The following is an 85,508-nucleotide window of genomic DNA, read 5'->3' on the forward strand; positions in this document are numbered from 1 at the left end:
ACCGGCACGACACCGAGGTTCAGCAACCGGTCCAAGGCCCGGAAGGCGTTGGTGTGCTGGGTACGGCGCATGAGGTCATCGGCTGTCAGCAGAACCTGGCTCACAGTGACCCCGTGGGCGTTGAAGGCCTGCGTGTAGCGCGCCATCAGGAGCCCCTGGCCGACGCTCGCTGCTGCTTGCTGCGTGGCGAGATCCTTGGGCCGCTTGGCCAAGCCCAAGGGCGCCAACCCGGCGGCAATGGCGCCCGAGGACACCAGGATGATCTCGGTGCCTGCGTTTCGCTTCCCGGCGAGGGCGTTGACCAACTGGGTCAGGGATTTCTCGGAAATGCCGCCTTTGATGCTGGTCAAGGAGGAGGAACCCACCTTGACCACGATCCGTTTGGCGTCAGCTATCCCCTGGCGTTCCAATCCTGCCGCTTCCCCGGGAGCTTCGATGGTCCTAGTCGTCATCACCGGAATCCAGCGTGCTCTCCCTCACTGTCCGCGCGCGGCGACCGCTGACGGATTCAGTCCAAATGCCCGCTTTGCGCTCGGCTTCCAGCTCAGCGCGTGCTGCAGCCTTGGCTTCGCGGCGCTCGATCTGCTCTTCGCGCTTTTGCGAGCGGGTGGGCCGGTCGCCGATGTCGGCGATACGGATGTCGGTGCCTCGCGGCGTTGCCAGCAGTTCGGCACCGGCCATCATGGTGGGCTCCCAGTCGAAGACAACGCCGTCGTCCTCACCGATGACCACGGTGTCGCCGGGCTTGGCGCCGACCTTGAACAGCTCAGTCTCAACACCAAGCTTGGCGAGCCGGTCCGCCAGGTAGCCGATGGCTTCCTCGTTGGTGAAGTCGGTCTGCTTGACCCAGCGCACGGGCTTTTCACCCAGAACGCGGAACAGCGGCTCGAGGTTCTTCTCCTCGCGGCGGATCTTGAAACCGGATTCGTTGACCGCACGTGGCCGCAGTACCGGCGCAGCCACCTTGGGTGGGGCAACCTCGACGGCGTCCCGCGCAGCCTTGACGATCTCGGCCATGGCGAAGCCGAGCTGGCGCAGGCCCTCATGGCTGGTCGCCGATACTTCGAAGACGCGGTAACCGCGTGCCTCAAGGTCGGGGCGGACGAACTCTGCCATGTCCTTGCCGTCAGGAAGGTCCACCTTGTTCAGGACTACGAGCTTGGGACGCTCGTTCAACGGAACAACTTCACCATCGACGCCTGCATAGCTCATATCAACGGCGTACTTCTCAAGCTCGGCCTCAATGATGGCCAGGTCCGACAGGGGATCACGGTCGGATTCCAGGGTTCCGCAATCAAGGACGTGGACCAGCGCTGCGCAACGCTCCACGTGCCGCAGGAAGTTATGGCCGAGGCCCTTGCCTTCGCTGGCACCTTCAATGAGGCCCGGGACGTCGGCAATGGTGAAGCGCACATCGCCCGCTTGCACCACGCCGAGGTTGGGAATCAGCGTAGTGAAGGGGTAGTCGGCGATCTTCGGGCGCGCAGCTGACATGGCGGCAATCAGGCTGGACTTGCCGGCAGAGGGGAACCCGACGAGTGCGATGTCGGCAATGGACTTCAGTTCCAGGACGATGTCGCTGGATTCGCCCTCGATGCCGAGCAACGCGAATCCGGGAGCCCGGCGCTTCTGCGATGACAGGGCCGCATTGCCGAGGCCTCCCTGGCCGCCTGCAGCTGCAACGTATTCGGTTCCCTCGCCCACGAGGTCAGCCAGGACGTCGCCGTCCTTGGTCTTGACCACGGTGCCGTCGGGTACCGGAAGAACCAGGGTTTCGCCGTTCTTGCCCCCGCGCCAGTCGCCCATGCCCGGGCCACCGTTGGTGGCGTGGCGGTGGGGTGCGTGGTGGTAGTCCAGCAACGTTGTTGTCTGCGCCGAGACACGAAGGATGACGTCGCCGCCATTGCCGCCGTTGCCGCCGTCGGGACCCCCGAGCGGCTTGAATTTCTCGCGCTTTACGGAGACACAGCCGTGGCCGCCGGTTCCGCCGGATACGTGCAGTACTACCCGGTCTACAAAGCTCGCCACGTGGATCTCCTCAGTTGCTGTTTCCAGCGTTGTTGCTGTTGCCAGCGCTGTTGCAAAACCAGTGCGCCGTGGGCGCCCTAGTCGATTGTAATGCGGTTAAAAGAACGGTGGAGCGGGCCGTTTGGCCCGCTCCACCGGTTCAGAACTTGTTGTTACTCTGCAGCTGCAGCAGCAACGATGTTCACTACGCGACGGCCGCGGCGAGTACCAAACTCAACCGCACCGGCCTGCAGGGCGAACAGGGTGTCGTCGCCACCGCGACCGACGCCTGCACCGGGGTGGAAGTGGGTTCCACGCTGGCGGACGATGATCTCGCCGGCGGAAACTACCTGACCGCCGAAGCGCTTGACGCCCAGGTACTGTGCGTTGGAGTCACGACCGTTGCGAGTGGAACTCGCGCCTTTTTTGTGTGCCATGTGAAATGCCTGCCTCTAAATTTCTGGGGAAACTGAAAATCTGAACAGCGGTAACGAAAGTTACGCGATGCTGGTGATCTTGATCTTGGTCAGTTCCTGACGGTGACCCTGACGCTTCTTGTAGCCGGTCTTGTTCTTGAACTTCTGGATGACGATCTTCGGACCACGGAGGTCTTCGAGGATTTCAGCCGTGACCTTGACGTTGGCCAGTTCCGCAGCAGCGGAGGTGACCTTGTCGCCGTCAACCAGGAGCAAGGCGGGCAGCTCAAGCGTGCTGCCGGCTCCACCGGGGACGCGGTTCAGCGTTACGTAGTCTCCAACGGAAACTTTTTCTTGGCGGCCGCCTGCGCGGACAATCGCGTACACCACTTGGGTACTCACTTCTCTCGACGTTTATAACTAAATTTGCGTGCGGAACCTGAGCCGGAAATCAGGCTGGGTTCGCGCTGTGCCTCAACGCCGTGGACTCCTGATCGAAGCCCGCGAGTCATCCCATGAACAATTCCACGGGGCATAACCCAAGTGTTGGCGTAAGCACCGAAGATCAAGATTACGCTAGTTTGACCCTCAGCTGCAAATGAGGCCGGGTCCGGAGGCTGCCACGTGACTTGCGTCACGAGTCGTAACGGACTCTCCCGGCACCGTGCCCATACAGCCTACAGGGTTCGGCAACGAATCACGCGATCCGGCGCGCGGAGGAAGCCGGCTTTGCTGCCCGACCCACGGATGCTGCCCCGAGGCGTGAAGCCTGGGAGCGTCAAAGAACGCGGTCTCATAGCGGCAGGACTGCCTGAAGGCCTCCAGCATGTCCGCACGCTCACGAGCGGTAGCTGAGAGTGCGGCTGCGTCCGTGAAGTTGATCGCTTCGCGGGTGGCAGCGGCGAAAGCTTCGTCCGCATACGTCCTCAGCCACTCCGCGTAAGGGTGGGCGGCTGAAGCCCCCGCCTCCACAAAGGCGGCATGGAGCTTCTCCCCTACTTCGGCGTACAACCAGTAGCAAGGCAGGATCGCGGCCAGAACCACTGCATAGCTGCCCGACGTCGAAGCGGCGAGCAGGTGGTCCACATAGGCTTTGGTCACTGGTCCCGTCACACCCGATGCCTCGCGGGTACTCAGCCAGTTCCTGTGCAGTTCCGATTCCACTTCGAGGCACTGCTGTGATCCCTTGGCCCAGAACAGTTGTTCTTCTTCAGTGGGCGCCAACGCGCCTGCCCGGGCCAGCACCCTGGAATAGCCATTCAAATAGATCGCATCCTGTGCCAGGTAGTAACTGAATGCAGGCTCCGGCAGCTGCCCGGACTGCAGTTCCTGGATGAAGTTCAGCTCATGGATTCTTTCAAGCTCAGGGACGGCTTCTTTCCACAAGATGGCAGCGAACCCGCCCGTTTGGAGCTTGCGCTGGTGATGGAAGTGGTCCACTGGTCCGTTGCCTTCGCCGACCTCCAGCTCAACTGAACCCCGCAGCGCCTGGAGCAGCCACGGTTTTACCTCGCGCAACGACGCTTCCCAGTCACCCGTACGTACTTGTACGGTGGCCATCGCCGACGACAACGAGCACCCAGTGCCATGGCTGTTCTTTGTGTCAATCCGCGGACCGGCTACCTCGACGACATCCTGGTGCAACAAGCCAACGGTGTTGATCAACGCATCCGGACACTCGGCTCCAGCCAGGTGACCGCCCTTGACCAGGACGGTGTTTCCGCATTCCGCGGCAAGGCGCTTGCCCTGCTCCAGGGCCGAAGCCCAATCGGCCGCCTCAGGCTCGCCCAGCAATATGGCAAGTTCCGGCAAGTTGGGCGTGATGAGGTCCGCCAACGGCAGCAAGGAACGAAGGGCCTCGACGGCAGACTCCGTCAGGAGGCGGTCACCGCTGGTGGCCACCATCACCGGGTCAAGGACGACGACGGCGGGATGCACTTCCCCAAGCCACCTGCGGACTTCATCAATCACCTCTGCGTCCCCCAGCATGCCGATCTTGACGGCATCGATGGCGATGTCGCTGCTGATCGCGGTCAACTGTTGCCGCAGGAACTCCACCGGGGGTACGTGGACGGCACTGACACCCTGGGTGTTTTGTGCGGTCAGGGCCGTGATGGCAGCCATTCCGTAACCGCCGTGGGCGGCGATGCTCTTAAGGTCTGCTTGGATCCCGGCGCCTCCGGAGGGATCTGAGCCTGCAATGCTCAGTACCCGTGGGGTCTGCCTGTGGTCCGCCACCAGCGGATACACAGAGGAATATGACAACTCAGCCATGAGGACATCCCTTCGCCGGTGCTAACCGGACAGGTTCAACGGGTCTGGATCTCAGCCCGGCCCACCGCCTGGCACCCCGTGTCAGTCCCCCAGCCTAACGCACCGAAAAGGGCGAGGGCCCCGTAATGCCCGCTCCTGGCGGATATTACAGGGCCCTCGAAACCACTGACGTCGATCAGAGCTCGGAGGCAGGCACGCCGACACCCAGGATGATGGGTTCCTCCGAAGCCGGTTTCCGGACCGGTTCTGCCGGCGCCTTGGACTGGTGTGCCGATCCCTGGGCAGCTGTGGCAGCTTCCTCGTGGTGCTCAACACTGGTCTCGTTGGCCGCACCTTGTGCCCTGCTGGCACTGCGGTTCCGGCGGCCCCGGCGACCCCTCGAAGCCGCAGGAGCTTCTCCGGACGAAGGAACCTGTGCGGCGGCTTCCGGGGCTGTTCCGGCAGCTGGAGCCGCTGCACTCTCCGAAGCGCCCTCTTCCTCGGCGGACGGAGCGGCACCGAGGTGCGAGAACGCCTCGGCCAATCGGTCCAGGCTCATGGCAGGCTTGGACGTCTGCGGCTCGTCATGGTGTTCGACGAAAGGCAGCGCAACCTCTTCGCCGCCGAAGCGCAGCACCGGGGTGGAGCGCGCTTCACGGACGGCGGCATCGTGGGCCTCAGTGGCCTGGTCCGTCGGAGCATCCTTTGCCGCAGCAGAAATGGATCCTGCGCCGGCCTCGTGCTGCCCGGCAGCCCGGGCCAGCTCTTCGGCCTTGTGGATTTCGTCATCGTGCAGGTGGGCAGCATGCGCTGCGGCGGCAATGGTCGCCAGCGCTGCACGGGTCGCTTCAGCTTTTGCCTGGCGCGCAGGGTCCTGTGGTTCCGGGTGCGCCGCCGGGGCAGCCGGAGCTGAGGGCGCCGCGTGGACCTGGGTGGGTGCTTCGGCTGCCCCCTGCGCTCCTCCCTTGCCGCGACGACGCTTGCGTTCCGTACGCGCGGTGGGCTGTTGCGCCTCGGTGTTGGGACGGTGCTGCTCGACAGCCGCCACGTTGGCACGACGATGCTCCACGGGCTCGTCGTGTGTCACGACACCACGGCCTGCGCAATGCTCACACTGTTCACCGAAGACCTCAAGGAGTCCGGTACCCATGCGTTTGCGCGTCATCTGCACCAAACCGAGCGAGGTCACTTCAGCAACCTGGTGCTTGGTACGGTCGCGGCCCAAGCATTCGACCAGGCGGCGCAGCACGAGATCGCGGTTGGATTCCAGCACCATGTCGATGAAATCGATGACAATAATGCCGCCGATGTCACGCAGGCGAAGTTGCCGGACTACTTCCTCGGCAGCTTCAAGGTTGTTCTTGGTGACTGTCTCCTCGAGGTTGCCGCCGCTGCCGGTGAACTTACCGGTGTTGACGTCCACCACGGTCATGGCCTCAGTGCGGTCGATGACCAACGAACCACCGGAAGGCAGGAAGACCTTGCGTTCGAGTGCCTTGTGGATCTGCTCATCGATGCGCCAAGCGGAGAAGATGTCCTGGTCCTTGGTCCACTTTTCGAGCCGGCCCACCAGATCGGGAGCAACGTAGGTGACGTAGGCCTCGATGGTGTCCCAGGCATCGTCACCGGAGACGATCAGCTTGGAGAAGTCCTCGTTGAAGACGTCGCGGACCACCTTGATGGTGAGGTCCGGTTCGCCGTAGAGCAGTTCCGGTGCCAGCACCTTGGTGGAGGCAGCCTGCCCTTCGATGCCCTCCCACTGCGCGCGCAGCCGGTTGATGTCGTGGGTCAGTTCTTCTTCCGATGCGCCCTCAGCGGCGGTGCGGACAATGACGCCGGCGTTTTCCGGCAGGCGGTCCTTGAGGATCCGCTTGAGGCGGTTGCGTTCGACGTCGGGCAGCTTGCGGGAGATGCCGGTCATGGATCCACCGGGCACGTACACGAGGTAGCGGCCCGGGAGGGAAATCTGGCTTGTGAGGCGGGCACCCTTGTGCCCCACGGGGTCCTTGGTGACCTGGACCAGGACAGAGTCCCCCGACTTCAGTGCGTTCTCGATCCGGCGAGGCTGGCCTTCAAGGTTGACCGCGTCCCAGTTCACTTCACCGGCGTAGAGCACCGCGTTGCGGCCGCGTCCGATGTCCACGAAGGCAGCTTCCATCGAGGGCAGGACGTTCTGGACCTTGCCCAGGTACACGTTGCCGATCAGTGAGTCCTGCTGGGTCTTGGACACAAAGTGCTCAGCCAGTACGCCGTCCTCAAGGACGCCGATCTGGATTCTGTCATCGCGCTGGCGGACGATCATCTGCCGGTCCACCGACTCGCGGCGTGCCAGGAACTCCGCTTCGGTGATCACCTGGCGGCGGCGTCCGGTCTCGCGTGACTCGCGACGACGCTGCTTCTTCGCCTCGAGGCGGGTAGAGCCCTTGACGCTGGCGACCCGGTTGGAGGGGGCAGTTTCCGTGATGGGGCGCGGTGCGCGGACACGGGTGACCGTGTTGGGCGGATCATCGTCCGAGCCGCCGGTCAGTTCAAGGTCCTGGTCTCCACGGCGGCGCCTGCGACGACGACGCGAGGTAACGCCGTCTTCGAGGGCTTCAGCTGCCGGAGCCTCGTCGTCCCCGGAGTCGCTGCTGTCTTCGCTGTCATTCTCTCGCTCGGTCCCGCGGCGGCCACGGCGGCCACGGCTCCGGCGGCGGCGACGGCTGCCACCTTCGTCCAGTTCGCCCTCAGCGCCGGTTTCAGCGTCATCCTCAGCCTCGTCGTCCTTTTCTTCCACGGCCGCGGCGCGCGGAACAGTGGTCAGGTCCGGAGCCTGGAAAATCATGGAAGTAATGGAAACCGGCTCCATGAACAGTGACGTCGCAGCAGGAGCGGCTTCTTCAGCAGGCGTGGCGTCCTCGACAGCTTCTTCTTCAGCGGCAGGCGCTTCCGGCTGGGAGCCGGTGTCCGGCGTCGTGGTTTCCGCGGCAGGTTCTTCGGTCACTTCCGCAGCAACCGGGGCCTCTTCCGCTTCTACCTTCGGCTTGGCAGCACGACGACGGCGGACCGGCTTTTCGGGAGCGGCTTCCACGATTGCTTCGGGCTGGCTTTCGGCAGCGGCTTCCTGCCCGACGGCGGCTTCCTCACCAAGGCCGGGCAGTGGCTCGGCCGGTTCCACCTTCTTGCGGGCCCGGGTCCGGCGTACGGGCTTTTCCGTAGCTTCGGGGGCTGGGGCCTCAGCTGCAGGGGTTTCTACTGCATCGGCTGCTTTAGGCGCAGCCTTGCGCCGGGTGCGGGTGGTTTTCTTCGGCGCTTCCGCGTTTTCCGCGGCCGCTGCCTCATCATTAACGGCTACAACCTGGTCATTATCCATATATGGCAACACTCCTGCCCCAGCGACACCGCCACATCCGGCGCCCAGTGGGGCACATATTGTCAAAACCCGCAGGCGTTGACAGAAGTCGATAGTATGCCTTCCGGTTCGCACCATCCTTGGGGTGCGGCAGCCCTGGAAGACCGGTGGCTCAGCTCTGAAACCCGTTGTTCTGCTGCCACAACCAGGTGCCGTCCATTGTCATGGCGGGCCTACCGAAGATCGACGTGATCCTGGCATGCCCAGCTCATGCTGGCGGTCTTGGGAACAAGTCACCGGACCGGAATCCGAATGTGGGTCGGCTTCCAGCCATGTTCATTCTCTCACACCCATACGACTTTGCCCGCTAGGGAGCTGTGTCGCACCGGGCGGCAAAGCCGGGACGGGAAAAGCTGGGCGCTGCGTCCAGCCTCCGGCGCTACAATCCTCCCAAGAGCACTTCCCGGGCTGCCGGGCATACTGTCGAAAAGGATCAGATCCGCGATGCCGAGCACCGCCAGGGAGAACCTGGCCAAGAAAGCCTCCACCAGCGTGGAGGAACCGTCCACTCAGCAGGAAATGTTGCCAAGGGCCGTACGCGACAAGCCGTTCGCGTGGCTGCTGCTGGTTACCGGCGTCATTGGATGGCTGGCGTCGGGCGCCCTGGTCCTGGAGAAGCTCCAAGTGCTCCAGGATCCAAACCACATCACTGCTTGTGATGTGAACCCGTGGGTTTCCTGCGGAACCGTGATGAAGACGTGGCAGAGTTCCCTCTTCGGGTTCCCCAATATGTTCATCGGCATCGTTGCCTTCGCCGTCATCATCACCACCGCCGTGGGATTGCTCTCCGGAGCGCGTTTCTCACGCGGCTATTGGTTGGGACTCCAAGCGGGCGTGACCCTGGGCTTTGCCTTCGTGGTCTGGCTGTGGTCACAAGCGCTGTACGTCATCAACGTGCTCTGCCCGTTCTGCATGATCGTATGGGCTGTCATGATTCCCATGTTCGTCTGGGTGACCATCCGCAACATCGCCCACGGGGTCATTAAGGCACCGCCGTCCCTGGCCAAGTTGCTCAGCGACTCCGGGTGGATCATCGTGGTGCTGCTGTACGTGGCGGTCATCGCCACCATCTTCTTCGCTTTCATCCACGTCTTTGCCGGGACGTCGGGCTACTAAAGCCACGCCGCCAATAAGAAAGGTCCCGTGTTCGAACGAACACGGGACCTTTCGGCTGTCTACGCCTGGATCAGTTGAACCAGATCTTGATTTCGCGCTCTGCCGAATCAACGGAGTCGGAGCCGTGGACCAGGTTCTGCTGGACAGCCAAACCCCAGTCGCGGCCGAAGTCACCGCGGATGGTGCCGGGTGCCGCCGTCGTGGGGTCCGTCGTCCCGGCGAGGGAGCGGAAGCCTTCGATGACGCGGTGGCCCTCGAAAACGGCTGCGATGACCGGGCCGCTCAGCATGAACTCAACCAGGGGCTCGTAGAAGGGCTTGCCCACGTGTTCCTCGTAGTGCTGTTCCAGCAGCTCGCGGGTGGCGTTGACCTTCTTCAATTCGGCCAAGGTGTAGCCCTTGGCTTCGATGCGGGCCAGGATGCTGCCGCCCAGGTTGCGGGCGACGCCGTCGGGCTTGACCAGGACGAGGGTCCGTTCAATGCTCACAGTTGCTCCAATGTGATGTGTTCGGTGGTTTCCCAGCCAGTTTACGGGGTTTGCGGGCCGGCTTCGTCACTGTGGGCCGCGTCCCATTCGGCCTGCTCGCGGTCGCGCTGGGCCACCTCGCGGTCAATCCTCATGCCGGCGCGGATCCCGTACCACCAGCAGATTGCGAACAGGACACCCACGATGAACATCATGGGCTCCGCCAGGCCGGTCAGAATGAGCACGATCTGCAGCACCCACCCGAGGGCCACGCCCCACGGCTTGGACAACACGGCGCACGCAAGAACCAGCACCACGCTCAACGCAATGCCCACACCCAGGATGATGCCCGGATCGACCTCGCCACGCTTGAGTCCGAATACAGCGAGCGTGCCGAAGAACGCAACGAAGGCTTCGAGCAGCAGCACCGTGGACGCGAACATCACCTTGGTCGAACGGCGCTTCTTCGGCATCCCGGGACGCCATTCGCGCTGCGCTTTGGTCATTTTCGCCATACTAGGAACCCGCCTTTCCCAGCAGGATCCGGGCCTCCGCCACCACCGTGATGGAACCGGTCACCAGCACTCCGCCTGCAAGGTCATCGTTCGATTCGGAACGCTCAACGGCCCACTCAATGGCGTCGTCGAGCTTCTCGGCGATGTGCACGTTTTCTTCGCCGAAACCAAGATCGACGGCGAGCTCAGCCAGTTCAGCGGCGGGCACAGCCCGCGGCGAGGTGGACTGCGTGAAGCAGAACTCCTCGGCGAGGTCCCCCAGTGACTCCTTTAGCGTTTTCAGGATCTCCTCGGCGTCCTTTTCGCGCAGAACTCCCACCACAACCACCAATTTGCTGAAGCTGAACGCTTCCTGGATGGCCTCGGCCGACACCCTGATGCCGTCGGGGTTATGGGCTGCATCCACCACGATGGTCGGTGCGGTCCTGACAACCTCGAGGCGGCCGGGTGAGCTCACGGTGCCGAAGGCCTCCCGGAGTACATCGGCGTCGAGTTCCTTCGCGCCACCGCCGAAAAAGGCTTCAAGGGCAGCCACAGCGACAGCTGCATTCTCGGCCTGGTGGGCACCATGCAGCGGAAGCAGCAGGTCTTCATAGCGTCCTGCCAGTCCTTGGATGGTCACAACCTGCCCGCCCACGGCCACGCTGCGCGCTTCCACGCCGAATTCGACGCCCTCGAAGCGGAACGGCACGTCGACTTCGCGGGCCTTTTCCAGCAGGACCTGTGCGGCGTCAACCGGCTGGGCAGCGCTTACCAAAAAGCCTCCAGGCTTGATGATTCCGGCTTTCTCGTAGGCGATGTCTTCGGTGGTGTCACCCAGGAGGTCCGTGTGGTCCAGGGAAATCGGTGTGATGACCGACACCTGTCCATCGCCAACGTTGGTGGCGTCGGTGATGCCGCCAAGGCCGACTTCGATCACGGCCACGTCAACTGGCTGGTCGGCGAAAATGGCGAAGCCGAGAATGGTGACGCACTCGAAGTAGGTCAACCGGGGCTGGCCATCGGCGACGAGTTCGTTGTCCACAATCTCGAGGTACGGCCGGATTTCGTCCCAGATCCGCACGAAAGTGTCATCAGAAACGGGTTCACCGTTGATGCTGATCCGTTCGGTCACCTTGGACAGGTGCGGGCTGGTGTAGCGGCCCGTGCTCAGACCGTGCGCGCGCAACCCGGCTTCGATCATGCGGGCAGTGGAAGTCTTTCCATTGGTGCCCGTGATGTGGATGATCGGGAAGGCCTTGTTCGGCTCCCCCAGCACATCCATGGCCCGGAACAGCGGCGCAAGGCGCGGTTCCATCTTGTTTTCCGGTGCGCGGCCGAGGAGTTCGGCATAGACGCTCTCGACGGAGAATTCGTCAGTCATGGATCAGGCCCCTGCCTTCTCTACGGTGACCCGGGGTTCTGCCGCGCCCGAAACCAGGGCTTCCAGCTCCAAGGTCAGCGTTTCCGTCTTGACCAGCCCGGCGTTGGCCTTGAGGGCATCGACGACGTCCTGCTGTGCTTCCACCGTGGTGTTGATACGGTCGCTCACATTGAAGCCGGCATCCTTGCGTGCCTGCTGGATGGCACGGACCATGTCACGGGCGAGGCCTTCGGCCGCGAGTTCCGGGGTGACTTCGGTATTCAGTACCACGAACCCGCCACCTGGCAGCACCGCAACGGAAGCGGAACCGCCGTCGACGGCGTCCGAAACAACGGTTTCCAGCGTGTATTCCTGCGGTTCAAGTTCCAGGCCACCGGCAACAACCACACCGGCGTCGTTCACGGACCAGTCACCGGACTTGGAACCCTTGATCGCCTGCTGCACGTTCTTGCCCAGGCGCGGGCCGGCGGCACGGGCATTGACCACGAGCTTCTGCTCGATGCCGAACTCCTCCGGCGAAGCCGTGGCGGCATCCAGCAGCCGCACCGACCGCAGGTTCAGTTCATCGGCGACGACGGCGGCGAATCCTTCCAGCGCGTCCGCGCCCGGTGCCACGACCGTCAGTTCCTGCAACGGCAGGCGAACGCGAAGGTTCGCGGCCTTGCGGAGGCTGGAACCTGTGGAACAGATCTGCTGGACGCGGTCCATGGCTTCGACGAGTTCGGGGTTGGACGGGAACAGGGAAGCGTCCGGCCAGTCGGCCAGGTGGACCGAACGGCCCCCGGTCAAGCCGCGCCAGATCTCTTCCGAGACGAGTGGCAGCAGGGACGCTGCCACCCGGCACACAGTTTCGAGCGCCGTGTACAGGGCGTCGAAGGCATCAACGTTCTCGTCAAAGAAGCGCTGACGGCTGCGTCGGACGTACCAGTTGGTGAGCATGTCCAAGTAGCTGCGAAGTTCATCGCAAGCCCCGGAGATGTCGTACGTGTCCAGGTTTTCGGTGACCTTGCGGACGAGGTCTCCAGTGTTGGCCAGGAGGTACTGGTCCAGGGTGTCAGCGTAACCGTCGTAACGGAGCTTCGCGTCGTAGCCGGAACCACCGTTGGAGGCGTTCGTGTAGAGCGTGAAGAAGCTGTACACGTTCCAAAGCGGCAGGATGACCTGGCGTACACCGTCGCGGATGCCCTGTTCGGTGACGATCAGGTTTCCACCACGGAGGATGGGGCTGGACATGAGGAACCAGCGCATGGCGTCGGAGCCATCACGGTCCAGGACCTCGGAGACGTCCGGGTAGTTCCGCAGGCTCTTGGACATCTTCTGGCCGTCCGAGCCGAGCACGATGCCGTGGCTGATCACGTTGCGGAAAGCGGGCCGGTCGAACAGGGCCGTGGACAGGATGTGAAGCATGTAGAACCAGCCACGGGTCTGCCCGATGTACTCCACGATGAAGTCCGCGGGGTTGTGGGTGTCGAACCAGTCTTCGTTCTGGAACGGGTAGTGCACCTGGCCGTAGGGCATGGAGCCGGAGTCGAACCAGACGTCCAGGACGTCCTCCACGCGGCGCATGGTGGACTTGCCCGTGGGGTCGTCCGGGTTCGGGCGCGTCAGTTCGTCGATGAACGGCCGGTGCAGGTCCACCTGGCCCTCGTTGTTGACGGGCAAGCGGCCGAAGTCGGCTTCAAGGTCGGCCAGGGAGCCGTAGACATCCGTGCGCGGGTATTCGGGGTCGTCGGACTGCCACACCGGAATGGGCGAGCCCCAGTAACGGTTGCGGCTGATGGACCAGTCACGGGCGTTGTCGAGCCACTTGCCGAACTGGCCGTCCTTGACGTTGCCGGGGATCCAGTTGATCTCCTGGTTCAGCTCCGACATGCGGTCCTTGAACTTGGTGACCTCCACGTACCAGGAGGAGACCGCCCGGTAGATCAGGGGGTTGCGGCAACGCCAGCAATGCGGGTAGCTGTGCTCATAGCTGGCCTGGCGGACCAGGCGGCCATCTGCGCGCAGCACCTGGGTGATGGGCTTGTTCGCGTCGAAGACCTGCAGGCCAACGATGTCGGCGAGCTCACCATGGGCGAACAGCGGCAGGAACTTGGCGCCCTCATCCACCGACAGGACAACCGGAATTCCCGCAGCCTCACAGACCTTCTGGTCATCCTCACCGTAGGCGGGGGCCTGGTGGACGATGCCCGTACCGTCTGTGGTGGTGACGTACTCCGCTACGAGGACGCGCCAGGCGTTCTGCGTACCGTACTTCTCCGTGTCAGCGAAATCGTTCCACAGCGGCTCGTATTCGAGGCCCTCAAGCTGGGAGCCGGTGTAGGTGGCCGTGACAGCGGCGGTTGCGGCAGCGCCGTCGTCGTACCCCAGGTCCTTGGCGTAGGACCCCACAAGGTCGGCAGCCAGCAGGAAGCTGCCGGTCACCGGCGCCTCTGCGGAAGCGGCCTTGACGCCGTTGGGTCCAGCGGGCAGGACGGCGTAACTGATGTCAGGCCCGACGGCGAGCGCCAGGTTGGTCGGAAGCGTCCAGGGGGTGGTGGTCCAGGCAAGGGCCTGAACGCCTGCGAGCGCCCGGGAAACTTCGGACTCCCCAGCCTTGATGGGGAAGGTGACCGTGACGGTCTGGTCTTGGCGGTTCTTGTAGACGTCATCGTCCATGCGCAGTTCGTGGTTGGACAAGGGGGTCTCGTCCTTCCAGCAGTACGGCAGGACGCGGTAGCCGTTGTAGGTCAGGCCCTTCTCGTGCAACTGCTTGAAGGCCCAGAGGACCGACTCCATATACTCGACGTTGAGTGTCTTGTAGTCGTTCTCGAAGTCAACCCAGCGTGCCTGGCGGGTGACGTAGGCCTTCCACTCGTTGGCGTACTTCATGACGGAGGCGCGGCAGGCGTCGTTGAATTTGTCGATGCCCATGGCTTCGATCTGGGTCTTGTCGGTCATGCCCAGTTGCTTCATCGCTTCGAGCTCTGCGGGGAGGCCGTGCGTGTCCCAGCCGAAGCGGCGTTCGACGCGCTTGCCGCGCTGGGTCTGGTAGCGACCCACGAGGTCCTTGGCGTAACCGGTCAGCAGGTGTCCGTAGTGCGGCAGTCCGTTGGCGAAGGGCGGTCCGTCGTAGAAGACGAACTCGTTGCTGCCGTCTTGCCCGGCGTCGCGTTGGTCGATGCTGGCTTGGAACGTGCCGTCTTCATCCCAGTATTTGAGGATGCGCTCTTCGATTTCCGGGAACTTCACGGAGGCGGACACGCCTTGCGCGCCGGACGAAGACGCTGAGGCCTTGGGGTAGTGGGTCATCTCATATCCTGTGATAGCTGGTTGACTGTCAGGATGCGAGGACGGCTTCTGTTCTGCCTGTCGGCAGCTCAGGTACCGCGGTACCACCTCACTTACCGGAACGTAACGCTCCGGCCTCTCATTACTGCTGTGACGGGCTTACCCGTCCGGTTCTACTGGGCGCTGACTGCCGTTTTGGCACTCACTGCGGTTCTTCCGGAAGCTCACCGGTGATGGCCGGGTCGATGCTGGTCCCCTTAGTCTAGCGTCAGCCGGGCGTGCTGCTCCACTCACAGAGTCATCCTTGAGGAGGACGGCCTGACGCCGCGGGGCTGCCTAGACTCGGGTCCATGTCCAACCACGCACCTGCCCTGCAGGCCGGAAGCCCCGCCCGACACCGCCCCTCCCTTGCGTGGACGGTGTTTGCGCTGATCGTGGCGGTGCCCACGGCGGGGGTTTCCCTGTTCAGAGCGGTCCCCGCCGAATGGCCTTTGCCCGTGGTTCAGCTAGTGGCGTTCACGCCCTGGCTGGTCATCCCGGCGGCCCTGGCACTGGTCCTCGGCGTGGTGGGGCGCCGGGTCTGGGTCATCATCACGACGGCGGCCCTGATGGCAGCGCAGTTGTTCTGGTTGTTCCCTTTCGACGCCGGCAAGCCGGAACGGCTGCCCGACGGGACACCTACTGTTTCAGTGAAAGTCATGAGCCTGAACACCGAATTCGGCGAAGCCGACGCGGCGGGCATCGTGCAGCTGGTCCGGGAGAACGGTGTCCAGCTGCTGGCACTGCAGGAGCATACACAGGGGTTGGAGGATCGTCTTCAAGCGGCAGGCCTGAAGGATCTCCTCCCCCAGCGTGTGAGCGACCCCCGTGACGATGCCGGCGGTGGTGCCGTCTACTCGGTCTTCCCGTTGGAACCCGATGGACTTCTTCCGGACACGCCTTTCCACATGGCCGTCACCAGGGTGCTGGCAGCAGACCCTAAGACAGGCCAGAGGTCGGCGCTGGATCTCACGAACGTCCATGCCCTGCCTCCCGTGGACGAGAGGATCGAACAGTGGCGCAGCGACCTGGCCAAGATCGGCCGCCAAGCCTCAAGCCCTGGTACCCAGCTGCTGATGGGCGACTTCAATGCGTCCTACGACCACGCGGAGTTCCGGGAGATGCTGGACTCCGGGAATGGCGGCGCCAAGCTGGTGGATGTAGGCACAGCAGCCACGGCGCGGTTCTCCCCCACCTGGCCCATGGAAGGGCCGCTGCTCCCGGGAACGGTGCTGGACCACGTGGTCACGTCCTCCCGAATCAGCAGCAGCGGCTACCAGGTTCAGAAAGTGCCTGGCTCAGACCACGCGGCTGTGCTCGCTACGCTTGCTGTTCCTGCGGGCTAGTCCTGCTTGCGGATCAGTTTGTGGTTCGCTGCCTGGGCTACCGGGCGCACTACGATCTGGTCCAGATTGATGTGGTGCGGAAGCGAGACCGCGTACTTGACGACGTCGGCTACGTCATCGGCCGTCAAGGGCTTTTCCACCCCTGCGTAGACCTTGGCTGCCGCGTCCTTGTCCCCCAGCCTGTTAAGGGCGAATTCCTCCGTGTACACCAATCCGGGAGCCACTTCGATGACGCGGATGTTGTTGCCGACTTCCTCAAGCCGCAGTGCGTTGGTCATGGCATGCTGGGCGAATTTGGCGGCGTTGTAGCCTCCACCGCCTTCATAAGCGGACAGCCCTGCAGTGGAGGTGAGGTTCAGCACCGTGCCTTCGCCGGTCTCTCGCAGCATGGGCAGGAATGCCCGGGTGATTTTCATGGTGCCCAGGACGTTGACCTGGTACATCCATTCCCAGTCCTCGGTGTCCGCGTTCCCAATGGTGTCGGCGCCCCTCGCGCCGCCGGCGATGTTGATGAGCGTGTCAGCACCCCCGGCCTCGGTGACGGCCGCGAGAAGGGCCGCGACGTCGTCGTCGTTCGTGATGTCTGCCGGGAACGGCACCGCGCCGGTTTCGGCACCCAGGGCCTCGATCCTGTCGGCGCGTCGGGCTACGGCAAACACCGTCCATCCGCTCGATGCCAGGGCCTTCACGGTCGCCTCACCGATTCCGGTACTGGCGCCAGTGACGACGGCTGTCTTGTTCTCTGCTGCGGGGGTGCTGTGCGCTGCCAAAGTCATGGCACCACCCTAGCGGGCGTTCGCCATCGACCCACGGCGGGTTGTAACGCCAAGCCATGAAACAATTGGTCCATGGCTGAATCAACGCAGGGTACAGACACGCCCGCCACCGCCCCCATTAACGTCCCCGACAAGCCGGCCCTCGAAGGCCTCGAGGCTGCTTTGACGCAGCGCTGGCTCGAAGAGGGAACCTACAAGTTCAACCCGGACACCACCCGGGAGCAGGTCTACTCGATCGACACTCCCCCGCCGACGGCTTCCGGCTCGCTCCACGTGGGCCACATGTTCTCCTTCACCCAGACGGACGTCCAGGCCCGCTACATGCGGATGACCGGCAAGAACGTCTTCTACCCCATGGGTTGGGACGACAACGGCCTGCCCACGGAGCGCCGTGTCCAGAACTACTACGGCGTTCGCTGCGATCCCGCCATCCCGTACAACGCGGACTACCGCCCGCCTGCCCAGCCTGCGAAGAACCAGCGCGATTTCGACGTCGTTTCGCGCCAGAACTTCATCGAACTGTGCGAAGAACTCGCCGTTGAGGACGAGAAGGTCTTCGAAAACCTCTTCCAGACGCTCGGCCTGTCCGTCGACTGGGACCTGACCTACCGCACCATTGATGACACCTCCCGCGCCGTCTCGCAGCGTGCCTTCCTGGCCAACCTGGCTGCCGGTGACGCTTACATGGCCGAAGCCCCCACTCTGTGGGATGTCACGTTCCGTACCGCTGTGGCCCAGGCCGAGCTTGAGGACCGCGAAGTCCCCGGTGCCTACTACCGCTACCCCTTCTTCACTGAAGACGGCGAAAAGATCTTCATCGAGACCACCCGTCCCGAGTTGCTGGCTGCCTGTGCAGCGCTGGTGGCAAACCCTGACGACGAGCGGTACCAGCCCCTGTTCGGCAAGACCGTGAAGTCGCCCCTGTTCGACGTCGAGCTTGAGGTCAAGGCCCACCCGCTTGCCAAGGCGGACAAGGGTTCCGGCATTGCCATGGTCTGTACCTTCGGCGACCTGACCGACGTCACCTGGTGGCGCGAACTGCAGCTGCCTACCCGCGCCATCATGGGTCGTGACGGCCGCATCATCGCCGAAACTCCCGAGTGGATTACCACCGAAGCCGGCAAGGAAGCCTACGCGGCCATCGCAGGCAAGACCGCCTTCTCCGCCAAGGAAGCAGTAGTTGAACTGCTCAAGGCAGCCGAACTGCTCGATGGCGAACCGAAGAAGATCACCCACCCGGTGAACTTCTTCGAAAAGGGCGACAAGCCCCTTGAGGTGGTCACCTCCCGCCAGTGGTACATCCGCAACGGTGGCCGCGACGAAGAACGCCGCCAGCGCCTGATCGGCCGAGGCCAGGAAATCAACTTCCACCCGTCCTTCATGCGCTCCCGGTACGAGAACTGGATCGCCGGCCTCAACGGTGACTGGCTCGTATCCCGTCAGCGCTTCTTCGGCGTGCCCATCCCGGTGTGGTACCCGCTGGACGCCCAAGGCAATCCGGACTACGACAACCCCATCCTGCCTTCCGATGAGATGCTGCCCGTCGACCCGGCGGCAGATGCTGCCCCCGGTTTCGATGAGTCCCAGCGCGACCAAGCCAACGGCTTTACCGGAGACGCTGACGTTCTCGACACCTGGGCCACGTCCTCGCTGACGCCTCAGATCGTTGGTGGCTGGAGCCGGGATGACGAACTGTTTTCCAAGGTCTACCCCTTCGACCTCCGTCCGCAGGGCCACGACATTATCCGTACGTGGTTGTTCTCTTCGGTCGTCCGCGCCGATGCACTCCAGAACAGCGCACCGTGGAAGCATGCGGCCATCTCCGGCTGGATCCTGGACCCGGACCGCAAGAAGATGTCCAAGTCCAAGGGCAACGTAGTGGTACCTACCGATGTGCTGAACGAATATGGTTCGGATGCCGTCCGCTATTGGGCAGCTTCGGCCAAGCTCGGCGCTGACACCGCGTACGAGATCGCCCAGATGAAGATCGGTCGCCGCCTGGCCATCAAGCTGCTGAACGCATCCAAATTCGTGCTCAACCTCGGTGCCACGGAGAACTCGGTGGTAAACAGCGATCTGTCGGTTCTGGCGAACCCGCTGGACCGCGCTCTCCTGGCGCAGCTGTCCGACGTCGTCGCCCAGGCCACCAAAGCGTTCGACAACTACGACTATGCCCGCGCATTGCAAATCACTGAGTCCTTCTTCTGGCAGTTCACCGACGACTACGTCGAACTGATCAAGGACCGTGCCTACGGCGCAGCCGGAGAGTCGGAGCAGGCTTCCGTCCTGGCTGCACTGGCAACGACGCTGGACTCCTTGCTCCGCCTCTTCGCCCCGTTCCTTCCCTTCGCTACCGAAGAGGTCTGGGGCTGGTGGCGCACGGGTTCGGTCCACCGTGCCGAATGGCCCACGGCCCTTGAGATCACCGACGGCGACACCACCATGCTTGGCACGGTCGGTATCGCTTTGAGCGGCATCCGCAAGGCAAAGTCCGAGGCCAAGGTCAAGCAGCGCACCGAGGTGCTCTCCGCCTCCATCACAGCTTCTGAGGTACTGGTTGCGCAGCTGAAGGCCGGCCTGGGTGACTTGAAGGCGGCAGCCAACGCGCAGGAGATCACCTTGCAGTCCGGTGAAGGTGAGTTGACCGTCAGCGACGTCGTCCTGGCTCCTGCCGAGGAGGCCCCGGCCTCCTAAGCGACACGAGCGCCCAAGGGATTTTTGGGCAAAGGGGAAGCCCCATCAGCGTTTTGCCGTTGGTGGGGCTTCGACTTTTCGGCTGTCCGGTGACGACTTGACAGTCTGGCGGAATCCTTGGAATTTCAGGTCTTCCTACCTCGTCACAGGTAGCTTGCTTCCAACTGTGCCAAAGGCTGCGTTGGTTGCATATCACTGAATCTTTGGTTTCCGTGTCCCTCTTCTTTCGAAGTGGGTAAGAACAATTGTTGTCCTGCTGACCGGGATGCACAAGGCTTCGGAAAGAACTACAGACCTGTAGTTATCCTGACTATCTGCGAGCAGCTGTGGCAGAGTAATGTCCATGCCGGAACTGCCCGAAGTGCACGGCCTGTGCATGTACCTGGACACCCAACTCCGTGGAGCCACGCTGACCGAGGTCCGCATCAACTCCTTCTCTGCGCTCAAGACTGCCGATCCTCCCTACAGCGCCTTGAAGGGAAGGACCATTCAGGGGGCGCGGCGCCTTGGAAAGTTCGTTTGCCTTGATTTGGACGGGCTCTTCTTCATTTTCCATTTAGCCAAAGCAGGCTGGGTCCGCTACACCGAGCACCCTTCCTCCGCGGGATTGCGGATGGGCAAGAGCAACATCTCGGCGAGGCTGCTGTTCCACCGTCCCGTCGACGACGCCCACATCGGAGTGGACCTGACAGAAGCCGGAACCAAGAAGAGCCTGGCCATCTATGTAGTCAGGGACCCGCAGGACGTTCCGGGTATCGCGACGCTTGGCCCTGAACCGCTGAGTCCCGAGTTCGATGAGGCCGCTTTCGCCGCCATAGTGAAGTCCAGCCCGCAGCAGATCAAAGGCCTGCTGCGCAGCCAAAGCGTGATCGCTGGCATCGGCAACGCATACAGTGACGAGATTCTCCACGCCGCGAAGATCTCCCCGTTCGCCATCGCAAAGTCGCTGGACAACGAAACGGTGGCCCGTTTGTATGACTCCATGCAGGAAGTCCTGGTGGGCGCCGTCAACGCAGCTGCCGGAAAACCCTCCAGCGAACTCAAGGACACCAAGCGCAGCAACTTCCGGGTACACGCCAGGACCGGTTTGCCGTGCCCCGTGTGCGGAGAAACAGTAAGGGAGGTGTCCTTCGCGGACACCTCCCTCCAATACTGCCCCCACTGCCAGACCAACGGAAAAATCCTGGCCGACCGCCGGACCTCGCGCTTCCTGAAGTAGCGCTTGGGTACAGCTAGTTGAATTCCGGACTCTCCGTGCGGCTGCGCTTGAGTTCAAAGAAGTGCGGGTAGCCGGCCAACGTGACTGTCGCATCCCAGAGCTTCCCGGCTTCCTCGCCCCGGGGAATGCGGGTGAGGACAGGCCCGAAGAACGCGGTCCCATTGACTGCGACCACGGGAGTCCCGACATCCTGGCCCACCAGGGAGATACCGGCCTCGTGGCTGGCCCGCAGCTTGGCGTCGTATTCGTCCGACTCTGCGAAGCGTGCCAGGTCGGCGGGAAGCCCGGTCTCTGCAAGGGCTTTCTGGATCACCGAAGCGCGGTCCTTGTTGCCCTCATGGTGGATCTGCTCTCCCATGGCGTCATAAAGCGGCTTGACGTAGCTGCTGCCATGGAGCTCCTGCGCCGCAATGATCACGCGGACAGGACCCCAGCTGTCATCCATCATGGCCCTGTACTCGGCGGGGAGGTCGCGGCCTTCGTTCAGGACGGACAGGCTCATCACATGCCAGGTGGTTTCGATGCCGCGTACTTGCTCCACCTCTCCGATCCAACGTGACGTGATCCATGCAAAGGGGCACACAGGGTCGAACCAGAAGTCGGCTTTATTGACGGTGTTTTCGGGCGCGGTCACTTCAGACGCAATCTGTTCGGACACAGAGGACTCCTCGACAAGAGTGGAAACGTAGGCAATCACGGCGGTCCCTGGAGAACCGCTCCTTCTTTGGCCAACGGCCGGTCAGGCCGACTTATTCCGCCGCTTGGCCACTACGTCATGGGCGATCATGGTCGGCTGGGCCTTCTTGGCTACCGCATCGGCTGTGATGACCACCGTTGCAATGTCATCCCGGCTGGGAAGATCAAACATGACCGGAAGCAGCACTTCTTCCATGATGGCCCGCAGGCCACGTGCACCGGTTCCGCGCTCCAGGGCCTGGTCAGCGATAGCGTTCAAGGCCTCCTGCTCGAACTGCAACTCCACGCCGTCGAGCTGGAACATCTTCTGATACTGCTTCACCAGGGCATTCTTCGGTGTGGACAAAATCTGGATGAGGGCCGGCCGGTCGAGGCTGGACACGGTGGTAATGACAGGGAGACGGCCGATGAATTCAGGGATGAGTCCGAATTTCAGCAGATCCTCGGGCATGACCTCGCCGTAGGTATCCACGGTATCGCGGGCTTCGTTCAGCGGAGCACCGAAGCCGATGCCCTTCCGCCCGGACCGCGAACCGATGATGTCTTCCAGGCCGGCAAAGGCGCCCGCCACAATGAAGAGGACATTGGTGGTGTCGATCTGGATGAACTCCTGATGCGGGTGCTTCCGTCCGCCCTGGGGTGGGACAGAGGCCACTGTACCCTCAAGTATCTTCAGGAGCGCCTGTTGGACGCCCTCACCGGAAACGTCGCGCGTGATCGAGGGGTTTTCGCTCTTACGGGAAATCTTGTCGATCTCATCGATATAGATGATGCCCTGCTCGGCCTTCTTGACGTCGTAGTCGGCGGCCTGGATGAGCTTGAGCAGAATGTTCTCGACGTCCTCGCCGACGTAGCCGGCTTCGGTCAAGGCCGTGGCATCAGCGACAGCGAACGGCACGTTGAGCCGCCGGGCCAGGGTCTGTGCCAGGTACGTCTTACCGCAACCGGTGGGTCCGATCAGCAAAATGTTGGACTTGGCGATCTCCACGTCCTCGTGATGGGAGCCCTCCCCCAAGCTGCCGGTCTTGGGTGCATGGCCTGCCTGGATCCGCTTGTAGTGGTTATAGACAGCCACTGCCAAGGACCGTTTGGCGGGTTCCTGGCCAATGACGTATTCCTGCAGAAAATCGAAGATTTCCCGGGGCTTGGGCAATTCGAAGCTGCCGAGATCGGAAACTTCCGCAAGCTCCTCTTCGATGATCTCGTTGCACAGCTCGATGCACTCGTCACAGATGTACACACCGGGCCCGGCAATCAGCTTCCGCACCTGCTTCTGGCTCTTTCCGCAGAAAGAACACTTCAGCAGATCCGTGCTCTCACCAATCCGAGCCATGTGGGAATCCCTTCGTTGCATGCGGGTGATGCGGCTCCGCGCCGTACTCAAGTGTGCGGCCAAGCCGCGGTTGGCACCACCGTGACACCATCCACTCTAGGTCACAATGGGCTGCTTGCGTGGAAACAGAACGCCGGTGCGGTCCATATTTCGCGAACCGCACCGGCGTCGTATTCCGTGTGCTACCGGGCGATCGCCTGCGGCTTGATCTTCCGGGAGTCCAGAACCTGGTCGATCAGGCCGTAACTCATGGCTTCGGCCGCCGTCAGGATCTTGTCGCGTTCGATGTCGTTGTTGACCTGCTCGGACGTGCGTCCCGAGTGGTGGGCCAGCGTGTCCTCAAGCCAGGTCCTCATGCGCATGACCTCCGCAGCCTGGATTTCGAGGTCCGAGGCCTGGCCACCCTGGCCGCCGGAAAGGGCCGGCTGGTGGATCAGGACGCGGGCGTTCGGCAGGGCCAGGCGCTTGCCGGGGGTGCCGGCGGCGAGCAGGACCGCGGCCGCACTGGCTGCCTGCCCCAGGCACACCGTCTGGATCTCCGGACGGATGTACTGCATGGTGTCGTAGATCGCCGTCATGGCCGTGAAGGAACCACCGGGCGAGTTGATGTACAACGTGATGTCGCGGTCCGGGTCCGTGGACTCAAGGACCAGCAGCTGGGCCATGATGTCGTCGGCAGAGGCGTCATCGACCTGGACTCCGAGGAAGATGATGCGGTCCTCGAAGAGCTTGGTGTACGGGTCCTGGCGCTTGAAGCCGTAGGGCGTGCGCTCTTCGAACTGGGGCAGGACGTAACGGCTGGACGGGAGGTTACCGGCAGACCATCCGAAGTTGTAGTTCATGTTCTTACTCCTGGGTTTTCAGTGGTTCTTTGGTGCCGGATCAGTTCTCGGAGTTCGTCTGGTTGGCCGTACCGCCGCCACCAGCTACAGAACCGGCGTGCGCCGAGATCTTGTCGAAGAAGCCGTATTCCAGGGCCTCAGTGGCGGTGAACCACTTGTCGCGGTCATTGTCCTTGAGGATGGTTTCCACGGTCTGTCCGGTCTGCTCCGCGGTAAGTTCCGCCATGACCTTCTTCATGTGCAGGATCAGCTCGGCCTGGATCTTGATGTCCGAGGCCGTTCCGCCGATGCCGCCGGAGGGCTGGTGCATCAGGATACGTGCATTCGGGGTTGCGTAACGCTTGCCCTTGGTTCCGGAGGACAGCAGGAACTGGCCCATGGAAGCGGCGAGTCCGGTTGCCACGGTGACGACATCGTTCGGGATGAACTGCATGGTGTCGTAGATGGCCATGCCGGCGGTCACCGAACCACCGGGCGAGTTGATGTACAGGTAGATGTCCTTCTCCGGGTCTTCTGCGGAGAGAAGAAGGAGCTGGGAGCAAATGGCGTTGGCGTTCTCGTCACGCACTTCAGAGCCGAGCCAGATAATGCGCTCTTTCAGCAGGCGGTTGTAGATGTAGTTGTCCTGGGCTGCGGGATCGACAGTTGCCATCCGGGGAGCCTCTGATTGCTGTGACATAAGTACTTACCTCTCGCTGGTGCCAGTGACGTCACTGAACTTCACTACTTGGACACTAACCGTTTTCCGGAGCGATTTGTTCGCCGGAATCGCACTGTTCGCTGACGGCGCACGTCTGCATGGAGCACCGGTGTCCGGGCTTAAAGAAAACCGACCCCGGATCATCAGATCCGGGGTCGGTTTGCGTTGTTGCTTAGAACTTCACTGCTGCGGGGTCATCGCTTGCAACGGCGTCGGACTCTTCCGTTGCTTCGACGGCGGCGGCTTCTTCAGCTGCTGCTTCGCCGGCAGGGCGGACGAAGTCGGTCAGGTCAACCTTGTTGCCCTCGGAGTCGACAACCTCTGCCTGGCCCAGCACGACGGCCAGCGCCTTACGACGGCGGACCTCGGAAACCATCATGGGAACCTGGCCGCTCTGGTCGATGATCTGAGCGAACTGGTTGGGGTCCATGCCGTACTGGCTGGCGGTGGTCACGATGTAGTCGATCAGCTCGTTCTGGCTGACCTCTACTTCTTCCTTGTCCGCAATGGCGTCAAGGATGATTTCGTTCTGGAACGCACGCTCGGTGTTGGCCTTGACCTCGGCGCGGTGCTCCTCGGTGTCGTGGTCACCTTCGCCGTGGGCGTTCTCCGGGTTGAAGTGCGCTTCGAGCTGCTCTTCCACGACGGATTCCGGAACAGGTACCTCTACGAGTTCAACAAGCTTGTCCAGAACCTTGTCGCGGGCCTCGACGCCCTGCTCCACAACCTTGGAGTCGGCAGCCTGCTTGGCGAGGTCCTCACGGAGCTCTGCAAGGGTGTCGAACTCCGAAGCCAGCTGGGCGAAGTCGTCGTTGGCCTCCGGAAGCTCGCGCTCCTTGACGGCCTTCACGACAACCTTTACCTGGGCAGCTTCACCGGCGTGGTCGCCACCAACAAGGGTGGTGTCGAAGATGGCTTCTTCGTCGGCGGACAGGCCGGTCACGGCTTCGTCGAGGCCTTCGAGCATGGTGCCGGCGCCTACCTGGTAGGACAGGCCCGCAGCGGAGTCGATCTCTTCGCCGTCGATGGTGGCGGTGATGTCGATGGTGAGGAAGTCATCGTTCTTGGCAGGACGCTCAACGGACTTCAGCGTGCCGAAGCGGCCACGCAGTTCGTCGAGGGACTTGTCGACGTCGGCCTCGGAGGATTCGGCAGCGGCAACCTCAACCTTGATGCCTGCGTAGTCCGGCAGCTCGATCTCGGGGCGGACGTCGATCTCCACCTGGAACTTCAGCTCGCCATCGGTTGCGGAGGGATCCGGAACCTCGGTGATCTCAACCTCGGGACGGCTCAGGGGGCGAACGCCCGTTTCCTGGACTGCGGCCTGGTACCAGCCGTTGAGGCCATCGTTGATGGCCGTCTCCAGGACATACCCACGGCCAACGCGCTGGTCGATGAGCTTGGAGGGAACTTTGCCCTTGCGGAATCCGGGAACCTGGATCTGCGAAGCAACGGTCTTGTACGCGGCATCGATGCTCGGCTTCAGTTCCTCAAAGGGAACCTCAACGTTGAGCTTGACCCGCGTTGCGGTGAGGTTCTCGACAGCGCTCTTCACAGTCTAAGTACTCCTGATTTTGTGGGTATGGGGTTCTGTTGCGTCCCGGAATCGGACGCAAACACAGAGTCGGGGTGACAGGATTTGAACCTGCGACTTCCTGCTCCCAAAGCAGGCGCTCTAGCCAAGCTGAGCTACACCCCGAATGCACAGGACAGTCTACGGGCAAGCGGGCCGAGAATGCACATTTGACACCGCCGCCGGAATTAGGTTTAGTTATACCCGGCTTGAACAGCCACCGGGAAGATGTCCTGAACAGGAGATCCTTTCGGGGACGTAGCTTAATGGTAAAGCCTCAGTCTTCCAAACTGATTACGCGGGTTCGATTCCCGTCGTCCCCTCCAGGGAAAAGGCCCCGATCTTCGGATCGGGGCCTTTTCTTTTTGCCGTCGCATCCGGCGTATTCACCGGATACCAAGGCTTTTCTACACCTGGCAGCCAGGGCACCAGTAGAGTTTCCGCGCTCCTATTTCTGTCACCCCCACCAGGGTGCCGCAAGCCCGGCAGGGCATTCCCTCGCGCTTATAGACAAAGTGGGCGTCGGCGTCGGACGGCAGTACCCCGCCTTCGCTCCAGAGTGACGAAGGCGTCGTAACAATCCGGCCGTCGCGGACGCCGTCGGCCATGGTCCTGACGGTGTCGTCCCACAACCGGCCTGCGGTTTCGATATCGATGCCGTTCCCAGGCGTCCACGGATCCACCGCCTGCCGAAAGAGCACCTCGGCCCGGTAGATGTTGCCTACCCCTGCCAGCACGGACTGGTCCATCATCAGCAGGGCAACTGCAGTCTTGCGGCGGCGCAGGCGCCCGATGAATTCCTCCCGGTCCCCCGGCCGGTTATGGAGGGGATCAGGCCCCAGGCGATCCAGGACCGCTTCCGCCTCGGCTGCGGTGATCGCCGCGCAGGTGGTAGCACCCCTGAGATCCGCCCAGCCGTGTTCCGACACCAAACGGACGCGGACGGCCCCAACGGGCGGCGGCGGCCCCGTGTACTGACCGCCATCCTGGCCTGCACTGCTTTCGCGCTCACCGATGCGGCGGGGAGCCCCGATACTGGAGGAACCGGTAAAGGTACTGTCTCCTCCAAAGCTCCAGGCACCGTACAGCCCCAGGTGGACATGGAGAAACAGCCCGTGATCGAACCTCAGGAAGAATTGTTTGCCGTGGGCCAGGGCCTCCACCATGGTGTGCCCTGTCAGCAGCTGCGCCCCGGCAACAAAACGTCCCTGCGGACTGGAAACTTCCAAGCGCTGGCCGCCAAAGACATCCTGGAATTGGCGGGCAAGCCTATGGACCGAATGCCCCTCCGGCACTACGGGACGATTTCGCCGGTGGTTTCGTACACGGCGATCTTGCCGATGCGGCGCACGTGTCGCTCATCATTGCTGAAGGGTTCCTGCAGGAAAGCCTCGATAAGTTCGGTTGCTTCCTCCACTGTGTGCTGGCGGCCACCCACGGCCACGACATTCGCGTCGTTGTGTTCGCGGGCCAGTTTTGCGGTGGAAAGGTTCCACACCAGCGCTGCACGAACTCCCTTGACCTTGTTCGCCGCGATCTGCTCACCGTTTCCCGATCCGCCCAGCACGATGCCCAGGGCGTGAACTCCCGCCTGCTGGTCTGCGACGACAGCAACGGCCGCATTGATGCAGAACGACGGGTAGTCATCCAGTGCGTCGTATTCTTTGGGGCCGTGGTCCACTACTTCGTAGCCCTTCGCTGTGAGGTGGCTGACCAGGTGTGCGCTCAGTTCCATTCCAGCGTGGTCGGTGGCGATGTGGACGCGGGGTGTAGTCACGGAAAGTCCATTCTTTTCTGGGCGCTGTGCGGCGCTGGCGGCGGCTCTGGGCAGCGGCACAGCATCTGCCGGGCGCGGCGTTGAGGGATGCGTTACCTAGATTACCGCTACCGGGGTTGCGGGGCCTGCCCGTCATCACGCGCCCGGTGCGCAGCCCTGTTGAGGATGCCGGCAAGCCTGTCAGCAGAAGCAAGCGTGCCAGCGCTCAAGGCAACGCGGCCTCCGTTGAGTTTCCTGACTACTACTGCAGGGCCACTGCCGACCAGCATTGCGGTGGCGTCGTCATGGTGCCTCAGGCCCCAGCCGCCGTAATCGGCTGCTTTGACCTCTGCCGCGGCAGCCGCGGAAATCTCGACGGCGGGAACGGTCAGGACCCGCACGATGCCCCCAGCGAACACCTGCAAGCCGCCCCTGTCAGCACGGACCCTGGCAAACAGGAACCCGGCACCAACCAGTGCTGCTACGGCTACAAGCGCCCCAAGCCACGGCACCGCAATGGCAATCAAGGCAGCGGGAAAGACAGCCGACACCATGATCATGACGAAAACCGAGCTGCGCGCGTGCACCCACATTCTGAGGCTGTCGCGGGCCAGATCCGGGTCCGCCAGGAGTGCCAACTCCTGCTGCAGCGCGGCGTCATCTTCCCTTGTCCAGCGGGGGTCGGGCTTGAAAGCGAACATCATGACGACGCCCAGCGCCAACGCCGCTCCACTGCCCATGGCCAGCACAATGGGGTCCACATGGGTCCCGCGGGCATCCACTGCCCCGGTTTGGCCTACCAGTCCCGCCGCGAGCACGGTAGTGATGAACAGGCTGACCATCAGCCCAACACCCATCATCACCCGCCGCATGATGACTGGCCTGGAAATGGGGACGGCTTGCAGGAACACCGCCCACCCACACAAGGTGATCAGCGCTGCGCCGACTGTTACATAGGCGCCGAAAGGCGCAAAGGACGTGCCGCCGTCGGCACTCCACATGACCGCGACGGGATTGGGAAGATCATTGCGCAGCATCTGGGCGCACACCATGAAGCCGATGGCGAGCAGCAGTGGAAAAGCAACCGCGAACCTCAAGGCGCGGAAGTCGAGTTTTTCGCGGATCGTTCCCATATCCCAACGCTACTCCGTGGGAGCGACACTGTGGCGATCACTCCTTGCCTTCCGCCCTCGGAGTGAAAGAATAACTTCATACCAGCGGCCGGCGGACCGGCCGGTCATCCCGATTCCCGGAGGCACCACTTGCCAGGCCTGAACCTCACGCGCGATGAAGCCGCGAACCGCGCCAAACTGCTCACTGTCGACTCCTACGACGTCACCTTGGATCTGACGAAAGGGGCGGAAGTTTTCGGATCCACCACCACCGTACGGTTTTCCGCCACGCCGGGAGCATCGACGTTCATTGATGCCATCACCAAAACCGTCCACAGCGTGACGCTTAACGGTAAAGAGCTGGATCCCGCGGACGTTTCCGACGGCCTTCGCATCCAGCTGCCTGGACTTGCAGCTGAGAACGAGCTCACGGTAGTGGCAGATGCCCCCTATATGAACACCGGTGAGGGCCTTCATCGCTTCGTGGATCCCGTGGATGGGGAAGCCTACCTCTACACCCAGTTCGAAGTACCCGACTCGCGGCGCATGTTTGCCGTCTTCGAACAACCGGACCTGAAGGCCAGCTTCACGTTCAAGGTCACAGCACCGTCGCACTGGGACGTTGTCTCCAACTCCCCCACTCCGGTTCCCTACGAAACCACCCCTGGTGAGGACGGAAGTGCCCGGTCGGTCTGGGAATTCGCTCCCACTCCGCGCTTGTCTTCCTATGTCACCGCGTTGATTGCCGGACCGTACCAGTCCGTCCGGTCCGAGGTCACCAGTTCGGACGGCAGGGTCATTCCGCTGGGAGTGTTCGCCCGCAAGTCCCTTATGCAGTACCTCGACGCGGACAACATCTTTGAGCTGACCCGCCAGGGCTTCGAATTCTTCGAGGCCCAGTTCGGCTGCCCGTACCCGTTTGAAAAGTACGACCAATTGTTCGTCCCCGAGTTCAATGCCGGCGCGATGGAAAATGCTGGCGCCGTGACCATCCTTGAGGGCTACGTCTTCCGGGGCAAGGTCACCGGCGCACAGATTGAACGGCGGGCCATCACGGTCCTGCATGAACTGGCGCACATGTGGTTTGGCGACCTCGTCACCATGCGCTGGTGGAACGACCTCTGGCTCAATGAATCCTTCGCCGAATACATGTCCCACCTGGCAGCAGTGGAAAACACCGAGTTCGACCACGCGTGGACCACCTTCGCCTCCGTTGAGAAGTCCTGGGCCTACAAGCAGGACCAGCTTCCCACTACCCACCCGATCTTCGCCGAGATCAACAACCTCGAGGACGTCGAGGTCAACTTCGACGGCATCACCTACGCCAAGGGCGCCTCTGTCCTGCGACAGCTGGTGGCCTGGGTAGGCCCCGAGCAGTTCATGGCCGGAGTGAGGAGCTATTTCAGCAAGCACGCCTGGAAGAACACGGAGCTCGCTGACCTCATGGTGGAACTTGAAGCGGCGTCAGGACGCGACCTTGACCAGTGGGGCAAGCTCTGGCTTGAGACCGCGGGGGTGAACACCCTAACGCCCGAGCTGTCAGTCGACTCCGATGGCACGATCACCGGTTTCGCCATCCTGCAGACCGCCATCGAAGAACAGCCCACACTGCGCCCGCACCGCCTCGCGGTAGGTTTCTACTCGGTATCCGCCGAGGGTGCCCTGGAACGCACGCACCGCGAGGAGCTCGACGTGGACGGTCCCCGCACCGAGGTCCCGGCTCTGACGGGACTTACCCGTCCGGACCTGATCCTGCTCAACGATGACGACCTCGCCTACGCCAAGGTCCGGCTGGATCCCGAAAGCCTGGAAACTGTCAAAGCGCACCTGAAGGACTTCGCGGCCAGCCTGCCCCGCACCCTGGTGTGGGGCTCGGCGTGGGATGCTGCCCGCGACGGTGAAACGCCGGCGCGTGGCTATGTGGACCTGATCCTGGCCAACATCGCGCACGAAACAGACTCCTCGGTGATCCTGGTCCAACTGCGCCAGCTTGCAACGACCTTGACCTACTACGTCGCCGCCGAACACAAACAGGAGACCACCATCGCAGCGGCGGACACACTGTGGGACCTTGCAGCCTCCGTGGAGCCAGGCTCCGACGCCCAGCTGCAATTCGCCAAATCCTACGCCCAGCTCGCCCGCAGCCAGGCACAACTGGACCGCCTGCAGGCCCTCCTCGACGGAACAGACACCCTCGACGGGCTCACTGTTGACCAGGACATGCGTTGGGAGTTGCTGACCGCCCTTGTCGCAGGCGGCCGCCAAGGCCAGGAACGCATTGACGAAGAACTTGGCCGTGACAACACTTCCAATGGCCAGAACGCTGCCGCACAGGCCAAGGCGGCCATTCCTACCCCGGAAGCCAAGGCGGCAGCGTGGGAGTCGATCGTGGTCAAGGGAGAACTCTCGAACGCACTTCAGTCCTCCGCGGTGGCAGGCTTCATGCGCGTCCCGGACACTTCCCTGCTGGAACCCTACGCGGAGAAGTACTTCCAGGCCGTGCCCGGGGTAGTCAAGGAACGGACCCACGCCCTCGCCCAACAGATCGTGGTGGGCCTCTACCCGGCCCAGCTCACCACGCAGGCGATCGTAGACCGCACCGACGACTTCCTGGCGGGCCTTCCTGAGGAAAGTGCGGCGCTTCGCCGGATGATGCTGGAAAACCGCGACGGCGTAGCCCGCGCCCTTCGAGCAAGGGCAGCTGACAGCTAGGTTCATTGGCCCATGCGGACAGTCAGCTGAGCTTGGCTAGACTGTCCGCATGGGGCTCAATGAACACCACTACGCGCTCACTGTCCGCTGGACCGGAAACCTCGGGGAGGGAACCGCCAGCTACCGCGCGTACTCGCGGGACCACGACATCGAGATCAGTGGGCTGCCCACGTTGAAGGGATCCTCTGATCCCACCTTCCACGGTGACCGGACGCGCTACAACCCTGAGCAGTTGTTGCTCGCCGCCCTGTCGCAGTGCCACATGCTGTCTTTCCTGCACGTCGCGGTCAAGCATGGTGTGGTGGTCACGGCCTACGAAGACCAGGCCGAGGGGCTGATGAAACTCAATCGTGACGGCAGCGGCCAATTCGAAAGCGTGACACTCAAGCCGAACGTCACCATCACCGATCCGTCTCACGCGCAGTTGATGCCGCAGCTGCATCACGAAGCAAACCAGGTCTGCTTCATCGCCAGGAGCGTGAACTTCCCTGTCCACCACGAACCGACGACGACGGCGGCCCCCGCCTAGCGCTGCTGCTCCCGCCAGAGCGCCACGAGCTTTTGTTCGGTTCCCCGGCTGAGTCCGGCCTTGCGCTCCCGCTCCAGTCCGCGCCTGCGCTCATCGGCCAACGTTGCGGCGAGCGTTTCCTGCCACGGGCGCAACACCATCCCCCGGCTTTTGGCTGCTGTGTTGGAACGGGCCTGGAAACCTCCGTGATCCGGCGGCAGCCATAGCGGCAAGGAATCGGGTCCAGCCCAGTAATCCACGCCCTGCTCCACGAGCCAGTCCTCGGATGCACGGATAACATCGGCTCCGCCGAAACCTGCCTCAGCGCGGCATTGGTCGATATAGTCTCCGAACCGCACCACATCCCCGAGGGCGTTGTACGCTCCAGTGAGTTTGCTCTCCGCGGCCTGAAGAATCCAGGCAGCCAGGTCCCTGACGTCAATGATCTGGGTGGGCGCATCCGGGATGTCAGGCAGCAGGACGGTGCCGCTGTCCACGGCGAAACGGGCCGGCCAATAACCGTAACGATCACTGGTGTCGCCGGGGCCACCGATCAATCCTGCGCGGACCAGATGGGCCTTCTCCCCCACCAGCGAGATGGTCTGTTGTTCGATGGCGGACTTCGACTCGCCGTACTTTTCAGGCGTGCCGGCCTCTCCTGCAGGCAGTGGCTCCAGCAACGCGGCGCTTTCGTCCGCGCCGGGTACTGAGTGATCCGCGTACACAGAACAGCTGGAGACGAACGTCCAATGCTCCGTGACCGGTCCCAGCACCTCCAACGCATCCCGGGCCTGGACCGGATCCCTGGATACGTCCACCACCGCGTCCCAGGCACCTGCCAATTCCGCATAGGCTGCTGCACCCAAGGCGCGATCGCCCCGCACCCAGGTGGCGCCGTCGGGCGGGCCGGCCGAAGAACCCCGGGCAAAACAGGTGACATCATGCCCGGCGGCCACCGCCTGCCGGGCTGTTTCTGCTGACAGGAAGGCAGTACCTCCGAGGACCAGGATGCGCATACCGTCACGCTACGGCGCTAGGGTTAAACGTGGACAGAGTGTTCCGCGCCCGGCGAACACGGGCCGACCACAAGGAGTTTTACCACTTTGACCTTCATCCCCCTTGCGGAAGCCATCAACATCGAACCCGAAAAGATCGACCTCGTGTCCATCCTTATCACCGTTGGCATTGGCCTGTTGGTGTGGGTGGTGGCACGCTTCATCATCCTGCGGATCACCCGGCGTGTATCCGCCGGCAGTTCCTTCTTCAAGAAGGCGCATTTCAAATGGGTGCAGCCGGCCATCCGTGCGCTGGACCACGAACGCCGTTCCCAGCGGGCTGAGACCATCGGCTCGCTGCTCACCAGCCTGGTGAGCGTCGTAGTGGTGGTGATCGTCATTATCTACGTCCTCAAGTTCATGAACGTCGATGTCGCTCCGCTGCTGACCAGCGTGGGAATCCTCGGTGTCGCCATCGGTTTTGGCGCCCAGCAGCTGATCCGGGACTTTCTCGCGGGGATCTTCATCACCATCGAGGACCAGTACGGCATTGGCGACGTGATCGTCACCGGCGAAGTCATTGGTACCGTTGAATCCGTGGGCCTGCGCATTACCCGCGTCCGTGCCGAGGACGGGGCCATTTGGTACCTCCGGAACGGTGAAATCCTACGGGTGGGGAACCGTTCCCAAGGAGACTACGTGCCGCTGGATTCACCCGATACGCCCGACGAACCAGGCGCAACAGCGGCGCCCGTCACAGCCGGCGCACCGCGCATCGCCAAAGCCGAGGAGAAATCCAATGAGTAACACCGCAAGCGGGGAACCGCAGTCGCCGCAGGCAGGTCCTCGACGCCAGCTGATGCAGAACGATCCCTTCAGCCAGCCTGTCTATACCGACAGTTTCTACGCTGCCGTCGGCGGGCATGAAACGTTCGTCAAGCTGATTGATGTCTTTTACGACGGCGTGGCCACTGATCCACTGCTGCGGCCCATGTATCCCGAAGAGGACCTTGGCCCGGCCAAGCGTCGTTTCCTGATGTTCCTGGAGCAATACTGGGGCGGACCCACCACGTACGGCGAGGAACGCGGCCACCCTCGGCTGCGCATGCGGCACATGCCTTTCCAGGTGACGCCGGAGGCAAAGGACCGGTGGCTGTTCCACATGCGGGCGGCCGTGGATTCGCTGGACCTTTCGCCGCTGCATGAGGGAACGCTGTGGGACTACATGGAACGGGCGGCGTTGACCATGGTCAACAGCCCGTCAACCGGCCCCGGGAACTAGACGGAAAAACCGAGTCCGAGCCCCGCGCCCGTGCGCACCAGCACATGGCCGCGGGGTCCGCTCAGCCGGTACCACCGTCCGTTGCGGAAGACCTGTTGGGCGTCGTCGCCAAGGAACCCCAGGGCAAACGCCGCGAAGGCTGCCCCCGCAGGCAGCGAGCCTTCGCCAGGAAGCGTACGGCCCCACACGGCAGCCCGTGCCGTATTCACCACTGCAGCACCCGCTGAGGCGGGAATAACGCCGGCCACCTCCGCAATGCCGGCTTCGGCTGCTGCCCTGAGGTCGGCGTCGGACATAGTCCCCTGGGCTTCCCAGCCGCTTCGCGGCGCACTGACACCGGCCCATGACTCCGAAACGGTCGACGGCGGCACGGGCAGTTCGACGTCATCGGCGCCTGAGCGGGCCAAACGGTCCGTAATGGAGGCCAGCGCCACTGTCACGTCCGCCTGTGCCGGCTCCGCGAGGGCCATGGTGCGGAGGCCAAGGATCGTGGGAGTCGATTCCCCCAGAATCCGGGGCCTGAGAACGCAAACGTAGGCAGCGAGCACGTTGCCTGCGGCCTGGAGGCGGATGGCGCCGTCGTCAATGCTCTTTGCCCGGGTGACGAAGGTCCGCAAATCAGCGAGGTCCCGGGGATCGGGGAAGCGGAAGGACTGGGTCAGAACGTCTGTCACATCATCGACTCTACCGGCATGTCCGCGGTTGAGAGGGGTCGGAGCGGCGTCTAAAGTCGAACCATGACTGAGACGAACGCTGGCCTCCAGGTGGAAGCACCCGCAGAAGACCCCATGGAAGTACTGATAGGCCTGCTGGACCTCGGTGACTTTGACGGAGCACGGACCAACGAGGACATCTTCCTCGGCCCATCACAGAAGCAGCCCCGGCATCGTGTTTTTGGCGGGCAGGTTCTCGCCCAGTCCATGATGGCAGGAATGCGCACTGTCGAACCTGACAGGGTGGCGCACTCCATGCACGGGTACTTCCTGCGTCCGGGCGACGCGAACAAGCCCATCACCTTTGGTGTTGAACGGCTGCGCGATGGCCGTTCCTTTTCCGCCCGCCGCGTGCATGCCTACCAGGACGGCGTCCCCATCCTTTCGATGATTGCCTCGTTCCAGGTCGAAGACGGCGGCCTGGATCATCAGGCCACCATGCCCGAAGGCATCCCGGATCCCGAAACACTGCCCAGCACTGCCGAACTGCTGTCCCACTTTGACCACCCGCTGGCGCGGCATATGTCCTCCGAGCGCCCCTTCGATGTCCGCCACATCGACCCCGCGCTCTACGTCTCCCCGCCAAGCGACCACGTGGCCACCAACGCCGTCTGGATGAAAACCATGGGCCCGCTCCCCGATGATCCCCAGCTGCACATCGCCGCTTTGGCCTACGCCAGCGACTACACGCTGCTTGAACCAATCCTCCGCAAGCACGGCCTGTCCTGGATGACGCCGGGCATGAGCGTTGCCAGTCTCGACCACGCCATGTGGTGGCACCGGCCCGTGAAGGTGGATGAGTGGATGCTGTACGTACAGGAGTCCCCCAGCGCCCAAGGAGCCCGCGGATTGGCCACGGGCAGGATCTTCAACCGCGACGGCGTGCATGTCGCCACGGTGGCCCAGGAAGGCATGGTCAGGATCCCGTAGCCTGGTGAGGCAAAAGAAGAGGCCAGTCCCAGCAGGGACCGGCCTCTTCTTTTTCGTACTAGTCGCGGGTGAGGCGACGGTGAGTCACGCGGTGCGGCTTGGCGGCATCGGGGCCCAGGCGCTCCACCTTGTTTTCCTCGTACGAATCGAAGTTGCCCTCGAACCAGTACCACCTGGACGGGTTCTCGTCGTCACCTTCGTAGGCGAGGATGTGCGTTGCCACCCTGTCCAGGAACCAGCGGTCGTGCGAAACCACCACGGCGCAGCCCGGGAATTCGAGAAGGGCGTTCTCAAGACTGCTCAGGGTTTCGACGTCGAGGTCGTTGGTGGGTTCGTCAAGAAGCAGGAGGTTGCCACCCTGCTTGAGCGTCAGTGCCAGGTTCAGGCGGTTGCGCTCACCACCGGAGAGGACTCCGGCCTTCTTCTGCTGGTCCGGGCCCTTGAATCCGAAGGCCGAGACGTAGGCACGGGAAGGCATTTCGACCTGACCCACCTGGATGAAATCGTTGCCTTCGGAAACAACCTCCCACAGGGTCTTGTTGGGGTCGATGCCGCCACGCGACTGGTCGACGTAGGAGATCTTTACCGACTCGCCGATCTTGAGGTCGCCGCCGTCGAGCGGTTCCAACCCGACGATTGTCTTGAACAGTGTCGACTTGCCCACACCGTTGGGACCGATGACGCCAACAATGCCGTTGCGGGGAAGGGAGAAGGAGAGGTCCTCGATCAGAACGCGGTCATCGAAGCCCTTCTTCAGGTCCTTGGCTTCGATCACCAAGGATCCAAGGCGCGGTCCCGGCGGAATCTGGATCTCTTCGAAGTCCAGCTTGCGGGTGCGCTCGGCCTCCGCAGCCATTTCCTCGTAGCGGGCCAAACGAGCCTTGGACTTGGTCTGGCGGCCCTTGGCGTTGGAGCGTACCCACTCAAGTTCCTCGCTCAGGCGCTTGGAAAGCTTTGCGTCCTTCTTGCCCTGAACCTCAAGGCGTGCCTTCTTCTTCTCCAGGTAGGTGGAGTAGTTGCCCTCGTACGGGTAGAGGTGGCCACGGTCCACTTCTGCGATCCATTCAGCCACGTGGTCCAGGAAGTAACGGTCGTGAGTGACGGCGAGGACAGCACCTGGGTACTGGGACAGGTGCTGCTCGAGCCACAGAACGCTCTCGGCGTCCAAGTGGTTGGTGGGTTCGTCAAGCAGCAGGAGGTCAGGCTTCTGCAGCAGGAGCTTGCACAGGGCGACGCGGCGACGTTCACCACCGGAGAGGACGGTGACGTCGGCATCTGCAGGCGGGCAACGCAGTGCGTCCATGGCCTGCTCAAGCTGGGAGTCGATGTCCCAGGCGTCAGCGGCATCGATGGCTTCCTGGAGCTTGCCCATTTCATCGAGCAGCGTGTCGTAGTCCGCGTCCGGATTGGCCATCTCTTCGGAGATTTCGTTGAAACGCTGGATCTTGCCGTAGATCTCGCCAACGCCCTCCTGGACGTTGCCCAGAACGGTCTTTTCCTCGTTCAGCGGCGGTTCCTGCAGGAGGATGCCCACGGTGTATCCGGGGCTCAGGCGGGCCTCGCCGTTGGAAGGGGTGTCCAAACCGGCCATGATCTTGAGGATGGTGGACTTGCCAGCACCGTTCGGGCCGACGACGCCAATCTTCGCGCCGGGGTAGAACGACATGCTGACGTCGTCCAGAATAAGTTTGTCGCCAACGGCCTTGCGAGCCTTGGTCATCGTGTAAATGAATTCCGCCATGCCTTTAAATCTAATGGGTAGGCGTACATAACTCACATTCGCACAGCGCGGGTGAACTAGCGGGCGTCCCCCACGAAGCACTTCCCCGTCGCCAGAACGGGCAGCACGGTCACCACGACGCCTCCGTCACGTATCTGGCCCATGACGCAGGACTTGCCGGACAACGCCGCCGCCTCCATGGCATCGACGTCGAGGCCTGTGGGTGTGCGGCTGACCGACACCTCGAGGCTGCCCTCAGGGATTCCGGCCGACACCAGGGCAGACCGCAGCGATTCCCGGTCCGGTTTGGGATTGCCGGCCACCAGGTTCTTCAGTGTGGACTCCACGGTTTTCGTGGTTGCCAGCACAGCAGGATCGGGACTTTCCGAGGGGCGGGTGCTGGCGCTGGGACCGGCTTCCGTGCCTGTCGACGGAGTCGCGCTGTTGGCGCTTGGGCTCGACGTGGCCGCGGGCTGCGTCGACGAACCACCTGCGGGTGTGGGAGAGGCCGGCGCGCCCGTGCAAGCCGTCATCATCATGATTGCCGAGGCAAGCATCAACGCCCCTCCTGCAAGCCGGATGCTGGTGGTGGATGCCGGTGCAGCCCGGTCAGGTTTCGGTGTGGTTCCCCTGCGTATCACCTTGCCATTGTGCCATTCACAGAAATGGGTAGCGGCAATCTGCCGCCACGCGGCAACACGTATCCGCGAAGCTGAAGGTCTTCCCGGAGTCCGTCGCTTAAAGAAACACACCCTCCTTGGAGAGGATCCAAGGAGGGTGAACGGTGCCCCAGGAGGGAATCGAACCCCCGACCGGCGGATTAGAAGGCCGCTGCTCTATCCCCTGAGCTACTGGGGCGCACTGACTCGACGACCACCTGGGCCGTCCGCGCCACAAAGAGTTTACATGCCATCACACGGCCGCATGCCATCCGGGCTCCGGGCGCCACTGTTCCTCAACAACTGGCCCAACCAGGGATTTATTCACATAGCAAAAGTCAGTACTGCCATCCCGAAGGTCACTCGATGAAGCTGAAAGGGCCGGACAGGCACTTCCCTACATCGTGAAGGACCACCAATGAACGACATCATCACCGTCAGGGGCTTCGTGGCCTCGGACGTGAAGAGTTCCACCACTGCCCGCGGCACTGCAACGGCATCTTTCCGACTCGGAACTACAGAGCGCCGCTACGACCGTGCCAGCAACACCTGGGTGGACGGCAACACCAACTGGTAGCTAGTGACATATAGTGCTTCCATGACGACTTGTGCTGTGTATCTTCGTATCTCCAAGGACAAGGGACTTGGTACGGAAGATGAAGGCTTAGCCGTTGACCGCCAACGCAAGGACATTCACAAGCTCCTGAAGTCCAAGGGCTGGAAAGTCGGTACAGAGTATCTAGACAACGACGTGTCCGCTTCCGGCAAGGTCAAGAGGCCCGAGTATGAGCGGATGCTAGCTGACTTCACAGCCGGTGAAATCGACGCGATAGCGGCATGGGACTTGGACCGCCTATGGCGCGTTCCCATGGAGTTTGAGCACCTTCTAGCACTGGTGGACAAGCAAGGACTCAAGCTAGCCACCGTTGGCGGTGAAGCTGACCTATCCACAGACAACGGCATCCTGTACGCCCGTATCAAGGTTGCCGTTGCCGCGTCCGAGCTTGCACGTAGGAGCGCACGACAAAAGGCCAAGTTTGCACAGGTCAGGGAAAGCGGTGGCAATCACTGGCGCGGACGTAGGCCATTCGGTCTAACCCTTGAGGGCAAGTTGGTTCCTGAGGAAGCAGAAGCGCTGAAAGCCATTGCTGAAATCATCCTCAGTGATGGAACGATCACAGCCGGTGTATCCCTATTAAAGGAACGCGGCCTTAAAACAACGTTCGGGCAGGAATGGCAGAGGCAACCTCTCAGGCGAACACTCCTGAACCCGCGTATAGCCGGATTCCTGGAGCATGAAGGAGAGCTTGTTGAGGCCCAATGGGAAGCGGTCCTTGAGCTTGATACTTGGAAGGCTGTAGTTGCCAAGCTCAACACCAAGAACCGGCCTAAGCCCAAGACCACCAAGCACGAGTACATGCTTTCCGGTCTGCTGACCTGTGGTGAGTGTGGGGACAAGTGCTATGGCCGACAGACCAAGCGGAAGCGGAAGAACAAGCCAACCAAGATTGGCTACATCTACCGTTGCAACAACTTGTGTACTTCCAAGGAACTCAAAAAGACTGATGACTTGGTTATCCTCCGGACCCTTGAGGCTGTACTGACTACAAACCATCAGGAGATACAGCAGGACAAGGGAACGCTCCAAGGTCTCAGAGAGGCACGCGCTCACGAGTTGAAGCGTTGGGCGGACTGGTTGGAAGAGGCCGCTGAGGAAGGTCTGAGGCCGTCCGAGATAAAGCCCCACAGAGCCAAACACGAGAGCAAGCTGAGGGACATTGAGAACCAGATTGCGCAGCTTGAGAAGGTCACCTTGGTTCGCTTGCCTACCCTTGATGAAGCCTTGGAGTCCACCGCCGACGATCAGGGCGAAATAGTGAGGGTCTTCAACTGGGACGCCTTGAGCCTTGAGAAGCGCCGTCACTTGGTCTCTCTCATGTGGCACTCAATCACCCTCAAGCGCACAGGCCGTGGTGCCCGTTGGAGTGACGACAACATAGTTTTTGTGGAGCGGAAGGCAGTTTAGTTGGTTTCGTTGGCGGTCTCGTTGGGTCTCGTTGGAGGTCCGGTAGACTGATCCGGCAACAAATTCCCCGTTGGTTTCTAACGCAGAATCCCTGTAAACCCTTGAGTTTACGGGGATTTTGTGCGTTCGGGGGAAGAGTTCTTTAGTCTAAAGTGCTTGGTTTACGTTCTTTGATAAACGGTATATTAGGAATTCGATTTCCGTTATGGTGTTTTGATGGTATATAATTGGTTTATAAGCAATTAATACGAAAGAGGCCCCCATGGCAGGACGCCAGAGAACAAAGCTAGAACTACTACGACAGTCACGAACAGCCACAGAACGCAGCCTAGACAGGCTCACCAAGGTTCACTTGGAAGAGATGACCAAGAGGAAGCTCAAGATTGCCAGACTAACCGCCGAGATTGAAGAACTAGAGAAGGAAGCAGCCTGATGGAGGGTTACGTAAAGGTGCTGGTCCCATACGGAATCTCAATTACCAAAGATGAGGACGGGAATCCTGTCTTCACTCAGCACGAAGAACCTCAGGTCATGTGGATCAGGAAGATCGAAAAGGCATAAAAAAGTCCCCTACGGCCTAGCAGGGGACTGATTCACGAAAAGACACTGGATACGATATGAAGTTGTAAGCGGTAAAATAGATAGGTACAACATGTGATTAATTAATGTAGATACCCTACTCAATAATTATACCATAAATTCATGGTAATGAGTAGGGTAAGGCGCAGGGCAAAGTCCCAAGATAAATACAAGACAAAACGAAAGAGGTCATATGACCGAAACATCTAACAGAAAGATTTACCTTGTTCAAGAAAACAACACCTCAGACAATCATTGATGCCAGCATCCGTAGTTGGGTATCGAAATACTGCGTCAAGCAAGTAAGCAAGCAGGACTACCTAAACCTTGCCGAAGCACTCCCCTCCAATGACCTAGACGCCGCTGAGTTCATCAGTGACACGCTGGGAAGCCAGATCACCTACATTCCCACGTCAAAGACCGGTGGAGACTGGTACTACTGGAATGGCAAGGTCCACCAGAAAGCAAGCATGGGGCTTGTTGATGATGATCTAGCAACAGCGCTGGCCGACTTCCTCAAGCAGACCCTTCCCGGCATCCTCCACCACATCACAGAAGACTTTGACGAAGACAGCGCAAAGAAGCTCAAGGCCGCGTTCGGTCCAGTGGTGGAATATCAGAAGCGCATCCGTGGTGAAGCTTCCCACTCCAAACTTCGCAAGCGCGTTCAGGTGGCATTCACTAAGCCCGAAGACTACTTCGATCAGGATCAGCGTTGGGCCGTTATGGCTGATGGCCAAGTTATTGATCTGGCCAACCTAGACGCGCCGTTCCTAGAGCCAGACCCCAACCGCGCCGTCTCCAAAAAGATGGGACTCTCAGCGCATGAAACATCTCCTGAGGCGTTCGACTTCTGGCAAAGCACCCTTGATTCATGGATTCCAGACAAGGAAGACCAGCGATACCTTCAGGTGGCCGCAGGAGCCGCGCTGTTGGGCCGTGGAGACGCTAAGAACATCGTGACCCTTGTAGGTATCTCCAACACCGGCAAGTCAACGTACATCCGCACCATGGCCGCAGTGTTCGGAGACTACGCCGGTTCCCTGCCCGTCAACGCGATTGTTCAGAAGTACGGCGGTTCCACGAACTTCGATCAGTACAAAGCCAGGGGCAAGCGATTCCTCTACTTGGAAGAGCCGCAGAACACCCGCACAGATGACTCATTCCTCAAGAACCTGTCAGGCGGTGGTGGTGTTATCCCGACACAGGAGAAGGGCAAGAACGTCGTTGAATGGCGTGCTCAGTGCGTCCTCCACATTGCCGCCAACCATGTGCCCAAGGTGGACCACACAGACAATGCCATTGTGGAACGTCTAGACATCATCCCCTTTGACCACGTGTTCAACATCGGTTCAGCAGAGCGCACGGAGAGGCTTGAAGATGTCCTCTTTGACACTTCCGGCGTGGCTATCCTCCTGTGGGTGCTGGAAGGTGCTGCCGAATACCTCAAGACGGGAGTGATCCCGAAGTCAGACGCGATCAAGGCACGTGCCAAGAGGAACGCTGTGAAGTCCTCAGCCACCCTCAAATGGCTGGAAGACGTGACAGCCGGGGACTTCCCCCAGTACGTCATTGCTCCCAGTGCGAACCTCTCCGAGATGGCTACGCAGAAGGACGCTTACCAGCTCTTCCAGATTTGGTGCAACGAAGCCGGTGAGAAGGTTGTTCCGAAGCGTTCGGCGTGGCTGGATGAGCTTGAGAAGCACCTAGGGGCACCTAGCAACTTCCGTGAGAAGCGCCCCGGTGGTTATGCCCGTGTGTACGGATTGCTCCCAAGTAGCACAAACAAGTCCGCAGGTTTGCACAATCTGGGTGCGGGCTACTGGAAGGACACCAGAGGCTAGGGAAAAACTGCACAGAAGTGCAAAGGAGGTGCATGACTTGTGCAGGTCATGTACCTCCTAAAACCCCTAGAACTCAAGGAACTACTACTACTTTGTGCAGTTGTGCATATTTTTCTTTCTACTGATATGTATTAGAGATTATTGCTATTTACCTGTATGGAACTAGTAGAAAACAAAAAACTGCACAACTACACAACCCTAAGACGCAACGACATAAGACGCTCCTTTATCACTACAACCGCTTGGAGCGGATATGAAATATGTAATGCCCGAACCCCCACAGGTTGAGGGAATCGAATGGAACCAAGACCCTGAGGGCAACTGGAAGATGACCATTCTCAATCCCGTGGAATCCCATGGACCAACTGATGCTGACCTGTTGGACGATAAGTGCACAGCCATGGAGCTATTGAACAGGTACTACCGCTAATGCTGATCATCGAGCTATTGATATTGGCCGGATTCGTAGTGTGGATCATCAAGGACCACAGGGCCGTAATGGTGGAGCTGAAACGAATGCGTGAAGCCGGAAGGGCTGCTGAGAATGGTTATCAATCTGGTATAATTAGAGGTAAGGTCTAAACGGAATTCCATTCCAACTGAACAGCCTTCCATATACCCAATGCAAGCATCACTAGGCATTAGGGAGAATGGATCACTAATGGACCCCCTCACACTCGTTAGCCTCACTCCACCAGAATTCATGGTGCCGATCATCCTTGTTGCGTTCGCGTACAAGATGTTTCAACTTTGGATCCTGAGTAGAAAAGACGATGACGACGACGTAACCCCTGCCGTTGGGTAAACGGATGACAGCCCGGAAAGACGGGTCTTTCTACTTTAACTAGGAATCACCATGAGACTTGCCTATCCACTCTATGAAGAAGCCCCACTACTACAAGCCCACGGCGACAACGAGCGCATCTATACCCGATTCGGACTCAAGGGCCACAACGGGCTAGACCTTGGTGTGTATGCGGGAACTCCTGTACTGGCTATGGCCTCAGGAACAATTGTGTTCAGTGGAGATGGCTTTGACTATCCAGTTATGGGCAGTGCTGCTGGTAACTGCGTGGTCATCGAACACAAGGGCTATAGGACGGGCTACGCGCACCTTCTAAGACCCTATGGGGAGATTGGCTACCAAATAGCTGAAGGTGAAGTTCTAGGCCTCTCAGGGGCCACTGGTGCCGTCTCTGGTGATCACCTACATATTGAACTAATGCCACTTCCACTAGAGCTGGATAACGGATACCTAGGCCGTGTAGATCCCCTTCCTTACTTCAAAACGGGCACACCTCTATATACACCCCCCTCTCGTGAGAAGGCCCCCCTATGAGCGGGGCATGGGGCGGTAGTAGAAGCCAGAAGCTAAGCGAGTTGGTCAAGCAAGAGTATGGCTATGTATGTCACCTGTGTCTCAAGGAGATATCACCTGACAACTACAGCGTTGATCATGTGATCCCTAGATCAAAGGGTGGAACAGATGCCATTGAGAATCTCAGGCCAGCTCATGGCAAGAGAGAAGGTCATTGTGCTGGTAACTACGCAAGAGGCGACCGCAGCATAGAGGCCTACCGGGCTACCCAGACCGATGTAAGAGCTTGGTTCCTCTCGCTGGCACCCTGATTCTTTATATTCGGACCCCTTGGACTTCCCGCGACCCAATCTCTCCTTTTTTCGATACCTCAAAATGTCTCCAAACAGGCTGATTCAGGAGCTAAAAACCACAAATTATTGCAGCCAGAAATGAACTGATCATGACCCAAAAGAACCCATTGCAGCTAAAGGCCGCTGAAACAATCAAGTTCCTCAAGGATGAAAACCTAATCACCAAGGAACACTCGCTCGCCATTGCCCTGATCCTTGAGCTGGCCGCCGAGTGGTCCAAGTGCACCACAAGCACTCAACGTGCCGGTATCTCCAAGGAGCTGAGGGCCGCTTATGAGCTTCTGCCGAAGCCTGAGGTCACGGTTTCCGATGAAGCCGCTGAGTTCCTGGCTTCCCTGAGTGAGGATGACTAGCAGTGCCCCGCCAGACACTCTAGATACCCCTGAACACTGGCTAGCTTCCCTAGGACTAGCTCAGCCCCTCTACGCCACGGCACCAACTCCCGGCGCACGCAATGAACTTGCCAAGGTCGAGAAGGTAGCCGCAGCCCTCAAGACTCCCCTGCTCCCATGGCAGCGCTATTTCATCCGCGTAGCTACCGAACTGAATCCAGATGGCACTTACCGATACAGAAGTGTTGTCCTGACGGTTCCCCGCCAATCCGGGAAGACAACCGTTATCCGTGCCCTGTATGCCACTCGTGCGCTCACCAACAGGAACCGTAAGAGCTTCATCTTTGCTCAGACCGGAAAGGACGCTAAAGAACGTCTGTTCGAACTCTCAGAACAGCTCACACAATCCCCTGTCGGTAAGCAGATCAGAACCCGTAGGGCTGCTGAGAATCCCACAATCATCTTCCCCACCGGAAGCAAGATACAGAGCTTCCCGCCTACCGCTGAGAGTACCCACGGATACAACTTCAGCGATGCCTTCCTAGACGAGATTTTCGCCTTCGATGACTCCACAGGAACGAAGCTCATGGGTGCCATTGTCCCGGCAATGCAGACCCATAAAGACCGTCAAATCTGTCTCGTGTCCACTAAGGGAACCCCTGACTCAACGTTCCTCAACGGATGGATCAAGAAAGGCCGTGAGGCTGTTCAGAATCCAGACGCGCCGATTGCATATTTCGAGTGGGCACTTGCTGACGGTCTGGATGCTTTTGATCCTGACAACTGGGACTTTCACCCCGGCCTTCAAGGTGGACTCATCACCAAGGAAGACATTGAGTCTGCCGCTACCAACCAGACAGACATGTCCAAGGGTGAGTTCACACGCGGATTCATGAACCGTCAGACGGAGACGCTAGAGGCCGTACTTGACCTGCCGCGCTGGAATGCCCTGCAAGGCGTCCTGACGACTCCTAAGCGCTCTGAGGTTGCCATTGCCTATGAGGTTTCTTTTGACCGCTCCAAGTCGGCAATCGTGGCCGCGTGGAAGGACGGCAAGACCACACAGACACGTGTCCTGATGAACGGGGCCGGCACCGATTGGCTACAGCCGGCACTTGAGAGCTTGGCTGACGCTAGGCCGATGGTCATTGGAGCTGATAAGTATCCGCAGAACTTGGTTATCGCGGATTCCCTGAACCAAGACAACCCGGATTTGAAGTTGAAGATGCTGACCCCTGAAGGTGCCAAAACCGGGGCTGTGTCATTCAAGGCACGCATTGAAGACGGCACTATCCGACATGACGGCCACAATGCCCTTAGAACGGCCATAAGCACCGCTCAGACGCGCCCAATGGGTGAAGGCTGGTGTTTCTCCCATAAGTCAGAACCGGAGCTTCTAGCGGCCGTTGTAGCGTGCCGACTATTGGACGAAACAAAAGCCGAAGTTGCGCCGATGATGTATTTCGGAGAATGAGAACAATTGTCAGTAAGGCTCAAATTCGTGATATAATAGATACATACGGAAAGTTATTTAGAATCTTCCTTTCCTAATTATGTCTGGCGGCATCGCCGGAACCATGGTTTCTTAGATTTAACTTGGTTCCGGCTCGCCGCAGACAAACCGCCAAATGACGTAATGATGAACCCTGTTCGCCCTTTTATAAGGTGTCATTTTGGCTTTTTTCAACTTCCTCTTTGGAGCAGGTGAAGAACTCACCGCCCGACAAGAGATGAATGCATCATTCATTGACTCAATCCCGCTGGAATCTCCGTGGGCCGATAACTCACACCTCGAAACAATCACGCTTGCTGGCCTCTATGGCCTCACACCGGACACACTCCCGGTAAACCGCACGTCGGCCATGCAGATAGCGAGTATCGCCAAGGGCCGCAACCTGATTGCTACCTCCATTGCCCGTATGCCGCTGAAGGCAACCCGTAATGGATCACTGGCTACCAACCAACCTACGCTCCTTACCCAGCTCCAAACCGGGACACCAAACTTCATCACGCTCTCGTGGACTGTCGATTCGATGCTGTTCTACGGACGTGCATTCTGGCTGATCACTGACAAGTCATTTGATGGCCGTCCGCTCCACGTCAAGTACATCCCCGAGTCTCAGGTTGAGACCAAGGATGGACAGCTAGTCAAGGCATTCGGTAAGTCCGTCAGCCCTGCCGACTTCATCCGCATTGATGCCAACAATGAGGGATTCCTGGCGTACGGAGCTGGCGTCATTCGTGAGGCTCAGGAGATTGAACTTGCTGCCCGTGAGGCTGGCGCTTCCCCTGTTCCGAGCATCGTGCTCAAGCAGATGGAGGGCAACAACCTTTCACAGGAAGAGATCACCGCGCTTGTAGCCCAGTGGACCGCAGCACGCCGCAAGCGTGGCGGTTCCGTGGCCTATGCCAACAAGGCGATTGATGTTGAATCCCTTGGACAGCACGCGGAAAACCTCCTGATTGAAGGCCGCAACTATGCAGCCCTACAGGTGGCACGCGCTCTAGGTCTTCCTGCATGGGCCGTTGACGCGACTGTTGCCGGTGCATCCCTCAACTACTCGAACCAAGCAAGCCGTAACCGTGAGCTTATCGACGCTCTAACAGGCTTCATGACCTCGATTGAACAGACCCTTTCGCTCTTTCTTCCTGCTGGAACTGAGGTCAAATTCGACACTGCCGAATTGCTTAAGGGCGACACCAAGGAACGCTACGACGCTTACGCCGTAGGAATTGCTGCTGGATTCCTGACTAAGGACGAAGCACGCGCACGCGAAAACCTTGAGCCTTTGCCGGTTGAAGAACAGGTAGCCCCTGAAATCCCGGCAGAGCCTCAGCCAACTCCTGATGAGGAATCAGCCGATGAATAACATTCAAGCTTCCGGAGAGCTGCTAACAGCTTCCGTAGATGACCGCACACTAACATACCGACTTTTGCCATTTGGTGAAGCAGGATCAACCAACGTTGGAAAGGTCATTGCCTCTAAAGGCTCTGTAACCATTCCCGATGACCTCAACACCCTTGAGCTGAATGAAGAACACAACTTCCAAAATCAGATTGGCAAGTTTGTTCGTGTGGAAGAACTCGATACCCACATTGAGGCCACAGTTCGAATCGTCAACACCTCCAAAGGTAATGACGCTCTTGTCCTCGCTGCTGAAGGTCTACGTACCGGAATCAGTGTCGAAATCGCCAATCCAGTTATCAGGAACGGCCATCTAATCGCGGGAAACCTCACAGGCGCAGGACTAGTAGTCCGCCCCGCTTTCTCTAATGCACGACTAACCGCCTCAGATATGGGCGAATCAATCTCCGAAAAGGAAACCACGATGGAAACTACTTCCAACACCCCAGAGGCTACAGAAGTAGCTCCTGTTGTTCAGGCAGAGCCAATCTTTGCTTCTAACCTTCCCTCCAATGACCTAGGCGCTATGACGTTCGCCGCGTACAGCGCTGGTGACACAGGCTCCATCAACGCTGCTCTTTCTGACCTCAAGACCACCAACGATGCCGGAAAGTTCTACATCAAGGATCAGGAAGTTGGTGAACTCTGGACCGCACGTCAGACCGAGCGCAAGCTTGTCAACGCTGTTGGTGTAAAGCCGCTTACCTCCCTCATCCAGACCGGTACTAAGAAGAACCGCACGTTTGCCGTAGCCGATTGGGCCGGAAACAAGGTCGAGCTTCCTACCGCGACATTCAGCACTTCCCGCGAATCCTGGAACGCAAAGGCCAAGGCTGTAGCGGTCGATATCGCGATGGAACTAATCGAATTCGGGGGCGAAGGTGTCATCTCTGAAGCCTACGAAGAGGCTATTGACTCTTACGTAGTTCAGACTGAGGTCGAGCTTCTTACCTACCTCCTTGCCAACTCCACAGCCGTTACCGGACTTACATCCGCTATCGCTGCTATCGACAAGGCTTCCGAGACTCTCGGAAACATCGGCGCAAACATGTCGTTCATTGCCGTTGCTCCTAACGTCATGGCTGCTCTTCGCTCCATCACTTCCGCTAACGCTCCGTGGTGGCTTGCATCTCAGGGTGCTGTGAACCTCCGTGACCGCAGCATTGATCTTGGTGGCGTGACTCTTGTCTCTAACCCGAACCTTGCCAACGGAACAATCCTCGTTGGTGACAGCCGCGCTGTTGATTACCGCGAATCCAAGGACTTCAAGTTCCGCGCTCTCGATCTTCCGCGCGGTGGTGTTGACGTGAGCTTCATCAAGTTCCGCTCCCAGTACGTCACTGACAAGGGCGCAATCCTCAAGATCACCGGCGTAACCGGAGCCTAGTCATGATCACAACTCAAGAAGTTCTCGACTGGCTGGGACATACAGGACAGCCGACAGCAGACGATACGAAAGCTCTTGAGTTGGTTACCGCCGCCACTATTGGCTACGTGGATTCGCTGCCCAATATTGACCTTGATCCGTCAGGTTTTTATTGGGCAGATACCACCAAGCTTGGTGCGATCATGCTCGCGGCACGTATGTATCAAAGGCGCAATTCACCCGGTGGAGTCACAGCCATTGGTGATGTCGCTACATTCGTGCCGCGTTACGACAACGATATTGCGCGTCTCCTGAATCTTGATTCATTTACGAAGCCAATGGTGGGCTAAATGCTATTCGGAGACGCACTAGATGAAATCGTAACCGGCCTAATCAATGCGGGAATCAACGCAACGTCTGAACCTAAAAAGCTTCAGCTTCCCGGCGCAGTTGTAGAGCCGGGAACCATGACTTTCGATCTGCTTGATGGTGACAACTACTCAGCAGAGTTCAATGTCTATCTACTCACATCAAACAAGGGCACGGTCCAGTCACTCAATGACCTTCAGGACTTGCTTGCCAAATTCCGCTCTGTATTCCAAGTAGTTGAGGCGGAACCTATCTCCCTCAACATTCCGAATGTCAGCGGCCCTGATCCGGTACCGGGTCTTTTGCTCACACTTCAAGCCACTATTACAAAGGATTAGAAATGGCTGTCAACACAATCACCGTTGGTGCCGGTTCACTCACAATCGGCGCTACTACTGCTCTCGTCAACTTCTCAGGCCAGGTCACCTCTTGCCGCCTTGTTCCCTCCGTGGATCAGGGAGACTCCATCAACGTTCTTTCCGGAGAATCCGTTGCCGGTGACCGTACGGAGTCTTGGACTCTGGAAGGCACCCTTCTACAGGACTTTGGAACTGCCAACGGCACAACCGAAAAGCTCTTTGCTATGCGTGGACAGACTCACGTCTTTGAGTTCATCCCGAACACTGCCAAGGGTAAGAAAATCACCGGTTCCCTTGTAGCCGAAGCTATCGAAATTGGTGGCGACGTAAACAGCAAGCCAACATCTGACTTCTCATTTGTTGTCATCGGAGCGCCGGTTATCGCGGCTGTTTCCTAATTATGGGTGAGTTCATCGGAGTCAAGGTTGAGGGCGGTAAGCGTCTCAGAAAGACCATGAAGGCCGCAGGCGCGGACATGAAAGACCTGTCACGCCTGAACAAGGAAGCCGCAAACATTGTGGTTCCTGTAGCTAAGGCCTTGGCTCCGGTGGGCGACCCAAGAGGCGGAAGTATCCGCAACACCATTCGAGCTGGTGCCACTCAGAAGGCCGGAATCATCCGAGCTGGTAACGCAAAGATGCCCTACGGCGGAATGCTCCACTACGGCACACCCGGCGGATTCACGGACTCCCTAGGACGAGCGCACCCCCTCAAACCTCAGCCATGGATAGCCATGGCAGCAAAACAAACCGAACCCCAATGGGTCGATAACTATTTCGAAGGGCTTATGAAAGTCCTTGACGGCATTACAGGAGAGTAAAAATGGCCGCACTAATGAACTTCACAGTTACGACAACTGATGACAAGACCTATGAGGCAAAGGCCGTGATGGCGGACCTCATCCGCTATGACGTACTACGTAACCGCCTCAACTTCCCACCTCGTGAAGGCAATGAATTCCTTTTCATGGGACTGGTCACCTTCTGTGCACTTCTGCGTACGGGCCAGATTCCCGCTGAATCCAAGCCTGAGGAATTCCTCAACACCATCGCCAACCTTGAACCGGCTGATGAAGAAGATGAGGCCGAGTTTCCAGCTACAACCGGCAACTGAAGCGGTAGTAGCACTTAGCTATCACACAGGAATTCCGTTCCAGTACTTCACAGAGCTGGATGAACCCATACTCAAGCACTATTTCAAGCTCATGGAGCAAGAAGCCGAAGCATCGAGAAGGAGATGATTTAATTGGCCTCAAAAACAGCTATTCTCAGCGTCAAGATTGTCTCTGATGCTAAGGACTTTTCGTCCAAGATGGATGCCTCTGTATCCAAGCTGGACAAGTTTCAATCCGTAGCTAGCAAGCTTGCCGTTCCTGCCGCAGCCGTTGTGGCAGGTATCGGCGCTATCGCTGTCAGCGCCGGAAAGATGGCCTCTGAGGCTGAACAGAACTTTGGTGCCGTTGACGCGGTATTCAAGGATCACGCTAGCTCTGTAAAAGAGCTGGCTAAGACCTCCGCGCAGAACCTGGGACTCTCAGGCTCTGATTACGCCAAGTACTCAGCCCTCCTAGGTTCCCAGCTCAAGAACGCTGGAACCCCTCTCGATCAGCTTGCATCCAAGACTGACAAGCTCATCACCTACGGTGCTGACTTTGCTGCTCAGTTCGGTGGAACGGTTCCTGAGGCTGTGGACGCTCTGTCCTCTGCCCTGAAGGGTGAGATGGACCCAATCGAGCGCTACGGTATCAGCCTCTCTGAGACCAAGATCAAGGCTCAGATGGCCGCTGACGGAACAGACAAGCTCACTGGAGCTGCTTACGATCAGGCCAAGGCCGCAGCCATCATGACCTTGATCCAGAATCAGGGTAAGGATGCTCTTGGAGCGTTCGGACGTGAGGCAGGAACCGCAGCCGGTCAACAGGCCATTGCAACGGCCAAGTGGCAGGACGCATCAGCCGCTCTTGGTCAGGTACTTCTCCCGATCATGACTCAAGCCGCTTCCGTGCTGGCTGAAGTTGCCAAGTGGGTACAGCAGAACGCCGGAGTTGTTCAGACTCTCGCTGTGGTCATCGGCATCCTTGCCGGTGCAATCCTCGTGCTCAACGTGGCAATGGGCATCATGAACGTCATTGCAGCACTCAACCCGTTTGTGCTCATCGGTGTTGCTGTGGCCGCGCTCATTGGCTTCATTATCTACCTCGCGACTCAGACCACATTCTTTGGTGATCTGTGGGCCAACGTGTCCAAATGGGCCTCTGACGTGTGGAACAGCTTCGTCAAATTCGCAACGGACGTATTCAACAATTATTGGAACTTCCTGCGTAACACCCTACGCAACATCGGTAATTTCTTCGAATCCATCTTCCGTGGCGTCGGTAGTTTCGTAGGTGACGTCGTAAGCAACATTCAGAGTTTCTTCTCAAGCGGATTCTCATTTGTTGCTTCAATCGCACGCTCCTACATCAGCACCGTGACAGGAATTATCCAAGGCATAATTAGCGTCGTCTCATCGGTAACGAATTTCGTAGGCTCTGCTTTCAGCTCTGCCTTCTCCACAGCACAGTCTATTGTGTCCGGAGTCATTAACTTCATCATCGGTGGATTCAACAACATCACTGGTGCAATCCAAAATGTCATCGGATGGGTTTCTAACCTGTTCAACGGATTCTCCGTACCGGGATGGCTCCGTGACGTTATGAAGGTCATGGGTGTCGGTGGAACAGGATTCGAATTCACCGGAGCCTTTGCAGCAATGCCGGGTGAACTCGGTATCGGCGCGACTGGTGGCCTCACACTTGGCACCGTCCTTGGTGGTGGCCGTGGCGGGAAGACCGTAGTGAACAACTACAACGTCACTGTCAATGGCGCTGTTGATCCTGTTGCCACAGCCAAGCAGATCAAGAGCCTTCTGAACGCGGATGCCGTCCGTAACGGAAACCTCGCTGTTGGAGGTTCGCTATGGTAGCCATCCGCATCAGCTCCATGACCATTGGAGCCAGCTCATGGGCAGTCTCAGCCTCAAGTTATCCGGACACCCCAACAGTCATGTCAGGTGTTCAGATCACGTGGGGCGGTGACTCCTGCCTTGATCACCCCGAACCTACCCGCTGTGTCATGTCGCTGTGGATTCCAAGGGGCCAGGAATCGTGGATTCCTTCCCTTGGTGACCCGGTCAAGGTCGATGGTGGGGCAGGAACTCCCGTACGCCTGTTCACAGGCAAGGTGGAGGAAATCCTCATTGCCGATGACCACATGTCACATGTGCCCGGTGGGACTCGTGCCGTGGGCGGTTACAAGCTCAACGTCATGGCCTCAGACGCTCTGGCAGAAGCCGGAAAGCTCAGGCTCTCCGCTGAACCGTGGCTTTGGGAGTCTGTGTCATCCCGTACCCAAAGGATCAATGACGCATCCAGCGACTATGGAGTTCAGTTCAAGGTGGACAACTCACCTGACGCCAAGGCTGTAAGCGTAGGCCGTCGTGACGTTGACTCCCTGCCAGCTCTTGAGGCTTACCAGAAAACGGTTATGGCTATGGGCAAACCGGCCATTGCCGTTGATGGAGTGGTACAGGCAAGCCCTGACCTGAAACTTCCTAAGGTGCTTCTGTTGGACGCCGGAACCGATGACGTGAAGCCCTCCGAGATAACCGGAGTCCCTGACCTGTCAGCCGGTGCCATCGTGGATGTTCCGTTCGTGAAGTCCTCCACAACGCTCGTGAATCAGGTGAAGGTCTCCTACCGTGAAGCCCTCACCCCCGGTGGTGAAGAAATCGAATATGAGTTTGTCCGTAGTGACCAATACTCCGTCAGAAAGAACTCCCCACAGGAGCGCTCTCTGGAATCGGATATGGCATGGGCTGTCTCCGTTGGATTCACACCGGCAGGGCCATTGGTCACTAAGGCAGAGAACATCATTGCCTCTCAAGGTTCGCCTCAGTGGACGGTCAACGAAACTCTCTCGCTTGTACTGAAGAACATCACCTACACACCGGCATTCGATCTTCTCTACACAGAAGAATTCCGATTCGGTCAGCTCATCAAGATATCCGGCGCACCCGGTCTGCTCCCGCAGTTCCTCAGGGTCCGTGGCGGCTCCCTGACATTGGGCGCTGAACAGTCCCTAGAGCTGGAAGTGGAGCCGGTTGAATATTCGGCCCCTCCTGCCCTGACCCGTAATTCACTGGCTGCTGATCCTGTGGCAAGTGCTTACAAAGTTTCGCAATTCAAAACTATGACTTCTCAAGACCTCCGCGCTATTGGCGCAAGACTTTAAGGAACCAAATGGATACCTCAGGACTATATCCACAAATGCTGCCTGATACCCCGCTGTATGAAGTGGCGGATTACACGGCGGCACTCAAGACGGCGCTCTCACCGCGCTATAAGAACATCACCGGCTATGGCTCCCTGTACAAGGCGTACGGCGCTCCATTCACCGTGCCCCGCTGGGTACGTGAAGGAAAGATGATCAAGCTTGAAGGGCTTATTGGCACCACTCAGACAACCATCTCCATGAACGCAGCCCAACAGTATGACCTCTTCACCATTCCGCTTGAGCCAACTCCGGTGGATGACAAGATGTTTATGGTTCCGACAACTCCGCAGATGGGTTACTACGGAATTATTTATGTGCGCAAAACGGGAATGGTCCAATTCTGGTGCAACGGATTCACCAACGTAGCAACAACTAACTTTGCTATCGGTCTGGACAACATCACCTACTACGCCAACACATCCGGATTCACGGCGGTCTAATCATGAGCTACCTGAATCAAGCGCGTTGCGCTAAAGACCCGTTCATCCTTGACCGCGTAGCCGCATGTGCAGCATCAGCCGGAATCAAGAACGCCCCTGCATGGGCCGCAGAGAATATCTGGCTTGTCAGCAATCAGTTTGTGGCTGCTTACGAGTACGCCTTTGACACCGGAGTTGTGAACCCCGGCGCTGATCCCGCAGCCGTCACAGACGAAGCCATTCGAGCTGCTGTTTACCAGCTCATCACCTAGGAACCCGCATGACCGAACTAACCTATGGCACCGTAAAGGGCCGATTCGATGACACCGTTGCCGGTGAGACAGTAGCCATCACAGGCTCAGTTACTTTCGTGGCTGAACCTGACTACTTGCTCAGTGCCGAGACAACACCGAAGACAACCATTCTCCCGACACCTAAGACTGTGGAGCTGGTAGACGGCGCATTCACTGTCGAGCTACTGGGAACAGACAACGCTTCCTTGAATCCGCTCAAGTGGACCTACCGCGTTGTGTTTGATCTTGCCATTGCTGGCCGTCCTTACCACCGTGCACCCATCAACATCTCGGTACCTTCCGAAGTGGTCACAGACCTTGCTGACGCAACGCCTGTAGCCGCCTCTGAGGGTAACGCGGTTGTCCGTGGACTTCAGGGAGAGACTGGCCCTGTTGGCCCCGCTTCCGTGATTCCTGGACCACAAGGAATCCGTGGTTCCCGCTGGTTCTACAGTGGCGCTGGAACACCTGATTACTTCAACGTCGCTAATCCGCTTGAAGGGGATATTTTCCTTTACCCATCCAGCCGCGACTTCTTCCAGTACCAGAGTGGAACATGGGTCTACGGCGGCAACATCGGAGCCATCAAGGGCGACACAGGACCACAGGGCATCCAAGGCATCCAAGGTCTTCAGGGCATCCAAGGCGTGAAGGGTGATCCGGGAGGAATCGTGAACCCGGTACAGCTTGCCGCTGGCACCGACTGGAACACCGTGATTGTTTCCGGCATGTACTTTGCTACAGGTTCGGACATGGCCGGAATGCCCAACAGCGCTCCATCCATGGCTATCGGTGTAAACCTTATGGTGCAAGCTCGCACATCCTCTGTGGTCACTCAGATTGCTTGGACCGTCAGCAACGCACAGGGACAAATCCAGTTCCAGCGCTCACTTGTTTCCGGCACATGGGGTCCGTGGCGTGTCTTCCGCAACACTGTCATTGACCAGACGGCAGGACGCGCTATCTACATGTGGGATGAGCTGAACAACCGAAGCCAGCTCATCTACGGAGATACCGGCGTACGCAACATCAGCGACTATCTGGACACGTCCAAGTGGTCTGCTGGCATCATCAAGCTTCGCCGCTTTGGATCAGAAGTTGAGTTGCGTGGTCTGGCTCTGGACAACGTGGCCGGTGTTGTTGGAACCGTGGGCACGCTGAACGCAACTCTGCCGTATGGCTTCCGCAACGCTCACACCGTCACTGGTGTTGGCTCTGTCGGTTCATCGCTGGCAAGAGTGGTCATCGGCTTTGGTGCCACCAACGCAACGATCATCGGAGTAACCGACTCCGTTATCTGTGACTTCACGGTGAAGTGGCAGACCACGGATGCATGGCCTACTTCCCTACCCGGTGCCGCTGACGGCGGTATCCCAAACCTCTAGGAAACTAATGACTAAGAACCACCAAGGCGACTGCGTGGACGTTGATCCATTCATCCCTACCGGAGTGTGCGCCCTATGCAGCGGCACCCCGCAGGAGACGGAACCTCCCGAAGACCGCATAACCGAATAGACCCACCGGCCCTGACTACTCTCCTGTGTCAGGGCCGGTCTGTATGTTGAGGGCATGGAATTCTTATTGCCTCTCCTTGGTGGCGCTCTCGGTGCTGCCCTCATCAACGGCCTTGTGGCTGTCTACAAGCTCAAGCGCGACCGGCTGACAGAGCATGACCAATGGCTCCGAGATGCCAAGCTTGAGGCTTATTCAGAGTTCTTAGCCGCTGTCAGTCCCTTCAAAAGGTCTCGCTATTTGCGGGAGGCCGACGACGATCACTACTCCCTGATGTACAACTCCATCTACAGGTTGCAGATCGTGGGAAGCAAGGAAGTCATTGAGGCGTCAGTCAAGGCCAAGCTGAGCGTAGACCGCCTCTTCAGAAAAGAGATCGAAGCCACAGAAACTTTCGACACGATCAAGGCCCTTGCCGAGCTGATGAAGCAGGAACTGGAGAGCTTTCGAAAGTAGTAGCACCATATGAAACTGACTAATGGTATACAGTGCAGTCATTTCGCTACCTTGCCGGACATGTGGGCTGCAGCGTCAAGAAAGGGCAAAGGGTCTTGGTCGTTGGGAAGCTTCGGCTAAGGCAGTGGGAGCATGAGGGCCGCATCTACCACGTCGCGGAAATCGATGCTGAATCTGTTGGCCATGACCTCATGTGGGGCTCAGCCAACTTCACCCGCATGAACGGGACCGCTCCGGCACCCCTTGAGTCAGTCCCGGTGACGGAAGACTCAGGCAATCCGCCAGCGGCAGGCGACTGGAACGCCGCTGACAATGACGAGGACCAGGTGCCACCGGAAGATGAATCGGTGCCGGCAGGGCTGGAGGATTCGGAGGGCGACGGCGGCCTCATGGTCAACACCACAACCGGTGAACTGGTGGGTGCCGGGGCTTGAACGATCCCCCGGCATCCCGAAACCACCCTAGAGTTGGTGCATGTCCACTGCAGCCCTCGTTGAATCCATTCGTACAAGGTTGCGCGCCGCGGGCGACGCCGAGCGTGCCCGTGGCGCCCAGGCCTACATGAAGTCCGAGATGCCTTCCCGTGGCGTCAGGGTGCCGGAGGTGCGCAGGATTGTCAGCTCGGTGGCCAAGGAGTTCCCCCCATCGTCACCGGAAGAGTTGCGAACGGCAGTCCTGACTCTCTGGCGGGAAGCCGTGGTCCGGGAAGAACGCTACGCGGCCATCGACCTCACCGGCCTGCGGATGGTCAAGGGAGATCTGGGCATGCTCCCGATCTATGAGGAAATCATCCGGACCGGTGCCTGGTGGGACCTCGTAGATGGGGTATCACACCGGATCTGCGCACTTCTGTTGGCCCACCGGGACGTCATGACCCCGCTGCTGCTTCGGTGGGCCAACGATGCGGACATGTGGATCCGCAGGGCAGCCATCACGGCGCAACTGGGAGCAAAATCCACGACGGACACCGAGCTCCTGGCTCAAGTAGTCACAGCAAATCTGGCTGACAAAGAGTTCTTCATCCGGAAAGCCATCGGTTGGGCACTGCGCGAGTACAGCAAGACTGATCCCGGCTGGGTCCGCGGCTTTGTCGAAGAAAACCTTGCGGCGCTGAGCCAGTTATCCAAGAGGGAAGCAACTCGGCTACTGCCAGCATGACCTGCTGCTCAAATGACAGGACGGTGTCCGGGCTCATCCCGCTTGCGGAACAGACTCTTGGTTTTCGGATCCACAAAGATCAGGTAGACGGCGAAGAGGAGCGCGATGATCGCGGCGGCATTCCTGGCCAACGTAAGGGCGAGCCCCAGGTCTTCACTTTGCAGGTACGGGAAGACGTCCAGTTGGTCGGAGATGGCGTACACCATGAAGAACGACACGATGAAGTAGACAGCCTTGACCTGCCAGTCGTTGCGGATACCTGTAACAGCGAAGAGCGGAATCAACCACACCACGTACCAGGACTGGATCATCGGAGCTAGAATAACGATTGCAGCAAAAGCCAGCGTCAGTCGACGCATCAGGCGGTCGTAGTCGCCGCGGAAGATCTGCCAGGCAACGGCGCCAACCATGAGGACCTTGCCGGCGTCGTAAACCCACTTCGCCATGCCCCATCCGTCCAGGCCAAAGACGTTGACAATCGATGCGACAACCAAGCCGATCAGCCCCACGGGCGCGTACCAGATCCAGATGCTGCCCGGAGCGGAGAGTCCGTTGATCCAGCCGAATCCAAAGCCATTGACCAGGCTCAGGGCGTACAGCAGCCCGAAGCTGATGCCCGCGGTAAGGAACCAATACAGGAATTTTCGCGGCCAGGATGCGCCTTTGCCCGCCCAGAGGAGTCCGATGAAGGGCAGGAACACAATGGTGATGGGCTTGACGGAGATCGACAGAGTCACCAGGACGATGCCCAGAATGACCCGGCGGGTCGCGCAGTAGTAGAGGCCGGCCAGAGCGAGGCCGATCATGAGGGCATCGTTGTGTACGCTGGCGATGAAGTTGGTGAGGAACAGCGGATTGGCCGCCGTCAGCCACAGAGCACGGTGCGGATTGACTCCGTGAAGCTCCGCCAGCTTGGGTACGTACACAATGCAAAGCACAATCCCCACCAAGGCAACCAGCCGGAAAAGCATAACGCTGGCTTCCGGTTGGACATTGGTTACCCAGACGACAAACTGCTCGATCCACAAGAACAACTGCCCGTACGGGACCGGAGCTTCAGTCCACATCTTGTCGGCACCCAACTGGAAGTAATTGGGCAGGGCGGAGATACCGTTCTTGTACGGATTCATGCCCTCGACCATGAGGCGGCCTTGACCGATGTAGGCGTAAACGTCCCTGCTGAACAGCGGGACCGTGAACATCATGGGCAGACCCCAAGCCACCACTGCCTGCAGCGTGGCTTTCCGGGCTTCCAGGCCCCAAACCCGGACACGTTGGCCCAACCGCAGCCAGGCCCGCACCAACAGCATCCCGCCGATGGCCAGAAGAACGATGGAGAGCGCGACGCCTGTGCCCTCGGTCCGCATCCAGATAAAGAGCGGTAACCGCCGGAGTTCAGACACGGGCGCCAGCCAACCCACGCCCAGGGAACCGACCACCATGAACATCGAACCAATGAAACCGGCGATCAGCGGGGAACGTGCGTTATCCACCTCGCTGGTTACAGCATCCGCCGTCGGCGCTGCTGTCCCTGCCTTCTGGGCGGCGGGTACGGGCACCGTCATGTAGTCGTCATCCAATCGTTCGCCCGGTAATTTCGGGACAAAAGTTCTGCGTCTTCGGGGCTTAAGCGACAGGAAGAAACGACACTGCCGCGCTCAAAAATCGTACCATCGGAGCACTTGGAACGGCCGGAAGGATAGGCTAGGCGCGTGCCTATTACTAATGAACGCATCGTCTGGATCGACTGCGAAATGACCGGTCTTGACCTTAAGAACGACGCCTTGATCGAAGTAGCCGCCTTGGTGACGGATTCCGAGCTCAACATCCTCGGTGACGGCGTCGATGTCGTCATCAAGCCCGATGATGCCGCGCTGGAACAGATGAACGATTTTGTTCGCGACATGCATACCCGGTCCAAACTCCTGGACGAGCTCCCGTTCGGAAAGACGATGGCCGAGGCCGAAGCCCAGGTCCTGGAATACATCGAGAAATGGGTTCCGGATCCCCGCAAGGCCCCTTTGGGCGGCAACTCCGTGGGAACGGACCGCATGTTCCTGGCGCGGGACATGCCGAACATCGTGGAACACCTGCACTACCGCGTTATTGATGTCAGCACCATCAAGGAGCTTTCACGGCGTTGGTTCCCGCGCGCCTACTTCCAGTCGCCTGCAAAGCACGGGGGCCACCGCGCCCTGGGTGACATCAAGGACTCCATCGACGAGCTCCGCTACTACCGCGAGGCCGTCTTTGTTCCAGCTCCGGGCCCGGACACCGCCACGGCCCAGCGCATTTCCAAGGAGATCATCGCCAGTGCCGAAACCCTGGGATCCAGCGAGGCAGTGTGATCTGCGCCATTTTTGAAGGTTTTTTCGCCAAAACCGGCAAAAGTGGACTTCGCACCCCAAAACAGCAGGTAAGCTATTTGTCGTTGCCTTCGAGGAAAGCCGGTCAAACGGACTAGCCGCAGAGGGCACATGGTGGGCTTAGCTCAGTTGGCAGAGCGCCTGGTTGTGGTCCAGGAGGTCGCGGGTTCAACCCCCGTAGCTCACCCCACCGAGATTGGCTGCAGAGCCGGTTTCCACAAAGGCCGCACCGGTTATCCGGTGCGGCCTTTGCTTTTAACCCGGATCCGGAACATCCCGGACCCCAGCGATAACCAGAGGAAGAACCGACATGACCGTCCTGCCAGTGACTATTTGGGGCGAACCCGTCTTGCACCGCCGGGCAAGTGAAGTGGAAGTCTTCGACGACGAACTGCGGACTTTGATCGCGGACATGTTCGAGACGAATGACGCCGCGAACGGCGTTGGACTCGCGGCACCCCAGATCGGTGTGGGCAAGCGCATCTTCGTCTACAAGTACGACAACGAGGACGACGTCCCGCCGCAGGGTGTCCTGGTCAACCCGGTACTTACCCTGTCCAAGGTCTCGGGCGCACTTCCTGATCCGGATGAAGACGTTGAAGGCTGCCTGTCCTTCCCCGGCGAGTACTACCCATTGCAGCGCGCCGAATGGGCGCGGGTCCAAGGCTTTGATGGCGATGGCAACCCGGTGGAATTCGAAGCGACCGGCTGGTTCGCCCGGATCATTCAACACGAGTTCGATCACCTGGATGGCAAGCTCTACGTCAACCGCCTGGTGGACCGCTACTCGAAGAAGGCCATGAAGCAAGCCAAGAAGAACGGCTGGGGCGTGCCCGGCCTGACCTGGATGCCCGGCGTCGACCCTGATCCGTTCGGACACTGACCCATGATCGCCGGCACCCACACCGAGCTCTTTACCCTTCTGGACATCAGCGCCGAGGATGCGCCGGAGTGTGCACGTCTGCTGTCCACCCCTGCTGACACCAGCGTGACGCAAGCCCTGGATGCCATGACAGCGCGGTTGGGCACCTTTCCATTGGAAAGCATCAAGGCAGAGGGAGCATCGGAGGAAACCTGGATCGAAGCACTCCTGCGCTTCGCTCCCTCCGTCCATGCCTACCACCTGGAATTGGGCATCAGCCCTGCCGTTTCGGCGGCGTCACTGGCCGACGTGGGCTTGCAGCTGCGGATCAACCGGCGGGTTCACGGCCGGTTCGGATTGGATACGTGGGGTTGGCTGACGCTGCATATGGCCGGCAACCTCTTCCGGCTTGGCAGGCTGCAGTTCCACCTCGTTCCAGCCGACGGTGCTGCCTCGTCCTGGGTGTTGGGTGTGCATATCCCGGAAGACGGCGGCCTCTCCCCTGCCCTGGTGGACCAGAGTTTTGCCGAAGCCCGCGCCTTTTTCACGCATCACTTTGCGGACAAGCCGGCAACACTGGCCACCTGCGATTCATGGATGCTGGATCCCTATCTTGCGGAGCGGCTCCCACACAGCAACATCGCCTCCTTTGCCCGGCGGTTCACCGTTGACCGCTGCACGGACGCTCCCACCGACGCCGTCTACTTCACCTTCCGGCAACGGGGATTGAAAGACCTGGACAAACTCCCCCGGGAAACGTCCCTCCAGCGAGTGGTCCTGGAGCGGATCGACGACGGCGGCACCTGGCAGCTGGGGCACGGTCACCTGGCGCTGTAGATCGTTTGCTGTCCGGGGCAGGACGAGAGCACGCCCTTCATGGCATCCTTCTCGGCCTGGGTAACCCACAGGTGGTATGCGGTCTTGACGGAAATTTGCCGTGCGACATAGTGGCAGCGGAAGTTCTTGTTCGCCGGGAGCCACGTGGCGGCATCCCCTGCCCCCTTCTTGACGTTTGCCGGCCCATCGGCCGCGATCAGATTCAGGGGGTCGTTGGCGAGGGTTTGCCGCTGCTGGACGGTCAACTGCTGGGCTCCCTTTTGCCAAGCGTCCGCCAAGGCCACCACGTGGTCAATTTGCACCGCCGAGCTGGTGTCCTGCCCCCGCTCGAACGACACTTGGCGCCCGGTGTAAGGCTCGTTCAACATGCCCGAAGCAACTTTGCAGGAGGAACCTTCCGTGAACTTGACCGCCGTCAAGTCGCGGCGAAGGATGTCATTCCTGGTGTCGCAGCCGTTACGGTCCGCATCGGCCCAGGCCTGCCCGAACGCGGCCCTGTCGTAGTCCGATTTCGCCGCCCGGCCTTTGACAGGAAGGCGCTCCAGGGCGTCCGCAGCTTTTTCAGGGGCTACCGCTGCTGCACCGCGGACAGGTTTCATCCACTCGGGGTTGTAGACCGGAGCTTCGCGTGGTCCGGACTGCGCAGGTTGGGCTGCATCGAATTGACCCGTGGTGAAGAACCAGGACAGCCCCGCAGCAATGGTGGCGGCAGCCAGGGCCAGAACCGCCCATGCTTGGCGTGACCGACGTCGGGCGCGTTTGTAGGCGGACCAGGTGATGCTCAAGGGACTCCATCCAGTGGGGCAGGGTGTGTCCTACGAGCGTATGGCAAGGCCCCGACAGTCAGAGTCGGTATCCACAGTGTGTAGGAGAAGTCACACCGCACCGTGGCTGAAAGCGGGCTCCTTTATTGCTCGCGCATCACGCGTTGAAGGTCCTCGGCAGCCACTTCCAGAAGTCCGCGCAGTTGCTCCACGCGCTCGTCGGAAACGTCTCCGGCAGCATTGGCCGCGACTGCCTGGTCCAGGAGCTTCTGGGCTTGCTTATGGTTGGCCTTGGCCACGTCCAAGGCATGTTCGAGCGTGGTCTCATGTTCGATGGTTGATTCGTTGTCCATGAGTGCCATTCTGCTCAGGTTTCCCGGCCGATTCCAGTGACCCGGCCGGGAAACCCGTGAGAACTGCTTGGGTATCAGGCGTCAGCAGTTTCCAGTACAGCAATCGGAGCGATGACATCCTTGGCGGGGAAGGACGGCGGGTTCACACCGGCCATTTCTTCCATGACGCGGACAACCTGGCAGGAGTAGCCGAACTCGTTGTCGTACCAGACGTACAGCACGAGGTTCTTGTCGTTGGAGATGGTCGCGAGTCCGTCAACGATGCCGGCCCGGCGCGATCCAACGAAGTCGGTGGAAACTACGTCAGGGGAATCGATGTAGTCGATCTGCTTGCGGAGATCCGAGTGCAGGGACATCTCGCGGAGGTAGTCGTTGACTTCCTCGCGGGTGGTGCCGTTCTCAAGGTTGAGGTTCAGGATGGCCATGGAGACGTCCGGCGTGGGTACGCGGATGGCATTGCCGGTGAGCTTTCCCTGCAGTTCGGGAAGAGCCTTGGCGACGGCCTTTGCAGCACCGGTCTCGGTGATCACCATGTTCAGCGCGGCCGAGCGTCCGCGACGGTCGCCCTTGTGGAAGTTGTCGATCAGGTTCTGGTCGTTGGTGAACGAGTGGACCGTTTCGACGTGTCCGTGGATGATGCCGAACTTGTCGTTGATGGCCTTCAGCACAGGGGTGATGGCATTGGTGGTGCAGGACGCCGCGGTGACGATCTTGTCGTCGTCGTTGATGTCGCGGTGGTTGATGCCGTGGACGATGTTCTTGAGCTCGCCCTTGCCCGGCGCGGTCAGCAGGACGCGGGCAACGCCCTTGCTCTGCAGGTGCTGGGAGAGGCCATCGGCGTCGCGCCAACGTCCCGTGTTGTCGACAACCAACGCATCCTTGATGCCGTACGCGGTGTAGTCGACGGTCGCGGGGTTGTCCGAGTAGATGACCTGGATCTGGACTCCGTTGGCCGTGATGGTGTTGGCTTCCTCATCCACGCGGATGGTGCCTTCGAAGGAGCCGTGGACGGAGTCGCGGCGCAGCAGGCTCGCACGCTTGACGAGGTCGTTGTCTGCACCCTTGCGAACCACGATGGCGCGCAGGCGGAGGCCGTGGCCGCCACCGGCCTTTTCGATCAGGAGGCGTGCCAGCAGGCGGCCGATGCGCCCAAAACCGTAAAGAACGACGTCGGTGCTGGTGCGGTCGTCAGCGCCGCGCCTGCCCACGATCTCGGCCAATTCGGACCGCAAGTACTCGTCCAGGGAGGCGCCATTGCCTTCTGCACGGTACTTCTCCGTCAAACGCGCGATGTCGATGGCAGCGGCGCCGAGTTCCAGCTCAGTGAGGGCATTCAGAAGGGGTGCGGTCTCTTCGAGCAGGAGCTCGTGGTTGCTCATCCGGCGTGCAAAGCGGTGGGCCTTGAGGATGTTCATGGTGGACTTGTTGATCAAGCTCCGGCCGTGGATGCTGGTGACCACGTTGTTTTCCCGGTACAACCGGCCGATCACCGGAATCATGGCCTCGGCGAGAGCCTCCCGGCCCATCCACTTATCAAGACAAGAATCTGACGTCTGGCTCACAGAACTACCTTCCTTGGGTCAACCACATACGTCCTCGTATGCAGATGGCAGCGGCCGCCCGGAGTAGTCCTGCGGCACATGCGCCAGCGGGCTTCGGTCCACCCACAGCGCCTTGAACGAGAGCAAAGAAAATCCGCCGGCTGCGAACGCAGTCCCGGCGGCAGAACATCTACGTTCAGTAACCATTCTAGGCGGGAAGGGCGGGGCATAGTCGTCCCGAAGGCGTGAAATCACTCACACGCCCGTGATCCCGGCAGTCATAAATGGATGGGTTGACCGATACGCCGGGTTCTGTCATCCGTTGTCGTTGCCAACAAGGGAGTGGCGGCCATCCATCTACGAACGCCGTTGCCGACGCCCTCCAGCGGCCTACCCGGACACTCGGGCGAGCAGCCCTCGAACGTGTCCTGTCTGGCCTTGCTCCGGGTGGGGTTTACCTAGCCTCCCCGGTCACCCGGGGAGCTGGTGGTCTCTTACACCACCGTTTCACCCTTACCTGCTGCAACCGGTGCAATACCGGAAATGCAGGCGGTCTGTTCTCTGTGGCACTGGCCTGCGGGTTACCCCGAGTGGGCGTTACCCACCACCCTGCTCTGCGGAGCCCGGACGTTCCTCGAGCCACTTTCGTGACGCGCGGCCGCCTGGTCAACCCATCCGCCGTACAGTCTACCGGCGTCCAAGGCGGCCTGAGTCACCGGTAATATCGACTGGTGCTGATTCTCCTGCCGCCTTCAGAAGGCAAGACCGCCGCCACCAAAGGCCCCGCCATTGACTGGGAGGCATTGAGCTTTCCGGAACTGAACCCGTATCGGGCGAAGGTCCTCGAAGCCTTGGGAACAGTGAGCGCGCACGAGGACGCCCTTGCGTTGCTGGGCGTCGGCGCCTCCTTGCGTGACGACGTCGAGCGCAATACCCGCCTCCACGCCGAACCGGCGGCCCCCGCGCACCAGGTCTACTCCGGCGTCTTGTACGACGCCCTGGGCTTCAAGAGCATGACCCCGGCACAGCGGCGCAAGGCCACAGAATCCATCCTTGTCGTCTCGGCGCTCTGGGGCGCCATCGGCTTCGGCGACCACGTGCCGGCCTACCGCCTGTCCATGGGAACCGCACTGCCCGACGTCGGACGCCTCGCCTCCTACTGGAAGCCGCAGCTTAACGCCGCCCTGGCCGAACGCTCGGAAGGAGAGCTGCTTATCGACTGCCGCTCGAGCACCTACGCCGCGGCGTGGGCTCCCCCGGCCGAGCAGACGGTGACCGTCAACGTGTTCAACGAGGCCAACGGCAAGCGCACGGTGGTGAGCCACTTTGCCAAGCACACCCGTGGTGAACTGGCCAGGCATCTGCTGACGAGGCGTGGCAAGGCGCCGGCAACTCCCCAACAGCTCCTCAAAGCATCCAGCGAGCACTGGACCACCGAACTTGTTGAAGGCACTGCCCGCAAACCGCACGCGCTGAACATCATCCTGACGGGCTAGGCCCCCGGGTCCACAGCGGAGGTCAGTTCCACTCCGCCGAACGGACAAGGATCACGCCCGAGTCCGGGCAGAAAACGATGTCGTCCTCGGCAGCGGCTTTGACCTCGGCGAGGTCGCCGGGGCTGAGCATCATCCCCGAGCCTTCGGACTTTCCATGGAAGAGCCGGGCAGCACCGACTCCCCGCTTGGCGATGGTCTTTTCGTAGACTGCGAGCATCCCTGCATCCAGGGCCTCGGCGAAGGCTGCCCGCTGTCCGCGGACCACCGTTTCCTCGGCAGCGATCTCTGCGATGGCTTCATCCAGCTCCGCACGGATGCTGCCGAAGGAGCCCTGGATGTCATCAACGATGGCCTGCTGGGCAGCTTGGCGTTCGCGCAGGGTGTCCAGGCGCTCCAGGATTTCCAGTTCAACGTCTTCAAGGTCCGATCGGCGCTTGGTCAGCGAGGCGATGTCATTCTGCAGAGCCACCAGGTCCTTGGACAGTCCGGTACCGCTGTTGAGCCTGGTTTCGTCACGTTCGATCCGCGAGGCAACCTGCTCGACGTCGGCTTCCGCCCGGCGGAGTTCGGCTTCAGCGTCGTGGACGGCTACTTTGGCAGCCCCCAGTTCACCGTTGGCCACCGCGAGGGCATCGGTCAGGTCAGTAATGCGGGGATCGTTTTCCAACACCTTCCGGCGGCCGGCCAGCGATTTGAGCTTGGCATCCAGTCCCTGCAGTTCAAGCAATTTCAATTGTTCTGCCGGTGCCGCTTTTGCCACGCTTACCTCCGCTTGTCGCCGCCGGACCTGGAGATCAGGTCCGGATCTTTCCTAGACTCTAGTCGCCGCCTGGAGTCAGTATGAAGTCCCAAGGGTCGCTGTTGGTGCTGCTGACGCGGATGTCGACGTCGTAGCCTTGGTCCGCGAGGACATTGCCCAATGCTTCGGCCGCAGCCGGGAGCCACAGCCATTCACTGGCAAAATGCGAAACGTCAATCAGGTAGGGACGGCCGTTCGTGGCGCCTTCCCGCGCTTCCGAAGCCGGATGGTGCCGCATGTCTGCCGTGACGTAAACGTCGGCATGGTTGGCCCGGACGGCGTCGAACAGGCTGTCCCCGGCGCCCCCGCAGACCGCCACGCGCCGCACAAGGCCGTCCTTGTCACCGGCCACCCGCACACCGCCGGCAACGGCCGGGAGCATTTCAAAGACGCGTGCTGCAAAGTCACCCAGGGTTTCAAGCTCCGGAAGATCACCCACCCTGCCGATTCCTTCCTCAGGCAATCCGTTGGATGCGGCCGTCAGCGGCGCGACGTTCTCCAGCCCGAAGGCGTCGGCGAGCACGTCCGACACTCCACCGACGGCTGAGTCACCATTCGTATGCACTGTCAGCAGGCCGGTGCCCGCTTCAATCAGCCGGTGAACGGCAAGGCCCTTGGCCGTGGTTGCCGCCACCGAATTCACGCCTTTGAGCAGCAAGGGGTGGTGGGTGATGAGCAGTTCGGCGCCCCATTCGATGGCTTCGTCAATGACAGCCAGGGTGGGGTCCACGGCGAACAGTACTTTGGTCACCGGAACCGTGGGCCGCCCGACCACCAGACCGACTTCGTCCCAATCCTCGGCCAGCGACTCGGGCCAGAGCTCTTCCACAGCCAGCAACACCTGGCCGAGGCTGGGTTCGCCGCTGGCTCCCTCTGTTTCGTCGTGTTCTGTTTCGTCCTCTTCGACGGAATCCGCATCAGAAATGCCAGTGTTTACTGCTTCCATGTTCCTATTCTTCACTACCGTGCCGGATCAGGCAGTCCTTGCCGCCGGGTATCTGCCGGGAGCCGTAATTCTCCCGTAAGGTGAAACGGGAATCATCAGGACATCCCAACCATTGAAGAGAACATGAAAACTTTCGTACTTGGCGGCGGCTGCTTCTGGTGCCTCGACGCCGTTTACCAGAAGACCCGTGGCGTCAGCTCGGTGGTCTCCGGCTACACCGGGGGCCACGTCCGCAATCCCGACTACTACGAGGTATGCTCCGGAACCACGGGCCACGCGGAGGTCGTTGCAGTGACCTTTGACGAAACCGTGGTTCCCGAGGACGTCATTCTGGACATGTTCTTCGCCCTCCACGACCCCACCACCTTGAACCGCCAGGGCTACGACGTCGGAACCCAGTACCGGTCATCCATGTTCTACACCACCACGGAAGAGAAGGTGTTGTTCGAGGAAGCCATCGAACGCGCCCAGGCCCTCTGGTCCGATCCGATTGTGACCGAGGTGGTCCCGCTCCCGGACTTCTACGAGGCCGAGGAAGTTCACCAGAATTACTATGCCAAGTTCCCTTATCAGGGGTATTGCCAGGTGATCATTAATCCCAAGCTGGCCAAGGCGAGGAAATATTACTCTGCATGGCTTACTGCTTAGCAAGGTTTCGTTCCCGCTGGTTAGGCTGACCTCAGCATTCCCTCTTCAGAGATAGGCGTAAATTTTCATGGCAAGGATCTACGACGACGTCACCCAGCTGGTCGGCCGCACTCCGCTGGTTCGGTTGAACCGGCTGACCGAAGGCCTGGACGCCCAGGTTGCGGTCAAGCTCGAGTTCTACAACCCGGCCAACAGCGTCAAGGACCGCATCGGCGTGGCCATCGTTGACGCTGCGGAAAAGTCCGGCGCCTTGAAGCCAGGCGGAACGATCGTTGAGGGCACCTCCGGCAACACCGGTATCGCACTGGCCCTGGTCGGTGCTGCCCGCGGTTACAAGGTCATCCTGACCATGCCCGAAACGATGTCCACCGAACGCCGGGTCATGCTCCGCGCCTACGGTGCCGAGATCGTCCTCACCCCCGGTTCCGAAGGCATGCGCGGCGCTGTCGAGAAGGCCCAGGAGATCGTCGCCACCACGGAGAACGCCATCTGGGCCCAGCAGTTCGCCAACGAGGCAAACCCGGCGATCCACCGCGCCACCACGGCCGAGGAAGTCTGGGAAGACACCGACGGCGAAGTTGACATCTTTGTCGCAGGCGTTGGCACCGGCGGCACCGTCACCGGCGTCGGCCAGGTCCTCAAGGAACGCAAGCCCGGCGTGCAGATTGTTGCCGTCGAGCCGAAAGACTCGGCCATCCTCAACGGCGGAGCACCCGGCCCCCACAAGATCCAGGGAATCGGTGCCAACTTCGTCCCCGAAATCCTGGACACCAATGTCTACGACGAGGTCCTGGATGCCACGCTCGAGGATTCCGTCCGCGTTGCCCGTGACCTCGGTGCCCGCGAAGGCATCCTTGGCGGCATTTCTTCCGGTGCCATCGTGTGGGGCGCGCTGGAACTGGCCAAGCGTCCGGAGAACGCCGGCAAGCTGATCGTTGCGGTCGTCTGTGACTTTGGAGAGCGCTACATCTCCACTGTGCTGTTTGATGACATCCGCAGCTAACACAACGCCTGCATTCCTTCATTTCCTGTAGAAAGGTCTTTGTGAGCTTCTTCGCAAGACTTAAGGAAGACCTCGACGCCGCCCGGTCCCACGACCCGGCGGCGCGAGGTTCTTTCGAGAACTTTTTCGCATACTCCGGCTTGCATGCCATTTGGGCGCACCGCGTCACGCACAAGCTCTGGCAAAACCCGGCACTGAGGTTTCCTGCCCGCTTGATTTCGCAGCTGGCCAGGTTCCTGACCGGAATTGAAATCCACCCCGGTGCCACAATCGGCCGCAGGTTCTTCATCGACCACGGCATGGGCGTCGTCATTGGTGAGACGTCCGAGATCGGCGACGACGTGATGATCTATCACGGTGTCACCCTCGGCGGCCGTTCATTGGCCAAGGTCAAGCGCCACCCCACGATTGGTGACCGCGTCACGATTGGTGCGGGCGCCAAGGTTCTGGGCCCCATCACCATCGGAGCGGACAGCGCAGTCGGAGCAAATGCCGTGGTGGTCAAGGACGCTCCCCCGGAGTCAATCATCACCGGCATTCCGGCGACGTGGCGGCACCGTGATGCACGGTCCGAGACCAAACCTGCTGTGGATCCTGCCGAGTACTACATCGAATACCGGATCTAGAACGCGCCAAACGTCACGGTGACCAAACCTCACTTTGACTCAGTACGGCAAAGGCCGGCCCCTCCCAGTCTGATCGGGAGGGGCCGGCCTTTGCCGTTGGTGGCGCTAGTGGGTGTCGACTGCCGAGATCTCGGACTTGTCTTCGCCCCAGAGGGTGTGGAACGTTCCTTCGGTGTCCACGCGGCCGTAGGTGTGTGCGCCGAAGAGGTCGCGCTGGCCCTGGATCAAGGCAGCGGCAACGCGCTTGCGGCGGAGGCCGTCGTAGTACGCCAGCGACGAGGAGAAGACCGGTACCGGAATACCGAGCTGCACGGCGGTAGCGACAACGCGGCGCCAGGCCGGGAGCGCATCTGCAATGGCCTTGGTGAAGGCCGGAGCGAACAGCAGGTTGGCGGGCTTCTCGTCGGCTGCGTAGGCCTTGGTGATGTCCTTGAGCAGTTCGGCACGGATGATGCAGCCTGCGCGCCACAAGGAAGCGATCTCGTCCAGCTTGAGGTCCCAGCCGTACTCCTTGGCAGCGGAGGTCAGCATGTCCAGGCCCTGGGCATAGGAGACCAGCTTGGAGGCGTACAGAGCCTGACGGACGTCCTCAACGAACGTTTCGGGGATCTCCACGGAAGCCTCTTCGCCAGCGAGCAGTTCCTGGCCGAGCTTGCGCTGCTCGGTCTGGGAGGACAGCGCGCGGGCGAACACAGACTCAGCGATGCCCGAGACAGGCGATCCGAGTTCAAGGGCGGAGATGACGGTCCAGCGTCCGGTACCCTTCTGGCCGGCGGCGTCAACGACGACATCCACGAAGGGCTTGCCCGTCTTGGCGTCAACGTGGCCGAGGACCTCAGCGGAGATTTCGATGAGGAAGGAGGACAGCTCGCCCTTGTTCCACTCTGCGAAGATCTTGGACTGCTCGGCCGGCTCGATACCCGCGCCGGAGCGGAGGAGGTCGAAGGCCTCGCCGATGACCTGCATGTCGGCGTACTCAATGCCGTTGTGGACCATCTTGACGAAGTGGCCGGCGCCGTCGGTGCCGATCCATGCGCAGCAGGGCTCGCCGTCGACCTTGGCGGAGATCTTCTCCAGCAGCGGGCCGAGGGCGTCGTAGGACTCGCGGGAACCGCCCGGCATGATGGACGGGCCGTTCAGTGCGCCCTCTTCGCCACCGGAGACACCGACGCCTACAAAGTGAAGGTCCTTCTTGGCCAGCGCGGCTTCCCGGCGGCGGGTGTCCTCGTAGTGCGAGTTACCGGCGTCGATGATGATGTCGCCGGCTTCAAGCAGCGGTTCAAGCTGCTCGATCACGTTGTCGACGGGAGCGCCTGCCTTGACCATGATGAGGACGCGGCGCGGCTTTTCGAGGGAGTCGACGAGCTCCTGCAGCGTTTCCGTGCGGATGAAGTCGCCTTCCGTGCCGTGCTTTTCCAGCAGGGCGTCGGTCTTTTCCACGGAGCGGTTGTGGAGAGCCACGGTGAAGCCGTTGCGTGCGAGGTTGCGGGCCAGGTTGGCGCCCATCACCGCAAGGCCGGTGACACCGATGTGTGCTGACATCAAAACTCCAATTCGTTCGTGTACAAACAGTCCCAACGTACCCTCAGGGGACACGGAGGAAACGATTTCAAAACCAGGGGCTGAAATAAACCATACGTATTAAAACCTTGGGCGGGAAAGCGGCGCCCACGTTGTGGAAGCTGCCGCGTCATAAACAGTCTATGATGTCCGCACCCCGACACCGCGGCCAGCGACCACTCCCGGGAACCCCCACCCGCACTAGGGGCCTCCCACGCCATTATGCTTACCTCTATGTCAACCAGCCTTCACCACCGCGCCATTGAGCATTTGGGAACCCGGATCGTAGGTGGCGCCCTTCCCTCGGGCCACGTGATGTTGGCTGAGCATCTCGAAGATGAACTCAACGTCTCGCGATCCGTGGTGCGTGAAGCCGTGCGTGTCCTCCAATCGCTTGGGCTCGTCGAAACCATCAAACGCGTTGGCATCCGGGTCCTGCCGGCGCATCGCTGGAATCCCTTCGATCCCCTGGTCATTCGTTGGCGCCTGGCCGGTGAAGGCCGCGGTGCGCAATTGCGGTCGTTGGCCGAGTTGCGTTCCGCCGTCGAGCCCGTAGCTGCCGAACTTGCCGCGGGCAACGCGCCGGACAGTCTCCGGCAGGAGCTGGTGGGTATCTCCCTGGCGATGAAGCAGGCCGGTGACGCCGGGGACATGGCAACATTCCTGGACCTCGACATCCGCTTCCATGCCCTGGTGTTGTCCGGATCGGGCAACGAAATGTTCGCCAACCTGATCGGGCAAGTCACCGAGACCTTGACGGGCCGGACCGTTCATGGCCTGATGCCGGAGCACCCGCAAAAGGAAGCGCTCCAGTGGCACATGGATGTGGCCCATGCGATTGACGCCGGCGATGGCCACTTGGCCCGGGAAGCAGCGGCCAAGATCATGCGGCAGACGATCGCGGAGCTGGCACCCAGCTGGGATGACCAGCCCCGCGTCTTCGTTCCCGTCGCAAAGAAGCCCGCTACTCCTGGAAGTTGAGCAGCACTTTGCCCGACTCGGCGGAGTTCCGGGCAACCTCGAACGCCTCCAGCCCGTGCGCGAGATCAAATTCATGCGTCACTACGGGATCTACATACAAGGAACCGTCCGCAAGCGCCTCGATGACGTCGTCGATCTCGTCGTTGAAGCGGAACGAACCCAGCAACTCCAGCTCCCGCGTAATGGCCAGCGAGATGAATACCGGCTGGGGCCCGGACGGAAGCAGTCCCACCATGACCACCTTGCCACCGCGCGTAGCACCTTTGATAGCCGAGGCAAGGCCGTAGTGGCTGCCTGAGGATTCAATGACGACGTCGGCGTCCACCGCCGCGATGGCCTCCGCATCGTCCCCCTTGAGGACGGCGTCAGCGCCAACGTAGCGGGCGATCTCCAATGGTTTGTCATGCATGTCGACGGCGACGATCCGGTCGGCGCCGGCACGTTTCAGGACGGCAACCGAGAGGGCGCCGATCGGTCCGCTGCCGATGACAAGGGCCGTCTTCCCCTTGACGTCACCGGCGCGTGACACAGCGTGCCAGGCCACGCTGGCCGGTTCCACCAGCGCAGCCGTGCGAAGGTCCAGGTTCGCCGGCAGCGGGCGAAGCATCCTGGAGGGCAGGTTTGCGTAGCGGCTGAAGGCACCGTCTGTGTGGGGGTAGCGGGCCGCGCTGCCCAGATAGGTGCATCCCGGTGAGAGGTTTGGCCGGTCCTCGGGGTACCTGGCATCTCCTGGTGCGGGTGTCGCAGGATGGACGGCCACGGGCGTTCCTGCTGCCGGGCCGGTTCCGTCAGCAGCCTGCCGGACAACCACGCCAACAATTTCGTGGCCGAGCACCATGGGTTCTTTGAGGATGGATTCTCCGGCCGCACCGTGCAACCAGTAGTGGAGATCCGAACCGCAGATTCCGCCGTAGGCAATCTCCACCACCGACTCAGCGGCCGCAGGCGGCGCCAACGGAATGTCTTCGATGCGCAGGTCACCCTTGCCGTGGGCGACAACAGCCGGACCTGATGCGGGAAGGTCGAGGCTCATCAGACCACCACCGTCATTCCGCCGTCTACGAAGATCGTCTGTCCGTTCACGAAGTTCGATGCCTGGGATGCGAGCCACACCGTCGGGCCGGCGAGGTCGGCCGTCGTACCCCATCGCCTGGCCGGAGTACGGCCAAGGATCCAGGAGTTGAAGTCCTGGTCATCGACGAGGTTCTGTGTCATTTCGGTATGGATGTAGCCAGGAGCGATGCCGTTGATCTGGAGGCCGGAGGAAGCCCACTCCGCTGTCATGGCACGGGTAAGGTTCCGCAACCCACCCTTGGCCGCGACGTAGGGCGCGATGGTGGGACGGGCCAGATCGGTCTGGACCGAGCAGATGTTGATGATCTTGCCTTGGCCGCGGGGAATCATGTGGCGGGCGGCCTCCCGACCCACCAGGAAGGCGCTGGTGAGGTCCGTCGTGATGACCCGCTCCCAATCCTTGACGTCCAGGTCCAGCATGGGCACCCGGTGCTGGATGCCTGCGTTGTTCACCAGGATGTCCAACGGTCCAACGTTCTGCTCCACCCAAGCGACCCCTTCAGCGGCCGAATCGGCATCGGTGACGTCGAAGGCGCGGCTGTGGACCCTGCCCTCGGGGTACTGCGATGACATCGCCTCCCGCGCCGCCTCCAGGCGTTCGATATTGATGCCGTTCAGGACTACGGTAGCCCCCGCATCCGCGAGACCGCGGGCAAGGGCGTTGCCTATCCCCCTGCTTGAGCCGGTGACCAAGGCCACCTGGCCGGTCAGATCAAAAAGTGCGCTCATGGTGTGATTGTCATTCCTTCTTAGGTTGCGCGGTTCAGTTCGTAGTGCACTGTTCAGTTCATGGTGGACCTGGTTGCGGCCAGTGCGCCGCCCAGGTTCGCGATGGTCTGCCGGACGACGGCGAGGTCCTGGTCGCCGAGGCCTTGGCGTTTGAGTTCTGCATAAAGGTCAATGGCCGCTGATGCCATGGGCACGGCGGACCCTGCCGCGGCAGCGCTGGCAAGGACGAAACCAAGGTCCTTGTGCATGAATTTGGCCGGACCTGTGGGCGCATAGTCCTTCGCTGCCAGGCGTGGACCCACGATCTCGAGCACCCTGCTTCCGGCCAATCCCCCGGACAGCACCTCGAAGAGCGCCTCCACATCCATCCCGGAGCGTTCGGCGAGTTCGGCCGCTTCGGCGAGGGCCGCCGTCGTGGTTCCGACGATCAACTGGTTGCACGCCTTGGCGAGGGACCCGGCACCCAGTGGGCCCATGCGCCGGATGGTGGTGCCCATGGTCCTGAAAAGCGGTTCAAGCTGCTCGAAGCCGTCGACGGAAGCCCCCACCATGATGGCCAGCGTTCCACTGCGCGCGCCAGCCGTCCCTCCACTGACCGGAGCGTCCACCACAACGGCATTGCCCGCGCTCGCTTCCCCGACAGTTTCGCCGAAGCGCTGGACTTCCGTGGGCGAGACACTGCTCATGACGACGACGGCGGTACCCGGGCTGGGTGGTTGGTGCCGCCAGGAATCGAGCAGTTCGGCGGCCGCCTCCTCGATGAAGGGAAGGTCCGGAAGCATGAAGATGATGACATTTTTATCCCGCAACCCGGCGACAGTGGCGGCACGCTTGACGCCGGGAAGACCGTCAAAGGCAGCTTCGGAGCGATTCCATGCGGTGACGTTCCATCCGGCGGCGGCAATGTTCGAGGCCATGGGAGCTCCCATCAGCCCCAGGCCGACGAAACCCACTCGTTGGATGGTCATGGCTGGTAACACCTCACTTCGTTGTGGTCATCTAAGGAAAATCTGTTCAATATCCTAGCCGTCATTCAGTATGATGAACACTATGACGACTGATGAACTTACCATCGCCATCGCTGTACCGCTCGAAGCTGAGTATGTAGAGCAGATCCGCGGTGTGGACCCCTCCGTAACAGTTCTCTACGAACCTGATCTGCTGCCACCGGAGCGGTTCCCTGCGGACCACGCGGGTGATCCCTCCTTCACAAGGACGCCTGAGCAGGAAGAACGCTATTGGGCGATGCTGAACCGCGCCCAGGTCCTGTACGGCTTTCCGAATGAAAGCCCTGCCGGACTGGCACGTATCGCCACCAGCAATCCGCACCTGCAATGGATCCACGCCATGGCAGCAGGTGCCGGCGGCGCCGTCAAGGCCTCAGGCCTGGACACCGAAACGCTCCGGAAATTCCACGTCACCACCTCAGCCGGCGTCCATGCCTTGCCCTTGGCGGAATTCTCGGCCTTCGGAATCCTGAACGGCTTCAAACGCAGTGCCGAGATGGCCAAGGATCAGGCCGCCAAGGTGTGGCCCGAGCTTCGGACGCCCACCAAGCTGGCCAACGGCTCCAAGGTAGTCATAGCTGGCCTCGGTGAAATCGGCATGGAAACTGCGCGCATTGCCCGCGCCCTGGGCATGAGGGTCACTGGAACCAAACGCAACGTAGCTGCCATTGAGGGAATCGAGGAAGTAACCAACAACGACGGCCTCTCCGCCCTGGTTGCCGACGCCGACGCAGTGGTCAACACTCTTCCGGGAACTCCCTACACGGAAAAGTTGTTCAACAAGGACATCTTCTCTGCCATGAAGCCCGGAACGGTTTTCGTCAACGTCGGACGCGGAACGGTTGTCGACGAAGACGCCTTGCTCGAAGCCCTTGACAACGGCCAGGTTGCGTACGCATGCCTTGACGTCTTTGCAGTGGAACCGTTGCCCCTGGAGAGCCCGCTGTGGAACCACCCCAAAGTCCTGGTCTCACCGCACACCTCCGCCCTGAGCACGGCCGAGAACCGGCTGATCGCCGAGCGCTTCTGCAGCAACCTCCGCACATTCCTCGACGGCGGCGAACTCCCCCACCTCGTGGACCCGGTCCACTTCTACTAAGCCGGACTACCACCCAGTGGCGTTTAACCACCTCTCGGACAATGCATCGGCCATACTCCTGGTGTAGGTGCTCGAGAGGTGGTTATCGTCCAAGTACACATAAACATTGCCGATGATCCCAGGGCATGAGGCGCCGTCACAGATCAGGTCCGTCATGTCAAGGATGGACAGGCCCGTATAGTTCCCTTCCAGCTGATCCAGCGGATTGGTCGCGGCAAGCACGGAAGACAAAGCGGGCCGACACCGCGGCTCATCGACGCCGGAAGCCATGGCACATTCGCTGGGGCTGAAGGAGAAGCGCGGGTTGTCACGCATGGCAATGACCTCCACTCCCTGATCTGTGATTTCCCCCACGAGCTCGTCAAGCCCCCACGTGAGGTCCTCGTCGGGAGAATCCGGCACGGCTGCTGTCCCCACAAGGAACACGGCGTCCGGGTGGTGGAGCCGGATATGCTCACGGACCTTTCGATTGAAGGCGTTGCATTCATCGCCCACCTCGTCCGTTGGGGTCATGAAGGGGCAAGCGCCGAAGGTGATGGCCTGGACCCGCCAATGGTGTTCCTTGGCAAGGGGACCGATGGCGCCGAGCCATTGCAGGGAATGCGACTGCCCCACGACGAAGATGGTCTTGTCCGCATCCGCACCGACGTCGTTCTGCAGACACTCCGCAGACAGCACCGGGTCCTGCGGCCGCAGTTCACCTGAGCAGGGCCCATCGAGCTTCCCCCAGTCCGCCGGCAGCTGCTCAGGCGTAGGCAGCGTCCTCGCATCCTTTCCGACGCGGTTGACATAGCCCGGGAGCAAGGCCCTGGCACCGGGGTTGTCATCAACGTCCTGGCCGGCAACGGCGTTCTTCTCCACCTGTTGCTGATACCCGAACCACGCCATCGGAGTGGAAGCCACAGCAAGGCAGGCAAGGACCGACACTGCCAAGCTCCACCGCTTTTCCTCCGGCCACCTCCACGACCGCAATGGCTGCTCCACGAACCTGGTGGTCAGATAGGCCAACAGGAGGGACACAGCCACAATCAAAGCGCCGATGGGTGCATCTGCGTGGTCTTCCCCGATCCACACCAGGGTGATCACCAACAGCGGCCAGTGCCACAGGTACAGCGCATACGAGTTGGCCCCGAGCCCCACCAACACCTTCGATGCCAGGATCCGGTCGACGCCAAAACGGCTTCCTGTCTGCCCGGCAATGATGACCGCCACAGCCGCCAGCGTGGGCCACAGCGCCACAAAACCAGGAAACGCCGTCCTTACCTGAAGGATCATGCCGCAGCTGAGCATGGCAACCACGCCCAGCCAACCCAGGACGGTTGCGACACCGCGGCTTGGACGAAGGAAAGGAAGGAGCAAGGCAACCAGGGTTCCCAGCGCAAATTCCCACAGTCGGGCAAGAGTATCGAAGTAGGCCAGTTCCTGGTGGGCAGCAGTGAAATAGATCGAGTAGCCCAGCGACACCACGAAGATCAGCCCGAAAACGCAGAGCAACACCGTCCGGTAACGCAGTCCTGCCCTGCGGCAAAAGAAAGCTGCAGCAACGAAGATCGCCGGCCAGATGATGAAAACCTGCCCCTGAATGGACAACGACCAGAAGTGCTGCATGGGACTGGCCAGGCTATGGTCTGCCGCGTAGTAGTTGACTACCTGCCGCTGGAGCAACCAGTTCTGGACGTAGAAGAGCGAGGCCCACGCCTGGTTGACGATCTCCGTCCATCGGGTCCGGGGCACGATCATGAAGGTCGCCGCCAAGGTGCCCGTCAGGACAACGACGACGGCGGGAAGCAGCCGCCAGAACAAGTGCAGCCAGTGCCGAACCAGAGATACAGGCCGCGACTCCTCGTAGCGATTGACGAACTGGAGCGTCATCAAGAACGCCGAAATCAACAGGAAGACGTCCACGCCTCCCGAAACCCTGCCGAACCAGATGTGATAAGAGACCACCATGAGTACGGCCAGCGAACGGAGCCCTTGGATCTCCGGACGAAACCTGGTGCCGCTGGCGCGCCGAACCAACCCGGGGCTTTCCGGCGATGCCAGGCCCTTGGTTGCCATCATGGACACGCTCCTCTGTCGCTGCACCAATTCTGCACCGCGTCTTGCAAAATTCCAGCACCTCGGAGGGCTAATCCGTTAAAGCAGCACGGCGCCCCTCCTGGTGGAGGGACGCCGTGCTGGGTGTGTCCGGAATTTTGCGTCGTTTACTTCGCGTCTTCCGTGCTGACGAGGTCGCGGCCTGCAGTCTCCGGGGTGAAGAACGTGGTGACGAACGAGATCAGGGCCAAGACCAGCGAGTAAATGGCGAGCACCAGCCAGGAATGGTTGGTGGCTGCCAGCAGAAGCGCACCCAGCAGGGGCGCCAGACCACCAGCCAAAACTGCGGAGATCTCCCGGCTCATGGCAACCCCGGTGAACCTGTATTGCGATCCGAAAAGCTCGGGCAGGAGGGGGCACTGCGGGCCAAGCATCGACTGGACGCCAATGGCAATGCCGACAGCCATGACCACCCATACCAAAGTGACATTGCCCAAGGTGACCAAGTAGAACGCGGGAACGGCAATAATTGCCTGGAACAAGGCACCGTAGCGGTAGACCGGAACACGTCCGTACCTGTCAGACAAAGCGCCGAAGGTCACGACCAGCACGGCTGCGAATCCGGCTGCAATCAGCAGACCGACCGGGCCGATGGAGTTATTACCGGCAAATACACCCGCCGGCATGCTCATGAAGGAAACCAGAAGGGCCGAGTAAATCGAGGAGTTGCCGTTTTCTCCCATGCGAAGGCCGATTCCAATCAGCACGTTCTTCTTGGAATGCTTCCAGAGGGCACCGATAGGGTTCTTGACCACATTCTTGTGCTTTTCCAATTCCTGGAATGCGGGAGTTTCCTTGAGCTTGAGCCGGATGAACACGGCGATGACAATCAGGACAAAGCTGGCGAGGAATGGAACGCGCCACAACCAACCCTGCAGGACGGACTTATCGGCCAGGGCAATAAGAGCGAATGTTCCAGCCCCAAGCAGTGTGCCCAGCTGGATACCGACAAAGGGCAAGGACGCGAAGAAACCGCGGCGACGACGCGGAGCAACTTCGGAGATCAGCGTCGTGGCACCTGCCTGCTCCGCACCCGCACCGAGACCCTGGATGATGCGCAAGGTGACGAGCAACACGGCGCCAAGCATTCCCGCCTGCTCGAACGTGGGCAGAAGTCCGATGGCAAAGCTGGCCGTTCCCATCAGAGCAATGGTCAGGATCAGCACCATCTTGCGGCCGAACCTGTCACCGATATAGCCGAAAATCACTCCGCCGAACGGCCGGGCCGCGAATCCAACACCGTAGGTGGCGAAGGAAGCGATCAATGCTCCGTCCGGACCCAGCGGCGAGAAGAACAGCGGACCGAAGATCAGGGCCGAGGCAAGGCCATAGATGTAGAAGTCGTAGTACTCCAGAGCGGAACCTACGGAGCTGGCCAGCGTTGCCCGCCGCAGCTGCTCCGGTTCTACGACGGCTTCGTCAGCATCAGCTGAGAAATTTGTCTTAGTACGAGTTGTCACAAGCACTCCCTCAAAATCACACCGGGCCCCCGTTGGCCCCGTGAGATAGCGATGGCATCACCGCCAAGATCACTATGTTGAACAGAGTACAGCTTGCTGAACTGCTTGCCAAGATTAAAATCAGATTTATGCCAATCAACCCATGGGGTTGCCGAGGGATCGCGCCAACTCCTTGAGTTCCTTGACCATGAGAGCGCCCTGCTCCTCCGAATACGTAGCCTTCAAAGCCGTAACCGACAGGCCCAAGCTGGGGCCATGTGCACCATGGGTCGGCACGGGAACAGCGAGGCAAACGACGCCAACGGTCGACTCTTCATCCTCGAAGGCAAACCCCTGCTTGCGGATGGTGGCGATCTGCGCCTTGAGCTCTTCGGCCGTTCGGAGGGAATTGGCAGTCATGGTGGGCAGCTCCGTGCCGTCCGGGAACATGGCCTCGATATCGTGGTCGTGCAGTTGCGCCACCAGCGCCTTGCCGACGCTGCAGAGGGAGACCGGCATTTTGTCTCCAATATTCGAGGTCAGCCGCACAGCTGGGTGGCCCTCGTAACGCGCCAGGTAGATGACGTGGTCGCCGTCTAGCATGGCAATCCGGACCGTCTCGCCGGAGAGCGTCGGAGCCTGCTCGCAGTACTTGTAGAACTCCTGCACCTCATCGAGCCGGCTCAGGTAGGCAGCCCCCAGCTCCACCAGCTTTCGCCCCAATGCGAAGTCGGCACCCTGCCGGGTAATCAGGCGCGCTTCCTCGAGCGCCAGCAGCAGGTTGGACGTCGAAGATTTCGGGATGCCGAGCTCCCGCGACAAGTCACTGAGGGTCAAGCGTCCGGACGGGGAATCAGCCAAGGCTTCAAGGACGGCGGCGGCGCGGGTCACAGCAGGGGCAGGCGACGAAGCGCCCAGCCCCTCGGAGCGGGTGGTTCGGGAATCAACCATGATTCTCCTTCGTCATTACACATCGGTGTTCAATCTACTGAACAATACCCATCATAGTGGCACGCTGCTGGGTGCGGACCCGTCGGCTTTGCAAACCCAAAAGTTGGCTGTATATTCATTTTCGAGCTCTCCACCGCGGCATCCCCCAATAGTCGCGGTGGAGAGCTCATCCATTTCCGGGCGCAGCCAGTGGGGTGGCGCTAGGCAGCCACAACTCCCTCGCCCCTAAGGCACCAGCCTCCCCCTGAACCGTCACGAACGAGTTCCCAGGTGGCCAGGGCGGACCGAAGGTTGCTCCCCAAGCGCACCTGGACCTGCAGGACCTCAATATCCACGCGTCCGGCTCCCCGGGGCATGCGCTTTTGCTCTTCCCACCAAGGAATCCTTTCGAACCAACGGACAGGTTCGTCGGCAATCGTCCACTCCCGCCCTCCCCTGACGACGACGGCAGGCCCACCGTGGGTGGTCGTGCGGATATATACGTGCTCCATGGAAGGAAACCGTAGGGTGTGGGCCTGACATTAATAGGGAACCCGGGAACAATCAGGCGTAGATGACGAAAACCCCGCTTCCTGGAAGCGGAAGCGGGGTTTTCTTTGGTGGGTCCTACCGGGATCGAACCGATGACATCCACGGTGTAAACGTGGCGCTCTACCAGCTGAGCTAAAGACCCAAAGCGTTGTTTCCGCGCTCTTTGTGTTCCTCAGCGCTTCAACGAACAATGACTCTACATGATCAACCGCTGGAAACACCAATCGAGTCGCCTACGTCCGAAAGGTCCGGCAAAACCTGGGCCAAGTAGCCCAAAGCACCACTGACTCCGAGCTCGAGTTTTACGGCCGCGAACCCATCCCCACGGGTGCTGCCCCTGTTGATGATCACCACAGGCTTTTCTGCTTTTGATGCATGCCGGACGAACCGAAGGCCGCTCTGCACCGTCAGCGACGAACCCGCCACCAAGAGGGCGTCCGCATCATCAACCATGGCGTACGCGCGCACGACACGGTCCTTGGGGACGTTCTCGCCAAAGTAGACGAAGTCCGGCTTCAGGATGCCGCCGCAGATGGGACAGACGGCCATGACGAACGAGCTGATGAGCTCAGGATCCTCCACCGTGGCGTCTGCATCCGGCGCCATCTCAACCAGCCCGGATTCCACTGCTGCTTCGACAAAACCTGGATTGATCTCCTCCAGGATCGCCGCTATCAATTGCCTGCTGAAGGTATGCCCGTGCGACAGGCAAATTACTTGGTCAAAACGGCCATGGAGGTCCACCACATTGACGCTGCCGGCGTCCTCATGAAGCCGGTCGACGTTTTGGGTGATCAGGCCGGTCAGGAGCCCGCGTCGCTCCATCAGTGCGACTGCAGCATGGCCGGCATTGGGGTCGGCGTGCCGGAGGCGGGACCAGCCGATATGGTTCCGCGCCCAGTAACGACGCCTGTTGGCCTCGCTGCCAATGAACTCTTGGTACGTCATGGGGTTCCGCGGTGCAGACCCCGGCCCCCGGTAATCAGGGATGCCGGAATCGGTGCTCAAACCGGCTCCGGTCAGCACTGCCAGGCGTTTTCCCTGCAGGGCCTGCACTGCGGAACCAAGGGCTTCCTGCTCCTCGGGACCGAGTTGCACCTCGGCTACGGGTGCCATGCTGGCAAACCCCGTCATGCCGACACCGGGTCCGGGGCGGGTCATGGTCGCTGATCCACCAGCGAAGCCAGCGCCGACCGATATTCGGCGAAGTCCCTCGCTTTGCCCCGCGGGTTGACTACGACGTAACGGATAATGCCGTCGGCGTCGATGATGAAGGTTCCCCTCAACGCCATGCCGCTGGCTTCGTCGAACACACCGTACTGCCGGGCAACGGCTCCGTGCGGCCAGAAGTCCGCAAGAAGATCGAAGTCGAAACCCTCGTGCTCGGCATACGCGCGTTGGGCAAATTTGCTGTCAACTGAAATCGCCAGCACTGTCGCGTTCGAGTCATTGAACTGGGCGATGTTGTCGCGTATCTCGCACAACTCACCAGTGCAGATACCGGAGAAGGCAAAAGGGAAAAACACGACAACCACGTTGACGCCGCGGTAGTCCGTCAAGCGGACAGGCTCACCGTGTTGGTTCAGCAGTTCGAAATCCGGCGCAGACTGCCCTTCCTGGGGGACGCCGGCCAAAGCCGGGGCCTGCTGGACTTCTGTCATTTGTTCTTCTTGGGCACCAGGCGGGTGGCGCTCCAGTCCTTCGAAACCCCGGCAGAAGTCGTAAGGTGCAGACCTGAAGTAGGGGCCGCGTCCTGTATGTCAGCGGGAGATACGTAGTTGTCCCTGCCGGACTTGGGTGTCAGGACCCAGACAACGCCACCCTCCTTGAGCGTGGTCAACGAATCCATCAGGGCATCAACAAGGTCTCCATCGCCATCGCGCCACCAGAAAATGACTGCGTCAACGACATCGTGATCGTCTTCATCCAGCAATTCGGAGCCCGTGACATCTTCAATATCGTCACGCAAGTCGAAGTCGACGTCGTCGTCGTAGCCGAGCTCCTGAATCAGATCCCCATCTTTGAAACCCATTCGTTCCGCCACATTTACCGATGTGGCGGCGTCGGCCTCGCTCACGTTTCCTCCTTTGAAGTGACTTCCATTACTAACAGCCAACACCCTTTGGGCGTGTGCTTCAAGCCATTGTCCCTGTAGGAGGGCACATTCCGCACCCTCAAGGGCGTTTAGAGCTTGTGGCAGTGGCGTGCTTTACGTCACGGAGGCCGTTTGGGTGTGACATACAACGCTCCGCGGGGCCTGCGGCTACGCATAGCGGCGCAGTGAAAGCTAGAGTGGCCATGAGCGCTATGGCTGCAGGGCGATCGCCCCGCAGAATTCTACTGGGCAGCCAGGCGCTCACAAGACCTGCCCGGCGCATCCGACCGGGCTGTTGAAACCGAGATGTCGCACACGACGCGTTCACGACGGGCAGTCACCCTGCCGGACTTGAGGCGCCGATGAATGCGCCAAAAGGAAGGTTGGACGTGGCTGCAGGAGAAGAGACCTCACACATCCTCAGCGGGTTGACTGCCCAGCTGCCTGATCGTGATCCGGAAGAGACCGCGGAGTGGATTGAGTCCCTTGATGCGTTGATCGCTGAGCAGGGTACCGAGCGGGCGCAGTACATTATGCGTTCGTTGTTGCAGCGTGCTGGTGCCCGGAGCGTGGGTGTGCCGATGGTGACGACCACTGATTATGTGAACACGATCCCGGTGGACCAGGAAGCGCCGTTCCCGGGTAATGAGGAGTTCGAGCGCCGGTACCGGGCGTACATGCGGTGGAACGCCGCGGTGATGGTCCATCGTGCGCAGCGGGCCGATATTGGTGTCGGTGGGCATATTTCCACCTATGCCGGTGCCGCGACCCTGTACGAGGTTGGTTTCAATCATTTCTTCCGCGGCAAGGACCACCCTTCGGGCGGGGACCAGGTGTTCTTCCAGGGCCACGCCTCTCCGGGGATGTACGCCCGGGCGTTCATGGAAGGGCGTTTGTCGGAGGAGGATCTGGACGGGTTCCGGCAGGAGAAGTCCAAGGAAGGCCATGCCCTGTCCTCGTACCCGCACCCCAGGTTGATGCCGGGGTTCTGGGAGTTCCCGACCGTGTCGATGGGTATCGGCCCGATGAACGCGATCTACCAGGCCCAGTCCAACCGGTACCTGCACAACCGTGGCATCAAGGACACCAGTGACCAGCAGGTCTGGGCGTTCCTCGGTGACGGGGAAATGGACGAGCCCGAATCCCGTGGTTTGTTGCAGCTGGCCGCGAACGAGAACCTGGACAACCTGAACTTCGTGATCAACTGCAACCTCCAGCGCCTGGACGGCCCGGTGCGCGGCAACGGCAAGATCATGCAGGAACTCGAAGCGTTCTTCCGCGGCGCGGGCTGGAACGTGATCAAGGTCGTCTGGGGCCGGGAATGGGACTCGCTGCTCGAAGCGGACCAGGACGGGGCGTTGGTGAAAATCATGAACGAAACCCCCGATGGTGACTACCAGACCTACAAGGCCGAATCCGGCGGGTTCGTCCGCGAACACTTCTTCGGCAAGTCCCCGCAGACCAAAGACATGGTCGCGGACCTGACCGACGAGCAGATCTGGGGCCTCAAGCGCGGCGGCCACGACTACCGCAAGGTCTACGCCGCGTACAAGGCAGCGACCGAGTTCAAGGGCAAACCCACCGTGATCCTGGCCAAAACGGTCAAGGGCTACGGCCTCGGACCGCACTTCGAAGGCCGCAACGCGACCCACCAGATGAAGAAACTGACCATGGAAGACCTCAAAGCCTTCCGTGACCA

79 protein-coding genes, 5 tRNA genes, 1 other RNA gene, 2 pseudogenes and 1 riboswitch (1 of these 88 running past the window's edge) are annotated in these 85,508 nt (G+C 60.5%); of the genes and pseudogenes, 43 read left to right on the plus strand and 44 right to left on the minus strand.

Annotated features, from left to right (window positions below):
- The 6 genes from proB to FDP28_RS02440 all read right to left on the minus strand — a co-directional run.
- Nucleotides 1–452, minus strand: the 5' portion of a protein-coding gene (gene proB / locus FDP28_RS02415) for a glutamate 5-kinase (RefSeq protein WP_144659010.1). The gene continues 730 nt to the left of window position 1, outside the view; the window shows 452 of its 1,182 coding nt (coding positions 1–452); it begins with the start codon at nt 450–452; its stop codon lies off the left edge, out of view.
- Nucleotides 442–2,028, minus strand: coding sequence for a GTPase ObgE (gene obgE / locus FDP28_RS02420; RefSeq protein ID WP_144659011.1), 1,587 nt, complete (start codon nt 2,026–2,028; stop codon nt 442–444). The genes proB and obgE overlap by 11 nt, the downstream gene beginning before the upstream one ends.
- A 152-nt stretch (nt 2,029–2,180) precedes the next feature.
- A complete protein-coding gene (gene rpmA, locus FDP28_RS02425; protein ID WP_003803426.1) occupies nt 2,181–2,444 on the minus strand; it encodes a 50S ribosomal protein L27 in 264 nt (87 codons plus the stop codon).
- A 60-nt stretch (nt 2,445–2,504) separates the two neighbouring features.
- Complete coding sequence (gene rplU, locus FDP28_RS02430; RefSeq protein ID WP_144659108.1) at nt 2,505–2,813, minus strand: 50S ribosomal protein L21; 309 nt, start codon at nt 2,811–2,813, stop codon at nt 2,505–2,507.
- Nucleotides 2,814–3,011: 198 nt separating this feature from the next.
- Nucleotides 3,012–4,697, minus strand: a complete 1,686-nt coding sequence (thiD, locus tag FDP28_RS02435) for a bifunctional hydroxymethylpyrimidine kinase/phosphomethylpyrimidine kinase (RefSeq protein WP_144659012.1) — start codon at nt 4,695–4,697, stop codon at nt 3,012–3,014.
- Nucleotides 4,688–4,786, minus strand: a riboswitch (TPP riboswitch). Its footprint overlaps the gene before it by 10 nt.
- 86 nt (nt 4,787–4,872) lie before the next feature.
- Entirely contained in the window at nt 4,873–8,028 is a 3,156-nt protein-coding gene (locus FDP28_RS02440) for an Rne/Rng family ribonuclease (RefSeq protein ID WP_144659013.1), read from the minus strand.
- Nucleotides 8,029–8,511: 483 nt separating this feature from the next.
- Here FDP28_RS02440 and FDP28_RS02445 point away from each other — a divergent pair, with 483 nt between their 5' ends.
- Complete coding sequence (locus tag FDP28_RS02445; protein WP_144659014.1) at nt 8,512–9,183, plus strand: vitamin K epoxide reductase family protein; 672 nt, start codon at nt 8,512–8,514, stop codon at nt 9,181–9,183.
- A 70-nt stretch (nt 9,184–9,253) separates the two neighbouring features.
- Here the strand turns inward: FDP28_RS02445 and ndk are convergent, their stop codons facing one another.
- Genes ndk through ileS form a run of 4 tightly spaced genes read right to left on the minus strand, consistent with a single transcriptional unit; the run spans nt 9,254 to nt 14,818 of the window.
- Nucleotides 9,254–9,670: a nucleoside-diphosphate kinase gene (gene ndk / locus FDP28_RS02450; protein WP_144659015.1), complete on the minus strand. Its 417-nt coding sequence runs from the start codon at nt 9,668–9,670 to the stop codon at nt 9,254–9,256.
- A gap of 41 nt (nt 9,671–9,711) precedes the next feature.
- Nucleotides 9,712–10,164 (minus strand): DUF4233 domain-containing protein, encoded by a 453-nt coding sequence (locus FDP28_RS02455; RefSeq protein WP_144659016.1) that lies wholly within the window; start codon nt 10,162–10,164, stop codon nt 9,712–9,714.
- A gap of 1 nt (nt 10,165) precedes the next feature.
- Entirely contained in the window at nt 10,166–11,527 is a 1,362-nt protein-coding gene (locus FDP28_RS02460) for a bifunctional folylpolyglutamate synthase/dihydrofolate synthase (RefSeq protein WP_144659017.1), read from the minus strand.
- Between the two features lie 3 nt (nt 11,528–11,530).
- Nucleotides 11,531–14,818, minus strand: a complete 3,288-nt coding sequence (gene ileS, locus FDP28_RS02465; protein WP_144659018.1) for an isoleucine--tRNA ligase — start codon at nt 14,816–14,818, stop codon at nt 11,531–11,533.
- Nucleotides 14,819–15,147: 329 nt separating this feature from the next.
- Here ileS and FDP28_RS02470 point away from each other — a divergent pair, with 329 nt between their 5' ends.
- Nucleotides 15,148–16,182 carry an endonuclease/exonuclease/phosphatase family protein gene (locus FDP28_RS02470; protein WP_144659019.1) on the plus strand — a complete coding sequence of 345 codons (1,035 nt, stop codon included), beginning with the start codon at nt 15,148–15,150 and terminating at the stop codon, nt 16,180–16,182.
- On the opposite strand, the gene FDP28_RS02475 is transcribed toward FDP28_RS02470, so the two are convergent.
- A complete protein-coding gene (locus FDP28_RS02475) occupies nt 16,179–16,958 on the minus strand; it encodes an SDR family oxidoreductase (RefSeq protein ID WP_144659020.1) in 780 nt (259 codons plus the stop codon). The two genes, FDP28_RS02470 and FDP28_RS02475, sit on opposite strands and share 4 nt — an antisense overlap.
- A 72-nt stretch (nt 16,959–17,030) precedes the next feature.
- Between FDP28_RS02475 and valS the strand changes: the two genes are divergently transcribed.
- Nucleotides 17,031–19,652, plus strand: coding sequence for a valine--tRNA ligase (gene valS, locus FDP28_RS02480; RefSeq protein ID WP_144659021.1), 2,622 nt, complete (start codon nt 17,031–17,033; stop codon nt 19,650–19,652).
- A gap of 343 nt (nt 19,653–19,995) precedes the next feature.
- Nucleotides 19,996–20,871, plus strand: coding sequence for an Fpg/Nei family DNA glycosylase (locus FDP28_RS02485; protein ID WP_186313478.1), 876 nt, complete (start codon nt 19,996–19,998; stop codon nt 20,869–20,871).
- Nucleotides 20,872–20,884: 13 nt separating this feature from the next.
- Here FDP28_RS02485 and FDP28_RS02490 read toward each other — a convergent pair whose 3' ends face one another.
- From FDP28_RS02490 to FDP28_RS02515, 6 genes are all read right to left on the minus strand, one after another.
- A complete protein-coding gene (locus FDP28_RS02490; RefSeq protein WP_144659023.1) occupies nt 20,885–21,529 on the minus strand; it encodes a mycothiol-dependent nitroreductase Rv2466c family protein in 645 nt (214 codons plus the stop codon).
- 81 nt (nt 21,530–21,610) lie between these two features.
- A complete protein-coding gene (gene clpX, locus FDP28_RS02495; RefSeq protein ID WP_144659024.1) occupies nt 21,611–22,900 on the minus strand; it encodes an ATP-dependent Clp protease ATP-binding subunit ClpX in 1,290 nt (429 codons plus the stop codon).
- 182 nt (nt 22,901–23,082) lie between these two features.
- Nucleotides 23,083–23,742, minus strand: coding sequence for an ATP-dependent Clp protease proteolytic subunit (locus tag FDP28_RS02500; protein WP_144659025.1), 660 nt, complete (start codon nt 23,740–23,742; stop codon nt 23,083–23,085).
- 40 nt (nt 23,743–23,782) lie between these two features.
- Nucleotides 23,783–24,394 (minus strand): ATP-dependent Clp protease proteolytic subunit, encoded by a 612-nt coding sequence (locus FDP28_RS02505; RefSeq protein WP_144659026.1) that lies wholly within the window; start codon nt 24,392–24,394, stop codon nt 23,783–23,785.
- Between the two features lie 220 nt (nt 24,395–24,614).
- Nucleotides 24,615–25,997, minus strand: a complete 1,383-nt coding sequence (gene tig, locus FDP28_RS02510) for a trigger factor (protein WP_144659027.1) — start codon at nt 25,995–25,997, stop codon at nt 24,615–24,617.
- 69 nt (nt 25,998–26,066) lie between these two features.
- Nucleotides 26,067–26,141: transfer RNA gene (locus FDP28_RS02515), tRNA-Pro, on the minus strand.
- Nucleotides 26,142–26,267: 126 nt separating this feature from the next.
- Between FDP28_RS02515 and FDP28_RS02520 the strand changes: the two genes are divergently transcribed.
- Nucleotides 26,268–26,341: transfer RNA gene (locus tag FDP28_RS02520), tRNA-Gly, on the plus strand.
- Nucleotides 26,342–26,422: 81 nt separating this feature from the next.
- Here the strand turns inward: FDP28_RS02520 and FDP28_RS02525 are convergent.
- From FDP28_RS02525 to FDP28_RS02535, 3 genes are all read right to left on the minus strand, one after another.
- Nucleotides 26,423–27,310 carry an Fpg/Nei family DNA glycosylase gene (locus tag FDP28_RS02525; protein WP_144659028.1) on the minus strand — a complete coding sequence of 296 codons (888 nt, stop codon included), beginning with the start codon at nt 27,308–27,310 and terminating at the stop codon, nt 26,423–26,425.
- On the minus strand, nt 27,310–27,792 hold the full coding sequence (locus FDP28_RS02530; protein WP_144659029.1) for a ribose-5-phosphate isomerase: 483 nt from the start codon (nt 27,790–27,792) through the stop codon (nt 27,310–27,312). Before FDP28_RS02530 ends, FDP28_RS02525 begins: the two co-directional genes overlap by 1 nt.
- Nucleotides 27,793–27,899: 107 nt before the next feature.
- On the minus strand, nt 27,900–28,904 hold the full coding sequence (locus FDP28_RS02535) for a hypothetical protein (RefSeq protein WP_144659030.1): 1,005 nt from the start codon (nt 28,902–28,904) through the stop codon (nt 27,900–27,902).
- A 129-nt stretch (nt 28,905–29,033) separates the two neighbouring features.
- On the opposite strand from FDP28_RS02535, the gene pepN reads away from it, so the two are divergent.
- Together pepN and FDP28_RS02545 are read left to right on the plus strand one after the other, a co-directional pair.
- Nucleotides 29,034–31,595 carry an aminopeptidase N gene (gene pepN / locus FDP28_RS02540; RefSeq protein WP_144659031.1) on the plus strand — a complete coding sequence of 854 codons (2,562 nt, stop codon included), beginning with the start codon at nt 29,034–29,036 and terminating at the stop codon, nt 31,593–31,595.
- Between the two features lie 49 nt (nt 31,596–31,644).
- Nucleotides 31,645–32,124: an OsmC family protein gene (locus FDP28_RS02545; protein WP_144659032.1), complete on the plus strand. Its 480-nt coding sequence runs from the start codon at nt 31,645–31,647 to the stop codon at nt 32,122–32,124.
- Here the strand turns inward: FDP28_RS02545 and FDP28_RS02550 are convergent.
- Nucleotides 32,121–33,119 carry a Rossmann-fold NAD(P)-binding domain-containing protein gene (locus FDP28_RS02550; protein ID WP_144659033.1) on the minus strand — a complete coding sequence of 333 codons (999 nt, stop codon included), beginning with the start codon at nt 33,117–33,119 and terminating at the stop codon, nt 32,121–32,123. The genes FDP28_RS02545 and FDP28_RS02550 overlap by 4 nt on opposite strands.
- Before the next feature lie 87 nt (nt 33,120–33,206).
- Here FDP28_RS02550 and FDP28_RS02555 point away from each other — a divergent pair, with 87 nt between their 5' ends.
- Together FDP28_RS02555 and FDP28_RS02560 are read left to right on the plus strand one after the other, a co-directional pair.
- Nucleotides 33,207–33,905, plus strand: coding sequence for a mechanosensitive ion channel family protein (locus FDP28_RS02555; RefSeq protein ID WP_144659034.1), 699 nt, complete (start codon nt 33,207–33,209; stop codon nt 33,903–33,905).
- Entirely contained in the window at nt 33,898–34,380 is a 483-nt protein-coding gene (locus FDP28_RS02560; protein ID WP_144659035.1) for a globin, read from the plus strand. Before FDP28_RS02555 ends, FDP28_RS02560 begins: the two co-directional genes overlap by 8 nt.
- Here FDP28_RS02560 and FDP28_RS02565 read toward each other — a convergent pair.
- The gene (locus FDP28_RS02565) at nt 34,377–35,054 is read right to left on the minus strand and encodes a DUF8185 domain-containing protein (RefSeq protein ID WP_144659036.1); all 678 of its coding nucleotides are present in this window, start codon (nt 35,052–35,054) and stop codon (nt 34,377–34,379) included. The genes FDP28_RS02560 and FDP28_RS02565 overlap by 4 nt on opposite strands.
- A 63-nt stretch (nt 35,055–35,117) precedes the next feature.
- Between FDP28_RS02565 and FDP28_RS02570 the strand changes: the two genes are divergently transcribed.
- Complete coding sequence (locus FDP28_RS02570; RefSeq protein ID WP_144659037.1) at nt 35,118–36,023, plus strand: acyl-CoA thioesterase; 906 nt, start codon at nt 35,118–35,120, stop codon at nt 36,021–36,023.
- A gap of 58 nt (nt 36,024–36,081) precedes the next feature.
- On the opposite strand, the gene ettA is transcribed toward FDP28_RS02570, so the two are convergent.
- The 3 genes from ettA to FDP28_RS02585 form a co-directional block, all read right to left on the minus strand.
- Nucleotides 36,082–37,764: an energy-dependent translational throttle protein EttA gene (gene ettA / locus FDP28_RS02575; protein ID WP_144659038.1), complete on the minus strand. Its 1,683-nt coding sequence runs from the start codon at nt 37,762–37,764 to the stop codon at nt 36,082–36,084.
- 56 nt (nt 37,765–37,820) lie between these two features.
- On the minus strand, nt 37,821–38,300 hold the full coding sequence (locus tag FDP28_RS20705) for a DUF6993 domain-containing protein (protein ID WP_260842297.1): 480 nt from the start codon (nt 38,298–38,300) through the stop codon (nt 37,821–37,823).
- 228 nt (nt 38,301–38,528) lie between these two features.
- Nucleotides 38,529–38,601: transfer RNA gene (locus FDP28_RS02585), tRNA-Arg, on the minus strand.
- A 219-nt stretch (nt 38,602–38,820) separates the two neighbouring features.
- On the opposite strand from FDP28_RS02585, the pseudogene FDP28_RS02590 reads away from it, so the two are divergent.
- The 22 genes and pseudogenes from FDP28_RS02590 to FDP28_RS02695 all read left to right on the plus strand — a co-directional run.
- A pseudogene (locus FDP28_RS02590) lies at nt 38,821–38,976 on the plus strand (single-stranded DNA-binding protein); the annotation flags it as partial.
- Between the two features lie 24 nt (nt 38,977–39,000).
- Nucleotides 39,001–40,428 (plus strand): recombinase family protein, encoded by a 1,428-nt coding sequence (locus tag FDP28_RS02595; protein ID WP_144659039.1) that lies wholly within the window; start codon nt 39,001–39,003, stop codon nt 40,426–40,428.
- An 803-nt stretch (nt 40,429–41,231) separates the two neighbouring features.
- Nucleotides 41,232–42,851 (plus strand): phage/plasmid primase, P4 family, encoded by a 1,620-nt coding sequence (locus tag FDP28_RS02600; protein WP_144659040.1) that lies wholly within the window; start codon nt 41,232–41,234, stop codon nt 42,849–42,851.
- 856 nt (nt 42,852–43,707) lie between these two features.
- A complete protein-coding gene (locus FDP28_RS02605; protein ID WP_144659041.1) occupies nt 43,708–44,190 on the plus strand; it encodes a M23 family metallopeptidase in 483 nt (160 codons plus the stop codon).
- A complete protein-coding gene (locus FDP28_RS20945; protein ID WP_144659042.1) occupies nt 44,187–44,480 on the plus strand; it encodes an HNH endonuclease in 294 nt (97 codons plus the stop codon). Before FDP28_RS02605 ends, FDP28_RS20945 begins: the two co-directional genes overlap by 4 nt.
- Before the next feature lie 131 nt (nt 44,481–44,611).
- On the plus strand, nt 44,612–44,875 hold the full coding sequence (locus tag FDP28_RS02615; RefSeq protein WP_144659043.1) for a hypothetical protein: 264 nt from the start codon (nt 44,612–44,614) through the stop codon (nt 44,873–44,875).
- Nucleotides 44,868–46,328, plus strand: a complete 1,461-nt coding sequence (locus tag FDP28_RS02620) for a terminase large subunit domain-containing protein (RefSeq protein ID WP_144659044.1) — start codon at nt 44,868–44,870, stop codon at nt 46,326–46,328. The genes FDP28_RS02615 and FDP28_RS02620 overlap by 8 nt, the downstream gene beginning before the upstream one ends.
- A 199-nt stretch (nt 46,329–46,527) precedes the next feature.
- Complete coding sequence (locus FDP28_RS02625; protein WP_144659045.1) at nt 46,528–47,724, plus strand: phage portal protein; 1,197 nt, start codon at nt 46,528–46,530, stop codon at nt 47,722–47,724.
- Nucleotides 47,717–49,147, plus strand: coding sequence for a hypothetical protein (locus FDP28_RS02630; protein ID WP_144659046.1), 1,431 nt, complete (start codon nt 47,717–47,719; stop codon nt 49,145–49,147). The genes FDP28_RS02625 and FDP28_RS02630 overlap by 8 nt, the downstream gene beginning before the upstream one ends.
- 2 nt (nt 49,148–49,149) lie before the next feature.
- Nucleotides 49,150–49,476 (plus strand): hypothetical protein, encoded by a 327-nt coding sequence (locus FDP28_RS02635; RefSeq protein ID WP_144659047.1) that lies wholly within the window; start codon nt 49,150–49,152, stop codon nt 49,474–49,476.
- A complete protein-coding gene (locus FDP28_RS02640; protein WP_144659048.1) occupies nt 49,477–49,833 on the plus strand; it encodes a hypothetical protein in 357 nt (118 codons plus the stop codon). It abuts the gene before it with no gap.
- A gap of 2 nt (nt 49,834–49,835) precedes the next feature.
- Entirely contained in the window at nt 49,836–50,252 is a 417-nt protein-coding gene (locus FDP28_RS02645) for a hypothetical protein (RefSeq protein WP_064722256.1), read from the plus strand.
- A 2-nt stretch (nt 50,253–50,254) separates the two neighbouring features.
- Nucleotides 50,255–50,674: an HK97 gp10 family phage protein gene (locus tag FDP28_RS02650; RefSeq protein WP_144659049.1), complete on the plus strand. Its 420-nt coding sequence runs from the start codon at nt 50,255–50,257 to the stop codon at nt 50,672–50,674.
- Between the two features lie 14 nt (nt 50,675–50,688).
- Nucleotides 50,689–50,967, plus strand: coding sequence for a hypothetical protein (locus tag FDP28_RS02655; RefSeq protein WP_144659050.1), 279 nt, complete (start codon nt 50,689–50,691; stop codon nt 50,965–50,967).
- Nucleotides 50,968–51,099: 132 nt separating this feature from the next.
- Entirely contained in the window at nt 51,100–52,818 is a 1,719-nt protein-coding gene (locus tag FDP28_RS02660) for a phage tail protein (protein WP_144659051.1), read from the plus strand.
- Nucleotides 52,819–53,075: 257 nt separating this feature from the next.
- Nucleotides 53,076–54,125 carry a hypothetical protein gene (locus FDP28_RS02665; protein WP_144659052.1) on the plus strand — a complete coding sequence of 350 codons (1,050 nt, stop codon included), beginning with the start codon at nt 53,076–53,078 and terminating at the stop codon, nt 54,123–54,125.
- Between the two features lie 8 nt (nt 54,126–54,133).
- The gene (locus tag FDP28_RS02670) at nt 54,134–54,607 is read left to right on the plus strand and encodes a hypothetical protein (RefSeq protein WP_144659053.1); all 474 of its coding nucleotides are present in this window, start codon (nt 54,134–54,136) and stop codon (nt 54,605–54,607) included.
- A gap of 2 nt (nt 54,608–54,609) precedes the next feature.
- A complete protein-coding gene (locus FDP28_RS02675) occupies nt 54,610–54,858 on the plus strand; it encodes a hypothetical protein (protein ID WP_144659054.1) in 249 nt (82 codons plus the stop codon).
- A gap of 8 nt (nt 54,859–54,866) precedes the next feature.
- Complete coding sequence (locus FDP28_RS02680; RefSeq protein WP_144659055.1) at nt 54,867–56,264, plus strand: pyocin knob domain-containing protein; 1,398 nt, start codon at nt 54,867–54,869, stop codon at nt 56,262–56,264.
- A gap of 184 nt (nt 56,265–56,448) precedes the next feature.
- Nucleotides 56,449–56,847: a hypothetical protein gene (locus FDP28_RS02685; protein ID WP_144659056.1), complete on the plus strand. Its 399-nt coding sequence runs from the start codon at nt 56,449–56,451 to the stop codon at nt 56,845–56,847.
- Between the two features lie 62 nt (nt 56,848–56,909).
- Complete coding sequence (locus tag FDP28_RS02690; protein ID WP_397320719.1) at nt 56,910–57,281, plus strand: hypothetical protein; 372 nt, start codon at nt 56,910–56,912, stop codon at nt 57,279–57,281.
- A gap of 40 nt (nt 57,282–57,321) precedes the next feature.
- Nucleotides 57,322–58,005: a DNA alkylation repair protein gene (locus tag FDP28_RS02695; RefSeq protein ID WP_144659058.1), complete on the plus strand. Its 684-nt coding sequence runs from the start codon at nt 57,322–57,324 to the stop codon at nt 58,003–58,005.
- Nucleotides 58,006–58,013: 8 nt separating this feature from the next.
- Here FDP28_RS02695 and mptB read toward each other — a convergent pair whose 3' ends face one another.
- A complete protein-coding gene (gene mptB / locus FDP28_RS02700; protein ID WP_144659059.1) occupies nt 58,014–59,570 on the minus strand; it encodes a polyprenol phosphomannose-dependent alpha 1,6 mannosyltransferase MptB in 1,557 nt (518 codons plus the stop codon).
- Between the two features lie 147 nt (nt 59,571–59,717).
- Here mptB and orn point away from each other — a divergent pair, with 147 nt between their 5' ends.
- The 4 genes from orn (at nt 59,718) to FDP28_RS02720 (ending at nt 62,070) form a co-directional block, all read left to right on the plus strand.
- Nucleotides 59,718–60,353 (plus strand): oligoribonuclease, encoded by a 636-nt coding sequence (orn, locus tag FDP28_RS02705; RefSeq protein WP_144659060.1) that lies wholly within the window; start codon nt 59,718–59,720, stop codon nt 60,351–60,353.
- 132 nt (nt 60,354–60,485) lie between these two features.
- Nucleotides 60,486–60,561: transfer RNA gene (locus tag FDP28_RS02710), tRNA-His, on the plus strand.
- 120 nt (nt 60,562–60,681) lie between these two features.
- The gene (gene def, locus FDP28_RS02715; RefSeq protein ID WP_144659061.1) at nt 60,682–61,254 is read left to right on the plus strand and encodes a peptide deformylase; all 573 of its coding nucleotides are present in this window, start codon (nt 60,682–60,684) and stop codon (nt 61,252–61,254) included.
- 3 nt (nt 61,255–61,257) lie between these two features.
- Complete coding sequence (locus FDP28_RS02720; RefSeq protein ID WP_144659062.1) at nt 61,258–62,070, plus strand: acyltransferase domain-containing protein; 813 nt, start codon at nt 61,258–61,260, stop codon at nt 62,068–62,070.
- On the opposite strand, the gene FDP28_RS02725 is transcribed toward FDP28_RS02720, so the two are convergent.
- From FDP28_RS02725 to rnpB, 4 genes are all read right to left on the minus strand, one after another.
- On the minus strand, nt 62,055–62,855 hold the full coding sequence (locus FDP28_RS02725; protein ID WP_144659063.1) for an HNH endonuclease family protein: 801 nt from the start codon (nt 62,853–62,855) through the stop codon (nt 62,055–62,057). The two genes, FDP28_RS02720 and FDP28_RS02725, sit on opposite strands and share 16 nt — an antisense overlap.
- Nucleotides 62,856–62,977: 122 nt before the next feature.
- Nucleotides 62,978–63,187 (minus strand): hypothetical protein, encoded by a 210-nt coding sequence (locus FDP28_RS02730; protein ID WP_144659064.1) that lies wholly within the window; start codon nt 63,185–63,187, stop codon nt 62,978–62,980.
- A 74-nt stretch (nt 63,188–63,261) separates the two neighbouring features.
- The gene (locus FDP28_RS02735) at nt 63,262–64,749 is read right to left on the minus strand and encodes a glyceraldehyde-3-phosphate dehydrogenase (protein ID WP_144659065.1); all 1,488 of its coding nucleotides are present in this window, start codon (nt 64,747–64,749) and stop codon (nt 63,262–63,264) included.
- 264 nt (nt 64,750–65,013) lie between these two features.
- Nucleotides 65,014–65,402: RNase P RNA component class A (gene rnpB, locus FDP28_RS02740), an RNA gene on the minus strand.
- Nucleotides 65,403–65,459: 57 nt separating this feature from the next.
- On the opposite strand from rnpB, the gene FDP28_RS02745 reads away from it, so the two are divergent.
- Entirely contained in the window at nt 65,460–66,224 is a 765-nt protein-coding gene (locus FDP28_RS02745; RefSeq protein ID WP_144659066.1) for a YaaA family protein, read from the plus strand.
- A 22-nt stretch (nt 66,225–66,246) separates the two neighbouring features.
- Here the strand turns inward: FDP28_RS02745 and FDP28_RS02750 are convergent, their stop codons facing one another.
- Together FDP28_RS02750 and FDP28_RS02755 are read right to left on the minus strand one after the other, a co-directional pair.
- Entirely contained in the window at nt 66,247–66,984 is a 738-nt protein-coding gene (locus tag FDP28_RS02750) for a zinc ribbon domain-containing protein (protein ID WP_144659067.1), read from the minus strand.
- 58 nt (nt 66,985–67,042) lie between these two features.
- Nucleotides 67,043–67,969 (minus strand): Nif3-like dinuclear metal center hexameric protein, encoded by a 927-nt coding sequence (locus FDP28_RS02755; protein ID WP_144659068.1) that lies wholly within the window; start codon nt 67,967–67,969, stop codon nt 67,043–67,045.
- A 123-nt stretch (nt 67,970–68,092) separates the two neighbouring features.
- Between FDP28_RS02755 and msrA the strand changes: the two genes are divergently transcribed.
- The 3 genes from msrA (at nt 68,093) to epsC (ending at nt 70,246) form a co-directional block, all read left to right on the plus strand.
- On the plus strand, nt 68,093–68,617 hold the full coding sequence (msrA, locus tag FDP28_RS02760; RefSeq protein WP_144659069.1) for a peptide-methionine (S)-S-oxide reductase MsrA: 525 nt from the start codon (nt 68,093–68,095) through the stop codon (nt 68,615–68,617).
- A 67-nt stretch (nt 68,618–68,684) separates the two neighbouring features.
- Nucleotides 68,685–69,620 carry a cysteine synthase A gene (gene cysK / locus FDP28_RS02765; protein ID WP_144659070.1) on the plus strand — a complete coding sequence of 312 codons (936 nt, stop codon included), beginning with the start codon at nt 68,685–68,687 and terminating at the stop codon, nt 69,618–69,620.
- Nucleotides 69,621–69,661: 41 nt separating this feature from the next.
- Entirely contained in the window at nt 69,662–70,246 is a 585-nt protein-coding gene (epsC, locus tag FDP28_RS02770) for a serine O-acetyltransferase EpsC (protein ID WP_144659071.1), read from the plus strand.
- A gap of 105 nt (nt 70,247–70,351) precedes the next feature.
- On the opposite strand, the gene gndA is transcribed toward epsC, so the two are convergent.
- On the minus strand, nt 70,352–71,788 hold the full coding sequence (gndA, locus tag FDP28_RS02775) for an NADP-dependent phosphogluconate dehydrogenase (RefSeq protein WP_144659072.1): 1,437 nt from the start codon (nt 71,786–71,788) through the stop codon (nt 70,352–70,354).
- Nucleotides 71,789–72,040: 252 nt separating this feature from the next.
- On the opposite strand from gndA, the gene FDP28_RS02780 reads away from it, so the two are divergent.
- Nucleotides 72,041–72,787, plus strand: coding sequence for a FadR/GntR family transcriptional regulator (locus FDP28_RS02780; RefSeq protein WP_144659073.1), 747 nt, complete (start codon nt 72,041–72,043; stop codon nt 72,785–72,787).
- On the opposite strand, the gene FDP28_RS02785 is transcribed toward FDP28_RS02780, so the two are convergent.
- From FDP28_RS02785 to FDP28_RS02795, 3 genes are read right to left on the minus strand one after another with little or no spacing between them, the layout of a single operon-like run.
- On the minus strand, nt 72,771–73,820 hold the full coding sequence (locus FDP28_RS02785) for an L-idonate 5-dehydrogenase (RefSeq protein ID WP_144659074.1): 1,050 nt from the start codon (nt 73,818–73,820) through the stop codon (nt 72,771–72,773). The genes FDP28_RS02780 and FDP28_RS02785 overlap by 17 nt on opposite strands.
- The gene (locus FDP28_RS02790) at nt 73,820–74,590 is read right to left on the minus strand and encodes an SDR family oxidoreductase (RefSeq protein ID WP_144659075.1); all 771 of its coding nucleotides are present in this window, start codon (nt 74,588–74,590) and stop codon (nt 73,820–73,822) included. Before FDP28_RS02790 ends, FDP28_RS02785 begins: the two co-directional genes overlap by 1 nt.
- A gap of 53 nt (nt 74,591–74,643) precedes the next feature.
- A complete protein-coding gene (locus FDP28_RS02795) occupies nt 74,644–75,558 on the minus strand; it encodes an NAD(P)-dependent oxidoreductase (protein WP_144659076.1) in 915 nt (304 codons plus the stop codon).
- A gap of 70 nt (nt 75,559–75,628) precedes the next feature.
- Between FDP28_RS02795 and FDP28_RS02800 the strand changes: the two genes are divergently transcribed.
- Nucleotides 75,629–76,696, plus strand: a complete 1,068-nt coding sequence (locus FDP28_RS02800) for a D-2-hydroxyacid dehydrogenase (protein WP_144659077.1) — start codon at nt 75,629–75,631, stop codon at nt 76,694–76,696.
- A 6-nt stretch (nt 76,697–76,702) separates the two neighbouring features.
- On the opposite strand, the gene FDP28_RS02805 is transcribed toward FDP28_RS02800, so the two are convergent.
- The 8 genes from FDP28_RS02805 to FDP28_RS02840 all read right to left on the minus strand — a co-directional run bounded on the left by FDP28_RS02805 (nt 76,703) and on the right by FDP28_RS02840 (nt 83,791).
- Nucleotides 76,703–78,757 (minus strand): acyltransferase family protein, encoded by a 2,055-nt coding sequence (locus FDP28_RS02805; RefSeq protein WP_144659078.1) that lies wholly within the window; start codon nt 78,755–78,757, stop codon nt 76,703–76,705.
- A gap of 143 nt (nt 78,758–78,900) precedes the next feature.
- On the minus strand, nt 78,901–80,253 hold the full coding sequence (locus tag FDP28_RS02810) for an MFS transporter (RefSeq protein WP_144659079.1): 1,353 nt from the start codon (nt 80,251–80,253) through the stop codon (nt 78,901–78,903).
- A 135-nt stretch (nt 80,254–80,388) separates the two neighbouring features.
- Entirely contained in the window at nt 80,389–81,183 is a 795-nt protein-coding gene (locus FDP28_RS02815) for an IclR family transcriptional regulator (RefSeq protein WP_144659080.1), read from the minus strand.
- A gap of 200 nt (nt 81,184–81,383) precedes the next feature.
- The gene (locus FDP28_RS02820; RefSeq protein WP_144659081.1) at nt 81,384–81,674 is read right to left on the minus strand and encodes a hypothetical protein; all 291 of its coding nucleotides are present in this window, start codon (nt 81,672–81,674) and stop codon (nt 81,384–81,386) included.
- A 106-nt stretch (nt 81,675–81,780) separates the two neighbouring features.
- Nucleotides 81,781–81,856, minus strand: a tRNA-Val gene (locus tag FDP28_RS02825).
- A gap of 62 nt (nt 81,857–81,918) precedes the next feature.
- The gene (locus FDP28_RS02830) at nt 81,919–82,875 is read right to left on the minus strand and encodes an NAD-dependent protein deacetylase (protein ID WP_144659082.1); all 957 of its coding nucleotides are present in this window, start codon (nt 82,873–82,875) and stop codon (nt 81,919–81,921) included.
- Nucleotides 82,872–83,375, minus strand: a complete 504-nt coding sequence (locus FDP28_RS02835; protein WP_144659083.1) for a peroxiredoxin — start codon at nt 83,373–83,375, stop codon at nt 82,872–82,874. The genes FDP28_RS02830 and FDP28_RS02835 overlap by 4 nt, the downstream gene beginning before the upstream one ends.
- Nucleotides 83,372–83,791: a DUF3052 domain-containing protein gene (locus tag FDP28_RS02840; protein ID WP_144659084.1), complete on the minus strand. Its 420-nt coding sequence runs from the start codon at nt 83,789–83,791 to the stop codon at nt 83,372–83,374. Before FDP28_RS02840 ends, FDP28_RS02835 begins: the two co-directional genes overlap by 4 nt.
- 380 nt (nt 83,792–84,171) lie before the next feature.
- On the opposite strand from FDP28_RS02840, the pseudogene FDP28_RS02845 reads away from it, so the two are divergent.
- Nucleotides 84,172–85,508 (plus strand): annotated as a pseudogene (locus FDP28_RS02845) (pyruvate dehydrogenase (acetyl-transferring), homodimeric type); the annotation flags it as partial.

Source organism: Paenarthrobacter nicotinovorans, assembly GCF_007670255.1.
Classification (GTDB): domain Bacteria; phylum Actinomycetota; class Actinomycetes; order Actinomycetales; family Micrococcaceae; genus Arthrobacter; species Arthrobacter nicotinovorans_B.

Coding starts and splice junctions, on each gene's coding strand:
- FDP28_RS02470 (WP_144659019.1), top strand. CDS start 15,148: ATGTCCAACCACGCACCTGCCCTGCAGGCCGGAAGCCCCGCCCGACAC.
- valS (WP_144659021.1), top strand. CDS start 17,031: ATGGCTGAATCAACGCAGGGTACAGACACGCCCGCCACCGCCCCCATT.
- FDP28_RS02620 (WP_144659044.1), top strand. CDS start 44,868: ATGACTAGCAGTGCCCCGCCAGACACTCTAGATACCCCTGAACACTGG.
- FDP28_RS02685 (WP_144659056.1), top strand. CDS start 56,449: ATGGAATTCTTATTGCCTCTCCTTGGTGGCGCTCTCGGTGCTGCCCTC.
- FDP28_RS02680 (WP_144659055.1), top strand. CDS start 54,867: ATGACCGAACTAACCTATGGCACCGTAAAGGGCCGATTCGATGACACC.
- FDP28_RS02820 (WP_144659081.1), bottom strand. CDS start 81,674: ATGGAGCACGTATATATCCGCACGACCACCCACGGTGGGCCTGCCGTC.
- FDP28_RS02790 (WP_144659075.1), bottom strand. CDS start 74,590: ATGAGCGCACTTTTTGATCTGACCGGCCAGGTGGCCTTGGTCACCGGC.
- ettA (WP_144659038.1), bottom strand. CDS start 37,764: ATGGCGGAATTCATTTACACGATGACCAAGGCTCGCAAGGCCGTTGGC.
- FDP28_RS02650 (WP_144659049.1), top strand. CDS start 50,255: ATGGGTGAGTTCATCGGAGTCAAGGTTGAGGGCGGTAAGCGTCTCAGA.
- FDP28_RS02755 (WP_144659068.1), bottom strand. CDS start 67,969: ATGGAAGCAGTAAACACTGGCATTTCTGATGCGGATTCCGTCGAAGAG.
- cysK (WP_144659070.1), top strand. CDS start 68,685: ATGGCAAGGATCTACGACGACGTCACCCAGCTGGTCGGCCGCACTCCG.
- FDP28_RS02675 (WP_144659054.1), top strand. CDS start 54,610: ATGAGCTACCTGAATCAAGCGCGTTGCGCTAAAGACCCGTTCATCCTT.
- FDP28_RS02535 (WP_144659030.1), bottom strand. CDS start 28,904: ATGGGAACGATCCGCGAAAAACTCGACTTCCGCGCCTTGAGGTTCGCG.
- FDP28_RS02570 (WP_144659037.1), top strand. CDS start 35,118: ATGACTGAGACGAACGCTGGCCTCCAGGTGGAAGCACCCGCAGAAGAC.
- FDP28_RS02460 (WP_144659017.1), bottom strand. CDS start 11,527: ATGACTGACGAATTCTCCGTCGAGAGCGTCTATGCCGAACTCCTCGGC.
- FDP28_RS02785 (WP_144659074.1), bottom strand. CDS start 73,820: ATGAGCCTCGACCTTCCCGCATCAGGTCCGGCTGTTGTCGCCCACGGC.
- FDP28_RS02670 (WP_144659053.1), top strand. CDS start 54,134: ATGGATACCTCAGGACTATATCCACAAATGCTGCCTGATACCCCGCTG.
- FDP28_RS02615 (WP_144659043.1), top strand. CDS start 44,612: ATGACCCAAAAGAACCCATTGCAGCTAAAGGCCGCTGAAACAATCAAG.
- FDP28_RS20945 (WP_144659042.1), top strand. CDS start 44,187: ATGAGCGGGGCATGGGGCGGTAGTAGAAGCCAGAAGCTAAGCGAGTTG.
- gndA (WP_144659072.1), bottom strand. CDS start 71,788: ATGTCAGCACACATCGGTGTCACCGGCCTTGCGGTGATGGGCGCCAAC.
- FDP28_RS02550 (WP_144659033.1), bottom strand. CDS start 33,119: ATGCGCATCCTGGTCCTCGGAGGTACTGCCTTCCTGTCAGCAGAAACA.
- clpX (WP_144659024.1), bottom strand. CDS start 22,900: ATGGCTCGGATTGGTGAGAGCACGGATCTGCTGAAGTGTTCTTTCTGC.
- ileS (WP_144659018.1), bottom strand. CDS start 14,818: ATGACCCACTACCCCAAGGCCTCAGCGTCTTCGTCCGGCGCGCAAGGC.
- mptB (WP_144659059.1), bottom strand. CDS start 59,570: ATGACGGTGCCCGTACCCGCCGCCCAGAAGGCAGGGACAGCAGCGCCG.
- FDP28_RS20705 (WP_260842297.1), bottom strand. CDS start 38,300: ATGCTTGCCTCGGCAATCATGATGATGACGGCTTGCACGGGCGCGCCG.
- FDP28_RS02440 (WP_144659013.1), bottom strand. CDS start 8,028: ATGGATAATGACCAGGTTGTAGCCGTTAATGATGAGGCAGCGGCCGCG.
- FDP28_RS02455 (WP_144659016.1), bottom strand. CDS start 10,164: ATGGCGAAAATGACCAAAGCGCAGCGCGAATGGCGTCCCGGGATGCCG.
- FDP28_RS02720 (WP_144659062.1), top strand. CDS start 61,258: ATGATCGCCGGCACCCACACCGAGCTCTTTACCCTTCTGGACATCAGC.
- FDP28_RS02800 (WP_144659077.1), top strand. CDS start 75,629: ATGATGAACACTATGACGACTGATGAACTTACCATCGCCATCGCTGTA.
- FDP28_RS02645 (WP_064722256.1), top strand. CDS start 49,836: ATGGCTGTCAACACAATCACCGTTGGTGCCGGTTCACTCACAATCGGC.
- FDP28_RS02655 (WP_144659050.1), top strand. CDS start 50,689: ATGAACTTCACAGTTACGACAACTGATGACAAGACCTATGAGGCAAAG.
- FDP28_RS02485 (WP_186313478.1), top strand. CDS start 19,996: ATGCCGGAACTGCCCGAAGTGCACGGCCTGTGCATGTACCTGGACACC.
- FDP28_RS02630 (WP_144659046.1), top strand. CDS start 47,717: ATGAATAACATTCAAGCTTCCGGAGAGCTGCTAACAGCTTCCGTAGAT.
- FDP28_RS02815 (WP_144659080.1), bottom strand. CDS start 81,183: ATGGTTGATTCCCGAACCACCCGCTCCGAGGGGCTGGGCGCTTCGTCG.
- FDP28_RS02500 (WP_144659025.1), bottom strand. CDS start 23,742: ATGAACTACAACTTCGGATGGTCTGCCGGTAACCTCCCGTCCAGCCGT.
- FDP28_RS02595 (WP_144659039.1), top strand. CDS start 39,001: ATGACGACTTGTGCTGTGTATCTTCGTATCTCCAAGGACAAGGGACTT.
- FDP28_RS02795 (WP_144659076.1), bottom strand. CDS start 75,558: ATGACCATCCAACGAGTGGGTTTCGTCGGCCTGGGGCTGATGGGAGCT.
- FDP28_RS02835 (WP_144659083.1), bottom strand. CDS start 83,375: ATGACAGAAGTCCAGCAGGCCCCGGCTTTGGCCGGCGTCCCCCAGGAA.
- FDP28_RS02805 (WP_144659078.1), bottom strand. CDS start 78,757: ATGATGGCAACCAAGGGCCTGGCATCGCCGGAAAGCCCCGGGTTGGTT.
- thiD (WP_144659012.1), bottom strand. CDS start 4,697: ATGGCTGAGTTGTCATATTCCTCTGTGTATCCGCTGGTGGCGGACCAC.
- def (WP_144659061.1), top strand. CDS start 60,682: ATGACCGTCCTGCCAGTGACTATTTGGGGCGAACCCGTCTTGCACCGC.
- FDP28_RS02475 (WP_144659020.1), bottom strand. CDS start 16,958: ATGACTTTGGCAGCGCACAGCACCCCCGCAGCAGAGAACAAGACAGCC.
- rpmA (WP_003803426.1), bottom strand. CDS start 2,444: ATGGCACACAAAAAAGGCGCGAGTTCCACTCGCAACGGTCGTGACTCC.
- FDP28_RS02545 (WP_144659032.1), top strand. CDS start 31,645: ATGGGGCTCAATGAACACCACTACGCGCTCACTGTCCGCTGGACCGGA.
- FDP28_RS02695 (WP_144659058.1), top strand. CDS start 57,322: ATGTCCACTGCAGCCCTCGTTGAATCCATTCGTACAAGGTTGCGCGCC.
- FDP28_RS02830 (WP_144659082.1), bottom strand. CDS start 82,875: ATGACCCGCCCCGGACCCGGTGTCGGCATGACGGGGTTTGCCAGCATG.
- FDP28_RS02445 (WP_144659014.1), top strand. CDS start 8,512: ATGCCGAGCACCGCCAGGGAGAACCTGGCCAAGAAAGCCTCCACCAGC.
- FDP28_RS02635 (WP_144659047.1), top strand. CDS start 49,150: ATGATCACAACTCAAGAAGTTCTCGACTGGCTGGGACATACAGGACAG.
- FDP28_RS02780 (WP_144659073.1), top strand. CDS start 72,041: ATGTCAACCAGCCTTCACCACCGCGCCATTGAGCATTTGGGAACCCGG.
- FDP28_RS02730 (WP_144659064.1), bottom strand. CDS start 63,187: ATGGACAACGAATCAACCATCGAACATGAGACCACGCTCGAACATGCC.
- FDP28_RS02505 (WP_144659026.1), bottom strand. CDS start 24,394: ATGGCAACTGTCGATCCCGCAGCCCAGGACAACTACATCTACAACCGC.
- msrA (WP_144659069.1), top strand. CDS start 68,093: ATGAAAACTTTCGTACTTGGCGGCGGCTGCTTCTGGTGCCTCGACGCC.
- FDP28_RS02560 (WP_144659035.1), top strand. CDS start 33,898: ATGAGTAACACCGCAAGCGGGGAACCGCAGTCGCCGCAGGCAGGTCCT.
- FDP28_RS02605 (WP_144659041.1), top strand. CDS start 43,708: ATGAGACTTGCCTATCCACTCTATGAAGAAGCCCCACTACTACAAGCC.
- FDP28_RS02640 (WP_144659048.1), top strand. CDS start 49,477: ATGCTATTCGGAGACGCACTAGATGAAATCGTAACCGGCCTAATCAAT.